Origin of the sequence: Neolewinella xylanilytica, assembly GCF_002934605.1 — a bacterium.
Lineage (GTDB): Bacteria > Bacteroidota > Bacteroidia > Chitinophagales > Saprospiraceae > Neolewinella > Neolewinella xylanilytica.
This window is the reverse complement of sequence record NZ_PTJC01000006.1, coordinates 1439385-1554727: the sequence shown is the minus strand read 5'-3', so window position 1 is coordinate 1554727 and position 115343 is coordinate 1439385. Positions and strand designations below refer to the sequence as shown.

General features: G+C 58.6%; 81 protein-coding genes and 2 tRNA genes (1 of these 83 only partly in view). 36 read left to right on the top strand and 47 right to left on the bottom strand.

The features are described 5' to 3' along the window. Positions 1-1414, bottom strand: the 5' portion of a protein-coding gene (locus CLV84_RS15690; protein WP_104420712.1) for an OmpA family protein. Its footprint begins 566 nt before the window's first position; only the first 1414 of its 1980 coding nucleotides appear in the window; the start codon lies at positions 1412-1414; the stop codon falls past the left edge of the window. 174 nt (positions 1415-1588) lie between these two features. After that, positions 1589-2464, bottom strand: coding sequence for a hypothetical protein (locus CLV84_RS15685; protein ID WP_104420711.1), 876 nt, complete (start codon positions 2462-2464; stop codon positions 1589-1591). Positions 2465-2622: 158 nt separating this feature from the next. On the opposite strand from CLV84_RS15685, the gene miaB reads away from it, so the two are divergent. The 4 genes from miaB to CLV84_RS15665 all read left to right on the top strand — a co-directional run bounded on the left by miaB (position 2623) and on the right by CLV84_RS15665 (position 8051). Then, entirely contained in the window at positions 2623-4059 is a 1437-nt protein-coding gene (gene miaB / locus CLV84_RS15680; protein WP_104420710.1) for a tRNA (N6-isopentenyl adenosine(37)-C2)-methylthiotransferase MiaB, read from the top strand. Positions 4060-4125: 66 nt separating this feature from the next. After that, positions 4126-5388, top strand: coding sequence for a sigma-54 interaction domain-containing protein (locus CLV84_RS15675; RefSeq protein ID WP_104420709.1), 1263 nt, complete (start codon positions 4126-4128; stop codon positions 5386-5388). A 98-nt stretch (positions 5389-5486) separates the two neighbouring features. Then, the gene (locus tag CLV84_RS15670; protein ID WP_104420708.1) at positions 5487-6527 is read left to right on the top strand and encodes an MlaD family protein; all 1041 of its coding nucleotides are present in this window, start codon (positions 5487-5489) and stop codon (positions 6525-6527) included. Positions 6528-6539: 12 nt separating this feature from the next. Beyond that, a complete protein-coding gene (locus CLV84_RS15665; protein ID WP_104420707.1) occupies positions 6540-8051 on the top strand; it encodes an NAD(P)H-hydrate dehydratase in 1512 nt (503 codons plus the stop codon). On the opposite strand, the gene CLV84_RS15660 is transcribed toward CLV84_RS15665, so the two are convergent. Further along, positions 8045-8815, bottom strand: a complete 771-nt coding sequence (locus tag CLV84_RS15660; RefSeq protein ID WP_170067729.1) for an SDR family oxidoreductase — start codon at positions 8813-8815, stop codon at positions 8045-8047. The two genes, CLV84_RS15665 and CLV84_RS15660, sit on opposite strands and share 7 nt — an antisense overlap. Before the next feature lie 78 nt (positions 8816-8893). Here CLV84_RS15660 and lon point away from each other — a divergent pair, with 78 nt between their 5' ends. Continuing rightward, positions 8894-11311, top strand: a complete 2418-nt coding sequence (gene lon, locus CLV84_RS15655) for an endopeptidase La (protein WP_211295270.1) — start codon at positions 8894-8896, stop codon at positions 11309-11311. On the opposite strand, the gene CLV84_RS15650 is transcribed toward lon, so the two are convergent. Further along, positions 11277-12677, bottom strand: coding sequence for a hypothetical protein (locus CLV84_RS15650; RefSeq protein WP_104420705.1), 1401 nt, complete (start codon positions 12675-12677; stop codon positions 11277-11279). The genes lon and CLV84_RS15650 overlap by 35 nt on opposite strands. A 342-nt stretch (positions 12678-13019) precedes the next feature. Here CLV84_RS15650 and CLV84_RS15645 point away from each other — a divergent pair, with 342 nt between their 5' ends. Genes CLV84_RS15645 through CLV84_RS15635 form a run of 3 tightly spaced genes read left to right on the top strand, consistent with a single transcriptional unit; the run spans position 13020 to position 15974 of the window. Next, positions 13020-13976 (top strand): SPFH domain-containing protein, encoded by a 957-nt coding sequence (locus tag CLV84_RS15645; RefSeq protein ID WP_104420704.1) that lies wholly within the window; start codon positions 13020-13022, stop codon positions 13974-13976. Next, complete coding sequence (locus CLV84_RS15640; RefSeq protein ID WP_104420703.1) at positions 13977-14471, top strand: AAA family ATPase; 495 nt, start codon at positions 13977-13979, stop codon at positions 14469-14471. Positions 14472-14483: 12 nt separating this feature from the next. After that, positions 14484-15974 carry a glycosyltransferase family 39 protein gene (locus tag CLV84_RS15635; protein WP_104420702.1) on the top strand — a complete coding sequence of 497 codons (1491 nt, stop codon included), beginning with the start codon at positions 14484-14486 and terminating at the stop codon, positions 15972-15974. Here the strand turns inward: CLV84_RS15635 and CLV84_RS15630 are convergent. Continuing rightward, positions 15971-17500 carry a GH3 family domain-containing protein gene (locus tag CLV84_RS15630; protein ID WP_104420701.1) on the bottom strand — a complete coding sequence of 510 codons (1530 nt, stop codon included), beginning with the start codon at positions 17498-17500 and terminating at the stop codon, positions 15971-15973. The genes CLV84_RS15635 and CLV84_RS15630 overlap by 4 nt on opposite strands. Before the next feature lie 3 nt (positions 17501-17503). Beyond that, positions 17504-18304, bottom strand: coding sequence for a patatin-like phospholipase family protein (locus tag CLV84_RS15625; protein WP_104420700.1), 801 nt, complete (start codon positions 18302-18304; stop codon positions 17504-17506). Positions 18305-18379: 75 nt separating this feature from the next. On the opposite strand from CLV84_RS15625, the gene CLV84_RS15620 reads away from it, so the two are divergent. Continuing rightward, positions 18380-19099 (top strand): SDR family oxidoreductase, encoded by a 720-nt coding sequence (locus tag CLV84_RS15620; RefSeq protein ID WP_104420699.1) that lies wholly within the window; start codon positions 18380-18382, stop codon positions 19097-19099. Positions 19100-19592: 493 nt separating this feature from the next. On the opposite strand, the gene CLV84_RS15615 is transcribed toward CLV84_RS15620, so the two are convergent. Then, positions 19593-20912 carry a serine hydrolase gene (locus CLV84_RS15615; protein ID WP_104420698.1) on the bottom strand — a complete coding sequence of 440 codons (1320 nt, stop codon included), beginning with the start codon at positions 20910-20912 and terminating at the stop codon, positions 19593-19595. Positions 20913-21108: 196 nt separating this feature from the next. Between CLV84_RS15615 and ahcY the strand changes: the two genes are divergently transcribed. Together ahcY and CLV84_RS15605 are read left to right on the top strand one after the other, a co-directional pair. Further along, positions 21109-22425 carry an adenosylhomocysteinase gene (gene ahcY / locus CLV84_RS15610; RefSeq protein ID WP_104420697.1) on the top strand — a complete coding sequence of 439 codons (1317 nt, stop codon included), beginning with the start codon at positions 21109-21111 and terminating at the stop codon, positions 22423-22425. Positions 22426-22676: 251 nt separating this feature from the next. After that, positions 22677-22949 (top strand): hypothetical protein, encoded by a 273-nt coding sequence (locus CLV84_RS15605; protein ID WP_104420696.1) that lies wholly within the window; start codon positions 22677-22679, stop codon positions 22947-22949. An 8-nt stretch (positions 22950-22957) separates the two neighbouring features. On the opposite strand, the gene CLV84_RS15600 is transcribed toward CLV84_RS15605, so the two are convergent. From CLV84_RS15600 to CLV84_RS15590, 3 genes are all read right to left on the bottom strand, one after another. Next, a complete protein-coding gene (locus CLV84_RS15600; RefSeq protein WP_104420695.1) occupies positions 22958-24871 on the bottom strand; it encodes a transglutaminase-like domain-containing protein in 1914 nt (637 codons plus the stop codon). Continuing rightward, positions 24868-26862, bottom strand: coding sequence for a DUF3857 domain-containing protein (locus tag CLV84_RS15595; RefSeq protein ID WP_104420694.1), 1995 nt, complete (start codon positions 26860-26862; stop codon positions 24868-24870). The genes CLV84_RS15600 and CLV84_RS15595 overlap by 4 nt, the downstream gene beginning before the upstream one ends. Before the next feature lie 126 nt (positions 26863-26988). Next, complete coding sequence (locus CLV84_RS15590; protein WP_170067728.1) at positions 26989-28983, bottom strand: DUF3857 domain-containing protein; 1995 nt, start codon at positions 28981-28983, stop codon at positions 26989-26991. Between the two features lie 130 nt (positions 28984-29113). On the opposite strand from CLV84_RS15590, the gene CLV84_RS15585 reads away from it, so the two are divergent. Together CLV84_RS15585 and ppk1 are read left to right on the top strand one after the other, a co-directional pair. Next, positions 29114-30022: a DUF72 domain-containing protein gene (locus CLV84_RS15585; RefSeq protein WP_104420692.1), complete on the top strand. Its 909-nt coding sequence runs from the start codon at positions 29114-29116 to the stop codon at positions 30020-30022. 19 nt (positions 30023-30041) lie between these two features. Beyond that, positions 30042-32117 carry a polyphosphate kinase 1 gene (ppk1, locus tag CLV84_RS15580; protein ID WP_104420691.1) on the top strand — a complete coding sequence of 692 codons (2076 nt, stop codon included), beginning with the start codon at positions 30042-30044 and terminating at the stop codon, positions 32115-32117. A 3-nt stretch (positions 32118-32120) separates the two neighbouring features. Here the strand turns inward: ppk1 and CLV84_RS15575 are convergent, their stop codons facing one another. The 3 genes from CLV84_RS15575 to CLV84_RS15565 are packed head-to-tail and all read right to left on the bottom strand — an operon-like array spanning position 32121 to position 34294. Beyond that, positions 32121-33173 carry an XdhC family protein gene (locus CLV84_RS15575; protein ID WP_104420690.1) on the bottom strand — a complete coding sequence of 351 codons (1053 nt, stop codon included), beginning with the start codon at positions 33171-33173 and terminating at the stop codon, positions 32121-32123. After that, positions 33148-33747, bottom strand: a complete 600-nt coding sequence (locus tag CLV84_RS15570) for a nucleotidyltransferase family protein (protein ID WP_104420689.1) — start codon at positions 33745-33747, stop codon at positions 33148-33150. The genes CLV84_RS15575 and CLV84_RS15570 overlap by 26 nt, the downstream gene beginning before the upstream one ends. 1 nt (position 33748) lies before the next feature. Next, the gene (locus tag CLV84_RS15565) at positions 33749-34294 is read right to left on the bottom strand and encodes a hypothetical protein (RefSeq protein WP_104420688.1); all 546 of its coding nucleotides are present in this window, start codon (positions 34292-34294) and stop codon (positions 33749-33751) included. Positions 34295-34366: 72 nt separating this feature from the next. Between CLV84_RS15565 and CLV84_RS15560 the strand changes: the two genes are divergently transcribed. After that, positions 34367-35224, top strand: a complete 858-nt coding sequence (locus tag CLV84_RS15560; RefSeq protein WP_104420687.1) for a YitT family protein — start codon at positions 34367-34369, stop codon at positions 35222-35224. A 1-nt stretch (position 35225) separates the two neighbouring features. Here the strand turns inward: CLV84_RS15560 and CLV84_RS15555 are convergent, their stop codons facing one another. Genes CLV84_RS15555 through CLV84_RS15545 form a run of 3 tightly spaced genes read right to left on the bottom strand, consistent with a single transcriptional unit; the run spans position 35226 to position 40823 of the window. Continuing rightward, entirely contained in the window at positions 35226-38369 is a 3144-nt protein-coding gene (locus tag CLV84_RS15555; protein ID WP_104420686.1) for an efflux RND transporter permease subunit, read from the bottom strand. Between the two features lie 8 nt (positions 38370-38377). Continuing rightward, on the bottom strand, positions 38378-39490 hold the full coding sequence (locus tag CLV84_RS15550) for an efflux RND transporter periplasmic adaptor subunit (RefSeq protein ID WP_104420685.1): 1113 nt from the start codon (positions 39488-39490) through the stop codon (positions 38378-38380). 10 nt (positions 39491-39500) lie between these two features. Then, the gene (locus CLV84_RS15545) at positions 39501-40823 is read right to left on the bottom strand and encodes a TolC family protein (protein WP_104420684.1); all 1323 of its coding nucleotides are present in this window, start codon (positions 40821-40823) and stop codon (positions 39501-39503) included. 220 nt (positions 40824-41043) lie between these two features. Here CLV84_RS15545 and CLV84_RS15540 point away from each other — a divergent pair, with 220 nt between their 5' ends. Next, positions 41044-43638, top strand: a complete 2595-nt coding sequence (locus CLV84_RS15540) for a glycoside hydrolase 5 family protein (protein WP_104420683.1) — start codon at positions 41044-41046, stop codon at positions 43636-43638. Here the strand turns inward: CLV84_RS15540 and CLV84_RS15535 are convergent, their stop codons facing one another. From CLV84_RS15535 to pgi, 3 genes are all read right to left on the bottom strand, one after another. Beyond that, positions 43639-45741, bottom strand: a complete 2103-nt coding sequence (locus CLV84_RS15535) for an alpha-glucuronidase family glycosyl hydrolase (protein ID WP_104420682.1) — start codon at positions 45739-45741, stop codon at positions 43639-43641. Between the two features lie 118 nt (positions 45742-45859). Continuing rightward, complete coding sequence (locus CLV84_RS15530; protein ID WP_146088828.1) at positions 45860-46726, bottom strand: mechanosensitive ion channel family protein; 867 nt, start codon at positions 46724-46726, stop codon at positions 45860-45862. Between the two features lie 43 nt (positions 46727-46769). Continuing rightward, positions 46770-48422: a glucose-6-phosphate isomerase gene (gene pgi / locus CLV84_RS15525; RefSeq protein WP_104420680.1), complete on the bottom strand. Its 1653-nt coding sequence runs from the start codon at positions 48420-48422 to the stop codon at positions 46770-46772. Positions 48423-48622: 200 nt separating this feature from the next. Here pgi and CLV84_RS15520 point away from each other — a divergent pair, with 200 nt between their 5' ends. Then, positions 48623-49924 carry a fasciclin domain-containing protein gene (locus tag CLV84_RS15520; RefSeq protein ID WP_104420679.1) on the top strand — a complete coding sequence of 434 codons (1302 nt, stop codon included), beginning with the start codon at positions 48623-48625 and terminating at the stop codon, positions 49922-49924. 175 nt (positions 49925-50099) lie between these two features. Next, complete coding sequence (locus tag CLV84_RS15515; RefSeq protein ID WP_104420678.1) at positions 50100-52985, top strand: WD40/YVTN/BNR-like repeat-containing protein; 2886 nt, start codon at positions 50100-50102, stop codon at positions 52983-52985. Positions 52986-53112: 127 nt separating this feature from the next. Here the strand turns inward: CLV84_RS15515 and CLV84_RS15510 are convergent, their stop codons facing one another. From CLV84_RS15510 to CLV84_RS15495, 4 genes are all read right to left on the bottom strand, one after another. Then, on the bottom strand, positions 53113-54285 hold the full coding sequence (locus CLV84_RS15510) for a zinc-dependent alcohol dehydrogenase (protein ID WP_104420677.1): 1173 nt from the start codon (positions 54283-54285) through the stop codon (positions 53113-53115). 117 nt (positions 54286-54402) lie between these two features. Further along, entirely contained in the window at positions 54403-56787 is a 2385-nt protein-coding gene (locus tag CLV84_RS15505) for a BamA/TamA family outer membrane protein (RefSeq protein ID WP_104420676.1), read from the bottom strand. Further along, positions 56784-62066: a translocation/assembly module TamB domain-containing protein gene (locus CLV84_RS15500; RefSeq protein WP_146088827.1), complete on the bottom strand. Its 5283-nt coding sequence runs from the start codon at positions 62064-62066 to the stop codon at positions 56784-56786. Before CLV84_RS15500 ends, CLV84_RS15505 begins: the two co-directional genes overlap by 4 nt. 312 nt (positions 62067-62378) lie before the next feature. Further along, positions 62379-63569, bottom strand: coding sequence for a class I SAM-dependent rRNA methyltransferase (locus CLV84_RS15495; RefSeq protein ID WP_104420674.1), 1191 nt, complete (start codon positions 63567-63569; stop codon positions 62379-62381). Positions 63570-63784: 215 nt separating this feature from the next. Here CLV84_RS15495 and CLV84_RS15490 point away from each other — a divergent pair, with 215 nt between their 5' ends. Then, a complete protein-coding gene (locus tag CLV84_RS15490; RefSeq protein ID WP_104420673.1) occupies positions 63785-64738 on the top strand; it encodes a DUF4382 domain-containing protein in 954 nt (317 codons plus the stop codon). 93 nt (positions 64739-64831) lie between these two features. Continuing rightward, positions 64832-65929, top strand: coding sequence for an NAD(P)/FAD-dependent oxidoreductase (locus CLV84_RS15485; protein WP_245911530.1), 1098 nt, complete (start codon positions 64832-64834; stop codon positions 65927-65929). Positions 65930-65973: 44 nt separating this feature from the next. Here the strand turns inward: CLV84_RS15485 and CLV84_RS15480 are convergent, their stop codons facing one another. The 11 genes from CLV84_RS15480 to CLV84_RS15425 form a co-directional block, all read right to left on the bottom strand. Beyond that, positions 65974-67383 (bottom strand): sodium:solute symporter family protein, encoded by a 1410-nt coding sequence (locus tag CLV84_RS15480; protein ID WP_104420672.1) that lies wholly within the window; start codon positions 67381-67383, stop codon positions 65974-65976. A 3-nt stretch (positions 67384-67386) separates the two neighbouring features. Further along, positions 67387-67632, bottom strand: coding sequence for a hypothetical protein (locus CLV84_RS15475; RefSeq protein WP_104420671.1), 246 nt, complete (start codon positions 67630-67632; stop codon positions 67387-67389). A gap of 25 nt (positions 67633-67657) precedes the next feature. Further along, positions 67658-68437 (bottom strand): 3-ketoacyl-ACP reductase, encoded by a 780-nt coding sequence (locus CLV84_RS15470; protein WP_104420670.1) that lies wholly within the window; start codon positions 68435-68437, stop codon positions 67658-67660. 5 nt (positions 68438-68442) lie between these two features. Next, positions 68443-69615, bottom strand: a complete 1173-nt coding sequence (locus tag CLV84_RS15465) for a Gfo/Idh/MocA family protein (RefSeq protein WP_104420669.1) — start codon at positions 69613-69615, stop codon at positions 68443-68445. A 48-nt stretch (positions 69616-69663) separates the two neighbouring features. Continuing rightward, entirely contained in the window at positions 69664-70485 is an 822-nt protein-coding gene (locus CLV84_RS15460; protein WP_104420668.1) for a sugar phosphate isomerase/epimerase family protein, read from the bottom strand. 10 nt (positions 70486-70495) lie between these two features. Further along, positions 70496-71872, bottom strand: coding sequence for a glycosyl hydrolase (locus tag CLV84_RS15455; protein ID WP_104420667.1), 1377 nt, complete (start codon positions 71870-71872; stop codon positions 70496-70498). Between the two features lie 472 nt (positions 71873-72344). After that, positions 72345-74282, bottom strand: a complete 1938-nt coding sequence (dnaK, locus tag CLV84_RS15450) for a molecular chaperone DnaK (RefSeq protein ID WP_104420666.1) — start codon at positions 74280-74282, stop codon at positions 72345-72347. A 1087-nt stretch (positions 74283-75369) separates the two neighbouring features. Next, the gene (locus tag CLV84_RS15440) at positions 75370-78444 is read right to left on the bottom strand and encodes a CHRD domain-containing protein (RefSeq protein WP_170067727.1); all 3075 of its coding nucleotides are present in this window, start codon (positions 78442-78444) and stop codon (positions 75370-75372) included. Between the two features lie 140 nt (positions 78445-78584). After that, a complete protein-coding gene (locus tag CLV84_RS15435) occupies positions 78585-78869 on the bottom strand; it encodes a TIGR03643 family protein (RefSeq protein ID WP_104420663.1) in 285 nt (94 codons plus the stop codon). A gap of 62 nt (positions 78870-78931) precedes the next feature. Further along, the gene (gene def / locus CLV84_RS15430; RefSeq protein ID WP_104420662.1) at positions 78932-79558 is read right to left on the bottom strand and encodes a peptide deformylase; all 627 of its coding nucleotides are present in this window, start codon (positions 79556-79558) and stop codon (positions 78932-78934) included. 108 nt (positions 79559-79666) lie between these two features. Then, positions 79667-81484, bottom strand: a complete 1818-nt coding sequence (locus tag CLV84_RS15425) for an alpha-amylase family glycosyl hydrolase (protein ID WP_104420661.1) — start codon at positions 81482-81484, stop codon at positions 79667-79669. A gap of 173 nt (positions 81485-81657) precedes the next feature. Between CLV84_RS15425 and CLV84_RS15420 the strand changes: the two genes are divergently transcribed. Then, the gene (locus CLV84_RS15420; protein ID WP_104420660.1) at positions 81658-83142 is read left to right on the top strand and encodes an SLC13 family permease; all 1485 of its coding nucleotides are present in this window, start codon (positions 81658-81660) and stop codon (positions 83140-83142) included. 237 nt (positions 83143-83379) lie between these two features. On the opposite strand, the gene uvrC is transcribed toward CLV84_RS15420, so the two are convergent. Beyond that, positions 83380-85218, bottom strand: coding sequence for an excinuclease ABC subunit UvrC (gene uvrC, locus CLV84_RS15415; protein ID WP_104420659.1), 1839 nt, complete (start codon positions 85216-85218; stop codon positions 83380-83382). Between the two features lie 285 nt (positions 85219-85503). Here uvrC and CLV84_RS15410 point away from each other — a divergent pair, with 285 nt between their 5' ends. Then, positions 85504-86322, top strand: a complete 819-nt coding sequence (locus CLV84_RS15410; RefSeq protein ID WP_104420658.1) for an SH3 domain-containing protein — start codon at positions 85504-85506, stop codon at positions 86320-86322. Between the two features lie 16 nt (positions 86323-86338). Here CLV84_RS15410 and CLV84_RS22180 read toward each other — a convergent pair whose 3' ends face one another. Continuing rightward, positions 86339-86467: a hypothetical protein gene (locus tag CLV84_RS22180; protein WP_262497212.1), complete on the bottom strand. Its 129-nt coding sequence runs from the start codon at positions 86465-86467 to the stop codon at positions 86339-86341. A gap of 154 nt (positions 86468-86621) precedes the next feature. On the opposite strand from CLV84_RS22180, the gene CLV84_RS15405 reads away from it, so the two are divergent. From CLV84_RS15405 to CLV84_RS15385, 5 genes are all read left to right on the top strand, one after another. Continuing rightward, on the top strand, positions 86622-87056 hold the full coding sequence (locus tag CLV84_RS15405; protein ID WP_104420657.1) for a thioredoxin family protein: 435 nt from the start codon (positions 86622-86624) through the stop codon (positions 87054-87056). Then, a complete protein-coding gene (locus CLV84_RS15400) occupies positions 87053-88054 on the top strand; it encodes an FAD:protein FMN transferase (RefSeq protein ID WP_245911529.1) in 1002 nt (333 codons plus the stop codon). The genes CLV84_RS15405 and CLV84_RS15400 overlap by 4 nt, the downstream gene beginning before the upstream one ends. Next, positions 88047-88256: a DUF4266 domain-containing protein gene (locus CLV84_RS15395; RefSeq protein WP_104420656.1), complete on the top strand. Its 210-nt coding sequence runs from the start codon at positions 88047-88049 to the stop codon at positions 88254-88256. Before CLV84_RS15400 ends, CLV84_RS15395 begins: the two co-directional genes overlap by 8 nt. Before the next feature lie 49 nt (positions 88257-88305). Next, entirely contained in the window at positions 88306-89529 is a 1224-nt protein-coding gene (locus CLV84_RS15390) for a DUF3570 domain-containing protein (RefSeq protein ID WP_104420655.1), read from the top strand. A 225-nt stretch (positions 89530-89754) separates the two neighbouring features. Then, positions 89755-90156: a VOC family protein gene (locus CLV84_RS15385; protein ID WP_211295269.1), complete on the top strand. Its 402-nt coding sequence runs from the start codon at positions 89755-89757 to the stop codon at positions 90154-90156. Here the strand turns inward: CLV84_RS15385 and CLV84_RS15380 are convergent. Continuing rightward, the gene (locus CLV84_RS15380) at positions 90140-90619 is read right to left on the bottom strand and encodes an ankyrin repeat domain-containing protein (RefSeq protein WP_104420654.1); all 480 of its coding nucleotides are present in this window, start codon (positions 90617-90619) and stop codon (positions 90140-90142) included. The two genes, CLV84_RS15385 and CLV84_RS15380, sit on opposite strands and share 17 nt — an antisense overlap. Before the next feature lie 173 nt (positions 90620-90792). Here CLV84_RS15380 and CLV84_RS15375 point away from each other — a divergent pair, with 173 nt between their 5' ends. The 3 genes from CLV84_RS15375 to CLV84_RS15365 all read left to right on the top strand — a co-directional run bounded on the left by CLV84_RS15375 (position 90793) and on the right by CLV84_RS15365 (position 92902). Then, entirely contained in the window at positions 90793-91725 is a 933-nt protein-coding gene (locus CLV84_RS15375; protein WP_104420653.1) for a LysR substrate-binding domain-containing protein, read from the top strand. Between the two features lie 73 nt (positions 91726-91798). Then, entirely contained in the window at positions 91799-92308 is a 510-nt protein-coding gene (locus CLV84_RS15370) for a hypothetical protein (RefSeq protein ID WP_104420652.1), read from the top strand. A gap of 135 nt (positions 92309-92443) precedes the next feature. Then, on the top strand, positions 92444-92902 hold the full coding sequence (locus CLV84_RS15365; protein WP_104420651.1) for a hypothetical protein: 459 nt from the start codon (positions 92444-92446) through the stop codon (positions 92900-92902). Here the strand turns inward: CLV84_RS15365 and CLV84_RS15360 are convergent. The 4 genes from CLV84_RS15360 to CLV84_RS15345 form a co-directional block, all read right to left on the bottom strand. Continuing rightward, a complete protein-coding gene (locus tag CLV84_RS15360) occupies positions 92899-93975 on the bottom strand; it encodes a class I SAM-dependent methyltransferase (RefSeq protein ID WP_170067726.1) in 1077 nt (358 codons plus the stop codon). The two genes, CLV84_RS15365 and CLV84_RS15360, sit on opposite strands and share 4 nt — an antisense overlap. 16 nt (positions 93976-93991) lie before the next feature. Then, entirely contained in the window at positions 93992-95053 is a 1062-nt protein-coding gene (locus CLV84_RS15355) for a transporter substrate-binding domain-containing protein (protein ID WP_104420649.1), read from the bottom strand. 57 nt (positions 95054-95110) lie between these two features. Further along, positions 95111-95821 (bottom strand): LytR/AlgR family response regulator transcription factor, encoded by a 711-nt coding sequence (locus tag CLV84_RS15350; protein WP_104420648.1) that lies wholly within the window; start codon positions 95819-95821, stop codon positions 95111-95113. 64 nt (positions 95822-95885) lie between these two features. Beyond that, positions 95886-97757: a sensor histidine kinase gene (locus tag CLV84_RS15345; RefSeq protein ID WP_146088826.1), complete on the bottom strand. Its 1872-nt coding sequence runs from the start codon at positions 97755-97757 to the stop codon at positions 95886-95888. Positions 97758-98208: 451 nt separating this feature from the next. Here CLV84_RS15345 and CLV84_RS15340 point away from each other — a divergent pair, with 451 nt between their 5' ends. Further along, positions 98209-101133, top strand: a complete 2925-nt coding sequence (locus tag CLV84_RS15340; protein WP_170067725.1) for an aminotransferase class III-fold pyridoxal phosphate-dependent enzyme — start codon at positions 98209-98211, stop codon at positions 101131-101133. Here CLV84_RS15340 and CLV84_RS15335 read toward each other — a convergent pair. Both CLV84_RS15335 and CLV84_RS15330 read right to left on the bottom strand, forming a co-directional pair. Beyond that, entirely contained in the window at positions 101104-102291 is a 1188-nt protein-coding gene (locus CLV84_RS15335) for a DUF2254 family protein (RefSeq protein ID WP_104420645.1), read from the bottom strand. The genes CLV84_RS15340 and CLV84_RS15335 overlap by 30 nt on opposite strands. Before the next feature lie 6 nt (positions 102292-102297). Beyond that, entirely contained in the window at positions 102298-103125 is an 828-nt protein-coding gene (locus tag CLV84_RS15330; protein WP_104420644.1) for a bacteriorhodopsin, read from the bottom strand. A 268-nt stretch (positions 103126-103393) separates the two neighbouring features. Here CLV84_RS15330 and CLV84_RS15325 point away from each other — a divergent pair, with 268 nt between their 5' ends. Next, a complete protein-coding gene (locus CLV84_RS15325; RefSeq protein ID WP_170067724.1) occupies positions 103394-104707 on the top strand; it encodes a hypothetical protein in 1314 nt (437 codons plus the stop codon). Next, positions 104697-108467, top strand: a complete 3771-nt coding sequence (locus CLV84_RS15320; protein ID WP_104420642.1) for a glycosyltransferase — start codon at positions 104697-104699, stop codon at positions 108465-108467. Before CLV84_RS15325 ends, CLV84_RS15320 begins: the two co-directional genes overlap by 11 nt. Before the next feature lie 41 nt (positions 108468-108508). Here CLV84_RS15320 and CLV84_RS15315 read toward each other — a convergent pair. Both CLV84_RS15315 and CLV84_RS15310 read right to left on the bottom strand, forming a co-directional pair. Continuing rightward, a tRNA-Pro gene (locus CLV84_RS15315) sits at positions 108509-108586 on the bottom strand. Continuing rightward, positions 108587-108676 (bottom strand) — tRNA-Ser (locus CLV84_RS15310). 190 nt (positions 108677-108866) lie between these two features. On the opposite strand from CLV84_RS15310, the gene amaB reads away from it, so the two are divergent. The 4 genes from amaB (at position 108867) to CLV84_RS15290 (ending at position 113834) form a co-directional block, all read left to right on the top strand. After that, the gene (amaB, locus tag CLV84_RS15305; protein WP_104420641.1) at positions 108867-110390 is read left to right on the top strand and encodes an L-piperidine-6-carboxylate dehydrogenase; all 1524 of its coding nucleotides are present in this window, start codon (positions 108867-108869) and stop codon (positions 110388-110390) included. A gap of 294 nt (positions 110391-110684) precedes the next feature. Then, positions 110685-111719: an NAD-dependent epimerase/dehydratase family protein gene (locus tag CLV84_RS15300; RefSeq protein ID WP_104420640.1), complete on the top strand. Its 1035-nt coding sequence runs from the start codon at positions 110685-110687 to the stop codon at positions 111717-111719. Between the two features lie 240 nt (positions 111720-111959). Beyond that, complete coding sequence (locus CLV84_RS15295) at positions 111960-112424, top strand: four helix bundle protein (RefSeq protein ID WP_245911528.1); 465 nt, start codon at positions 111960-111962, stop codon at positions 112422-112424. A 96-nt stretch (positions 112425-112520) separates the two neighbouring features. After that, positions 112521-113834 carry a glycosyltransferase gene (locus CLV84_RS15290; RefSeq protein WP_170067723.1) on the top strand — a complete coding sequence of 438 codons (1314 nt, stop codon included), beginning with the start codon at positions 112521-112523 and terminating at the stop codon, positions 113832-113834. Between the two features lie 175 nt (positions 113835-114009). Here the strand turns inward: CLV84_RS15290 and CLV84_RS15285 are convergent, their stop codons facing one another. Together CLV84_RS15285 and CLV84_RS15280 are read right to left on the bottom strand one after the other, a co-directional pair. Continuing rightward, positions 114010-114399 carry a RidA family protein gene (locus tag CLV84_RS15285; protein WP_104420638.1) on the bottom strand — a complete coding sequence of 130 codons (390 nt, stop codon included), beginning with the start codon at positions 114397-114399 and terminating at the stop codon, positions 114010-114012. 143 nt (positions 114400-114542) lie between these two features. Then, a complete protein-coding gene (locus CLV84_RS15280; RefSeq protein WP_104420637.1) occupies positions 114543-115109 on the bottom strand; it encodes a Crp/Fnr family transcriptional regulator in 567 nt (188 codons plus the stop codon). Positions 115110-115343: the final 234 nt, after the last annotated feature.

The window sequence follows — 115343 nt, the reverse complement described above, 5'->3', positions numbered from 1 at the left end:
CCACGACCGTGGCATTGGGTACCGGGCGCAGACCGAGCACGCGGCTCGACGGATCAGTGGGATCCTCATAGATTTTTTCCACCACGGTGACGTCCAGCACGTTGCGGTACTCGATGGGCGTCGGATCCGGTGGCGGCGGGGGCAGCACGGTTTTGGTGTAGGCGTAAATATCGTCGCTGCCCGCCCCCCCGGGCCGGGAGCTGCTAAAGTAGCCGGTGGTCGTCGACCCGATGCCGGTGCCGTCGCGGCGAACGATGGAGTAAGCGAAATCGTCGGCCCCGCTGTTGATCGGCAATTTCAGGTTTTTCGGAGCGCTATAGCGACCGTCTCCCATGGGCCAGGTCCGGAAAATGTCGAGACCGCCCAGTCCTTCCAGTCCGTCGCTGGCGAAGTAAAGGGTGTCGGCGTCCAGGTAAGGGAACTGTTCGTTGCCGTCGGTATTGATGGCGCGGTTCATCAGGTCGGGGGTACCCCACTGTCCCTCGGGCCCCATTTCGACTTCGTAGAGATCGTAGCCCCCCCACCCTTCGGAAAGGTTGGCGGAGAAGACCATGCGCCGCCCATCCTCGCTAAGGGCGGGATGCATGTAGTTCGCGTCCGGGGTAACGAAGGGCAGCTTTTCGGCGGGTCCCCAACCTTCCCCCTGGCGCTCGCTGCGGTAGATGCCGCAGTAGGCATCCGCGCGCTTTTCGGGAGCGGTACAGCGGGTGAAGTACATGACGTTCCCGTCCGGACTAAAAGTTGGCGTCCCCTCGTTCGACTCGCTGTTTACGGTCGGGTTAAAGGCCTGGACGTCGCTTACTTCCGGATCCACGAGGAACAGATCACTGAAGCTGCGGCCGGTCCAGTTGTAGGTATCCTCACCGGTGGCGGCCGCCCGATCGCTGGTAAAGACCAGCCGGTCGTCGTAGCTCACCGCGGCGTAATCCGCTCCGGGGCTGTTAAAGCCGGCCGGGGTCACTTCGTATTCCTTTACTTCCTGGGCCTCCCGCTCGGCCATCAACCGCATCGCCATTTCCGCTCCGGCGATGTCCTTGCGGAATTCATAGCGGGAGCCGATCTCGAAGCCGAGATCGGTGAAGGTTTGGATCGCGTCTTCGTAGCGTTCGAGCCGCTTCAGGGCTTCAGCTCTTTCGCGCAGGGCATCGGGCCCCACCCCGTTGTCGTAGGCCGTCTGAAACCACTCGGCCGCCTGGTCGTCGTTGCCGGTCTCCCGGTAGCTGACGGCAAGATCCATAGCGATGGCACCCTGTTCCCCCCGGGTTTTCGCGCGCTTATACTCGCGTTGCAGCATCGGCACGGCCACGTCGTACTGCTTGCGGTCCACGGCCGTGGCGCCGTCGGTGATCTTGGCGGTATAGGTACAGCCGGCCAGGAAACTGACCACGAAAACAAAAAGAAGGTATCGGTGCATCGACTCGCGCTTTGCTACAAAACGACTGTAAGGTACCATAGTTGACGGGGCGCCGGGGCGCGGGTGCCGTGTACTTGACGAATATATACGATGATTCCGAACGACGATCAATTCCCGGGCGAAGCTTGATGGTTTAGGACCTACTTCACCCGGGTCCGGCAACACCCGGCGCGATCAGTCCAGTCGCATGCGGGCGTACGTGTGCAAACCGGTGCCGAGGTCGTGTAACTGAAGCAGATACTCCCCGGCGGTCCACTCACTTAGGTCGATGCCGTCGAGTATACGGCCGACCGGCAACTCCTTCAGTAGCGCCCCGCTCCGGCTTACGGATAACAGCTTCCGGTTGCCGGTAAGCCTGAGCCATAGGAACCGTCGGTCGGCCAGTCGAAGGTTTAGGGTAGCGGTCGGTGGAGGACTTCCAAAAAAGTCTTCTTCGGTCAGATCGTAACCCGCCACGGTGATGTATGTACGGTAAGACGCACTCGTCCGCGCATCTTCCACCGAAATGGGAATACGCCGGCTACCCGGGCCGGGAACGATAAGCAGGCGGGCGCCCCGGTATAGGACGTCCCGGTAAGCGAGGAGGGTATCGATCCGGAGCCATTCGTCGTCCACGTGTACGCGCACGCTATCTCCACCGAAACCATCGGGGCCGGGAGGGAGTCGAACGGTATCGAGCAGGGGCCTATCGACGTAACCCTGAATGCGGGTGTCGCCCCGCAGTGGATCCGGAAGGGTTGGCCTTAACCTGACCGAGCCATCCGACCGACTCGACAGGAGGGAACGATTAATTAGTTCGACATCATTGCTTCGCTCCCCTTCCGGACCGAATACCCAGATGCTATCCCGGATATAGACGGTATCCCTGCCGGCACCGTAGAGTATCGCCCGCACGAAAGCCTCCGCTCTTTTCAGTTCACGGCTTAACTTTATCGTATACCAGCTCACGGTAGCCAACCGACCGTTCTCATGATAGGTCGTATCCACCAGCTTAGGTTGCCCCAGGAGGCTTCCGCTAGCGGCGAGAAGGATGAGGACGAATAACTTCACGGCGGGTCTTTATCGATTGAAGTAGATGGTGGGCTTAGCGGTGTACGGATTATGCCGTTCCCGCGCTCCGGCGCCCAAATCCCTTTCCGAAAATAGGTGGTCGCACTGACAATCTGTCAGCTAATTTTACGTACCTTTGCGCGCCAAAGCGGTGTGTGATGTATAACGACAACCCTACCCTTACCGACCTGAATGCGAAATCCATCGACCTGACCAAACAGGGAGAGGTATTCGGTGAATTCGACCAAGCTACCGGAGACGGATCCAAACGCTTCTACATCGAGAGCTACGGCTGTCAGATGAACTTCAGCGACTCGGAGATCGTAGCCAGCATCCTCGGTGAGGCCGGCTACGGCCCGACCCGCGACCTGGAGGCCGCCGACCTGATCCTGATCAACACCTGCTCGATCCGGGAAAAGGCCGAGGAAACCGTTCGCAAGCGGCTGCGGGTATTCGACAAAGTAAAGAAGCGCAAGCCCGGCACCATGGTCGGCGTACTGGGCTGCATGGCCGAGCGGCTGAAGGCAAAGTTCCTGGAAGAAGAAAAGCTCGTCGACCTGGTCGTGGGCCCGGATGCCTACCGCGATCTGCCTACCCTGGTAGCCGGTGCCGAGGAGGGTGACAAGGGCGTCAACGTCTTCCTGAGCCGGGAGGAGACCTACGCCGACATCAACCCGCTACGGCTCCAGAGTAACGGCGTGACCGCCTTCATCTCCATCATGCGCGGCTGCGATAATATGTGCTCCTTCTGCGTGGTGCCCTACACCCGCGGCCGCGAACGCAGCCGCAACGCCTTCAGCATCGTGGCTGAAGCAACCGACCTCTACGAACGCGGCTTCCGGGAAGTGACCCTCCTCGGACAGAACGTAGACAGCTACAAGTGGACCCATCCGGAAACGGAGGAACGAGTCAACTTCGCCCAACTGCTGGCGATGACGGCGGCGGTGCACCCCGATCTGCGGATCCGCTTCAGTACCAGCCACCCGAAGGACATTACCGACGAGGTGCTGTACACCATGCGCGACCACGAAAATATCTGCAAGTACATCCACCTGCCGGTGCAGTCCGGCAACAGCCGCATCCTGGACCTGATGAACCGGACCTACGACCGCGAATGGTACCAGGCCAAAATCGACCGGATCTACGAGATTATGCCCAACTGCGCCGTCAGCTCGGACGTCATTACCGGATTCTGTACCGAAACGGAGGAGGAGCACCAGGATACGTTGCGCATGATTGCGTACGCTCGCTACAGCATGTCCTATATGTTCTACTACTCCGAGCGGCCCGGAACCCCGGCTGCCCGGAAATTCACGGACGACGTTCCCTTGCCGGTAAAAAAGCGACGGCTCCAGGAGGTCATCGACCTGCAAACCACCATCAGTAACGAACTGAACCAAAAGGACATCGGCAAAACGTTCAAGGTTTTGATCGAAGGAGAAAGCAAGCGGTCCGACAGCGACTGGAAGGGGCGTAACAGCCAGAACAAGATGGTGATCTTTCCCAAGGTCGCCGGTACCCGGACGGGCGACTACGTGCACGTAGTGATACACGAAGCCACCAGCGCTACCCTGTTAGGCACCCAACTCCGGTAACCGCAATCCTTCCCGAACATCCGTCCGCCTGTCCGGTACTTTCTACGGACGACATCCCGAATTATCATGGCCAACATTTCCAGCACCAAACGCCGTTACGGCATCGTCGGACGCTCCCCCGCTCTGGAGAATGCCCTGAATACCGCCTTGCGGGTTGCCCCCACCGAATTGTCTATCCTGATCACGGGTGAATCCGGGGTGGGAAAGGAAGTGTTCAGTCGCATTATTCACGACAACAGTCCGCGAAAGCACGAAAAATTCATCGCCATTAACTGCGGGGCCATTCCGGAGGGCACCATCAACAGTGAGTTATTCGGCCACGTAAAGGGTGCCTTCACCAACGCCTCCAACGACCGCAAGGGCTACTTCGAGTCGTACGACGGGGGCACCATCTTTTTGGACGAGATCGGCGAGATGCCACTGGATACCCAGACCTACCTGCTGCGGGTGTTGGAAAGCGGGGAATTCATCCGGGTGGGATCGAGTACGGTACAGCGCACGGACGTACGGATCGTGGCGGCAACCAACCGGAAACTGGACGAGCGCATCGCGAAGGGAAAATTCCGGGAAGACCTTTTCTACCGCTTGGCTACCGTCAACATCGAGCTGCCCAGTCTGCGGGAGCGTCCGGACGATATCTACCTCCTCTTCCGCCACTTCGCCAACAACTTCGCCGAAGCGCAGGGATTCGACCCCATCCAAGTTGACGACGAGGCCCGCTGGCTGCTGAACAATTACCAGTGGCCGGGAAATATCAGGGAACTGAAGAACGTGGCCGAACAACTCAGCATCCTGGCCGAGAAACGGGAGCTCACCGGGGTAGACCTGATGACGATGATGCCTAAACTTCGCGAACGCCACCTCCCGGCCAAGACCCTGAACGGCGACGGAAACGGGATGCAGGAACGCGAGATCTTGTATAAGGTCCTCTTCGACATGAAAAGCGACCTGAACGACCTGAAGGGGCTCATCTTCGAGTTGATCCGCAACAACGATCTGCGGGTGCCGGACATGGGCAAGATCCGTTCGCTTCAGTTGCCCGGCGCCTACCCCGACGCGGCCGATGAGATCGACCGCCGGGCCGGGGCCGACGTGGAGCACTTCCGCCCCGCGCCGGAGGATCCCATCATCGTAGACGGTAGCATGCAACGGGAGTACGAGCGCAGTGAGATCGTGGAGGAAGACCTTAGCCTGGCGAATGCCGAGCGCGAACTTATCCGCAAGGCGTTAAAGAAACACAACGGCCGGAGAAAGGAGGCTTCTAACGAGTTAGGCATTAGCGAGCGAACGCTGTACCGCAAGATCAAAGAGTACGAGATCAACGACTGAGCCCCGTGGCGGCCCGCAAACCTAAGTTGATACGGTGGCGTTACAGTCGCGTGCTATCGGCCGGCTTATGAAGCAAACTCCTTACACCCCCCTTCCCTATGCGTAACGAAGTAAAAATTGGAATTTTGGCCTTAGTGGCCATTTTACTGGCCTTTTGGGGTTTCAAATTTATCCAGGGAAGTAACCTGTTTTCTTCGTCTCAGGTCTACTTCGTCGAATACAGCGACGTGGCCGGCCTGACCGTCGGAACGCCGGTGCAGATCAGCGGGGTCAACATCGGCTCGGTCAAATCCATCAAACTCGATCAGCAAAAGAAGCTGGTGATCGTAACCCTGGAGGTGCGGGACAACGTCAACATTCCCGTCGGAACCCGCGCCTACATCACCACCGTTAGCCTCCTGGGGGAAAAGGCCGTGGTACTCGAGTACGACCGGCCCTGCTTCGGTGACGGCGACTGCGCCGAAAGTGAAACCTTCCTGGAAGGCTCCTCCAAGGGTATTCTCGCCTCCTTTCTCGGGACGGATCCCGACGCGGACCCCGCCGAAGGCATCAAAGCGCAGATCGGAGACGCCGTCGATAGCCTCCAGTGGACGCTGTTCAGCGAGAATAGTGACAACCCCATTGCCCGGGCATCCCGCGACCTGGCGGTCACCATGGAAAACCTGAAGGGCACCAGTAACCGGCTCGACCGCATCCTCGCCGCCAACAGCAACGACATCAACACCACTTTCGATAACCTCGCGAGCCTTAGTCGTACCCTCAGCGAAAACGAAGCCGCGATCGCCAGCATCCTGCAGAACACGGATTCGCTGACGCAGAACCTTAGCGGACTGCAACTGGAACAATCGATCGAGGAGTTCAATACGACCATCGCCAGCCTGCGGAGTACGCTCGATCAAGCGGACCGGGCCATTGGCGGCGTGAGCGCGGTCATCGAGGACGTCCAGAACGGTCAGGGCACCCTGGGCAAGTTGCTGACTAGCGACGAAGTATACAATCAGATCAACGACGCCACCCGCAGCGCCGATACGCTCTTCAACGATCTCCAGGAGCGGCCCTACCGCTACGTTCCTTTCAAGAGCCGGCGCCGGGTACTTAAGTTCGACCGCCGCGACGAAGAACTCGAAGAAGGTCGCTAAACCCGCTCCGCCATGCGTATTCTACGTGCCGAGGAACACCGCGCGCTGGACGCCGCGACGATGGAGCAGGAAGGCATCACCAGCCTGGAGCTCATGGAACGGGCCGCCACGGCCTGGTGTGGCCGTTTCCTGAAGGCGTATCCGGACAAAGACCGCGAGATCGTCGTGCTCTGCGGACCGGGAAACAACGGGGGCGACGGCCTGGTGATCGCCCGGTTGCTGCGCTTTGAAGCGTATACCGTAAGTGTTCTCTGGGCGGAAATTGCCAGCGGATCGGAGGATAACCTGACCAACCGCCGTCGAGCAAAGGATTCCGGAGTGCACATTCGTACCCTCAGCCAAGGGGATGCATTTCCTACGTTCCGACGGAATACCCTCGTACTCGACGCCCTTTTCGGCACTGGCCTCAGCCGGCCCATCGAAGGCTACTGGGCCGGGCTCGTACACCACGTCAACGAGCAAGCGGTCGAGCGGGTGGCCGTCGACCTGCCTAGCGGCCTCTATGCCGACCGACCTTCCGGGAGTGCGATTATCCGGGCCCACCGCACCTTCAGCCTGGGGTATCCGAAACTCGCGCTCTTTTCCCCTGCCAACACGCCTTACCTGGGCCACTGGGAACTGGTCCCCTTCCGGCTCGCCCGCCCGCGGGAGGCCGTGACCGAGCAGGCGAACAACATCATGCTTACCCGCCCGTTGGTTCGGCCCCTCCTGAAGGAGCGGTACGCCAACGACCATAAGGGGACCTTTGGCCACGCCCTGCTGATCGCCGGCAGTTACGGCAAAATGGGTGCCGCCGTCATCAGTGCCCGTGCCCTGCTGCGGGCCGGGGCCGGTCTCGTCACCACGCACATTCCGCGGGTCGGGTACGAGATCATGCAGATTTCCCTGCCGGAGGCGATGTGCGAGATGGACGACCACCGCTACCACTTCACTTCCGCCGGCCAGGTGGACGCTTACGATACGGTGGCGGTCGGTCCCGGACTGGGGAAGGACGAAGCCACCCAAGCCGGGCTTTTCCAATTGATCGAAGCCTGCGGAAGCCCGATGGTCATCGATGCCGATGCGCTGAACATCCTTGGCGAGCATACCGATATGCTTGCCCTGCTTCCGAAGGGAAGCGTACTAACGCCCCACCCCAAGGAATTCGAACGGCTATTCGGCAAGACCGATGACGATTTCGATCGGTGGGAGCTCCAGCGTCAAAAAGCCCGGGAGCTCGGACTGGTCATCTTGCTCAAAACCGGATATACTACTATTGCCACGCCGGACGGCACGCTCTACTTCAACACGACCGGTAATCCGGGAATGGGTACGGGCGGAACGGGCGATGCCCTCACCGGCGTAATCGCCGGACTGCTGGCCCAATCCTATTCACCCGTAGATGCCGCCCGCCTGGGCGTATACCTTCATGGCCTGGCCGGCGACCTCGCCGCGCGGGAGTTGCAACAGGAGAGCTTGTTAGCGGAGGACGTCGTGAGCCACCTGGGCAAAGCGTTCGGCAAACTGAGGCAGGGCGCTCAGTAACCGATCACCCGGCGAAGCACCCAGCGCCGCAACCAGAACGGCAGCAATTTGCCCGCCGTGGCGTACACCTTGGTATCCAGCCCCACGTAATGGTGGACCCGTTTATCCTGCAGGGTAGCGTAGATCGCTTCCGCGACGTCTTCGGCCGTCAGGCGGATATCGCGCTCGGGCAATTTTCGCAGGAATTCCCGGTTGGTCGCCATCATGTTGGTGCGTGCGTACATCGGGTTGACGTCGCAGACGTGGATGTCATCCTTCGCCCAACCGATATCCAGGCTTTCCGTAAAGGAATTAACGGCGCGCTTCGAGAGGCTATAGGCTACCAGCTCCGGGTTCCCGTGGAGGGCGGACGCACTGCCCAGATTGATCAGCCGCGCCCCGGGGGTATCGCGCAGCAACGGATAGGCGTGATAGGCCACGTTCATCGGCCCCTTGAGATTCACGTCTACGATGCGTAACTCGTCGGCCAGTTCACGTTGCTCGAATTCGCCCACTCCCATGATCCCGGCATTGTTGAGCAGTACGTGCATTCTGCCGCCGGTGTGCCGACCGAAGTAGGCAATGGCCTGGCGGCAATCCTCGGCGTCTGTCACGTCTAACCGCTGGGTGCAACACCTTTGCGCTCCGTATTCTTCCGCCATCTCGCTGAGCCCGTCTTCCGAAACGTCGAACAGCCCCAGGTAATATCCCTTGCTGGCAAACAGCCGCGCGCAAGCTCGTCCAAAGCCGCCCGCGGCACCGGTGATGAATATCGATTTTTGCATGGCCTGCAAGGTAGAAAGCGGGCCGAACAAATACGCTGGGGGTTGATTAAAGTACCGAAAGTCAAATACCCTACCCCATTGGAAGACGGAATAAACCAAAACCATCTCAACAACCTGATGCCCGACGCGGCCCTACAACTGATTGATCCCAGCCTCCCCCAGTTGTTAACGATCATGCCCCTTTCCCAGCGCCCCATCTTTCCGGGCACCGCACTCCCCATGACCTTTTCCGGACAGGACAAGCTGGCCGCCATAAAAATTGCCGTCGAGCAGCACGATGGATACATCGGCGCCGTACTCGAACGGGAGGGCAACGATGATGACTACCGCGAATCGATCTACCACGAGGTCGGGACGGCCTACCAGATCCTCAAGGTTATGCCGATGGGCAACAACGGCGTACAGGTACTTGGCCGAACGATCAAGCGTTTTCGCCGCCAACGCACCGTGCAAACCGAACCCAGCCTGCGCTGGCGGGTAGAATACGATAACCAGCCTAGGGTAAAGCCCGACGCGGAGCTAAAAGCCTACATGCTGGCCATCAGCTCCGACATCAAAAGCCTCCTGGCGCTTAACCCGCTTTTTCAGGAGCAGGTCAATATGGTGGTCACCCAGCTAAATTACGAGAAGCCGGGCCAGACGATCGACGTGATCAGCAATCTGGTCAGCTCCGAAAAAGACAAGCTGCAGGATCTGCTGGAAACATGGGACATCTCCGAGCGCGCCAAAATGCTGCTTAACATCATCAAGGACGAGCTCCAGGTCGCTAAGATCCAGTCCCGCATCAATAAACAAATAGAAGAAGGCGTCAACGCCAAGCAAAAAGAGTACTTCCTCCGCGAGCAACTCTCCGCTATCCGCCGTGAACTGGGCGAGGAACAGGACGACGGCGAGTCCATTTCCGAACGGATCATGAATATGCTCGACGGCAAGCAAATGCCCGAGCGCGTCCGGGAGGTCTTCGACCGGGAGATGAATAAACTCCGTACCCTCAACACCCAGAGCCCCGAATTCAACGTCACTCGTACCTACCTGGAAACGTTGGCCAGCCTGCCCTGGGGCGTATTCAGCCCCGACACCAACGACATCGCCGAGGCCCGACGCATCCTGGACGCCGACCACTACGGCCTGGAAGACGTAAAGGACAACATCCTGGAATTTCTCGCTACCATCATCAAACGGGATTCCGTGGCGGGCAGCATCATTTGCCTCGTGGGCCCTCCCGGCGTGGGCAAGACCAGTATCGGACAAAGCATCGCCAAAGCCCTTGGCCGCGAATTCTACCGCTTCAGTGTCGGTGGGATGCGCGACGAGGCCGAGATCAAGGGCCACCGCCGCACCTACATCGGTGCCATGCCCGGCAAACTGGTGCAGGCCATCGACCGGGCCAAGAGCAGCAACCCGGTGATCCTCATCGACGAGATCGACAAACTGGGCAGCGGCCAGGGCGACCCGGCATCCGCCCTGCTCGAAGTACTCGACCCGGAGCAGAACGATGGTTTCGTCGATCACTACCTCGACGTTCCCTACGACCTGTCGAACGTGCTTTTTCTCACCACCGCCAATCAACTCGATACCATTCCCGGCCCCCTGCGCGACCGGATGGAAATCATCCGACTCAGCGGCTACATCAAGGAAGAAAAGATCAAGATCGCCCAGCAGTACCTGATTCCGCGCCAGCTAAAGGAGCACGGCTTTGCTGCCGACGAGGTAACGTTCACGGATGACGCGCTGGACTTCCTCGTCGACCGCTACGCCCGCGAAGCCGGCGTCAGGAACCTCGAGAAGCAACTCCGCAAGATCATCCGCAAGCTGGTCCTGAAGCAGGCGGAATCGGCTCAGCATTCCTTCGAAGTGAACCGCGACACCATAAACGACATGCTCGGTCGCCCACGCTACAACACCGAGAAGCTGTACGACCAGTCCATTCCGGGGGTCGTCCTCGGACTCGCCTACACCGCCCTGGGCGGCGCTACGCTTTACATCGAAGCCAGTGGCATACCAGCCGAAAATCAAGGGTTTCGGCTTACCGGTCAGCTCGGGGACGTCATGAAGGAAAGTGCCCAGATCGCCCTCAGTTACGTCAGGTCAATTTTAAGTCGTGCGGGATCCGACTACTTCGATAAGCACCAGATTCACCTGCACGTACCGGCCGGCGCCACCCCCAAGGACGGTCCGAGCGCCGGGATCACCATGGCGTTGGCGCTCTACACGCTGGCCACCGGACAGCCGGCCCGCGACGGCCTGGCCATGACCGGTGAGCTAACGCTGACCGGCCGCGTGCTCCCCATCGGCGGGGTGAAGGAAAAGACGATCGGGGCCCGCCGGGTAGGGATCGATACCCTGATCTTCCCCGAAGAGAACCGCCGCGATTACGAAGACCTGGACGAATACCTCCGGGAGGGGCTCACCGCCCACTTCGTCAGTAAATTCGATCAGGTCCTCGAGGTCGCGCTGGAGACTACGCCGACTTCTTCCGTTTCCGTGGTGTCTTAAAGAACTCCTTAAGCTGCTTGTCGGTCATGAAGTCGTAGTCCGTCCAGGTAGCCACGGTGGTCTTTTTGATGTCGCGGTAGTCCTTACCCCGCTTGTTCGTGTGCACCTTGATCAACCGCTTGGTGTAGCGGATGGCGAGGCGGCGCAGTTCCTGGTTGAATTGCTCGTTGGCAAAGATCTTCATGTAGATCGGGAACTGCTTGCCGGTATGGGCGAACCAGTCGTTGTAATCGTCCGTGCCCAGGCTGGCGGCGTAGGTATCGAAGTAGGCCAGGATCGTCTGGCGGATGTTCTCATTAAACTCGCTCAAACCCTGTTGCTTCAGGACCTCCTCTTGTATCGCTTCCTGCACTTCGGGCTCGGTATAGCCTTCGTTATGAATCTTGTCGGTCAGGTTGAAATAAGCGGTCAGATCGTCGTCGATGGTGCGGTCGATGAGTTCGCCCAGGTTCAGTTCCTCGAGTTGGCCGAAGGTGATGGTGGGGTCGTTCTTTAACCGCAGGAGGAACGTCATCACCTGCTGCTCGACCCGGTCCGAATGCGCCTTCCGTTCGCGGCTCAGTACGTTCTTGATGGCTTCCAGGGCCTCTCCCTCGGGGCTGAGGTAAGCACCGTAAATGAGGATAGGTTCAACGATCTCCTTGCGGCCCGTATAGTCCTCGTTCGTGGCCATGTCGTACAGCGGCCCGGGAAGCGCGTCGTTATTCAGCCCTTCCTGGGAGATCCGGTAAAGGAGAAAATTCACCAGGTGATCGGTGTGGGAGATCAGCTCGTTCTCGGCCAGGGGAAAGGGCGCGTACTGGTAGTTGCGGCTGCGGAACTGCCGCTGGTAGCGCAGGAAGATCTGCTTACGCCCTTCGGTGGTGCGGGCATTGTCTGCCTTCTGGGACAGCAGGAACTGGCGGACGCGCTTGGTCGGGATTTCATCGATAAGGCCGGTGACGTAGATATCGCTGCTCAGCGCGAACCCGACCTGCACGGCCTGCCCGATGCGGCTCCGCAGCTGGTCAAAGTTGACGTTCCCCGCGATGTAGGATAAAATCTCACCGAAATGGTCGTTTTGCCGGGAATAAAAGAATTGGGCGTTGATCTGTGGGCGAAGCACGCTATAGCCGAGTACCCGGGGGAGGAACAAACCCTCGAAACGATCGTCTAAAAGGTAACGCTCGAACGATTCGATCTCGAAGGGAGAATAGTGGTTGATCTGCTCGTGGGCGGCCTCGAGTTGGGGCTCGAATTCCGCCTTCAGGGCCTCGTAGTGCTCGTCTTCCTCCTCTTCCAGGTATTGGGCGAGGGTAGGACTTGCCTGGATGGCCTCGGCAATCGAGTCCAGGTGGGCCTTATAGGTATCGTTCAGTTCGTACATGACGGGTCGTTTAGCTTAGTAAAAGAAAACCCGGTAGTGCCATTTAAGGCATTACCAGGGTCTGGCGGCTCCCGTGAGCGCGCTTGTCCGGCGAAGATACGGAAAAATGGTCGGCCGGCGGGATTGTTTGGCCGTAAGTAGCCAGACTTTCGGACGGGGGTACGGTACCATGGCGCCGGAGCGCGGGTTTTAGGCGGCCCGTCGGGATGGGATGCGATCTACCCAACGAAATCCAGTAAGTGACCGACACTTTCGACGGGGGCAGGCGGAACACCGATGTATACCGTAACAATTCGCAACTGCAATGCATCCATAACGTTATCTTACCAACAAAACTCGGTTATGTCCATCGCACTCATTGTTATATTAGTCCTCGCCCTCCTAATTATAACCGGTAGCTTCTTCACCGTACGCCAGCAGAGTGCCGCCATCCTGGAGCGCCTCGGTCGCTTTCAGTCCATCCGCGGATCCGGCCTGCATTTTAAGCTGCCTTTCGTAGACCGAGTGGCGGGCAAGGTCAGTTTGAAAGTTCAACAGCTGGACGTTAACGTAGAAACGAAAACCAAGGACAACGTCTTCGTGAAGCTGAAGGTCGGCGTGCAATTCGCCGTGGGCCCCGAGAGCGTATACGACGCCTTCTACAAACTCGATAATCCCTACGAGCAGATCAATTCCTACATCTTCGACGTCGTACGGGCCGAAGTGCCGAAAATGAAGCTCGATGATGTCTTCGAACGGAAGGACGACATTGCCAACGCCATCAAGCTGGAGCTCCAGGATGCCATGAACAGCTACGGCTACAACATCGTCCGCGCGCTCGTCACCGACATCGATCCCGACGCTACGGTCAAAGTGGCGATGAACCGGATCAATGCCGCCGAGCGTGAAAAACTGGCGGCCGAGTACGAGGGCGAGGCCGACCGCATCCGGATCGTTGCCAAGGCCCGCGCCGAAGCCGAATCCAAGCGCCTCCAGGGTCAGGGTATCGCCGATCAGCGCCGCGAGATCGCCAAGGGCCTCGAAGAATCCGTCGACATCCTTAATAGCGTAGGCATCAACAGCCAGGAAGCTTCGGCCCTCATCGTCGTCACCCAGCACTACGATACGCTGCAGAGCATGGGCGAGAACGTGAACTCTAACCTGATCATGCTCCCCAACGCCCCCACCGCCGGGTCGGATATGCTCGCCAACATGACCGCCAGCTTTATGGCCAGCCAGAAGATGGGCGAAGACATGAAAGAGCAGAGCGACAAGCTAAAAGCCGAGAAGAAGCGCAAGAAGATCGAGTTGGAACGATAGTTGAAGGTTTTAATCACCGGTCCGGAATCATCCGGTAAATCTTCGCTCTCCCGGTCACTCGCCTGGTGCCTCGACGGTATTTTCGTAGCCGAGCAGGCGCGCGAATACCTGCACGGCCTTGACCGGGAATACACTTTCCCCGATCTCGCCGCTATATGGTCGGCCCAGCTGAATACCGAAACCCAGGCTGAGCGGTCCGGTGCTTCCACCTTGATCTGCGATACCGGCCCGGAGGTGATTTACATCTGGTCGCTGGTCAAATTCGGCCGGGTAGCGCCGGCGGTGGAAGACGCCATGCGTTCACGTTGCTACGATCTCACGCTTCTCTGTACCCCCGATCTCCCCTGGGAAGCCGATGCACTTCGGGAAGCGCCCGATGCCAATGACCGCTGGGCGCTATTCGAACGGTACCGGACGCTACTCCCGCATGCCATCATCATCCGGGGCGATGACCGGATACGTCAAGCATTGCAGGCAGTAAGCGGGATTAGGTAATACCTTAGCGGCATGGGTAGATACCTTTTACTGGCCCTGGTTGCGCTGGTCCTGTTGTGCCACCACCTATACTTTTTTTACGGGCATTTTGGCGCCGATGATATGACGTACGCCAAGATGGCGTATCACCTTTACCGGGGGGAAATGGACTTTACCCATCCGTTTACTTTTCGCATCGTCCCCATTTTTTTTATCGGACTCAGTTATCAGCTGTTCGGCGTAAACGATCTGGCCTCCGCCCTGCCCGCGATGCTCTGCTCTCTCGGTGTGGTCGTCCTGCTCGTATTCAAACTCCGCAGGGAATCGCTATGGATGGCTCTCTTTGCCGTATCCGGCTATTTTGGGATGCGTTGGAATTTCTTTTATTCCGACAAGCTCATGGCCGATGTCTACGTGAGTCTGGCCGCATTCGGGGCCTGGGTAGTTTACCTTGAACACCGAAAATCAGCGGCAAGGGGCTACCGAGCAGCCATCCTGGCCGCCGCCCTGCTGTTCATCGCTTTTAACGCGAAGGGATCGATTATCTTGCTGGCACCGCTGTTCGTCGGGTATATGGTGGTTGACTTTGCCCGAAAAAAACTTCCTTCGTTCTGGGTCTCCTTCCTCGCCACTTCCGCTGCGCTATTAGGCCTTTATTTACTCGGAAGCCAACTCCTGTTTGGCTCCGCCCTGACGCGGTTTGAAGTGATCGAGCAGCACCGCTACCTGAACCCGTGCTCCTACGATCAACTGCCACTGTCGTACTTAATCGATCGGCTCACCTTGGAATATTGGGCCTTGCTAGTGGACAGTGGTTTTGTCATTCACGGCGTGATCTCCCTTACGACCTTACTGGTCGTGACGCTGCGGGGAAAGGTCCACGGCGACACGCTGCTGTATCCTCTGACTTCAGTGCTGTGCCTACTATCGATCAACTTCATGACCATCAGTTTCGATTCCTACAATCCGGTTTGCCGGGATCCCCGGCATATCATCATGTTCGCACCCATTCTGAGCGTATGCAGCGCGTACTGTATCGCAACGATCTGTGCGAGCTTCAGCATCGCAACCGACGCGCTTTGGTTTCGCCTCCTCGTTGGGGCAGCGTGTATTTTGTTGCTGTATCCGAGTTACAAATTGGCCGAATACAGCCAGACGCTGCGGTACCCCGAGGTCCGCGATCGGCTAACATCCACCCTGACCCGGCTGGAGGGCCCCGCGGTAGTCTACGGATCCCGGGTTACGAAGACCCTCAGCGAATACGTACTCGGGTTTGAGGAAGAAGCTCGGGGTTTGCGCTTTGTGGATTATTTGGAGTTGCCCCGGTGTGAAGATGTCGGCTCCGACACTGCCCGCATGGTGGTCCACACCTGGTATACCGATTGGCACGCCGAGGTTGAAAGAAGCGAAATTGACTCGGCAATACTCCAGCGCGGATGGAGCCGCTCTCCCCATCCGCTGACGACCGACCAAATGAGCATCGACTACATCCGATGTGCCGCGGAAGCATACGACGCGGACTAAAGCGCCGGCTTGTCCAGCCGAGCCAGTATATCCTCCAAAAACCGCCGGTGATTCGCCAATCGCGGCACCTTGTGCTGACCGCCCAACTTCCCCTTATCCCGTAGCCAGCCGCGGAAGAACCCCGTTGGCAGCACGGTTAGTTCGTGGCGGGTAATGGCGAAATCGTTCGACCGTTTAGCGGCGTAGTTGTTGTTGCGGTTGCGGAGGGCCTCGTCCAGCACACGATTAAAGCGGTCGAGATCCGTCGGTGGCCGTTCAAATTCCACCAGCCAATGGTGGCGCCCTTTTCTTCCGACCTCGATGTACTCCGGTGCCACGGTAAAGTCCCTTACGATGGCGCGCACCGTTTCGCAGGCCTCCATGAGGGCGCCCTCGGCCTCCGACCGGAGCAAGTCCTCCCCGAAGGCGTTGATGAATTCCTGGGTGCGACCGAGGATCCGGATGCGGTAGGGATCCGTCTCCGTAAATTCAATCAGGTCCCCCATCGGATAGCGGTACAGTCCGGCCACCGTGGAAATCAGCATTACGTAAGTGGTATCCGTCCGTACGCCCGCCAGATTCACCGCCTCAAGGTCGCCACGCTGGTAAGCTTCCCAAGGGATAAATTCGTAGTAGACCCCGGCGGTCAGGAGCAGGAGCATCGTGCGGAGATCGTCCCGGTCCTGCACGGCGAAGAATCCTTCCGTGGCATTATAAATCTCCTGGAATATGAATCCTGGCCGGGGAAAAAGCCGCTCGAACTGGGCGCGGTACGGCTCGAAATTTACGCCACCGTGCTTGAAGGCCGCTGCCCCCGGCCATACGTCCAGCATGTTGTCTCCGCCGTGGATCTCCAGTATGCGTCGGTAAAGCGGCAGGTTCCACGTCGGCACTCCGCCGAGGATGGTAATCCCGGGCTCGCGGGCGGCCAACTGGGCGATCTTTTCAATCTTGTCCTCGTAACTCGGGGCCGTAGCCAGCTCGATATCGGGGATGTAGAACGGCCGCATGATGCGCGGGATGCTCTTGATGATGATGGCGCTGATGTCCGCCTTCGGTAACCCGGAAGCATGGTGAATCCCCTGGAACGCCCCACCGATCAGTAAATTCTTGTGGCTGAATACCTGGACGGATTCGTCTTTATCGTACAGTATCGCCAGGCTTAGCCAGCTTCCCTTCAGGTGAATGTCCCGTACGGCCGACTGGGGCACCGGCAGGTACTTCACAGATCCGGTAGTGCCGCTGGTCGTGGCAATCCAGGCAGCCGGGTCGGCGGTGAGGGTGTCGAGTTCGCCGCCCAATACCCGTTCGATGTAGGGAGCATGATCGTCGTAGTTCCGCACGGGAACCCGCTGGGAGTAGGAGCCGAGATCCTGTAGGATGCGGTCGAAGTGATGATCCTTCCCAAAGGGGGTAGCTTGGTTCGCTTGCAGCAATCCCTGCAGGGTTCGTTGCTGCAGCACTAAGGGTTCGTCGAAGTGCGCACGAATCTCTTTCCGGTACCTGCCGAGGTAGGTTTTAAAAATGGAATTGACGACACGGAGCATGACCTAAAGAATTTCCAATAACTCCCGCTTGCTTTCCAGGGACCGTTGGATGTGGGGCAGGCGTTTCCGGGTGTGTTCGTAGCCGACGTCGTGCAAATCCGACAGCCGGTTGAGGTTAAAGATATGATAATCGTTGAGCGTGCTGGGCTCGAGGACTACATCACATAATTCAGCGGAAGGCAGGGTGTTCGCCATAATGCTCAGATCGAAACACCGCCACACGATGCCGATCACCGTCTTGACATCCGCCGCTTTCAGATTTTCGTAGGGCATAAGGTTACTGCCGATGATAAAATCCGCCTGGTTCAGCAGGGGCCGGACCGGCATATTCTCGATCACCCCGCCGTCCACGTACTGGGCCCCGTCGATCACCACCGGGCGAAACAAAAAGGGGATCCCACAGCTCGCCGCCACCAGTTCGTGGAGGGGTCCCCGGTCGTGGCATTCCAGCTGTCCGGTGTTGAGGTTCGTTACGCCGACGTAGAAGGGGTACTTCAGTCCGTCGAAACTATTATCGGGGATGACCGTAGCCAGCCGTTCCTGCAGGTAGTAGCTACTGGTCAGCCCCGTCAACGGCACCCCCAGTTTGTAAAATCGAAACAGCGACGACCGCAGCGCGAAATCCATCATATCGTCCGGCGATACCCCCGCGCAGTACAGGGCGCCGACCAGGGCCCCCGCGCTTACGCCCACCACTTTCGTAGGTACGATGCCGGCTTCGAGTAGGGCCCGCAGTGCTCCGATGTGCGCCGCTCCCCGCGCTCCGCCGCCCGAAAGCGTTATGCCGATTGTTAGCTTGCTCATGCATTCATACAGACACCCCGGGAGCACCCCCGGTTCAGCCACCAACCTTTGCCGAAAGGTCGCGTTGCAGTGGATATGGAAAATCTCAGTAACAAGACCGCCTACGTCACTGGCGGCAGCAAAGGAATCGGCTACGGTATTGCCGAAAAATTAATGGCTAACGGCGTAAACGTGGTGATCACCAGCCGCAGTGAGGATTCGGCCAACCGAGCAGCAACCAAGCTCAACGGCCTCGGACATCCCGGAAAGTGTACCGGCGTGAAAGCTGACGTCCGCAACCTCACCAGTCAGCAACAGGCCGTAGAAAAAGCCAAACAGGCATACGGAAGCCTCGATATCGTGGTGGCCAACGCCGGAGTAGGCCACTTCGCCCCCATCCAGGAAATGAGCCCGGAGCAGTGGAACGAAACCATCGACATCAATCTCACCGGCACGTTCAATACCATAAAGGCCTCCGTCGACGAGCTCATTGCCACGAAGGGCTATTTCTTCACCATCGCGAGCCTCGCGGGAACCAACTTCTTCGCCGGCGGAGCCGCCTACAACGCCAGTAAATTCGGTGTCGTAGGCTTCACCCAGGCCGTTATGCTCGATGTCCGGAAACAGGAAGTGAAGTGCACGACCATTATGCCCGGCTCGGTGGCCACCCACTTCAACGGCAACGAACCCGACGACAGTGACGCCTGGAAAATCCAGATCGAAGACCTCGGCCAGCTCGTCGTGGACCTGCTGAAAATGCCCGCACGTACCTTGCCCAGTAAGGTGGAGGTTCGCCCCGCAGTGCCTAAATCGTAGCGCTTCGCGCTCCGGTTAGTTCGTTATGCTTTTACTCGGCTTCGCCGGTTAGTGCAGGTGTACTCGCGTACCCCACGCTCACCGACGAAGCCATTTTTTTTCATCCACAAGCGATGCAGAAAAGTCTCTGAATTTACGCGGCCTTGGACTTGCGAAAACGAACAGCGACCAAAGGGAGCCACTACCCGACTAACAGCGACCAAAGGGAGCCACTACCCGACTAACAGCGACCAAAGGGAGCCACTACCCGACTAACAGCGACCAAAGGGAGCCACTACCTTACTACAGCGACCAAAGAAAGCCACTACCTTACTACAGCGACCAAAGGAAGCTACTACCCGACTACAGCGACCAAAGGGAGCTACTACCCGACTAACAGCGACCAAAGGGAGCTACTACCCGACTAACAGCGACCAAAGGAAGCCACTACCCGACTACAGCGACCAAAGGGAGCCACTACCCGACTACAGCGACCAAAGGGAGCTACTATCCCCTAATCGTTCCCGCTTTCGGAAGAATCCTCCCCGGTCCCGATATGCTCACTCGGATCCACGGCCTGGGTTTGCCGAACGACCTTATCGATACGCGTAGCAAGTACCTGGTGATCATAGGCGGAATTCCGGCTAAGCACGTTGGACATCAGCGCCACCAAATAACGGGCCCCGTCAGGTTGCTCTACGATGGCGATGGAGTTCATGTAGTTCATGCGGTTACCCTTGTATTTGCCGCAGCTCGTACCCGGCTTACATCCGTAGAGGCTTCCGGACTTAAAGTAAACGGCGGCGGAGTCCAGCACCGGGGCGTGGGCGTAGCGGATCCGGCGGTCGGTCATGTAGAGCAGCCGCTTCAGTTCCAGACTGGAGGGGGCATCCACTACCCTACCCGACTCCAGGGCGGTCAGCCACTGCATGAGGCCGCGGACGGTACCTAGGCTCCCCCCCTTAGGAGGAACGATGCCGCTAGCCCCGCGGGTGAACATCGTACCCAGGCGCCAGGCGTCGCCGTCGATGCCCATGTCGCGCAGCGGGCCGTTGACAATATCCTCGCCGATGTCGCGCAGGGTGGTTCGGTCGGTGGTCCGGAAGTAGTCCATCATCTCATCGTAAGTGAGTTCCGGGTAATCCGCTCCGAATACCCGCATGAGCAGGGCTTCCCGCCAGACGATGCTGGCCGCGCCGTTATTGCTGACGGAAAGCATATGGTCCACCCACTGGTAGAGGTTGAAGCGGTCGTTCTCATCGACACGTTTGCGGGCGTAGTTTTCGGTTTCCGGATTGAAAAGCGGGATGGTGTGGTGGTCGTAGACGCCGAAAGGACCCGCCTGCACGACTTTTTCCTCCATCAGATCCCATCGCTTCTGGATGCTGTCGGGATAGAGGTTCTGGAGCTCGCAGAAAAAAGCGGTGGCCACGGCGAGCTTTCCCACGCTGCCGGGCTGGTAGCCGGCGGTGGGGTTGCGTTCGGCGTAGCGGTAGGGTTTTCCGGGAGTCATATCGAAGACCGCCACGGAATAGGACGGGTGCATATTCGGAAAGATCTGCTCGATCTCTTCCTGCAGAGAGGCGTCCACCTCGGGTAGTTCGAAGACCGGATCGGCCATCAGGTTCAGGCGGATGTACTCCAGGCTGTGTCGGCTACCGTAGGGCAGCGTGCGCACCAGGCGGGTGCTATCCATCCGTTGCAGGCGCAGCAGCCGTTCGATACCGGTATCGGCGTAGCCCTCGATGGGATAGGAACCAGCCGGTTGCCAGGGAAAGACAACGGCGACGAGTACGGCCAGAAAAAAAGAAAGTCGGAAAGGGCTACATTTCATAAGAAGCAGAGGTATGCAAAACTTCTAAACTAAATCGCCTGCCCGTTTCATTTGTTTCATTCGGGCGCCGGGGCGCGGGTGCCGTGGCTCTCCGGACGGGTCAAACCGGCCACTAAATTACTTCCGGTTCAACCATTTAGCCGCTACCGCGATTTGTAAGCAGAAGCCTTACCTTCACACGCTAAAATCAAGCAATATGCCCGCTACGGAAACCCGTACCAACAACTATAAAGTTAAAGACATCAGCCTCGCCGACTGGGGCCGCAAGGAAATTCGCCTGGCGGAAGCCGAAATGCCCGGACTTATCGCCCTGCGCGAAGAGTACGGACCAAGCAAGCCGCTGGCCGGTGCCCGTATCGCGGGATGCCTTCACATGACCATCCAGACCGCCGTCCTCATCGAGACCCTCGTAGAACTTGGCGCCGAAGTCACCTGGTCGAGCTGCAACATCTTCTCCACCCAGGATCATGCCGCCGCCGCCATCGCGGAAGCCGGCATCCCCGTTTTCGCCTGGAAAGGAATGAACGAGGAGGAGTTCGACTGGGCCATCGAGCAGACGCTGCGGGCCTTTTCCGACGGACAGCCCCTCAACATGATCCTCGACGACGGTGGTGACCTCACTAACATGGTGCTGGATCGCTTCCCGGAGCTGGTCGGTGAAATTCGCGGGTTGTCCGAAGAAACCACCACGGGCGTACACCGCCTCTACGAGCGGATGAAGAAGGGCACCCTCCCGATGCCCGCCATCAACGTCAACGACTCGGTTACCAAGTCGAAATTCGACAACAAGTACGGCTGCAAGGAATCGGCCGTGGACGCCATCCGCCGCGCTACCGACGTCATGATGGCCGGTAAGGTCGCCATCGTTGCCGGCTACGGCGACGTAGGTAAGGGTACCGCCGCCAGCCTCCGGGGTGCCGGCGCCCGCGTGATCGTCACCGAAATCGATCCGATCTGCGCCCTGCAGGCCGCCATGGACGGCTACGAGGTGAAGAAAATGGACAACATTGTTCCCCGCGCCGACATCATCGTCACCGCAACGGGCAACTTCAACATCCTGAGCGAGCGCCACTTCCGCGCCATGAAGGACAAGACCATCGTCTGCAACATCGGCCACTTCGACAACGAGATCGACATGGCGTGGCTGAACAAGAACTACGGCCACACGAAGGATAACATCAAGCCCCAGGTCGACCTCTACAACATCGACGGCAACGACGTGATCATCCTCGCCGAAGGCCGTCTGGTCAACCTCGGCTGTGGTACCGGTCACCCCAGCTTCGTGATGTCCAACAGCTTCACCAACCAGGTCCTCGCCCAGATCGAACTCTGGAAGAACAGTGGTGACTACGAAAACAAGGTGTACATGCTACCCAAGCATCTGGACGAGCAAGTAGCCCGCCTGCACCTCGAGAAAATCGGCGTCGAACTGGAAGACCTCACCGCCGAACAGGCCGAGTACATCGGCGTGGAGCAGGAGGGGCCGTTTAAGCCTGAGCATTACCGGTATTAGTCTTTTAGTCTTTTAGTCGGCTTCGCCGGGTAGTAGTCTTTTAGTCTTTTAGTCGGCTTCGCCGGGTAGTAGTCTTTTAGTTCTTTAGTCTTTTAGTCGGCTTCGCCGGATAGTTCTTTAGTAAGCCCCGGGTACCGTGACGGTATTCGGGGCTTGCCATTTGGGTGAGGAGGGAAAACGGCGGAGACTCTGATATGCCGGGAATTCCGCAACCCTTACCGTACGACCGGGTTGAATGAGAAACTCCCCCCATGAGCAAACCTAACGAAGGCGCCACGCCGCCTACCTGGAAATTGATGCTGGTTAAGTGGCTTGGGCTCTTCCCCCCCTTGCTTGCCGTGGCGTATGCACTCCAGTGGCTCGGAGTGGAGCCGCTTTGGTGGAAGTTGATTCTGGAAACGGCCGTACTGGTTCCCTTGCTGAACTACGTGATCGCGCCTTTGGTCGACGGTCTCTTTTCGGAGTGGTTGTACGCGGGGATCGACGAGGAGCAGCAGAAAAAGGGCATCCATATCGGTAGCTGATCCGCCCCTTATTTCGTTTGTCTTTCCTTAAAAACCAATTGGAGGTTTTCGGCCTTCGCCTTATCCACGAAAAACTGCCGGAATGCATTGTACTCGTCCGCCGGTAACTCAACGGGCTCTAGCCGGAGCGTCCGTGTCCAGACGATTTCGTTTCCTACCAGTTTGATTTTAGCCTGATACTCCCCTACGGGGTGGGTGTACACCAGCGGATCGGTAAAGAGTCCGGTTTCGATTTCCAGATTTTCCGGGAAGGTTATCCGGATGGTATCGACGAAGTAGCGGGCATCCGAGTATACCAACGGTAGCTGACGGTCGGTCATTTGATCGGGCACCCAGTCAATCGGGAAGGGATTGACAGCGACGAACTTGCGGCTGCCCATCTTGCGGACGCGGTTGCGCAGCGAGGTAGTATACGCCATCTCTACCTCGGGCCTCGCTTCCGATACCTCATAGGTGTAGGCACTTCCGGTGACATCCGGCAAATAGTTATGCTGATGCAGCCAGTCCAACTGATCCTGTCGATTGCCGATGTAGGCGCCGAGCTGACGGAACGTTTCCTGGGCCGCGCCGAAGTAGGTAGCCCGGTAATCGAAGGACATTTCGTTCGCTTCCGTAATCGCTAGCCGGGTGGAACGTACGTGCCCGTGATCGCCCGGCCGTAGGGATGGCGTGCGGGCCAACTGGCCACCGTCGGGGGTGATCCAGAGGACGTTGCGGTCTTCCTTATCGTCGGAAAGATAGCCGGTGGGCTCATCGGTGCTGGTACACTCCAGGTACATATCCTCGGAGGGAACGTACAGAACCATGTGGTTGAAAAGGGAAATCGCGAAGTCCTCCGGAACGTCCAGGTAGGGGCGGTCGGACCGGTGGATCAGTACGGGAAAAGAGGGGATGCCCACCTCCCGTAGCATGGCGCCCATATAATTGCTCAGGGCCTTGCAGTCACCGTAGCGATTTTCATCAACGTAGCTGGCACTGAACGGTTGCCACCCTCCGATGCCGAGTTGGATGCTGACGTAGCGGCATCGTTTTTGCATAAACCGGTAGAGCCGGTCAATCGTATCCCGGCGGGTGGTAGCGGGCTCGACGGTTTCGTGTACCTCGGCGACGAGTCGGGGGGGAAGCTCGTCCAGCCCATCCATGATCCGGTAGATGAACCCACCGAAGGTATTCCAGTTACGGAAACTGCCCCGGTAGTCGTCGATCTGGAAATCATTCAGTCCAATTAAAACATGCGGGAGCGTTTCCCATTCGGACGGACAAAGGGGCTCCGACACTTCGGCGGTGCGATTTCGGATCTCCCAACGGTAGGTCTTCACCTTACCATCGGAAGTCATTTCCGGCTCCCCTACCCCGTCCCCGCGGTATAGCATCTCGTTTTCCAGGGGGATTTTGGCCACAAAAGTGGATGCGATCAGGGATTGATTTCGCGCCACGGGAACCCAGTTGGGGAAGTTCATCATCGCGAAATCGGACAGCTTTTTTTCCACCGTTACCGTAATCGTAGCGGGGTAGCTCACTACGGGCACGGTAACGTGTTTGACCCAGGAATCATCGTGGAAGTTGTCACTATTCATCCGTTCGTCGGTGATATCCCGTTTAGCCGCGGTAAAGAACGCTCGTCCGAACGCGTCCGTAGCGGCAACCTCGAAAGTGGTAATTTTCGTGTCGCCATCGTAGCGCTCACCGATTAGGTGTTCGCGATCGTGCTTACCGTTCAGGAGGGTAATGACCTTGCGGTAGCGGACCGTTGCCGTACGGGGGGAAGTGACCTCGTATTCCAGGTCGTAAGACTGGATGACGGAGTGGGCACTTTCCCGCAGGCTGTCGGGAATAGCCAATAGTGCAATCGCATCCGATTGGGCGTTCACCTGCGCTCCGGCGCAAAAAAGGAACAACGGGATAAAGAAAAGCAATCTCATTTAGCCGTTTTTTTCAGTACCAGCGGGGTTTCCTGCAATTCGATTACCCGCCGGAACATGTCCCGCAAGGCACCATACTCTTTGGCGAGGTAAAGCGTTCGGGCCATCTGCACGGTGAAGGAAATGGTCACCGTGCCGGGTACGCCCTGCTGCACGGAATAAACGGCGCCCATGCTGCCATCTTCGGTTTTAAGACGAAGGGAAGAAGGAACCTCTTCCAGGTCGTAGCCTTCGGGCAGGTGGATGGTGGCGATGTAGCGCTGCTCCCACGGATAGGGAAAATCGATGGGCAGGAACCGCTCCTCGGCATCGGCCAATTCGCCGTCGAGCATGGGTAGCAGTACCGGCTGTAGATACAGGTAGTCGTTCATGGCCTGGCCGGCGGGAACGATCAGTTCGGCCTGGAAGTCGAGTTGTTCCGGACGGCCAATTTGTTGGTCGGTTACTTCGAAAGAGGTCACCTGGGTTTCCGGTAGGTGGGCGACGAGTTCCCGCACCACCGGCGCGGCTTCCGGCGCCGTTTCCTCCGCCAGGCGGCTACGCCCCGAGAAGGCGTAATAATTATCCAGCCGCCCCTTGAGCTTAGTCTGTGAACGGCCGTCCGGTGCCACGTGCATTTCCACCATCGTCACTTGCCGGGAAGAAGGCACCTCGATGTCGATCCAGCGGGGGTTGTCCTTGTCTCCCACCCAGGCCCGGTGGTTTAGCGCATCCTCCCGGGGAAGACCGGGCGGGCGGTTCGGATCGTTGGCATCCAAAAGTAGGGGCAACCCGTCTACCTCGGTGTACACCATGAGGTGGTTGAATTGATCGAGCAGCGGGTACTGTTCGATGGGAGCACCGGTATTGCGGAGCGAAACCAACAGCGGATGGGCCTCGATACCGGCTTCGTTCAGCAGGCTCAGCAGCATGATGTTGAGGTCGGCGCTGTTGCCGATTCGGGTGTCGAATATCTGGTTGGGCGAGCCGGTGGCCAGGAAAAAGTAGTCTCCGTTCCAGTTAATATTTTTGGTCACGAAGCGGTAGGCGGCGGTGATCTTTTCCCGGTCGGTCGGCAGCGCGGTCATTTCTTGCTCGACTGCCTTCCAGACCTTGCCGTAGTTGATCTTGTTGCGATAGTACCGGCCGAAGTCCTGGCGCTCCTGCAACTCCTTCACGGTCTCCTCCCAATCACCGAAGACCGTCTGCTTTCCACCGGTCGGGTAAGTAATGTTCTGGAGCTGCAACTGAATTTTGGGGATATAATCGGAGGCATTGTTGCTGTACGGCTGGGAGCGGAAAGCCGGAAGATCCCGCATGGCCCAGACTACATCGGCGTGCTCGATTTTCTGCTGGCTGGAACTGTAAGCCCCCGAACTCATCCGCGGCCCCCAGGCGCGTTTGGTGAACTTGCTTTGCTTCACGTCGAGATCGGCGGTACCGAGGGTGACGTAACCGTAGTAAGGGGGGATCATGGCATCGTACTGTGCCCACCGCACGGGGATATCCTGCTGGAATTCGAAGGGCGTGGGGATGAGGATACTCCGTCTTTTGTGGGTGTAGCGGTATTCGATGATTACGCCCTCGGTGACCTGCGGAAAGGTGAATTTGATCTTCTCGCGCGTCCCCCCGTCGTTTTCATGGATGATGGCTTCCGGGCGCACCGGCAGCGTTCCCCCCGTAGGAAAGTGGATAAAGGCCTCCACTTCATCGATTTCCTCGTATTCCCGGTCGAAAGCCAGCACCACGTCGGCCCGGGAAAAGGAAGCGGGGCGTAACAACTTGATGCGTTTATGGTGTTTCTCGATCAACCCCGCCCCGTCGATGTCGCTATAGCTGAAGTCCAGCGTGAGCCGGTTGTACAATACGTAGGCTTCCGCGGCGGTGTCGTTGGCTGCGATAGTGAGTTGGCGGTCCGCATCCGAGACCATGCCAAATCGTATATCGGGGATATCCTGAGCGGACAGGGTAATGGAAACCAGGAATACGAACACTAGGGTCAGGTGAGGCATAAAAAGTGTATTGGATCGTCGGTTTGACGTAGCCGGCCAATAAAGATACTGGGTGGTTGAGCGCGCTTTAGTTAAAGTTTAGACCACCGAAGGCGCTGGGTTTCCGTCGGTGAAGGGGGGTCCGAATCACTTTGCTTTTTTCAGGATAATGGGGGCTTCCTGCAGCTCGATAATCTGCCGGTACATGGTGCGCAGTGTGGGGTAGGCAGCTGCGGGATAGACGGTTTGATCGAGATTGATTGCAAACCGGACCGCAATGGAATTATCGGGATGAAGCGTGGCGGTGTAGGTCGCTTCCATACCGCGATCTTCGGAAACCAACTTGATATTTTGGGGCATCTCCTCGACCACGTAGCCTTCGGGTAGCTGAATCGTGGAGATGAATTGCTTCTTCCAGGGATGGGCGAAGTCGACCGGGTAGACCCGGGTTTCGACGTCATCGAGCTCCTGATCCAGCAACCGTAGCAGAATCGGCTGCACGTACAGATATTCATCGGTAGAAACGGCAATGGGTACCGTCATCTTGAAGGAGCAGTCGAGCTTGTCGTTCACCGGTTCGGCGGGATCGATGAGGTGATCCAGCACCTTGGCCTCTGGAAATACGGAAATGATGTCCGCCGCAATCGGCTGGCCGGATAGCTCGGTGGCGGTGCGGGATTGTTCCCTCCCTTCGAAGGCGAAGTAGCTACTCAATCGGGTCTTGACCTCGGCTTCGGCCTGTCCGTCGGCCGTGACTTGGACCTTGGCCACTACGATTTGCTGGGCGGGTGGCATCTCCAGGGCGATCCACTGGGGCGCACCCGGGCGCGCGATCCAGGCTCGGTGATTGAGGGCCTGTACCCGCGGGACTCCCGGCGGACGGCTGCCGCCGTTGGCGTCGAGAATGTAGGGGTGGCCGTCGACCTCGGTGTAGACCATCATGTGATCGAACTGATCGATGATGGGATATACTTCAATGTGATTGCCCCCATCCCGTAGCGATACCAGCATCGGGTAGGCATCGACGCCCGCCCGCCGCAGCAGGGCGAGTAAGCTGAGGTTCAGATCGGCGCTGTTACCGGTGCCGCTTTTAAGTATGTTATCCGGCACGTCGGTTCCGGTAAATCCATAATTCCGGTTCCAGCGGAGGCGCTGACAAATGAAATAGTAGGCGCGATCGATCTTCTCTTTATCCGTTTTGCCCGCCAGAACGATGGCTTCCGCTTCCTCCCAAAGCGTATTCGAAGCGCCCGAAGCCGAATAACACTTACCGAAGGTGGGATGCTCGTCCAATTCCTTGGCGGTAGCGAACCAGTCACCCAGCACGTACTCAATGGGCTGGTTAGGGTATTCCACGGATCGCAGCTGCAGCTTGACGCAGGGTAGGTAGTCCGACGCATTATTGGTGTACGGTTGGATATCATACGGGGGGATGTCCTCCATGACGTAACGCATACGGAGGTGGGGCGTGCGGGTGTCTGCAGTCGCTGACGCCTGGTGTGACCTCGGTCCGAATTGGTTCAAGGTCGTTTCGCTCTCGCTGACCGTAAACGCGCCGTGGGTTCCCAGGCTGATGTAGTTAAAGTATTCCGGGATCATGGCGGTAAACTCGGCGTAGGCTACCGGTACGTCTTCCTGAAAGACGAAGGGGGTTGGAACCAAGATGTTGTCGTACTCCAGGGTATACTCATACTCAATGATCGCGCCGGGTGTCACCTTCGGAAACGTGAACTTGACGACCCGCCACTGGTCGTTGAGATCTTCCCGGATAATCTGGGAACCACCAATCTTCTCCCGCTCGCCGTTCGGCAGGTGAATAATGGCTCGCAGACCGACAATATCCGAGCTACGCTGATGAAAACGGATCGCCACATCCGCCCGACCGAAGCTGGACGGTTTGAACAACTTGGTGCGTTTATGATGCTTCTCCTGGATAACCGTTCCCTTTTCTTGCGAATAATTAAAGGAAAGATCCTGTTGGTGGTACAGCACGTAGGCCTCGGCGGTGGAATCCGTCGGAGCGGTTTGAATCGCTAGTTCCTCGTCGGAGACCTTACCGAATTTGATCTTGCCCCACTTTTGCGCGGACAAGGAGCCGGAGGCGGCAAGAGCTACTAGTAGCCCGACGATAATCGTTCTCATGGGTAGGTGGGTGAGTGAAACCGAATACACGCAGCTCGCAAAAACGAACTGCCGAAATAACATCAGTACCAACCGAACTTACGCCTCATTTATTGGGTTTTCACTCTCTTCACCCAAGATTATCCGTTAAATGAAGTTTGGCCAGGTTCCCGATCCGGAACGGATAGATTACCAATTACCCGTGGAACCGCTCGCCAATGCCGCCCGGCTGGACCGCTACGAATTGGGAAGTGGCGCCGGTAAACCCCAGGTCTACATCGGTGCCACCGGCTGGGGCATGAAGGAATGGGTGGGAAAATGGTATCCCGAGAACGCCAAGGCCGGCGATTTCCTCCGGCACTACGGAGAACAGTTCAACACCATCGAGTTGAACACCACGCATTACCGCATTCCAGATGCGGCGACTATCGACCGATGGTACGAGAGCGTACCCGCGGATTTCCGCTTTTGCCCGAAGGTGCCCCAGTTCATCAGTCACAGCCGTGACCTCGGGGCGGGCGGTGACGGACTACAGCGATTCGTGGCCGCGCTGGACGGGTTGCGGGAAAAAATGGGTTGTGCTTTCGTGCAACTGCCCCCCCACTTCGGAGCGGACCGCCTCCCCCTGCTCGGCCGCTATCTGGAACGATGGCCGAGGGTGCTTCCCCTGGCGGTGGAAGTCCGTCACGAGAGTTGGTTTGCCGACCCCTTCGCCACCGAATCGCTTATGGACACCCTGGCTGCCAATCGGGTGGCCGCCGTGATCACCGACGTAGCCGGGCGGCGGGACGTGCTGCACGGTTACGTGACCGCTCCGCACACCATGATTCGCTTCGTCGGAAACGGGCTGATCGACAGCGACTATACCCGGCTGACGGAATGGGCGGATAAGCTGCAAAAGTGGAATCTGCCGGAAAACTATATCTTTCCCCATCAGCCCGACAACGTACTGGCTCCGGATATTGCCGCCTGGTTTGCGGAACGTTTGCAAACGATGAATTTTGCAGACACCCGCGGACCCCAGGCGCTACAGGGCCCCGAGCAGCTACGTTTCTTTTAGATCAACCGCTTTCACAGTTATGAAAAACGATTACCCGGTAATTCCCCGCGATATAAGCTGGCTTTCCTTCAACCACCGGGTACTGCAGGAAGCCAAGGACGAGAGCCTCCCGCTCTTCGAGCGCCTCAAGTTCCTGGCTATCTATAGCTCTAACCTCGACGAATTCTTCCGGGTACGTATGGCGAACCACCGCAACCTGCTGCGGGTCAATAAGAAAACCAAACGGGAGCTCGACATCAGCCCGAAGCAGACCGTCCGGACCATCCAGCGGATCGTCAACCGGCAGCAGGAGGAATTCAGCCGGATTTTCGAAAAGAAGCTGATCCCCCAATTAGCCAAGCACGGGATTCACCTGAAACGCCGCCTCGATATGACGGAGGAAGACCAGGAATTCGTCCAGAGCTACTTCCGGGAATACATGCTCCCCTACGTACAGCCGGTACTGCTGATCAAGGACATGGTGCGGCCGTTCCTCAACAATGCGCAGTTGTACCTCTCTATCCTGATGAAGGACAAAATCAAGGGAAAGACGGCCTACGCGATCGTAAAGATTCCCAGCGATCACCTGCCCCGCTTTATTGAGCTGCCGGGAACCGACGAGGAGCGGAACATCATTATGCTGGACGACATCGTCCGCCACTCCGTCAGTTGGATGTTCCCGGGTTACGAGATCGAAGATACCTACAGCATCAAGCTCACCCGGGACGCGGAACTGTACATCGACGACGAATTCTCCGGCGACTTGCTGGCCAAGATCAAGACGAGCCTCAACCGCCGCCACGTCGGCCCGGCCAGCCGCTTCGTTTACGATCGTACCATGCCGGATCAGCTCCGGGAATATTTGGAGGATACCTTCGAACTGGAGCGCTACGATATTCTGGCCGAGGGCCGGTACCACAACAACTTCGACTTCTTCTCCTTCCCCACCTTCGGGATGAATAAGCTGCAGTACACCCCGCAGCCGCCGCTTCCCTACCCCGCCCTGGAGGAAGCCGAAGACTTCTGGCAGGCGGTGCAGGATTCCGATCACCTGCTGCACTACCCGTACCACAGCTACGAATCGGTAGTCCGGTTCTTCGAGCGGGCCGCGGAAGACCCCGCCGTCAGTCACATAAAGATCGTCCAGTACCGGGTGGCCCGAAAGTCCCGCATTATGCAGGCGCTCATGCGCGCCGTCGCCCTGGGGAAACAGGTCAGCGTATTTATCGAGGTAAAGGCCCGTTTCGACGAGGAGGCCAACCTGCGCTGGGGCGAAAAGCTCGAGGAAGCGGGCGTCCACGTACACTATAGTTTTCCGGGAGTGAAGGTCCATTCCAAGCTTGCACTGGTACGTCGGGTCGAAAACGGTAAAGAACGGATTTACAATTATTTATCTACCGGCAACTTCCACGAGGATACCGCTAAGATCTATAGCGACTTCGGTATCTTCACGGCTGACGATCGGCTGACCAGCGAGGTGTCCCGCATCTTCAGTTTCCTGGAAAACGTCATGATCCCCGACGAGCCCTTTAAGCACCTGATGGTCGGTCAATTCAACCTGCGCAGCGGACTGGAGGGGCTGATCGAATACGAGATCGCCGAAGCGGAAGCCGGGCGCCCCGCCGCGATGACGCTCAAGATGAACAGCCTTCAGGACAAAGCCATGATCGAGCTCCTTTACCAGGCCAGCCAGGCCGGCGTGATGGTCAACCTGATCGTTCGCGGGATCTGCTGCCTGGTACCGGGCCGAAAGGGGTACAGCGAGAACATCCACGGGGTTAGCATCGTGGACCGCTATCTGGAGCACGCGCGGGTATTCCACTTCCACCATTCCGGTGAGGAACTGCTGTATTTGTCCTCGGCCGATTTCATGACCCGCAACCTCAGTCACCGGGTCGAAACCACCTTCCCCATTTACGACGAGGAGATCAAGGATAAAATCCTGGAGATCATCGACATCCAGCTCGCCGACAATGTCAAGTCCAGGCTACTGAGCGATCAACAGGGCAATACCTACTACCGGGGCGGGAGCGATCTGTCGATCCGCAGCCAGGAAGAAACGTATCACCTGATCAAGCGCACGCTCGTGGCCGAAAAGATGGAGCTGGAGGAATGATCCTCAGTTTCGCAGGTGGATGGTGCCGGATTTTTCCTTCAGGCTCTTTCCCGGTCGCTCCCGAAATACGGAAATGATCTCCGCTACTACGCAGGCCCCGATTTCCTCGGGGGTTTCGGCGCCGATATCGAGGCCGATGGGCGTGTAAAGGTTCGGGAAATCCAGTAGCTGGATTCCGCACTCCGCCCGCAGTTCGTCGTCCATCCGCTTCGCTCGTTTATTGGGGCCGAGTAGTCCGAGATAGGGCGGGTTTTGGGGCAGGAACAACCGCACCATTTCCTTGTCCCGTTCCAGATCATGCGACATACACGCCACGGCCGTATACCGATCCACGCGCAGTTCGCTGGCCTCGGCGTAGTCGTACAGTCGATCGGCCGCTTGCGCCATGGCTTTGGAAAATTTTCGGCGGAGACCGACCACGCTGCACCGCCAGCCTAATTGTCGCGCGGCGGTGGCCATTGGCGGTATGTCGTAGTTGTCGCCGACGATGATGAGGTGCAGTTCGGGGCGAATCAGCTCGTAGAGGCGGTGCCAAGTTCGGCCTCGGGCATCGCGTTCCACCATCACCGTGCTGCGGTCGAGCGGGAGGTCGACACGGTAGCGGGGTACCTCCATCAGCTCACCGGTCAGGGCTTCTCCGTCCGGCACCGCTACCAGCTGGGATAACAAGCGCGGCTCGCGGGTATGCACCACGGAGCGTAGCACCTCCACCTGATTGTGGGGGTCCGTAAAATCCAAGGGTACGAAATGGACCTCAATGCGCCCGTTGCACCCCAGCCCGATGCCGATTTCCCGATCCTCACCGTCGAGGGTATCGTAGACTTGTCGCGACGGGCTTCCCCGGTGGATGGCTTTCTGCGCCCGCCGCAGCGCATCTCCCTCCAGGCAGCCCCCGCTGATGCCACCGGTGTAGCGACCGTCCGCCCCGACGATCAGGCGGGCACCGATGCGCCGGTAGCTGGAGCCCTCGATCGAGACGACGGTGGCCAGGGCACAGGGCGTACCCGAATCCCGCAGGCTATCGTATAACTCAATGACGTTCCTGATTTCCTTCATAGCGTTGGTAATCTTCGGGGGTGTCGATATCGAACAGGTCAACGTCGGGTTGGATCAATGTTACGGGTGCTTCGCCACCGTTCAGGAGTTGCCCCGCTCCTGCGTCCCCGCCCAAATTCTGCAGCACGTCGAAATAATGCGCCGGAAAGACGGCCGGTACCCCGGCGCGACCGGAATAAGCAGCGGCCACGATGGATGCTTCGCGTTCCGAACGGCGGAGTAATCCGGCCAGAAACGTTGCCGTAACCGATGGCTGGTCGGCCAACATAATCAATAAACGGGACGGGCGCCGGCGCGCGGGTGCCAAGATCTCCCGAACACCCGCGGCAATGGAACTACCTAAACCTTCTTCGTAGCCCGAATTATGTACAACATTGACGCTGAGCGCTTTAAGCTCCCCTATTACCTTCCCTTTATGCGCACCGACAACCACGAAAACCTCGGCATCCGGTACCCGAAGGGCGGTGTCGGCGGCGTGGCGTACGAGCGTTGTCCCCCGCCACGGAAGCAATTGCTTGGCCGTACCCATGCGGGTAGCGGAACCGGCAGCTAGCAGCAGGATGGCCGTTTTCATATTAGCGGCGAATGACAATCTCCAGCACCGGGGCAGCCCCTGCTACGGTATCCGAAAAGGGTGCGTTCAGCAAATAGTAGTAAGGGGCCTGGTAGGCGTACGTATGGTCGGGGCGGTCACCGGCCGTAAGCGTCAGGCTTCCGAGCCGCTCGATCAGGTCACCGTAGGTGACGCCCACGCGAATACCACTGTTGGTGACGACGTCGGGGGAAGTGACGTGAATGGACTGGATTGTGTCCTGGTTGGCCTGGATTTGAATCGTTCCGAGGGTATCTTTTCGCTTTCCGATCAACGGCAAGGTCCGGTTCCGATCGTCCGATTGAACGGGGAGGGTGGATACATTGTCTTTTACCGCAGGTGGCAGCAGCATGCCCGGGGCGAGATCCAGAAAGGTACCGTTGTCGATCTCGTAGGGGTCGTCGGCATCCACATCGTAGATTGCGGTGTTCCCCGCATTGGGGTGATCGACCGGCCGGGTTTCCGGCGTAGTGGGCGGCCCGTCCGAACAGGTCAGGAAAAAAACCGGAATAAATAACAATCTGTACATAGCTCAATCTTACCCCGCCGGTACTACCGGTGAAATGAAAAATTTGTTGACATTCTGAAACCCGGAGATTCCATGACCCGAAAATACCGCTCCTTAATTGGTGATTCCTTTCTCATTGTGCTCGGCGTCGGTTGTGCCGCGTTCGGACTGGAGGGATTGTTGTTACCCAACAATTTCATCGATGGTGGCGTAACGGGCATTTGTTTGTTGGTGCGGCAGATTACGGGCATCCCGCTGTCCGTGCTTTTGCTCGTCATCAACTTCCCGTTCCTCTACCTGGCCGACCAGGTAATCGGGCGCAAGTTCGCCATCAAAACGGCTGCCTCCATCCTGCTGCTCGCCCTTTGCATCGCATTCATCCACTTTCCGGAGCTGACGGAGGATAAGCTGCTGGTCGCGGTGTTCGGCGGTTTCTTTATCGGCACCGGCATCGGACTCTCCATGCGGGGGGGCAGCGTACTGGACGGCACGGAGGTACTGGCCATTTTCCTGAGCCGTAAGCTGGGCGTCAAGGTCAGCGACTGGGTAATCATGATCAACGTGGTCATCTTCTGTACGGCCGCCTTACTGCTCTCCGTTGAGCAGGCCCTCTATAGCGTACTGACGTACTTCGTCGCCTCCAAGGCCCTCGACTTCATCGTGGACGGCGTGGAGGAATACACGGGGGTGTTCGTCATAAGTGCGGATAACGAACGGATACGGGATGCGCTGATCACCCGGGTGGGTTGTGGCGTGACCCAACTGCACGGCCAGGGTGGCTTCGGTCCATCGCCGGCCGTTCCCAACCAGCGGGTGCTGTACGTGGTCATCACCCGCCTGGAGATTCATAAGCTGCTCAAGGTGGTGCACGGCATCGACGAAAACGCCTTCGTGACGATGAACAGCATCAACGACGTGCATGGGGGAATGGTGAAGCGCCGGAAAATCTAGTCTACTCTTCCTCCTCCTCGCGATAGTTGGCGAGTTCCTCGTCGCTGTACGCTAGCCGGGTGATCCGGTCGTACAGCACCGGCACGAAGAAAATTGCCAGACCGGTCACCGCCACCAGTCCTCCGATAACCACGAAGCCAATAGTCTGCCGGGAATTCGCCCCCGCCCCACTCGCCGCCGCCAGGGGGATCATACCGAATACGAAGGTGGCGCTGGTCATCAGGATGGGGCGCAGGCGGGCACGGGAGGCGTTCACCGTCGCCTCCCGGATATCCTGTCCGGACTCCACGTTCTGCTTGGCGAATTCCACGATGAGGATGGCGTTCTTGGCCGCGAGTCCAACGATGGTGATCAAGCCGATTTGGGCATAGATATTATTGTCGATGTCCGGCAAGAACCACAGGGTCAGCAGCGCGCCGAAGATACCTGTGGGGGCGGCCATCAGTACGGAAAACGGTACGGTCCAGCTTTCGTAGAGCGCTACCAGGATCAAGAAGGCCAGCGCGATGGAGAAAATGAAGATGTACACCGTCGTGGAGCCAGACTCCGCCTGCTCCTTACTCAGCCCCGAAAACTCGTAGCCGTAGCCGGTAGGCAGCGATTCCGCCTCCTCCCGCAGTACGTCCAGCACCTGACCGCTGCTGAAGCCCTCCGCCGCGTTGCCGGTAATGCTGGCGGAACGGAATAGATTGTAGTGGGAGATCAGGGGGGCGGTGCTACCTAGTTCGTAGCTGATCAGGTTAGCCATGGGCACCATCGTACCTTCGTCGTTCTCCACGTAGTAATCGGCGAGGTCCTCGATCTCGGCCCGGTATGCCGTATCGGCCTGCGCCACGACGCGGAAGGTGCGTCCGTAAAGGGTGAAGTCGTTGATGTAGGCGCTGCCAAGGTAGGTAGATAGCGTACTGTAGATCGAGGTAAGGGGCACGCCGAGCTGCTTGGCACGCACCCGGTCGACGGTGAGCTGGTAGCTCGGCGCCTGGGCGGTGAAGAAGCTGAAGGCACCGGTGATCTCCTCCCGCTGGTTGATGCGGCCGATGAAGTCGTTCATGGTGGTCTCGAACTCCTGGATGCTGGCGTTGCCGGAGCGGTCCTGGAGGATGAAACTGAAGCCGGAGGTGCTACCGAGACCCGGGATCGGCGGCGGCGGGATCACCACCACCCGCGCGTCCACGATGTCGGCAAAGTAGCGTTCCAGCTTGGAGACCATGGCGAAGATCCCCTGGCCGTCCTCCGTTCGCTCGCCCCAGGGCGTAAGCTGGACGAAGATGGTCCCGGTATTGGAACGTTCGGTAAAGGTGATCGCGTTGAGACTGGCTACTGCCGTGTAAGATTCGATTTCCGGCACCGTATCCAGCGTACTCATAATTTCCTCCATCACCCCCAGTGTCCGGGAATTGGCTGCCGCCTCCGGCAGTTCGAAGGTGACGAAGATGCGGCCTTCGTCTTCCGTAGGCACGAAGCCCGTCGGCTCCACCTGGAAGAGTACATAGGTAGCCACGATCAGGCCCGCCAGCAGGGCCAGGGCAATATAGTAGTGGGTAAGCACCCAATCCAGCCCGTTGGCGTAGCCATGCCGTAGCTTTTCCAGTCCTCGGTTGAAGGGTTTAAAGACTTTCTCCAACCATTTCGCCTGTTTCCGCTCGCGATTAAAGAGGAGGACGGCGAGCGCGGGTGCCAGGGTCAACGCCACGAGCGAGGAAAGGAGTACCGCTACGGAAATCGTGATCGCGAACTGCTGGTACAACTGCCCCGTAAGCCCGGTGATGAAGGCCACCGGCACGAAAATCGCCACTAGGATCAGGGAGGTGGTAACCACCGGCGTAGCCACATCGTCCAGTGCGGATTCGGTAGCTTCCACCACGCTTATATCGCCCCCTTCCAGCTTACTCTGAATCGCTTCCACGACCACGATGGAATCGTCCACCACGATACCGATCGCCAGCACGAAACCGAAGAGGGTCAATGTATTGATATTGAAACCCAGGGGACTGAAAAAAATCATCGCCCCGATGATCGATACCGGGATCGCGAGTAGCGGAATGATCGATGCCCGCCACCGCTGCAAAAACAAGAACACGATAAAGGCGACGATCGCCAGGGCGATCAGCAGCGTATTGACTACCTCCCGGATGGACACCTCCACCACGGAAGCGGCTTCATAGGGCACTTGGTAGGTGACGTCGGGCGGAAAGTCTTCGCTGAGTTCCTCGAGCGCATCGTATACCCCCTGTGCCGTAGCCAGCGCGTTACTTCCGGGCGCCTGGTAAAGGATCAGGATCGACCCTTCCTCGTGGTTGACCAGCGACTGGTTGCCGTAAGTAAAGGTGCCCAGCTCTACCCGGCCGACGTCCTTGACCCGGATAAGGGCCCCGCTTTCGGTATCGTTGCGGATAATTATGTTCTCGAACTCGGAAACGTCCTCGAGGCGGCCGTCGAGAAAGACGGTGTATTCAAAGGCCTGATTATCCGGTTGGGGCGGGGCACCGACCGATCCGGCCGCCACCTGCCGGTTCTGCGTCTGTACCGCCTGAATGACGTCGTCCGGCGTCAACCCGAGCTGGGCCATCTGGTCGGGATAGAGCCAGAGGCGCATGCTGAAGTCCTTGGTAACGGCAAAAGCGTCCCCGATGCCTTCCACCCGCAACAACCGGTCGCGGACGTAGATATTGGCGTAATTATCCAGGAACTGGGAGTCGTGCGTCCCGTCCGGCGAACGCAGGGCTACGAGCATGAACAGGCCGGGATTGCGCTTACGGACCGTCAATCCCAGTCGCCGCACGGCTTCGGGTAGCTGGGGCTCGGCGATCCCCAGTCGGTTTTGCACGTCCAGCGCCGCGATGTCGATATCCGTTCCCAGCTCGAAGGTTACGTCGATGCCTACGACCCCGTTATTGGTACTGTTGCTGGTGATGTAGTCCATTCCCGGGGTGCCGTTCACCTGGACCTCGATCGGGGTGGTGACCGTTTGCTCCACCGTCAGGGCGTCGGCTCCGATGTAGCTCCCGCTGATCGACACGCTGGGGGGCGTGATCTGGGGAAACTGGGTGACCGGCAGGCTAATCAACGAAATGCTGCCGACGAGGACCAGCACCAGGGAAAGAACGATGGCCGCCTTGGGCCGGTAGACGAAAAATTTGAGCATCGGCGGGGCTAGTTATTGGACGGTTGCAAACGAACGCGGCTGCTGTCCCGGACCGCCTTCAGCCCCTGCGCTACGACGCTATCACCGGCCTCCAATCCGTCAAGGATGATCTGCAGGTCACGGACCTGTTCACCGGTAGTTACGTTTTGCCGGTAGGCCATGCTATCGCGCACCCGATAGACGTAAAATTCTCCCATTTGCTCGGCCAGGGCCTGGGTAGGGATGACCAACTGAGGTCCGGCCTGACGGTTGATCATTTCGACGGATACGGTCATCCCGTTCCGCAGCAGGTTGGCATCGTTGTTGAAGACCAGCCGTACCGTGAGGCTACCGGTTCGGGGATCGACGGTCTGTTCGGTAGCGTAGATGCGCCCCGGAGGACCGAAAAGGCTTCCATCAGGCAGCCGGAGGCGGAACGTCGAATCGAGTTCTTCGGGGTCCATGTTCTCGAAGCGGGTCAGCCGGGGAATATCCTGTTGGGGCAAAGCAAAGTCTACCCCCACGGGCTCGTCCTGGGTAATGACCGTCAGTACCGGACTACCCGGCGACACCTGGGTTCCCACTTTCGCGCTGCCCAGGCCGGTACGTCCGGTGAGGGGAGCGCGGATGTAGGCATAGTCCAGCTGAGTCTGGGCCGAATTGAGGGCGGCTTCGGATTGGTTGAGTTCCTGTTGCCGGCTTTCGAGCTCCGCTTCGGCCTGATCGAGCGTTTGGGTGGCGATGGCCTCGGCTTCGGCCAGCCGCCGGTAGCGGGCGACGTTTTTTTCGGCCAGGGCGACGTTAGCACGGGCCGATTCGATACCAGCCTCGGCCTGCGCCACGTCGGCCTCGTAGCGTCGCACGTCGATGGTGTAAAGCCGTTGCCCCTTGCGAACAAGCTCGCCGTCCTCGAAATGGCGTTCCGTAATGTACCCACTAACCTGGGGACGTACCTCGACCCGCTCCAGCGGGGTTACCGTTCCCGGGTAGGTTTCGTAGAATACGAGGTTTTGTTCCGCTACTTCCGCAATCCGGACTGGAATCGCCTGATTCTGGGTGCCGCCGCCGTCCGCGGCGGATTCCGACTGGCTATCACCGCAGGCCAGCATGAGGGGCAACAAGGCCAGAAAATACGTTTTCATGCAAATGAGGTTAAAGCGTTCCAGCGGCAAAGCGCAGCCCTACCCTAGCGACTGCACCGTCCAATAAGCTATTCACCACCGCCAGCCGGGCTTCCTGCAGGTCGTTCTCCGCGATGATCACGCTTAAAAAGTTGGTTATTCCCTCCCGGTATTGCAGATCCACGACTTCGTAGATCTCCCGGGCCAATTCTACGTTTTCGCGGGCAATGGCGTAGGCGTTGGCGGCCTGGTCAAAGTTGTTGCGGGCTAGTCGGTACTGCAGTTCCACCTCGTCTTCCAGTGCCCGTAGGTCGAACTGCAGTTGATCCCGCAGCACCGCCTGCCGCTCGATCTGCCGAAAACGACGTCCGCCGGTGAAGAGCGGAATACTGACGTTGAGGCTCGCCAGGGAGTTCGGGAACACCCGATCGTAGAGATTGACCAGTTCGTTACTCTGCCAGGTGAGGTTATAGGTACCCCCGAGGTAGAAGTCGGGTAGCCACGCCTGTCGGTAAAAGGTAGCTTCCAGAGCCACCAGCCGGTCGCGGGCCAGTAGCTGGCGGAATTCCACCCGGCGGTTGGGCTGGAGCACGGTGACCGTATCGGCAAAGACCTCCAGCCGGATCCGGTCTATGTCGTAACCAAGGTCAAGATTCCGCTCGGCGGGATAGCCCATGGCTTCCTTGAGCTCCGCCAGTCGGCTGCCTACCTCAATGAGGGTATTCTGCAGCTCCAGCCGGGTACGGTTGAGGGTGATCGTGGCCCGCTTGTAGTCCACCTTGTCGTTCAGTCCTTCTTCGAACAGCAATAGCGCATCGGCCAGCGCTCGCTCCTGGCGTTCTACGTCGGCCTGCAGCAGCGCCAGTCGCTCGCGGGCACGGACCACGTTGTAAAAGGCCCGGCTGACGGTTTCCCGGACCTGGATTTCTACGGCTTCGATGCCCAGACGGGTAGCTTCCAGCAGCGGGCCCTGCCGTCGTAGCGCCGCGGCTACGGTAGGGTTGTAGATGGTCTGGCGTGCGCCTACGCTCAGGTTGGAGCTGTTGACGGTCCCGACTTCCACTTCCGTCGTCTGTCCGCTCTCCGGGTTCTCGAAATCCGGGAAGATGCTTACCGGACGCTGGAAGTAGTGCTGCAGGTCACCGGAGACGAACAGCTCCGGAAACCAGGAACTCACCGCGATCTGATTGTCCAGGCCCGTAAGGCGCAGCTCTTCCCGCTGGGCCTTCAGTTCGGGTTGCTCCTCCAGCGCGTAAGCGATGCATTCCTCCAGGGTATAGTCCGCTTGTCCAGCTACCCAGCCTGAATAACCAAGCAGTAAAAATGTAAGGAGCAGTTGAGGGAATGCCGTCATACCTGGGGGTTACCGGACCGAAACCGGGAGGAGTACAGATTGGCTAAAGGGGATGAACCAAATGTTGTTCAACAAAAAAACGGAAAGCCCTCATTGATCCGCAAGCTTGGTCAATGAAAACAGTGGACCCTAATCAAGCCCGGACTTCGGCAAATGCCCGCGCAGTAACCAACTCTACGTTTCCTCCCGCGTTGGAGCCAGCAGATAAAAAGCCCCCTTCATGCCTACCCTACCGCTGCTTTGGTTTCGCTACCGCCTCCCCCTCCTCCTCGCTTGTACCCTCGGAGCTGTCTTGCCGTGCGTAGCCCAGGACACCGCCGGGCCGTCCACCTACGTTGACGACGAAGGCGTCATCCGCTGGAGTGAAGACCGGGAAGAGGTCACCGGCTTCGGGGTAAACTACACGGCTCCCTTCGCCCACGCCTACCGGTCGGCCGAACGCCTGGGATTGGATATCAAAGCATTGATCGACCGCGACGTTTACCATTTCGCCCGCCTGAACCTTGATTTGTACCGCGTCCACGTATGGGATACCGAGATCAGCGATACCCTGGGCAACCTACTCGACAACGAGCACCTCAACGCCTTCGATTACCTGCTCGCGGAACTCGGCAAACGGGATATCAACTACATTCTTACCCCGATCGCCTACTGGGGGAACGGCTGGCCGGAAACCGACCTCCCAACACCGGGCTTTTCCAGTAAATACGGCAAGGCAGGCAGCCTGCTCGACACCGCCGCGATCCGGGCGCAAGAACGCTACCTGCAGCAGTTCATGGAACACGTCAATCCGTACACCGGCATCGCGTACCGCGACGACCCGCGGCTACTAGCGGTAGAAATCAGCAACGAGCCGCACCACGACGGGACCCCCGCTTCAGTCACCGACTTCGTACGCCGAATGCGGGAAGCGGTAAAGGCCAGCGAAACGCAAAAACCGGTCTTTTACAATATCAGCCACAGCACCCACCTCATGGACGCCTACTTCGCGGCCGGAATCCGCGGCGGCACCTTTCAGTGGTACCCGACCGGTTTAAGCTACGGCAAGACGATCCCGGCCAACATCCTGCCGCAGATAGACCGCTATGCCATACCCTTCGATAGCATTATTCGCGCTGCAGGGGGAGCGAAGATCGTCTACGAGTTCGACCCGGCCTACATCAATTCCGGCTATCCCTACCCCGCGATGGCCCGGTCCTTCCGCTCCGCGGGCATCCAGTTGGGTACCCACTTTTCCTACGATCCCACCTACCTCGCCAGCGTGAATACGGAGTACAATACACACTACATGAACCTGGTGTACGCCCCGCGGCAGGCCATCGGACTGATGATCGCCGCGGAGGTCTTTCGCCAGGTGCCCCGCTACGCCGATTACGGCGCCTACCCAATCGATACCACCTTCGGTGCCTTCACGGTCAGCTACGACCGCGATCTGGCGCTGCTCAACGATGGCTCCCGGTACTATTACAGCAATGACGTAGCGGATGCTCCCCGCGCGCCGGATTCCCTCCTTACCATCGCGGGCCACGGCAATTCTCCCCTCGTGCAGTACGACGGTACGGGGGCCTATTTTCTGGATCGGCTGGAAGAAGGCATCTGGCGGCTGGAGGTATATCCCGATGCGCTGCAGGTTCGCAACGTTTACGGGCGTAACAGCCCAAACAAAACGGTTACGGTCCTGCAGGAAAATACCCGTCCGATGTCACTCTCCCTACCCTCCCTGGGTGACTTTTCCGTTCGTCCGATCAATGCGGGTAATGACTGGTCGCCCGCGGTACGCGACGCGGTATTCGACGTTCGCCCCGGAGTGTACCTGATCGGAAGCGCCGGCCTTATTGCCGAGCGGGCGGTGGATTCCCCGTGGGTCGGCGGTTCGCTAAAGGATTACGGTGGCACGGCGTCGACCATTGACCGTACCTACGTGGTACACGACCCGCAGCCAATCGCCCACGTCGGTCCGCTTACCATCAAGGCAGAGGTGGCGGCTCCCGATTCCATCACCCGGGTACAACTACTGGCCCCGCAGGGCCCACCCATCGAAATGGAGCGAACCGAGGGTTTCACCTATTCGGCCACCATCCCTATGGAACGGGTGAAACTAGGTAGCTTCCGCTACTACATTAAAGTGATGGTGAACGATTCGGTACGCACCTATCCGCCGGACGCCCCCGGTGATCCCAACGACTGGGACTTTTACCATCGTAATCCCTACCAAACTCGGGTCGTTCCCGTGGTTCAGGACCTTCGCCTTTTTGATGCGCATCGGGACCGGGACGCTTTGGTGCTATCGCGGTGGGTGGATGGCCTAAATCTATCCCCTTCGGGACCGGGTCTGGAGGATGAATTCCAGATACGCCTGTCCGATTTAGCCCCTTCCACCTCCGACGATGATGCCTCACCGGAATTTTCGGATTACGCCATTCGGCATTACCTGAAACCAATGCTGGAAGGCTTGGACAGTCAATGGTTGCCCGATGACACCCTGGTTATTCGTGGCCATTCCCTGCTCAGCGAGCCCCAACCCATCGAGGTGGGCCTAACGCTCTCCGATGGGTCGACCTACGCATCGGTGGTGGATATTCCGGAAGCTTTGGGGGAGGTAGCTATAGCACTTACCGATTTGCAGCTCGTTCCGACGGTGCTATTGCCACGGCCCTATCCGGGCTTCCTGCCCTATCTTTTTGAAAGTCAGCGCGATAGCGGCTTTGACCTCTCGCAGGTGGAAAGCTTGCAGATCCGGATTGGCGCCGGCCAGTCGAAAGACCGCCTGGCGCAGCCACAGGGGCTGGGATTGATCAGCATAGACCTTCGCTAGTTACCACTGCGGCTGGATACCGGGCGCGTAGGGGTAGGACAAGCCTTTGTAGTACGCCAGATCGTGCTCCGGCTCGGGTACGCCTTCCGGTAACGGCAGGCCCGACAGGCTACGGAAGTAAGCGATCGAGGCGTCGCGCCACCATTTCGCTTCCCGCTGCTGGACTTCCAAATATTGAGTTACCTGCTGGTGCCGCTCCGGGTCTACCTTCCCTTCCAGCGATTGCCACCGGGCCGCCAGCCATTCGGTGCCTTCCACCCCTTCCTGGTAGCGCCGGCAGAGCTCGTCCCAGAGGATCTCCCCGTTCTGCATCTCCCAGTCCCAGGGCAGGTGGTGGAACCAGAGGAGGTATTTCGGAGGACACGTTTTGGGATCGGCAAACATCGCCTGTACTTGCGGGGCATATTGCGCCAGCGCATTGCTGCCCGATTCGGTGCGGTCGAAGCCGATACCGTTGCTGTCGGCCCGGTTGTAGTAGGCCGGGTTCCACTCCGGCCGACCAAGATTCGAAACCCAGGGCCCGGGACCGTAGTGGTGGCCGGTAGCCATCTGGTGGGCCAGCCCCAGGGGGGTCATGTAATTCACGCAGATCTCCCTCGACTCTATGAGCATGTCGACGATGGTTTGCGCTACTTCTGGCTCACCGTCGTAAGTGAGCGCGGCCCATTCGGCGTAGATGGCTTCGGCGCTCATCGCAGGATCCCAGGCCAGGCGCCCGAAGGCGTACCAGTCGGCCTGGTTGAAGGGGTGGCCCGTCCAGTTGCGGTCGGTGCCGATATTGGCCACACCCGCCAGTCCCCGGACCGTGGAAGCCACCGTCGTGCCCTTTCCTTGCTGGTACGTATCGGCCTCGAGCGTTTCGGTAAACATGGGGGCTAAACCGACGAGGTGGGTGCCCTGCCCGAGGTATTCCTTGGTGATTTGCAGCTCCAGCAGCAGCGGGGTTTTTGGCGTGGCACCGAAGAGCGGACTGAACGGCTCGCGGGGCTGAAAATCAATGGGGCCGTTCTTCACCTGTACCATGACGTTATCGCGGAAGGTTCCGTCAAGTGGAACGAATTCCTCGTACGCCTGCATGGCGCGATCGGCGTCCGGGTCACTGTTGTAGACGAAGGCGCGCCACATCACGATTCCGTCGTGGGGCGCCAGGGCATCGGCCAGCATATTGGCACCCTCGGCGTGGCTGCGCCCGTATTCCCGGGGGCCGGGTTGCCCTTCGCTATTGGCCTTTACCACGAAACCGCCGAAGTCGGGAATGCGCGTATAGATCTCATCCACCTTCTCTTTCCACCATGCCATTACCGCCGGGTCCAGCGGATCGGCCGTGTCTAGCCCGCCGAGTTCCATCGGGGAGCTGAAGCGCGCCGTCAGGTAGAGTTTAATTCCGTAAGGCCGGAAGACATCGGCGAGCGCAGCGGCTTTGTCCAGGTAGTCTTCCCGAAAGATCAGGGCGTTGGCGTTCACGTTCGTCACCACGCTGCCGTTGATCCCCACCGAGGCGCAAGCCCGGGCGTAATCGGTGTAGCGCTGGTCGATGATCTCGGGCAGCGTGTGCCAGTTGAAGATCGAAAAACCGGCATACCCGCGTTCTACTGTTCCGTCCAGGTTGTCCCAGTGGTTGAGAATGCGGACCGCCTTTTCGGGCTGTTCTTCAATCGAAATGCCCTCCAGGCTTTCTCCCATCTGGACCATCCGGAGCAAGTGAAAAACGCCATACAGGAAACCCGCGTCGTCGCTTGCCGACAGCCTTAGTCCACCGTCTGTATCCGTGATGCGGTACCCTTCCGCCCCGATCTGGTCCGCCGGTACCCGGGCAAAGGTTAATTCGCCCGAACCGGATTTTTGGGCGCCGCGCGCGGGTGCCAGGTTCGTTCCGAGCATTCCGGCCAATCCGGTACGCAATTCATCGATCGCCGCCCGTAGTGTTGCCGAGCTGGAATCTACGCCGGTTCCCATCCGGAAGGTGGCGAAGCGATCTACATAACCACTCCGGACGCTTTCATCCGTAATCCGGTCGTACCGCAGCCACAGCCGGTAGCCGTCTTCAGCGGATACACGCAGCGTAAACAGCAGCAGAAAGAAGAGGATCAAAGACTTTTGCATGATGGGGATTTATTGACTCCGGTAAAGTAACACAATCCATTGCGTAACCCCCACCCCGCCCGGTCATTTTGCGGCTTCGTTAACGTTCCGACACCGGGAAGCGCCGTACGGGCCGCACCTAACGGGGTTTATGGGAACTCACGTAGCTGAACACTTCCCGCACGACTTTGCGCTTGACTTCCCGCTGCCGCTCCCGGTCCATATACCTCAGGCGGAACTGAAACTTGATTTCCATGTAGTCCTTCTTGACCTCCACGATCTTGAGCAGGTAACTGTTCGGTTCGATCAGGTCGCTGAAACCACGAATGGACTCGATCAGCTCGCGTTCCAGTTCGTTGACGTCGGTGATGGCCTTGATGTCCATTTCAAAGTCGATGCTCAGCAGTCGGACGTCCCGCCGGGTATAATTGATGATCTCGCTCGTATAGATCTTCCCGTTGGGTAGGATGACGACGTCGTCGTTGTCGTTCAGGATCTTCACCTTCAGCAGCCCGATATCCGTAACGCGGCCCCGGTAAGTGTAGAAGCGCACGTAGTCGCCCACCTCGAAGACGTCCGTGAAGCTGTAGTAGATGCCCACGATGAGGTCATTGACGAAGTCCTTGGAGACGATGGCGATGGCCGCGGCCACGAGGCTAAGTCCGGTAAAGAGGGCCGTGAAGTCGATACCGATCAGGGAAAAGACGGTGAAGACCACTACCCCGCCGATGAGCAGCTTGCGGATGTTCTCAACGCCGTAGATGAAGTTCTTGGCGCCCCGGCGTTTGGCGTAGTTCTGCCGCTGGTAGAGCCATTTGATCAAGCGGGTGACGACGTTCAGCAGGGCGACCGTCATGACGAAGTAGAGCAGCACCCGCCAGAACTTCGGCGTACCGGGCGCATAGAGCAACCGGTCATCGAAGTGGATCAGATAGATGCCGGCCAGCAGGATGGCAATTTCCAAGCTAGCCAGAATCAGGGTGCCGGTAAGACTTCGGTCTTTCATCAAATGCTATTTGCCGTTCCCCATTCGGGGCGGCGAAGCTACGCTACCGCCATTTCTTGTAGGCATTAATCAGTCCGTTTGTTGAACTGTCGTGCGCCTTTACCTTATCGTCGTTGCCAAGCTCGGGCAGGATGGCCTTGGCCAACTGCTTACCGAGTTCCACGCCCCACTGGTCGAAGCTATAAATGTTCCAGATCACGCCCTGCACGAAGATTTTGTGTTCGTATAGGGCGATGAGCATCCCCAGCGTGTAGGGGGTGATTTTCTTCACCAGCAAGCTGTTCGTGGGTTGGTTGCCGTCAAAAACCTTGAAGGGGACCAGCTCGGCGATCCGCTCGTCAGACAGGCCGTCCGCCCGCAGTTCCGCTTCTACCTGGGCCGCGGTTTTGCCGTTCATCAGCGCTTCCGTTTGGGCGAAGAAGTTGCTTAGGAGGATAGCGTGGTGTTCCCCCAGCGGATTGTGGGAAACGGCCGGAGCGATGAAGTCGCAGGGAATTAGCCGCGTGCCCTGGTGAATGAGTTGGTAAAATGCGTGCTGGCCGTTGGTACCGGGTTCGCCCCAGATGATGGGGCCGGTTTCGTAATCCTCGATGGGCTCCCCGTCCCGGTCGACGCTCTTGCCGTTACTTTCCATGTTCCCCTGCTGGAAGTAAGCCGGGAAGCGATGCATATATTGGTCGTACGGCAGAATAGCCTCGGTTTCCGCCCCCCAGAAATTGGTGTACCAAATGCCGATGAGGGCAAGTTTCACCGGAAGGTTTTCTTCCAGCCGCGCCTGGCGGAAGTGGCGGTCCATGGCGTGCATCCCGTCCAGCAAGCCCTCGAAGTTGTCGAATCCGACGGTCAGGGCAATGCTCAGGCCGATGCTGCTCGATAGACTGTACCGACCACCGACCCAGTCCCAGAAGCCAAACATGTTCTCCTCCGCGATACCGAAGTCCTTGACGCCCTCCGCGTTGGTCGACAGGGCGACGAAGTGTTTGGCCACGTCTTCCTGGCTTCCTCCCTGGTCGAGAAACCACTGCCGCGCACTCCGGGCGTTGGTCATGGTTTCCTGGGTGGTAAAGGTCTTGGAGGCTACCAAGAACAGGGTGGTTTCGGGGTCTACTTTCTTCAGTACTTCCGCCAGGTGGGTACCATCTATATTGGATACGAAGTGGACCTCACGGCCGTCGATCCAGTAGGGCTTGAGGGCCTCGGTCACCATGACCGGGCCCAGGTCGGATCCACCGATTCCAATATTGACTACCTGGGTAAGGGGCTTACCGGAGTAGCCGGTGTGCTCGCTCGTGTGTACGCGGGAGACGAATGCCTTCATCCGCTCTAATACCTCCTTCACTTCGGGCATGACATCCTGGCCGTCTACCAGGATCGGTTTTCCGTCCCGGTTGCGAAGGGCGACGTGCAGTACGGCCCGCTGTTCGGTGCCGTTGATGATCTCGCCGGTAAACATCTTCTCGGTGGCCTCTTTCACCCCGCAGTCTTCCGCCAGTCGAAAGAGCAGCTCGAGGGTCTCCTGGGTCAGGATATTTTTCGAATAATCGACGAGGACGTCTTCCAGCTGCTGGCTGAAATTGCTAAAGCGATCGGGATCCTGGGCGAAAAGATCCTTCATATGCCGCTGTTGCATTTCGTGGGCGTGCAGGTCAAGCTCTTTCCAGGCCAGGGTCTTCGTGGGGTTGAGGTTGTGGAGCATGTCTGTTGATTTTGCCACTAGATACGGATACCCGGGGCGATTGTGCATTCGAAAGGCAAAAGTCGGTGGCCTGACCTATCTACCCACGCGTCCGGAGGTAAGCAACGTAGGTTTTTATGAACACCTTCTTACGGCCTACGTTTAACCCCTGAACACTGATCGGGCGCTTCCCGGTCTAACGCTTATATAAACCAACCAAGATGAAAAACTTATTTTCTTACTTCGCTGCCGTGCTGGCGATTGTCGCGCTTCTGCCCCTGAGGTCGACGGCTCAAACCACGGAAACTGGCGATCAAACCATTCTCGAACTTGCCCAGGGCAACGAGAACCTGACCATTCTTACCCGCGCCTTACAGGCAGCAGGCTTGACGGATGCCCTGACCGGTGATGGCCCCATTACCGTTTTTGCTCCCACCGATCAGGCTTTCTACGGTCTTCCCGAAGGTGTCCTTTCGGCTCTCACGAAAGCTGAGAACCGGGACGCGCTGGTCGACATCCTCAAGTACCACGTCGTTGACGGTGAACTAACCGCCAGCGCCGTTACTTCCGGAATCGAAGGAGCCGCTGATGGCATGCTTCCCGCCGAAACCATGAACGGCGAACTGACCGCCATGCTGGAAGGCGAAGGCGTAGCGCTTAAGGACGCCGCCGGACGTACCGTTATGGTAACCCAAACGGACATCATGGCCTCCAACGGAGTTATCCACCTGATCGATGGTGTGTTGCTGCCCGAAGGCGTAGACCTCGAAGCACTTACCTCCGGTGCGGAAGGTATGGGTATGGAAGAAACCGATGGTGCCATGGAAGAAGCCGGTGAAGCCGTCGATACGGCCGCAAGCGCTACCGCTGACGCCGCTAGCACCGCCTACAACGAAACCGAAGAGTTCGTTGAGAACGCTGCCGAAACCACCGCTGAAGCCGCTGAAACCGTCTACGACGAAACCACCGAAGCCGTTAGCGACGTAGTCGGTTCCGACGACGAAACCATGCAGGAAGGCCGTGACGACGTTCGTACCGTAGGCAGTGACGTAGGCAACTACGAATCTGCTCCCGATGCCACCATCGTCGAAGTTGCCAGTGGCAACAGCGACTTCTCTACCCTGGTGACCGCCATCGAATCGGCCGAACTGAAGGACGTGCTAAACAGCGAAAGCGGGTTCACCGTATTCGCGCCCACCAACGCCGCCTTCGACAAAGTGCCCGCTGACATGCGTAGCCAGTTGATGAGCTCCGCCGGGAAAACCGATCTGCAGAATCTGCTCAAGTACCACGTAGTAGCTTCGCGCATCGACGCCGCCAGCCTCACGAAAGCCATTGAAAAGAACAACGGTTATTTCCGCATCCAGACGCTGGGCGGAGAAAGCCTGATTGCTTCCATGCAGGACGGTAACGTAGTGCTTACCGACGGCAATGGCGAGTATGCTACCGTTACCAAAACGGACGTACAGGCCAGCAACGGTTTAATCCACGCGATTGACGGTGTACTGACTCCCCGTCAGTAATTACCTCGATAGAATCCATGGAAGGGTTGTCATCTTCGGATGACAGCCCTTTTTTCATGCCCGTATTCGAACGATATGTACCCGCACCCCTAGGTGCATCCGTCCACCTGGTGCTGCGATAGGGTTTTCCGTTAGCGTGTAGGCCACGTACCTTAGGGCATCATAATCCCCAACCATGTCCGTAGCCCGATTATTTTGCTTGTTCCTGTTGTTCCTTTGCTCCCGCGCTCCGGCGCAAACCTACCAACCTACGGACGCCGCGGCGCGCCGGGAAGGATTCGGGCAACGCGGACGCCTCACCGGGAATTCGCCCTTGGCCGGACTGGAATTCACCAACATCGGGCCCAGCATCATGAGCGGTCGGGTAGCGGACGTAGCCGTCGACCCCCGCGATCCCCATCATTTCTACGTCGGCTACGCGAGTGGCGGCCTGTGGGAGACCACCGATAACGGTAGCACCTACACCCCCCTGTTCGACAAGGAAGCGGTTATGACCGTCGGCGACCTGGACGTCCACTGGGAGAGCGGCACCATCTACGTGGGTACCGGAGAAGTGAATAGCAGCCGGAGCTCCTACGCCGGCGACGGCATGTACCGCAGCGATGACGGGGGCCAAAGCTGGCAGCACATCGGCCTTGATGAAACCCACCACATCGGCCGCACCATCGTCGATCAGGACAATCCGGATGTAGTCTGGGTAGCGGCCCTAGGCCACCTTTACGGCCCCAACCCGGAGCGCGGCATCTACCGCACCACCGACGGAGGGGCTAGCTGGACCAAAACCCTCTTTGTCAACGACAGTACCGGTGCGGTCGACCTGATCCGTGATCCGCGGAACCCCGACGAACTGTTCGCCGCCACCTGGCAACGGGAACGCAAGGCCTGGGACTTCGTGGAAAGCGGGCCCGGCAGCGCGATTTACCACAGTGCGGACGCGGGGCAGACCTGGAGCTTGCTGTCCGATACGGATAGTGGGTTCCCCACCGGCCAGGGCGTGGGACGGATCGGGTTGGGCCTGAGCTACGACAGTACGGGGCAGCGGCATGTCTACGCCAGCCTGGACAATTACTTTTTCCGGGAATCCGAACCGGACGACGGAGAGGCACTCACGAAAAACCGGGTGCGGGAAATGCCCGTTCAGGACCTACTCCGGCTGGAGGTGTACCTGCTCGAGGATTTCCTGCGCTCCAACGGCTATCCCCGTGAACTGGACGCCAAGACCGTACGTCAGCGTATGGAGGACGGGGAACTGAGTCCCCTGCAGCTGGTGGAATACCTCGGCGATGCCAACAGCGACCTGTTCGATACGCCGGTGAAGGGATTCGAGCTCTACCTAAGTCAGGACGACGGAAAAAGCTGGAGACGCACCCACGACGATTACCTTGACGGGGTTTACTACAGCTACGGATACTACTTCGGCCAGATCGCCGTCCATCCCGAAGATCCCCAAACGATCTATGCCATGGGGGTGCCGATCATCAAATCCACCGACGGCGGTAAAAATTGGAGCGGCGCGAACGGCGATAACGTCCACGCCGACCACCATTACCTCTGGATCAACCCCGAAAAGCCCGATCACCTCATCAACGGCAACGACGGCGGCATCAACATCAGCTACAATGGCGGCCAGAGTTGGCTGAAGAGCAACGTGCCGCCCCTCGGCCAGTTCTACGCCGTAGCGGTAGACAACCACCCGGACGGCTACCGCGTCTACGGCGGCCTCCAGGACAATGGCAGCTGGCGGGGCCCCCACGACTACGAGGCCAGCAATGGCTGGCAGCAGGACGGCGATTACCCCTACGATGCCCTCATGGGAGGAGACGGCATGCAGGTAGCGGTCGACCCCCGCGACAACGAAACCGTTTACGCCGGCTTTCAATTCGGCAATTACTTCCGGATCAACCAGCAGGAAGGGGAACGAACGTTCATCACCCCGAAACACGCGCTGGGGGAACGCCCCTACCGCTGGAACTGGCAGTCTCCCATTCTCATTAGTCCCCACCAACCGGACATCTTCTACATGGGCTCGAATTTCCTCCACCGCAGCTTCAACCGGGGAGACGACTTCCAAAAGATAAGCCCTGACCTCACCGCCGGGGGAAGAAGCGGAGACGTGGCCTATGGAACCCTCACGACGATCGCGGAAAGCCCCCTACGCTTCGGCCTGCTCTACACCGGTAGCGACGACGGGCGGGTGCACCGCAGCACCGACGGGGGAGGCAACTGGGAGCGATTAGATGAAAGCTTGCCCCAGAACCTGTGGGTGAGCCGGATAGCTCCGAGCCACGCCATGGAGAACGTAGTATACCTATCCCTAAATGGCTACCGCGACGACAACTTCGCCAGCTACGTTTACCGGAGCACCGACCGCGGCGACACCTGGGAACGGATCGGCCGCAACCTCCCCCCCGAGCCCGTCAACGTGATCAAAGAGGACCCTGCTAACCCCGCCCTCCTATACGTCGGTACCGACCACGGGCTGTACTTCAGTCTCGATACCGGCGGCACCTTCGTGGGGGTAACGGATTTGCCCGCCGTTGCCGTCCATGACGTGGCGGTACAGGAGCAGGCAAAGGACCTGATCGTCGGCACCCACGGCCGCAGTCTTTACCGTACCGACGTTGGCCTACTGCAATCCCTGGCTGGCCAGTCCGATCCGTCGCTCACGATCGCCTCCCTCGATCCGCAACGGTATTCTTCCCGCTACGGCTCGGCCAGCTGGAACCGCTCGGATACCCGCCCGGAAGTAACATTTCAGGTCTTCAGTCCGGCGGCGAGCGCGGGTGCAACGCTTACCATCAAAAGCGATGATGACGTGGTGTGGACCCGGAAGGCCGTCAGCCTGGAAGAAGGTATCAACACCCTGAGCTACGACCTCTCCTTCGATGCGGAACAAGCCGAAGCCATGGAGCAACGCCTGAACGAGAGCCGGAAGGCGGATGAGAAGCCCGCCGTCGTGGAGGCCGCCGAGAACGGCGATTTCTATCTCCGCCCCGGTAAGTACCTGGTAGTGATCGAGGCCAACGGCACGGCGACGGAAGCTCCCCTGGAAGTAAAATAGCCCCGATGAAATAACGAAGCCACTGAGGGTCGCGCCGCGTACGACTGGTTTTAGCTCGTACGTCGGCGCACCTCAGTGGCTCGTTTAGAAATATAGTGCCGGTCAGGTACCGTCCGAATCCAGCGGCTTAGGGTTTCAGGACCACCTTGATACAACCGTCCTCCTTCGCCCGGAACTTCTGGTACATCGCCGGAGCGTTTTCCAGTGGCTCGGTATGGGTGATGAGGAAGCTAGGGTCGATCTCGCCCGCTTCGATCTTATCCAACAGCGGCTGCAGGTACCGTTGAACGTGGGTTTGCCCCATCTTGAAGGTCAGGCCTTTATTCATGGCCGGGCCCATCGGGATAGTAGCGGTAGACCCGTAAACCCCGGGGATGGAAAGCGTACCCCCCTTCCGACAAGCGAGGATCGCCTGCTGTAGTACGTAGGGATGGTCGGTTTGCATATGAGCCGTCTGCTTTAGCTTATCGGCCGCGGCGCTGACCATATTGGAGGCGTGGGATTCGGCGCCGACCGCGTCGATGCAGCGATCCGGGCCCCGACCACCCGTCATTTCGATCAGTTCACCGACGACGTCGTCTACCTTGGAAAAGTCGATCGTTTCCACTTTGCAGTGTTCCCGGGCCATTTTCAGGCGTTCCGGTACCTGGTCGATGGCGATCACCCGGGAGGCACCCATCATCCAGGCACTTTTCATGGTGAAGAGGCCGACCGGGCCGCAGCCCCAGATGGCGACCGTATCGCCTTCCTCGATTTGGGCGTTCTCCGCGGCCATATAGCCCGTGGGGAAGATGTCGGAGAGGAACAGCACCTTCTCATCGGGCAGGTCGCTTTCGATCTTGATGGTGCCGAGGTCCGCGTAGGGTACCCGGAGGAATTCGGCCTGACCGCCGGGAATACCGCCCAATAAGTGGGAGTAGCCATACACGGCCGCGGGGGAATGTCCCATCACCCCCGCCGCGTTTTCCGGCTTGGGATTGGAATTGTCGCAGAGGGAGTAGAGGGTATTTTCGCAGAACCAACAGTGCCCGCACGAGATGGTGAAGGACACAACTACCCGGTCGCCCTTTTTGATGTTTTTGACCTGCGAGCCGACTTCTTCGACGATGCCCATCGGTTCGTGGCCGATGATGTCGCCGGCCTTCATCATCGCGATGAAGCCGTCGTACAGGTGAAGGTCCGATCCGCATATGGCGGTGGAGGTAATGCGAATAATCGCGTCCGTGGGTTTCTCAATGCGGGGATCCGGGTGAGTATCGACGCGTACGTCGCCCTGCCCGTGGTAGGTTAATGCTCTCATAGTGCTTGTTTCCTACCTTACCGCCTGCGAAGGCCGGTAGTTCGCGGGTGTGGCTTGTTAGGTTGCCCCGATAGACCTTTACCCCATATTAGGCTGCTGCCGAGTGAAAAACCCGCGTTAGAAGGGGTAACCGAAACCGATCACCAGCCGCCAGCCGTCTTCAACGGGGTCACCCACGAAACGACGCGGAATCCGGAAATCGGCAACCGTCTCCTCGTAGGGTATCTGGAAGGGCTTGGCCAAATCCAGGCGGAATAGCAAAAAGGTGAGATCGAAGCGGAAGCCAAAGCCGTAATTCATCGCCAGTTCATTCACGAAAGAAGTGCTCCGGAAATCGGTGTCCAGTGGCTCCGCTTCGGTTTTGTACGTCCATACGTTGCCGGCATCGACAAAGGCGGCCACCTCGATCAGGGGAGTGAGCTTTTGGCGCCACTCCACGCTGGATTCCAGCAGCAGGTTTCCGTAACCACCGAAGGTCAGCAGGTTGTTGTTTACCGGTGCGGTGCGCCCCGGACCTAGCTGTCGCGGCACGAACCCGCGCAGGCTGTTCGGGCCGCCGATGGTGTAGAGATCGAAATACGGGACAATAGCGCGATCGCTGATCGGGAAAGCGACGCCGCCGTGGAGTCGCAAAGCCAATTGGGAACTGGTCGAGAAATTGTGGTAATACCGCAGGTCGCTCTCCAACTGTGGATAGACACTGGTGATGCGCTCGGCGTCAACGTCATCGACGACGGGAAAGACGTTGTTCCAGTTCATCGATATATATTGTCGCCAGAAGAAGTTGCCCACGTCTTCCCCGTCCAGCCGGCTATCGTACGTCAGCGTATAGTTCGGCGAGTACACCAACATGCGGTCGAAGCGACTGGCGCCGGCCCCCGAGTTGTCCTGTCCGGGTGCCAGACCGAGGTTACGGGCGATGTCCAGCACTTCGGAATTGCTGACCACCGGGTTCTGGAAGCGAACCGCAAAGGGGTTCAGGAGGTGGGATTTTTTGATCCGTCGCTGCCATGTATAGCCGTAGGAGGCACGCAGCTGCAACAAACTGACCGTTTCGGAGGCGTCGGCGTCTTCCTCGACTACGGTTTCCAAATCGGCAAGATCGAGCTCCTCGATTTCCTGGGAAAACTTGCTGAGGGTCAAGTCCAAGCGTTCCACTTTGGCGCCGAGCGATATCCGCGTCCCGCTCGTCATCACTCTGGGAATCAACTTGCGCCGTTTGGGTAGCCACAGGCGGGGTACGTCCAACGTAGCGGTAAGGCCGTAAATACCCGACCTGGGCACGCGAATCTGGTCGCTGTTGCCGAGGAAAACCGCATAACTGAAGTCTCCCTCCAGCCGGAGTAGCTCGGCACCGCGTAATAAATTCCGGTTCGTGTAGGCCAGCCGGATATTCGGTCCGATGTACTGGGCATTGTTGTAGGTCAGTCCGAGTTCACCCTCGATCCGCCGGCGGGGCAGCGGCTCCATGTAGGCATTCAGGATCAGCGTACTATCGGAGTTCGGCTCCGACTGGTAATCCAGGCTGATGTACCGGAAGGTATTGTAGCTGGCCAGTCGGCGGAGCGTTTTGCGGTGCAGTTCCGGATTATACAGAAAGCCGGATTCGGTGGCAAAGCCCTCGTCCAGGATCTCCGGGCGTAACGGACAGTCGTCGCAGAACACGGTGATGCCACCGACCTCGAATGAAGGCAGTCCTCTGCGCTGGACCGTATCGGTCGGATCGACGTTCGGGTACACGTTGACCGCCACGATACGCTGGGGCTTGAGGTGTTCCGGGGGCAGGTCGTCCTTTAATTTAGCGAGCAAGGCTACCGAATGATCGCCGGTGACGGTATCCGCCAGGAAGAGGTAGTCGTTATCACTCGCGTAGAAGTACCCATTATCGAGCAAGGATTGCCGCCACCGTTGCCGTTCGGCTTTCAGGGCGTCCAGGTCGTATCGGTCGCCTTCCATCAGTACCGTCTCCTCATTGCTTTCGGTTAGCACCCGGGCCACCGCCGTGTCCCGCCAGTAATGGCTGACCGTGTCGAGGGTATACGGTCCGCCTACAACGACATCGTACATCACCTGCACCTCCCGGTCTTCGTGTGCGGTATCGAGGCTATAAGTTACCCCGTTATTAAAGTATCCGTTGTTGGCGGCCCGATTTTGCATCAGGTTGGTTAATCCCTCCACCACCGTCTCGTCGAAGAAGATCGGTTCTTCCCCCTTCTCCTCGGTCAGGTCGTCGGCGTACTTCTCCGGGTTCTCCGCTTTCTTCTCCTCGAATTTGTAATACCGCCAGATACCCCGGTAACCAATGAGGGGAATTTTCTGGTTAACCCGCTGGTTCGCCGCGGCTTCCAGTTCCGTGGAGAGCTCGCTGGCATCGACCGAGTCCGGGGCGATCACCTCCACCGTTGCACCCTGGTAAAGGTATTCGTCGGGAGGAAAGAATTGCGTGACGTTGCACCCCATCGCGGTAAGCGCGATCAGGGAAATCAAAATTCTGCCGGTCATTTACCGCTGTTTTTGCCGCTCCAGTTGAGGCGATCGAATTCCTTGCTGAAGGTGAGGCGACCGCCGTAGCGCAATACGTTGCCGCCGATGAGAATGTCGCGGTCACGGTCGTTGAAGAATTTAAGCCGGAAGGTACCATCGTCGGTGATCAGGTATTCCGCCGTAATGTTGTCGAGGTAGGTTTGCGAAGTGCCGGCTACCTCATCCGCATCGTTGCCGGCAACGCCGTCGACGCTGATGACGACCCGGTCGTCGAAGAGGGTCTTGCGCAGGCTTACCCGGAGGTTGGTATTCGTGGTCCCGTCGGTGTCCTGGTAACTGTCAAGCCCGAAGTCCAGGTCCACGAAGCCGACGTATTGGTCAGCCAGGTTATTCAGGTAGCCGCCCAAAGCATTATTCAGGGTAGTGTTGGCGAGGCTGGTGCCGTCTCCCCCACCCTGGTCGATCAACGGTATGTTGAACCCGCCGAAGGCAAGCAACTGGAAGGCGGTGGTTGTGAGTCGGCTATCGTCCTGCCGCAGTACGGACAGGGCATCGTCAACGGCGCTGATACCCAGGTTTCCGTATTCGTCTTCCGGATAGGTCACGTTGGTGGTGAGATCGCTGGACTGCAGGTCACCCTTCAGGCCGATGACCACGAAGAAGGTCTGTTTGCGTCGCAGGGTGCCCGCGTCCTGGGTCGACCCGGCGATTGCCTCCACCAAGGGAAGCGGGGATGTCTGTACCCGGTGCCGGATGGTCAGGTCGAGGGTTGGATTCGCGATATCCCCGGAGAAGGTTACCGTCGAACCCGGCACGATAATGAACTCCTTGGTAATTACCTGGTAGACGAAATCGTAGGTGCCCTCCACCAGTTCTACCCTTCCCGTCGCTTCCTGGCTGCCGTCCGGACTGATATTCAGCGTCAAATCCCCCTCGGCGCGTCCGGTGAAGGTTTGACCGGTTACCGGATCGACAATTACGGTAACCTGAAGATTGGGGTCGATGGCCAGATTGAGGGTCAGATCGAGGCCGGTGCGGGCTGCTACCAGGCTGTCAGCACCACCGAGCGTATCCCGGCGGATAATGTCCGCCCACTGGTATTGCTCCTCGAAGGCTACGATGCCTTCTACGTCCACCAATCCGGCCGAAGGAGCGGTGTATACGTAGGTGATATCCGACCCTTCGTTCGTAGTGGCTTCTACGGCGATCACGGGAAGCGTGGCCGTTCCGCCGATCTCTACTCGGGCATCCACCGACATCGTACCGTAGTAGTCGGGGTTCTGATCTTCCGTCGAATTGATCGCCGTGAAATCTTCTGCAACTACGAGCATATCCAGCCGAATATCGTCCAGGCCGTTCAGGCGGATATTCCCCGTGATCTCCGCGTCGTTGCCATTGGTATCGTAGATGCGCAATCCGTTGCTGAAGGTAATCTGCTCGTCTTCGAAGATGATGGGATTATCACCGAGCCGGAAGCGTTCGCCGAGTAGGCTGATCACCAAACTGGCGTCCGTAAAGGCGAGTCTGCCATCCATACTGGGATCGGCAATCGTTCCGGTAAGGGCAATCTGCCCTTCCAAATACCCCTCCGTTTCCTGGAGGTAGCCTAAACTGAAGGGCTCCGCGCTTTGCAGCTGAAGGGCATTGACGTCGACCATGAGGTCCATCGGGCCGTTGAGACCGTAGGTTCCCGTCACGCTGAGGTCGTTGCCGGATCCTTCCAGCCCGACGTCGAGTACGTAGGTTTGCTCGTCGGACGAGGTAACATCCGCCCGCAGGTCACCGAGCAGGGTGCCGGACCACGCCAGACTGTCAATCGTCAGGTCCGTCCGGATGCCCAGGTTCGTCAACACGTTATCCAGGCCCACCGTACCATTGAGGGTGCCGGCGGCAACTTCTTCCTCCGAAAAAATCAGCCTACTCGGTGTGCGGAGATTAAAGTCACTAAAGGAAACAAGCACGTCGTTCGGATCCACCGTTTCGGCGCGGAGTGACTGGCCTAAGTGTTCCAGCACCAAATCTTCGATGAGCAAGGTGGAATCGAAAAGCGTGATCCGGTTGGAAGCCGGTACGGTCCAGGTTTCGAAGTTCAGGATCTGTTCTTCCTCCAGGCTGACCAGCAGGGTGTCGCCCGCCTGGTCGATGTAGGTGCCCAGGTAGTGCCGCAGGCTATCGTTCTCGGCGTATAATCTGAGTTCGACCAGCAGTTGTTCCTCGACGGTTTCTCCGGAAATCACGGTCCGTCCTAATTCGAATTGGTCGTTAAAACTGATGTCCTGCCAGTCCGCGTTAAAGTTCAGGTTAGCGGTGTCACCGATCGCCTGGAAATTCAGGTTCCGCGCTTCCAGGCCCGAAAAGACGATCTCGGGAACGGTCAGGTTCACCAGCAACTCGGGCTGCGCGTCCCGGTATAGGAAGCTGAACTCCAGGGGCGAAAGCTGGGTGAGCCCCGGCACCAATCCGCTGGTCAACACCTGCGGGCGCTTCAGCTGAAAGGCAATGTCTACTTCGTCCCCGTTCTCGACCGGGTTGGGTTGCGGTTGGCTGTTATCCCAGTAGCCGATGATAAACTGCACAATCTTTTCTGGCGTGACCAGGGGGTCGAAATAGCCGACCACCTCGCCGTCCATCACGTCCGACCGGAGATAGATTTCGTTTTCCCAGTCATGAAGCGATGCGGTAAGGCGCAGGCTATCTACGAATACGCTTCCCTCCGGTCCCAGCAGGATGAAATCGTCCAGATTGACGAAGGCATCCATATCGTACACATCGATCCCCTCCGTCCGGGCCACCAGATCCCCTTCCACGACCATGGCGTCGTTCACCAGATTCCACCGCTCCAGATCGGCACGCTCCACGTCGACGATAGCTTCGGCGAATACCGTGCTGTCCGCAGCGATAATGTAGCGCGCGCTACCAGCTGCCAACAAATCCGGGTGCATCAGGTTAAAACGGGCCTGGTACCGACTATCGGTAACCGAAGCGGTCAGGTCCAACAGAGAATCGCCCGCCGACTGCAGGACGTAAGCGCTGATGTCAAGGTCCATCGCGGGCTCCAGTTGCCCGTTGACCTGAGCCCGGATGTCCAGGGGACCTAGATCCAACAAGAGCAGCGAATCCCGCATCGCCCCGGTAAACAGGTCCGGGATGCTAACATCGGACAGGTTGGCATCGATAGCCAGGTCCTCCGGGTTGTAGGTGCCCTGGAGGTTCCAGGTACCATTGCTGGTTTCCAGGGGAACGTCGAAGGTGAGATCGGTCAAAGACCCGGATATACTTGCGTTGCGCACGCGTAAGTTCGGCAGGTTAATGTTCTCCGGGATGAGGCTGTCCGGCAGGATGGTGCGGACGTCCGCGATGTTAATTCCCAGATCACTGATCTCCATGTTCAGCGCCAGATTATCGGGGTCCAGCGCGTTGCGGATGTTACCGGCTATATTGGCGTAGGTGCTGTCTCCCGGCAGATTCAGTTGGAGGTTCACGTCAAGGTTATCGAGCGGGCCGGTCACCGAACCGCTTCCACGGACGTAGTTGGGCAGGGTATAATCCTCCGGCAACGTTCCGGGAGGCACGTAGGCCAGGATAGTGGCGCGGGTGGCCAATAGCGTATCCAGCGAAACGTCGACCCGCATGTTAGGATACGACTGCACGCCGTTGATCACGCCGCTCGTTCGTACCCGGCTATTGAGCCCGTTTCCGAAGACCCGGTTTTCGATGGCGTACAGGTCGAGCTCCAGCCGCTCGCCGCGGTAGGTGGCGGTGCCTTCGGCGACGATACGCTTCGGCCAGTCGATGTCGGGGGGCAAGGTGCCGCTGGGTAGTAGGGGCAGGAGTGGCCCGGGGGTCAGACTAAATTCCCGCAGGAAGAGCTGCCCCCCCAATTGTGCGGGATCCAGTACGTCGGTTGCATTACCGCTCGCCCGCACTTTGATGCCGGGTCCGTCGAGTTGAATCCGGCCGATGTCCAGGTTACCCGTGGTTCCGCTGGCCCGCAGAGAAAAGGTCACCCGCTGATCTTCATTGTTGCCCACCACGGGTACTTCGGCCAGATCGGGGGCAAGCAGGGCTACGTCCCGCAATCCCAGGTAGCCGTCCAGTTGGGCCCGGGCCACCATTTCGTCGATATTCGCGGCGGCGAAGTCGTATTCAATCGCCGTATCGTCGCTAGTTATCTCGCTGTTATTGGTACGGAGCAAAAAGCTTTCCAGTCCAATGAAGGAGGGATCGTAATCGATGATGCCTTCCGTACGGACAATCGCCAGCCCGCTACGCTCCCTCGCCTCCAGTTGCCGTAGGTTGAGGTGCAGGGAATCCACGATGTAGGCGATATCGGTAGCTTCTGCTTCCACGGCCGAGAGCGCCAAATGGTTGTAGTCGATGCCTGGCCCTTCCAGTTCCGGAAGCGGGGTATCCATACTAAAGCCAAGATCGCGTACCTGGAACAGTTCGCCGGTGAAGGAAATGCTGTCGCCCAAAACCAGGTCGGCACCTTCCAGATTGACGTACGGAAGGCCGGTGGCAATGTCCAGGCTATCCATCCGCAGGGAGAAGTTGCTCTCCGAGATAGTTAGTCGTCCGGCAGCGAGGGACATCGGCACCGATTCCGCGGTGGTATCGACCGGCGTGCTGCTTTCGCCGAGGGCAATAGCGGCATCGGCTCCCTCCAGTTCGAGGAAATCGATGGCGAAGTCCATGGTTTCCAGATCCGCTTCCTCGATCTCCCCTTCCAGGCGCCGGGCGGTTACGTCGGCCAGCAAGCCGGCCGGATCGTCCTGGTAGTAAATGTCGGCGTTGGTCAACCGGAGGGAAGCGCCGTTGAGGTCGATGGTGAAGCCACCCGAACCGGCGGCCGTCGTATCAACTACCACCGGGGCGGCAGCGGTATCGGCCGGGGCGAACGCTTCGGTCAGGAAGCCGATGTTGCTGGTCGAATCGGTGTTGACGACGTAAGCGTAGACATTGTCGATTTCGATCCCGTTAATGTCCACCGTTGATCGCAGGAGGGCGAACATGTCGAGATAAACGCCCAGGTGGTCCAGGCGGGCGATGGTATCCCCCTCCGGGTTGTTGACGTACACGTCATCCACCGTAAGGTTGGAGGGGAATTTCAGGCCGATGGAGCCGATTCCGATGTCGGTACCGAGGGTGGTGCGGGCGATCTGCTCGACCTCCCGCGTGATCCGGTTCTGTACGAAGGGCAACTGGATCAGCAGGAAAACCAGCACCAGTAAACCCATCACCGATACGACCAACCAAAAGATAAACCTTCCTATTTTCTTACCTATGCTTGCAGCCAATTGGGGTATGCTTGTAAAACGAGTATTCTACCCTAACGGCTGGCGAAAAACGGTGTTCGGTAGGCAAGCGGATGGCTTGCAATAGTTGGCGAATAGCGTACGCTTGGGTCATCAACTGGACCATTGCGGGGATAAATCCGTTGGCAGGCGACCGCAACCCGTGGCGCGGCAAGTGGAAACCGGAAAAAATACCCACCCGGGCAAGTTTGCCGACAGCAATCGCCACCCGAGCTACCACATTCGCAGTAGGTAGTCACATGCTGGTAGTACCAAATAGGGCGCCGGCGCGCGGGTACCAAGTCAATACCGGGATCAGTCTACGCGTACCACCAGTCCCTTCAGGTACTCCCCCTCCGGATGGTAAAGGTTTACGGGGTGATCCGGCCCCTGCCCCAGTCGGTGGAGCACGCAGGCCGAGCGCCCGGCCTCCAGTCCGGCAGCCACGATAGTATCGTAAAACAGCTGGCGGTCCACCACTCGGCTGCAGCTGAAGGTGAAGAGGAGTCCGCCCGGCTTAAGCGCGCGCATGGCGCGGGCGTTCAACCGCTTGTAGGCCTGTACGGCCTTGTGCCGGCGATGCTTGTTTTTGGCGTAGGCGGGTGGGTCGACGATGATAATGTCGTAGCTACGATCCTCCGCGTTTTCCTTTAACCACTCCATGACGTCGGCGGTGTGGCTCTCGTGGCGGTCTGCGAAATCTCCGTTCAGCGCAACGTTGGTATCGGTCAGTTGGATGGCTTTTTCGCTCAGGTCTACGCTTTGCACCCGCGCCGCGCCGCCCAAAAGCGCGTAGATCGAAAATCCGCCGGTGTAGGAAAAGGTATTCAGGACCACCTTATCCCGGGCGTAGCTACCAAGCAGCCAGCGGTTCTCGCGTTGGTCGAGGAAGAAACCGGTCTTCTGGCCCCCAGCCACGTCCACCCGAAAGCGGCGGCCGTTTTCCCGCACGGTCAGCTCGTCCACGGCCGTTCCGCCGAGCAGGCCATCCGTGAAGGTATTGGCGTAGCGTTCGGGCAGTACGGCAGCGCTTTTGTCGTACACGGTAGTGATCCCCGGGATGGCGGTAAGGAGGGTGTCGGCAATGAGCTGCCGCCGGTGGTGCATGGCGATGCTGTGGCATTGCACCACGGCCACCGCACCGTAGCGGTCGACGATCAGCCCCGGCAGTCCGTCGCCCGCCGCGTGCACCAGGCGGTAGGTATCGGTGAGCGGATCGGTGGTCAGCCCCAAGCCAGCGCGGAGATCCAGCGCCTTGCGGATGCGTTGCTCCACCAGGTCTTCTGGCGGTTCCTCCTTGCCGAAGTGCAACATGCGCACGCGGATGCTCCCCGCCTGGTAATGTCCGGTACCCAACATGTTTCCGGCGGAGTCGACCACTTTTACCGTGTTGCCGTCTTCCAAATCGGGATCCTCGCGGGCCACCGAGCCGGAGAAAAGCCAGGGGGAATAGCGGAGCAGGGCTCCCTCACGCCCTTTCTTCAGGGTGATCGTTTTCGTATTCATGGCGGCAAGGTAAGGCTACCCGGGCAGCAGCCGGCAGGTTGGTGGCCATCGAGGCCTCCCGGAGCAAAATGCTAAGACAAAGCTGCTGCATACTGGTACATCCGGCCGTCCCGTTACTACCTGCGAGCGTCCGGGGTGCCTATTGGTAGCCGGGCGCCTGCTTTATTCCACCAACCATCCTCCTCTTGTTAGGGGGTGATCGTTAAACCCAACATATGCAACTCGGCAACCTAAGCGGCGTGGTAACCCTCGCGCTGACGCTTCCCCTCTTAACCTTCGGCTGCAAGGAAGATCCGGCATCCCCCTCCGACGAAGGAAACGGCGCATTTCGGGTAGAAATAACCGATGCCCCCAGCGACGATGCCAATGTCAAGGGGGTTTTCGTGACCATCGCCGACATCCGGGTAGCCGGCGAATCGCTGGAGGCCTACACCGCTACCACCGTCGAGATCTCCGCCCTTACGAACGGTGCTACCGAGTTGCTGTACGCCGGAGAGCTGGCCGCGAAGAGCTACAATAAAATCGAGCTGGTGCTGGAAGACGGTCTCACCGCGGTAGCCGGTGGACCGGGCTGCTACTACGTCAACGAGGACAACCAGAAAGTCGCCCTGGAGGTGGCCGATGAAGGCGTCATTACCCTTACCGATTCCGGCTTCGAAATGGTGCAAAGCGGATCGGTGAATGCCGTCGTGGATTTCGATCTGCGCAAAGCCCTTGTACGTACCGGCGACGAAACCAAGCCCTACGCCTTTGCCGCAACAAACCGCTTAAACAATTCCCTGCGGGTGGTACAGAAGGACCGCACGGGCACCCTTTCGGGAACCGTAAGCCGGGATAGTCAGGCGGAAGGCGAAGTAGTGGTGTACGCTTACCAAAAGGGCACCTTCACCGCCAGCGAGGCGGAGGGCGACAGCGACGACGAGCTCTTCCTGAACGCCGTATCCAGCACGAAACTCAACACCAATAACGAATACACCCTGGCCTACCTGGAGGCGGGCTCGTACGAGCTGGTCGCCGTTTCCTACGAGGATACCGATGAAGACGGCCGACTGGAAATGCGCGGCCAGTTCAAGATATCGGCCATCGGCGAGCTGGACCTCGGCTTGCTGCAGGTAACCGCCAATTCTACCACTACAGCCGACTTTAAGGTCAGCTTCCTGCCCGGATAGGGGTTCGCGCTTCCGGCGCTAAGAGCCATAACTTGTTTCTTTCCAATAAGCGGGAGTCCCCTGCCGGTTTCGACCGACGGGGGCTCCTAATTTTTGGCCGCATGCTTCGGCCCGGCTTACCTTTCGGCGAAAACCATCGACTACCTCATTGTCGGCCAGGGATTGGCCGGAACCCTCATCGGCTACCGCCTGGAATGCGCCGGCCATTCGGTGCACTACATCGACGCACCGGAGCAAACGGCAGCGAGTGCGGTGGCCGCGGGCATCATTAACCCCATCACCGGTCGGCGCTTCGTCAAGAGTTGGCGGATCGACGACTTGCTTCCCGAAGCCCGGAAGCTCTACGCCGAGCTGGAACGCACCTTGGGCGTTCCCATCTGGCACGACATCCCGCTGGTACGCACCCTCTTCAACCGCGGCGACCAGAACGACTGGCTGGCGCGCTCCGGCGACCCGGGATACGATGATTACCTGGACGACGATCCCGCGCTGGGCGGCATTCCCGCCATCACTGAGCCGGCCTTTTCCTACGCTGGCGTTCGCCACTCCGCGCGGGTGGACGTGGCCTTGCTCGTCGAGCGGTTTCGAGCGCGGCTGCGGGGGGAGCAGCGCATTTCCGAGACTGCTCTGGACTACGGGGATTTGTCCGTCGGGGGCACTCGGATTAGCCTGGTTCTAGGCGACCGCACCCGCATCTACGATCGAGTGATCTTTTGCGAAGGGTGGCGGTCGCGCTCCAATCCCTGGTTCGGTGACCTACCCTACGGTGGAAACAAGGGGGAGGTGCTGATCGTGAAAACGGAGGCGCCGCTGCTCGATCGCTTATTTAAGCACCGCATCTTTCTCGTGCCCCAGAGCGACGACACCTACTGGGTGGGGGCCACGAGCCAAAACCTCTGGACCGACGAGGGGCCCACCCCGGATGCAAGGAAGTACCTAGAAGACCGGTTACGGGAGTTGATTACCGTACCGTACGAGATCGTCGACCACCGGGCGGCGGTACGACCGACCATCCGCGACCGGCGACCGGTAATCGGGGTCCACCCCGAGCATCCTACTCTGTGGATCTTCAACGGCCTGGGGACGAAGGGGGCTTCGCTGGCTCCGCTGGTGAGCCGGTGGCTCCTTGCCGCTTTGGCGGGTGATGCAGCGGTGCCGGGGGAGGTGGATTTGGGACGATTTGGGGGTTAGACATCGGATGTGTCAGGCCTGTCATTTTGACAGACATCGATGTGTCATGCGGTAGATTCTCCCGAAACCGCCCCAATCGGCAGCACAGCCAACGTCCCCAATACCATCAAAATGAACAGATCAAGTCGCAGTCCCAAGCAGGTATCCGGAATCAGGCCAAGCAGGGAGGCTAAAAACACCAAAACCCCACCCAACGTCATCGAGGGCAAAAAATACCCCCTCCCCCGCCGCTCCCCGAAGATGCCGGCAAAGATCATCGGTGCCAGCAGGGAAGTTCCCGCGAAGCTGGTTCGCGCCAACAACGCAAGTTGGTCTCCCGCGACGAGGCTGAACCCGAGCGCCGTTACCGCAAATACGACAATTCCCACCTTCGTCACCCGCAGCAATTGCCGGTCGTCTTCGGACCGCAGCAACGACCGCAGCTCCGTACCCAGCGCGAAGATCTGTGAATCGGCCGTGGAAATTGCGGCGGCCAGCAACCCGATCAGTACGAAGGCCGCCAGGGTGGGTGGCTGATCCACTACCAGCGCCCGGCTCAGGAACTCGAACGCCGTCAGGTCCGGATAGCGGATCGAGCCGTACAGCCCGATGAAGGCCGTAGGCAGAATGACGAAGATGGCAAATACCCCCACGCCGACGGCCATGCGGTACATGGCCCGGTCCGTCTCCATGATGGCCAGTCGGATACTTACCTGTGGCTGGGTGAAGGGGATCATCAGTATGGCCACCGCCGAGCCGATCAGGAATTGAGGAGTGAATAAACCGTTCGGCCCGGGTACGCTAAGCAATGCTGGCTCCCGTGCTTCCAAAGTAGTGTAGCCGGCCTCCAGCCCGCCCACGCTTTCCAGGCAACTCAACCCCACGATCCAGATCACCACGAGCAAGATCAGCCCTTGAATCGCATCGTTATAGATGATGGCCTTCAGTCCGCCCAGTTCGCTGTACAGCAGCATGATCGCTACCAGGAGCACCGACCAGCCCCACACCGGCATCAGCCCCGGAAAGGCAAGGGCTACGAAGTCGGACACCCCCTTGATCTGTATGGCTACGTAGGGTATGAGAAAAATGAATGCTCCGAAAAAGGCCACCGCTCCGGCCAGTCGGTTTCCGTACTGCCGGTTCATAAATCCGGCCATTCCCCAATAGCCCTGCCGCAGGGCTACCCGCCGGAAATGGTAGCCGATCCAGATCACCCCGAAGATCAATGCCATATCGCTCACCGCCAGGAAGTGCCAGGCCCCCACCCCGTGCACCCGGAAAAGATCCGGCATTCCGAGCAGCGTGAACGTACTGAAGAGCGTGGCCGCAAAGGTGAACAATCCCAATACGCTACTGAGGCTCCCTCCTGCCAGCAGGTAATCTTTACTGTCTTCGTTAATTCGGCGTTGCCATAGGGAAACGCCGATGAGCAGGGCTACATATACGCATCCGACGATGATCAGCGACTGCAGCATCGGTCAGGAAGCCTTTTCCTTTGCCTGTGTAAAGGCCCCGCCCCCCGGGTGCACCACCGTGGCAATGCCCGTAAGGATTACCATCACGATACATAAAGCGATTCCCGACCAAAGGGTGTACGGCATCCCGCCGACGGTAGGTTCGATCGTCCCGGCGGGCAGGAACAGCGGCGTGAAGGCTACCGTCATGATGACTACGGCCAGTACGCAACATGTTTTCCACCCCGGATTTTTGATCGACGCTGCCATGCCTGCCTGAATATACTATTTACATTTAAAGTCGCTGCAGGGTCAGCCCACCGTCGATCATGATCACCTGACCCGTTGAATAAGGAAAATCCCCCCGCACGAGTGCGGCCACCGCCCGCCCGACATCCTTGGGGTAGCCCCAGCGCGGTTGCAGCGTAAGCCCTTCCGCGATGAGGCGGTCGTACTTCTCGGTGACGACGCTGGTCATGTCGGTTTTGATGATGCCCGGCCGTAGCTCGTACACGGGAATTCCCTCCGCGGCCAACCGGGCGGCGAACAGCTGGGTCATCATTCCCATCCCCGCCTTCGACGTACAGTACTGGCCGCGGTTGGTACTCGCCACCGTAGCCGAGATCGATCCGACGTTGATGATGTAGGCCTGGAACCTGTCGTTTTCGGCACGGTCCGCCACCATCCTCCGGGCAATCGCCTGGGTCAGGAAAAAAGGCCCCTTCAGATTGATGTCCATTACCCGGTCGTAGCTGTGTTCCGACAGCTCCAACAAGTCGCTCCGTTCGCGCGGAGCCACCCCGGCGTTATTCACCAGCACGTTGAGGTGACCGAGTTTTCCGTAGGCCTCCTCCACGATGCGCGCCCGGTCTTGCGTATCGCCGATGTTGCCCTGCACGTAATGAACGTCCCGCTCGGACAAATCCCGTAGTTCCGCCAACAGGTCGAAGACCTCCGCTTCCGCCCGCACGCCGTTTAGGGCCACCTCGTAGTCCTGCGCGATCAACGCCCGCACGATGCCCAGTCCAATGCCGCGGCTCCCTCCGGTGACCAATGCTGTAGGATGCCTTGCCATCTGCTTTACTCCTTTAGGTCGTCAACCGGCAACATGCACCGCTGCTCCCAACTCTTTAGCCCGAGTTCCGCCAACTGTACGCCCTTTGCCCCTTCCAGTAAATCGTTGGGAAAAGGATCGTCCAGTACTACGTGCTTCAGGTACAGCTCCCACTGCACCTTGAAGGCATTTTCGTAGACTTCCTGCTCGGGTACCGTTGACCAGTCTTCGTAGAAGTCGATGGGCTGGGGAATGTCAGGGTTCCAGATGGGCTTAGGCGTGTTGCCGTAATGTTGAATGCGGCAGTCGCGTAATCCCGCCACGGCCGATCCCCGAGTACCGTCAACGTGTACAGTCAGGAGGTCGTCGCGCCGCACTCGGGTCACCCAGCTTGAATTGAACTGCGCCACTACCCCTCCCGCTAGTTCGAACACGGCGTAGGCCGCGTCGTCGGCCGTAGCCCGGTACGTTTCGCCCCGCTCGTCCACCCGTTCGGGAAGGTGGGTAGCGCCCAGGCAAAAGACGCTCTTCACGCTTCCAAAGAGGTTGTCCAGCACGTACCGCCAGTGACAGAGCATGTCCACCATGATCCCGCCGTCGTCTTCCTTTCGGTAGTTCCAGCTGGGGCGCTGGGCCGGAATGCTGGTGCCCTCGAAGACCCAGTAACCGAAGTCACCCCGCACGCTCAGGATCTCACCGAAAAATTCGGCTTCCATCAATCGCTTTAACTTGCGCAGGCCGGGCAGCCACAGTTTATCCTGCACTACGCCGTGCTTTACCCCCGCCGCTTTGGCGAGCCGGTAGAGGTCCAGCGCCTCTTCCAGACTGGTTCCGGTGGGCTTCTCGCAGTACACGTGCTTACCGGCCTCAATCGCCTTTTTCACGGCCCCGTAGCGTCGACCGGTGATCTGGGCGTCGAAGTAGATTGGGTAAGCGTCGTCCGAGAGAACCGCGTCCAGGTCCGTAGACATCCGCTCGATACCCGTCCGCTTACCGAGTGCCCGCAGTTTTTCCAGGTTCCGCCCCACCAGTATGGGCTCGGGGTAGATCGTCCCTCCCGCGGGCGTCCGCACGCCCCCCTGCTCCCGGATGGCCACGATCGAGCGCAATAGGTGTTGATTCGTCCCCATTCGTCCGGTGACCCCGTTCATGATGATCCCCACGGTGTGGCGTTGGGCCGGAGCCTCCGTTTCAGACATGGTAGCAGTTGTGTTTTTCAATGGATGTAGGAATAGCAGGTTGGAATATCAGGATTTTTCGCGGTAGGCTGCGAGGATCTCCTGCAGAAAGAAATCTTGGTCCTTGGCCCAGTGTGCATGCGAAAATATCTCCACCTCGTAGTAACCGGTGAAGCCGGCTGCCTCCACCCAGGAGCGGATGCGCGGCACGTCGATACACCCTTCCCCCATCAATCCCCGGTCGTTGAGCATATCCATGGTCGGCACCTTCCAGTCGCAGATATGAAACGCGTACAGGTTTCTTTGGGCGCCGGAGCGCAGGATCTGAGATTCCAATCCGTCGTCCCACCACAGATGGTAGACGTCCACCGCTATCCCCACGGCATCGTGATCGATTGCCTCCGCCAGCTCATTGGCCTGTGCCAGGGTATTGATGGCGGATCGGGTATCGGCGTACATCGGATGTAGGGGTTCGATGGCGAGCCGCACTCCGGTCTCCATGGCGTGTGGAATAAGTCGCTCAATGCCCGCCTGGATTTGCTTGCGGCTCTCGGTGAGGGATTGTCCTGGTTCCGCACCGCATACCAGTACCAGCAGCGGGGCCCCGATCTCGGCGGCTTCGTCCAGCATCTTTCGGTTAGCGGTCACTGCTTTCTCACGGGCCTCCCGGCTACGGTGGGGAAAAAAGCCCCCCCGCACGTAGCTCACTACCTCCACCGGTGACGCCGCCAGCAGTTTCCTGGCTTCCGGCAGACCGGTCGCCAGCGCGGCGTCCTGCCAGACACTGATGCCCCCCACCCCGGCGGCGGCGTACTTATCCAGTGCCGTTGCAAGCGACCAGGGCTTGGTGGTGATGGAGTGGATACAGAGACGGGACAAATCCTCGGGCATGACGGTGGAATTAGCGAACGCAGTCGTAGAAATGATAGTCCTGGCCGTTCCGTATTCGCCCGGCATAAAGCACTGCTTCCCGTGCGTGGTAGTCGCCCCACATACTGCTCTCGCCGTAAGGGACCTTAGCACCGGCATGTACGTAATCCCAACCGTTCGGTCGGTGGTAAATGCTGTGCAGGATAAGTCCCTGGTGCGCCGGATCGGTACTCAGGTAGGGTTCGGAGAGCAAGGTATTCAGGACAGTCAGTCCGGCCTGGAAGTAGCGTTGACCGGCCTCCGCATCCCGCTGCTCCAGGTAGCGGCCGAGCCGCAGTAGCCCCTGGCATCCGATGGCGGCGGCGGAACTGTCCACCGGCTCGAAGTCATTATAGGGATCGGCGGGTCGTTCGGTGTAGTCTCCGAGGCGGTGTAGTTGCGGAGCCCCCGTATCCCAGTAGGGAATGCCATCACTGGCGGTGTTGTCGATGTAGAAATCACAGGTGGCCCGGGCCGCCTTCAGGTAGATCGCCTCGATTTCCGCGAAGCCACCGTAGGGTTCGAGGTCGGCCGGATCGAGTTGCCGGAGGTATTCAAGCTGCTCCGGGAATCCGAGCATGGCCCAGGCGAGTCCCCGCGTCCAGGTAGTAAAGCCGGAAAAACCCTGCTGGGCGTTCGGGCAGCGGTAGTTACCATCGTTGACGTTGAAGATGCTCTCGTGGGCGGTGCGGCCCCACACGTCGTAACTGTCCCGACCCTCACCGTAGTAGATAGCGTATTTAGCGGTTGCCTTTCCGTGTTCGATAGCTCGCTGTAGCAGACTCGTGTTTAGGTCATTGTCCCCCATTACTGAATGACCAAGTTCATGACTTACGCACAGTGCCCTGACGGTCCGGATCGTATCCACGAAGAGGGAGTGCGGCCCGTTGAACGAATAGAGGTAGCCACCGCCCCCGTTGATCGGTGACCAGCGGCGCGCCTGCACCGCGCCGCTCACCTTAAGGGCCAATTCATAGAAATGCCGTTCCCAGTCTCGCTGCGGAATTTTTCCTTCCCGCGTCAGTCGTAGCAGATTCCCGTAGGTACTTACGTTGTTGAAGCCGTGATCGTGGACGCCGAAGTGGCTGACGTGACTGGCCATTTTTTCCAGCGTGCCCTGCCGGCCAATCTCCAGAAACTGTTTGTCCCCCGTGGCATCGAACTGCAAGATGGCTGAGCCGTACTCGAAGCCCTGCGTCCATTCGGTCCAACCGCGGGTCGTGTATTTACCGGCTTCCGTAAAGACGGGGGTCCCTTTACCGTGGTCGTAATTATCTTGGATCGCGAGCATCTTCCCGGCGGAATGCTGCCAGAATTGCTGCATCTTCGACTTGAGGTCTTGGAGAGTAAGGGTATCGTCAATTTGCATGAAAGACAAGGATTTCCCCGTCAAATTAGTGAACGAATAACTTTTCCTCGGTCCGTAGCGACGGCTTCAGCCGTCATGCTGCCTGCCTTCCCTTGTTCTGTAGTAAGCAGCCTGTCCACTGAAGTGGACGCTACGCGTAGCGACGGCTTCAGCCGTCTGGCTGCCAGCATCGACCGCCAAAGTAGCCCCGGTAGTTCACGGCCAGCATCACCAGCAGCCTGTCCACTGAAGTGGACGCTACGCGTAGCGACGGCTTTAGCCGTCTGGCTGCCTGCATCAACCGTCGTGGTAGCCCCGGTAGTTCACGGCCAGCATTGCTAGCAGCCTGTCGACTAAAGTGGACGTTACACGTCACGACGGCTTCAGCCGTCATGCTGCCCGCATCGACCGTCACGCGAGGCCGCAACAAAAAAGCCCCCCGATCACAGATCGGGAGGCTTAATTTTTACCGAATACAAGGTAGGGCAGAAATTTACTTCCCTTCCACCTCTTCGAACTCAACGTCCTGGACGTCGTCAGCACCACCGGTTCCGGTCTTACCGGTATTTCCGGCTCCGGCTTTAGCACCCGGATCACCGGCACCCGCGTCGGCGGTAGCTCCGGGCTCCTGCTGGGCCTGGTACATATCCTGACTGGCGGCGTTCCAGGCGGCGGTAAGGGCTTCGGTCGCTTTATCGATCTTGGCAATGTCCTCGGCCTTGTGGGCTTCACGCAGGTCGTTCAGGCTGCTCTCGATCGTCGCCTTTTTCTCGGCGGGAATCTTTTCACCGAACTCCTTGAGTTGCTTCTCGGTCTGGAAGACGAGCTGGTCGGCACCATTCAGCTTTTCGATCCGCTCGCGGGCTTCCTTGTCGGCTTCCTCGTTGGCGGCGGCTTCGGCCTTCATGCGCTCGATATCGTCCTTGCTCAGTCCGGTACCGGCCTCGATCTTGATCGACTGCTCCTTGCCCGTACCCTTATCCTTCGCGGTTACGCTGAGGATGCCGTTGGCGTCCATGTCGAAGGTCACTTCGATCTGGGGTACGCCGCGGGGGGCGGGGGGAATATCGCCGAGCACGAAGCGTCCGATGGGGCGGTTGTCCTTGGCCATCTGGCGGGCACCCTGGAGAACGTGGATTTCCACGCTGGGCTGGTTGTCGCTGGCGGTGGAATACACCTTGGACTTCTTAACCGGGATGGTGCTGTTCGACTCGATCACGGTGTCGAATACGCCTCCCATCGTCTCGATACCGAGGCTCAGCGGGGTGACGTCGAGGAGCAGTACGTCCTGCACGTCGCCACTCAGAACGCCACCCTGGATAGCGGCACCGATGGCAACCACTTCGTCGGGGTTCACGCTCTTGTTGGCCTTCTTGCCGAAGAACTTCTCGACGGCTTCCTGAATGGCGGGGATCCGGGTGGAACCACCGACCAGAATGACTTCGTCGATATCACTGTTGCTGGTACCGGCGTCGGCCATGGCCTTTTTACAGGGCTCGAGCGTACGCTGGACCAACTGGTCGGCCAGTTGCTCGAATTTCGCGCGGCTGATCTTGACGACCAGGTGCTTAGGCACACCGTCTACGGCCGTGATGAAGGGCAGATTGACTTCCGTTTCCATAGAGCTGGACAGCTCAATCTTAGCTTTCTCGGCGGCTTCCTTCAGGCGCTGGAGAGCCATGGGGTCCTTCTTCAGGTCCATATTCTCCTGCTTCTTGAACTCATCGGCCAGGAAGTCGATCAGGACGCGGTCGAAATCGTCACCACCCAGGTGGGTATCCCCGTTGGTCGACTTCACCTCGAATACCCCTTCACCCAGGTCGAGGATCGAGATATCGAACGTACCGCCACCGAGGTCATATACGGCGATGGTCATATCCTTGCTCCGCTTGTCCAGACCGTAAGCCAGGGCGGCCGCGGTGGGCTCGTTGATGATACGGCGCACGGTCAGACCGGCCACTTCACCGGCCTCTTTGGTGGCCTGACGTTGGGAGTCATTGAAGTAAGCCGGTACCGTTACTACGGCTTCGGTCACTTCGGTACCGAGAAAGTCCTCGGCAATTTTCTTCATTTTTTGGAGCACCATGGCGCTGATCTCCTGGGGCGTGTATTTACGTCCGTCGATCTCCACCTGTGCCAGGCCGTTGTCGCCCTTCACCACTTTATAGGCACTGCGGTCCACTTCGTCTTTTACTTCGTCGAAACGCTGTCCCATGTAGCGCTTAATGGATGCGACCGTCCGCGTGGGGTTGGTAATGGCCTGCCGCTTGGCGGGTTCCCCGATCTTGCGTTCGCCGGCATCCAGGAACGCCACGATCGAAGGCGTCGTGTTGCGGCCTTCGTCGTTATAGATCACGGTGGGCTCGTTGCCCTCCATTACTGCCACGCATGAGTTGGTCGTACCTAAGTCAATTCCAATAATCTTGCTCATACGATTGCTTTTGTAAATTTTAGCTGACAAAAAACTGTCGTCCCGAATAGTACAATCACCGTGCCACACCCCCGCGGTCGTCATTCCTGCCGCTTTTGCGGGCGTGGACGCAGGAGGCACGCAAATTGGCGGAACGAGGGATGGTTGAATTGCCATTATGGCAGCCCAACTGAACTCGTATAATCTTAATGGAGCGTATATCTTGAATTACCTTTCCCCCACCTACCTATGACCCGTCTCCATTCCTGAATTTTGACTGCCTGCCTAACCATAGGTACTACCCCCTATCGGCCCAACCCGCGCTCGAGTGGGCAGTGCCCATTACGGACCGTCACAACGGTATCAACTATAGTTTACCCTTTTTTAAAGTACCCCCGCCTGGCCATAGGGGAACCGGAGTCGTGGTTTCCCGCTACGACGCAGTCGGCAATCTTCGCTTTTCCGAACTTATCGGTCCCAGCAATCCTTCGAGCACCCTCGACATCACCCGCACTGACGCGAACACGCTTTATCTCACGACACCCTACGATGGTTCTCGGTGAATCCTTCCCGAGCCCGGGCCTATTGGAAAGTAAGGCCGTAATCGCCCGGATAGATCTTGGAAATCCATCCGTCGTGAAATCCGGACCACCCGTGTTTACCGCAGTTCCCAATCCTACCGGAGCGTACGTAAACGTTGCTTCGCCGGGCAGCACCTTTATCAACGCCCACCCCCTGTACCTGTAAGATAGCGGCGGACGCCTGACCCGAACCTACCCTCCTACTCGGGGCCGCACGGCGCGCAACCTGGACCTGACCGATTTATCATTCGGTTTCTACACCCTCGCCACCCGCGGATCGAAACCGACGGCTACCGGTAGGATCGTGAATAGCCAGTCGCATCCGACCAGGATAGACGGGCAAGATCGACCTGGTGGTCAAGGACAGAAGTTTGGACGGGCTACAACCTGCCTCTGTGGCGTGCTAGGTCCCCCCTCCTTCGATCCTCAATTACTAGTCCGCTTCACCGGAGGATAATCTAAAATGCCCGTTCCACTGCCGAAGACCTTCGGTAGTGGAACGGGCATTTGTACAAAAGACGGGGAGGCTACTGAACTACGACACGCAAAGCCTGCACCAGATGGCCCTCCGCACTGCGGAGGGTAGCGAAGTAGGAACCGGCTTCGAGGTCGCCCGTTTCAATGAAATATTGCTGGCGGTTTCCGTTTAGCTCGACCGCCATCTCCCGGCGCAATTGGCCTAGCTGATTAAAGATGAGGAGCCGGCCACGGAAAAACTCGTCGGCGTTCACTTCGTAAACCAACCGTTCACCGCCTCCGACGGGATTGGGGAAGAGCCGCCCCGCGAAGCCTTCCGGCAAAAAGGTTTGTACCCCGACCAGCTGCCCGCGTACGAGTCGTACGGTGCTGGCTTCCCCGGGTCGGTAGTTGCTTCCATCGCTGGCGAGCACGCGATGGTACACGGTCGCCGAATCGGAAGTCGCCACGCCCGCGCTGTCCAGTAGTACGTCCACCGTTCCGATCGTAGTCGTAAAGAAGGTATCCTGACCGGTGTTTGCCGCGAAGAGCACGTCTTCGAAATCCTCGTCCGTAGCGAGCTGCCAGATATATACAACGGTATCGCCACTCGGATCGGTAGCCGGAGAATAACTTACCCGAAACTCCTGGCTGCTATTGCCCTCCAGGGTCAGCGTGTCACCATTGGCCGGGGAAAGGATCGAACTCATACTGGGAGCCAGGTTCAGTTCCCCCAGCATCTGGCCCCGCGCTTCTCCGCTCCGTACCATCGTGGTGTGGATGTTGGCGTAAAGCAATCCCATCCTGAGGGTGTCCACCTGCTCGGGGGTCAGGGCGAAGGTGTTGGAGTCCACTAAGAAGGTCGCCGACTTCAGATCGGGGGCAGGATCGGCGTTCAGGGAAACTCTGATCGATCCATTCCGCCCGGCACCGCCCACGTGTAGATGGGCACCCCCCATAACGGTGGCATCGAAGTCACCCTCCAGCATGGTGACGCTTCCGGAAACCCGCAGGGTCGTATCGATGAGCTCGGCCTTCAGTCCGCCCTGGGCCGTGGTCATTACGTACGCGGGTTCGTTCATGCCGGAGAAGGTCGTGTGAAAATAGGATCCGGCCAGCGGCAGCATTTGCCCCCGGATCGCTCCGGCCCGGTGTTCCTCCGTATGGACGTTGGCGTAGATCATCCGGGAACGGAGGGTGTCCAGCAAGCCGCTGCTGAGTTGAATGCGGTTGCTGTCCGCCAGCACCGTGCCGCGGCGATTGTCATTGGCGATCTCAGTATTGATGGGTGCGACGATCGAGCCGTTCGATCCGGCAATGGCGGCGTGCAGGTGCATACCTCCGTCCACGTTGGCGGCGAAATCGCTTTCCAATCCAGCGAAGGATCCGACCAGGGTAACCGTAGAGTCGACCACCTCCCCCGCTACCATACCGGTAGCATCGGTCACCACGCCTCCGGGCTGACTGGCTCCCGACAAGGGGGCCAGGAAGTAGCTCTCCGCTTCGGCCAGCAGGCTACCGCGAATCTCACCGTCGGGGTAATCCAGGGAGTGAATATTAGCATAGAAGAAGCGGTCGGTCAGCGTATCGGCCCGTCCGCCACTCAGCATGAAGTGGTTGTCTTCGGGGAGATACACTCCGGCCGTGTCGGTATCGGGCTGATTCGCTGAGAGGGGATAGATCACCCGGCCACTCTGTCCGGGATAGCCGGCGTGCAGGTGCGAACCGCCGTCGATAACGGTATTCAGGTCGCTCATCAGTCCCTGGAAGCTTCCCGTCGCGACGATGTGTTCCCCCCGCCATTCCACCTTTACCATGCCCCTTCCGGTGGAGACCACCGACGGGATTTGCTGGTTCCCATTCAGGAAGGCGGTAAATACGGCCTGGCTTTCCGGCAGCATCTGGCCGCGGATTTCCCCGGGGTTATGCTCCATAGTGTGAATATTGAGGTAAATACCGCGGTTCACCAGCTGTTCGAGTTGGCTCGCATTCGGTTTGTAGACATTATCTGCCAGTTGGAAACTTCCCTCCTGCGCTCCGGCGCCCAAAGTGAGTCCCAACGGAATGATCACCGCTCCGTTCTGCCCCGCCCAGGCGGTGTGCAAATGGGCGCCCCCCGAGATAGCGGTAGCCACGGGGCTTTCCAGTCCGGCGAACGAGCCGATCACCTGCAGGCTATCCCCGACGAAGTGGCCCAGCACCTGTCCGGAAGCGCCACTGGTCACCACCGGCCACTCGTTAGCGCCGGAAAGGTGAGCGCGGAAGAGGATGGTCGCGGGGGGCAGTACTTGGCCGCGGATTTCTCCCCGGGGGTAAGTGCCACTGTGAATATTGGCGTAGTAACGTCCCGCCAGCAGGGCTTCTAACTGGGTCTCGGTGAGCGTAAAGGTGTTGGCCTCCGCGTTAAAGGTGCCGCTTCGGTTACCGCTATCCGCATCAAGGCTGGCGGATAATTCAATGTCGATGCCCCCGTTTTGTCCCGGCAGGCCCAGGTGAAGGTGGGCACCGCCGCGCGTACGGGTCGCCAGCGTATCGCTGAGCCCGGTGAAGGAACCGGAAACCGTCAACTGATTACCGTCGAGGGCTAAGAGCAGGGCGCCGCGCGCGGGAGAAATGATGGAAGGAACTTCGTTACTCCCGAAAAGATTGACGTAGAAATAGCGTTCAAAATCATCTTCGACCACGTCACCACGAATCTCCCCCATGGGATAGTTTCGGGTATGAACGTTAACGTAGGCGTGCCCCGGTTGCAGGGATTGGTAATCCGCGCTACTGACCGTGAACGTGTTGTCTTCGGCTTCAAAGGTTCCGGAAAGGGAATCCGCGCTGAGGGTCGGCACCAGGTCGATGCGGATGCCTCCGTTTCGCCCCGGATAGGCTACGTGAATGTGCGCTCCTCCGCGAATTTCAGTGGCGACGGGCGAACTTAGCCCCTGGAAGGAGCCCGTGACGACCAGTTGACCTTCGTCACCGTCGTCGAACGTCCAGTCGAGTTCGACCGAACCGCTTGCCGTGGTCACTACCGGTATCGCTTCCTGCTGTCCGCTGAGGAAGGCCCGGCCGTCCCGCGCCTCCTGCGCCGATAGGGCCGAAGCAAAGAGGATGAGCAATAGGGGGATTAGTTGGGTAAAGGTCTTTCGTTTCATATATATGGTAGTTGCATGATCTCCCGCCCATGCGCGGGGACAGTGGTGCATGGAATGCCCCGGCAAAATTTATGCTACGCCGGGACAAAGTGTAAATTATTGAATAGCAGGGAGTTTCCGGAAAAAAGATTGGGGGCTTTTCAATAGCGCTTTTTGGCAATCTTGTTGTAGGTGATTTGCCGTTGCGCATCGGATTTGAATCGGCCCACTTCCTCCTGGCGTAGTGCCTGGTGCTTGGTTTTTCTTCCCTGGACCCGGGCCCGCCACCTCCGCCAGCTGCCCGGTTTCAACTCGCGTTGCATCAGGCGGATGACGTCGGCTTCCGTCAGGCCGAATTGGTATTCGATGGCGGCAAAGGGAGTACGGTCCTCCCAGGCCATTTCGATGATGCGGTCGATGTCGCGTAAGCTCAGCTCCTTATCCATACCGGTGGAATGACGGAGCAGGCGGAAGGTTGCGGATTTATCCCCACAATTCAAGCCAGGCCTTAAGGTCTTGCCCGCCGGTGCTCCGCCAGGTGATCGAGGTAAAGGATGCCATTGAGGTGGTCCACTTCGTGCTGGAAAATCACGGCGGTAAAATCGGAAATGGTTTCCCGGGCGTGGCTGCCGTCCATTTTGTCGTACTCCAGGACGATCGTCTGAGCTCGTTCGCACTCCGCGCTGCGGTTGGGTATGGACAAACATCCCTCCCGGTTGATCTGCTTTTCAGCGGAATATTCGACGATTTCGGGGTTCAGGTAAACCTCGAAGGGCATATCCTCCTCCGTTTTGTCCAGCCGCTGCACCCAAATGATATTCTTCAGGATGCCTACCTGCGGTGCCGCGATGCCAAGTCCGAGCGACTGGCTGTCGCGCACGGTAGCGTAGAGCCGGTCCACAAAGAGCTCGAGCAGCGGATCGTCCTTATCGACCCGCACCGGCTTACTAGCCGTGCGCAATAGCACGGAGTCCGATTCGCTGGTAATCTTGAACACCCGCATCGGCGTTTGGGCGTCCCCGTTGCGGATCATCACCTGTTGGTCCTCGGTGAAACCGGCGGGGCTGACGGTGGCGCAACCGGTGAGGAGGAGGAGCCAGAAGCCGGCCAGGATCGTGCAGCATAGCTTACCCATACGGAGGTTCGGATTTATATGATCGTAAGGTAGGCCGCGGACGGAAAAGTCACCAAAAAAGAAGGGCCGCCAATGGATGGCAGCCCTTCCTGAAGCATGCAATTTGTTCTAGTTTTCTTGTTTCACCGCCAGCACGTAGGCCGCATAGGGTCCGAGATTCAGGATGATGCGGTGTGCCCGGCCGTCCTGTGCCACCGCTTCGGTCGCAATATCCTCGTAGGTGGGTGCGTCGACGTTGTGGTCACTGTAGCCGGACCAGTCGCTGTTAAACAACAGCTTGAAGCGGGCGGGTGCTTCCACGCCGACGGCGTATCCATCGAAGGTGGTGTTACTGAAGTTCAGCACGACCAGCACCCCATCCCGGGATGGATCGTCGTACCAGCGCAGGTAGGCCAGTACTTTATCCTGGTCGTCGGCGGCAAGTATGTGGGTATGCTGCCCCTGCAGGCCCCGGGTATTTCCTTCCAGATTGCGGCGAATATGGATGAGGTCACGGTACATATCACGCATACCCCCGAATTTTTTCAGCCGCGTCCAGTCCAGCGGATCCTGGTCGCTGAACCACTTGTCTTCCAGCAGCGCCTGCCCCTGGAACAGCATCGGGATGCCCGGTGCGGTTAGGGTCATGGCGGCACCGAGGGCGGCACGCTTTACGCTGTAGTAATTATCGACCTTACCATCCTCGCCGGCGATTTCCTCTACTACCCGGGCGCGGCCGTTGGATACCTCGTCGTGGCTTTCCGTGTAGACCGTCCGGTTGAAGGCATCCCCCGAGTAGCGACGTAGTAGCGCGTGCTGCAGGGATTCCATGCTGCGGTGGCTGTCCTCTCCCGTGATGATAGCTTCCCGTACGGGATGGACGAAGTCGCCGTCCCACTGGGTACCGAAGCCGCAACCACCGTCTTCCGGGGCGTCGGTCACGAAGGCGTTGCCGTGCAGGTCTTCGGCTACGGTAATTTTGTGGGGATACTTTTCGCGGATGGAGGAATTGATCCAGCGCAGCAGGCTGTACCCTTCGTCCAGCCGGTCGTCGTCGCTCTCTCCGCCGCTGACGTGACGCATGTAGGGGATCATATCCATGCGGAGTCCGTCACAGCGAAACTCCTCCAACCACATCATGGCGTTGTCGTGTAGGTAGGTGCGTACTTCCGCGCGGCCGTAGTCGGGACGGGTATCGCCCCAGGGGGTGCTGCTGCGCCAGTCGTTGTAGAAGTAGATGCCGCCTTTGTCGTTTTCGCTCCAGCCGTCGATCTGCCAGAGGGCGAGGTCGCTGGGGCCGAAGTGGTTGTATACGACGTCGAGTACAATGGCGATACCCTGCTCGTGGGCGGCCTTGACCAGCCGTTTCAGGCCGTCGGGACCGCCGTAAGCTTCCTCGACGGCGAAGGGGTGTGCCGGATTATAGCCCCAGCTGAAGTCGCCGGCAAACTCACATACGGGCATGACGTGAATGCAGTTAATGCCCAGGTCCACCAGGAAGTCGAGCCGCTGGATGACGGAGTCGAAGGTACCGGGACGACCCTTTTCCTTCACATTAAAGGTGCCGACGTGCAGTTCGTAGATGACCAGCTCGTTCCAGCCCGGCATGGTGAAATCATCGTCTTCCCAGTCGAAGTCATCGGCGTAGACGATGGAGTTCCCCACCGAGTTGGTCACGCGGCGGGCGCGGGGATCGGTACGCTGCCGGGTTTCGCCGTCGGCACCGACGATCACGAATTGGTATTCGCTTCCGGGCTTGACGCCGGATACCAGCCCGGACCATTCCCCCGAGCCGTCATCGGCAGGTTCCAGGGGGGTACCTTTCTTTTTCCATTTGTTGAAATCACCGGTGACGGCGACGGATTTGGCGTGGGGTGCCCAGATGCTGAAGTGGACGGCACCGTCCACGATAGTGGCACCGAGTGGCGCCTTGGAAGTTTCAATCATAAAGTAGATAACCCGCGCGGAAATACGCGTGTTCCGGCCGGGAGAAAATTGATTGTTGGCGATAGGATCGGCCCGATTGTTTCCGGTCAGGCCGGGCCCCCGCGCTCCGGCGCCCGAACGGGTATTCCGGGAAAGCCGCGGGCGTTTTGTTTCTTGTGTGCTTTGCCTTACGTATGAAAGATCTCCAGAAAAACCTCGCCCTGCTCGCCGGTCCGCTGGCGTTCGTCCTGGTGCGTACCGTATACCACCCGGCCGATCTGAGCGCGGAGGCGAACGCGGTGCTGGCCTGTACCATGTGGGTAGCGATCTGGTGGATTTTCGAGGTCATCCCGATCAGCGCGACGGCCCTGCTGCCACTGGTCCTGTTTCCACTGACGGGCGCCGGGGCGCTGGAAGCAACGGCCTCGGCCTACGGACATAAATTCGTTTTCCTCTATCTGGGCGGCTTCATCCTGGCCATCGGCATCGAACGCTGGAACCTGCACCGGCGCATCGCGCTGAACATCATCACCCTTTCGGGCACGAGCATTTCGCGGATCATCCTTGGCTTCATGCTGGCTACGGCCCTGCTATCCATGTGGATCTCCAACACCGCCACTTCCGTCATGATGCTGCCCATCGGCCTGGCGATCGTAACCCAGCTACGCGACAATCCGGAAACCGAGGAAGATGAGAACCAGCGCTTCGGCAAAAGCCTGATGCTGGCCATTGCGTACTCCGCCTCCATCGGGGGGATCGCCTCCCTCATCGGCACCCCGCCGAACCTGGTCTTGGCCGGGGTGGTGGAAGAAACCTTCGGGATCGAGATCACCTTCGCCCAGTGGCTGAAGTTCGGCGTACCCGTGTCCGCTACCCTGCTGTTGGTTTGCTGGTTCTACCTTACCCGGATTGCCTTTCCCTTCGAGCGGGGCGACTTCCCGGGGGGGCGCCAGGAGATCCGCCGGCTACTGCGGGAGCTCGGACCGATGCGCTACGAGGAGCGGGTGGTGCTGATCGTCTTCGTCACCACCGCGCTCCTTTGGATCCTGCGGTCGTTGATCCTGACCCGTTTCCTGCCCGCCCTGGACGATACCATTATCGCCATCGCGGCCGGTCTGGTGCTCTTCCTGATCCCCACCAAAAATCGGGAACGCATGCTGCTTACCTGGGAAGAGGCCGTACAGCTACCCTGGGGCATCATTCTGTTGTTCGGCGGCGGACTCGCCCTGGCCGGTGGCTTCGAAACCAGCGGACTTGCCGCCTGGATCGCCGGACGCCTTGCCCTGCTCGACGGCATGAGTCTGTTCGTGCTGTTACTAATCATCGTCGCCAGCGTCAATTTCCTCACCGAGATCACGTCTAACCTGGCTACCACGGCCATGCTGCTTCCCGTCCTGGCTCCTATGGCGCTCACCCTGAACGTCAATCCGTTCATCCTGCTAGTCGGCGCGACGGTTGCCGCTTCCTGCGCTTTCATGCTCCCCGTGGCCACGCCCCCGAACGCCGTCGTCTTCGGCTCCGGCTATCTCCGCATTCCGGATATGGTTCGCCGTGGCATCTGGATGAACGTAGCGTCCATTCTCATCATCCTGCTGTTCGTCTACTTCCTCCTCCCCTGGCTATGGGACTTCGATCCGTTCACTTTCCCCGCCAGGCTGGAAGAAGACATCAGCGGATAGGGTAAGCCGCTCCTAAAACACTACCCGACTAAAAGACTAAAAGACTAACGAACTAACAGACTACCCGACTAAAAGACTAAAGAACTAAAAGACTAACAGACTACTCCCTACAAGACCACCCCCAACCCGGGAGCGAAGCGACCGACAAAGGAGCGCACTAAATGACTAAAAGACTAACGAACTAAAAGACTACCCGACTAAAAGACTAACGAACTAACAGACTACCCGACTAAAAGACTACCCCCTATCCTTAGGAACCTCCCCCGCCGCCACCTCCTGCCGCCGGAAGTACTCCAGCACCCGCTTCGCCGTACTCAGGTTGGTGACCTCCGCGATCTCGCTCGCCAGGGCGTTCTTGACTTTTTTCGTGCTACCGAAGTGGCTGATCAGTTTCTGCACCGTCTTCTCCCCCACCCCGGGGATGTTCGTCAACTCGGTTTGGATCATGCCCTTGCTGCGCTTGTTACGGTGGTGGCGTAAGCTGAAGCGGTGCGCCTCGTCGCGGGCCTGCTGGATGATGCGGAGGGATTCCGACTTTTTGTTGATGTGCAGGGGCACCGGGTCGTCCGGGAAGTAGATTTCCTCCAGTCGCTTGGCGATGCCGACCACCGTCATTTTTCCGCGCAGTCCGAGCAGGTCGATACTCTCCATGGCGTGGCTGAGCTGTCCTTTACCCCCGTCGATGATGACCAGTTGGGGCAAGGGTTCCCCCTCATCCATGAGACGCCGGTAGCGGCGGTGCACGACTTCCTTCATGCTAGCGAAGTCGTCCGGGCCCACTACCGTTTTGATATTGTAATGGCGATAGTCCTTCTTGCTCGGCTTGGCGTTCTTGAAGACCACACAGGCACTCGCCGGATTACTTCCCTGAATATTCGAGTTGTCGAAACATTCAATGTGCATCGGCAGCTCGTCCATCTGCAGGTCGCCCTGCATTTGTCGCAGGATACGCTCGGCGGGCGTTTGGCGGTTGGCGTGGCTGATTCGCTGCTTTTTACGCTGTAACAGCATGTACTTGGCGTTCTTCTCGCTGAGTTCGAGGAGCTTCTTTTTGTCGCCGATCTTGGGTACGGTAATGGAAGCCTCCACCCCACTCAGGTCTATCTCGTCGGCAAGGATCACCTCCGGGGCGATGCTGTTGAAACGCTCGCGAAGTTCGGGGATGGCATAACTGAGCAGGCTCTCCGCGTCGTCGTCCAGGTTCATCTCGATCTCCTGGGTATGGGTGTGAATGACGGCCCCGTTGACGATCTTGATGTAGTTCAGGTAGGCCTCCTTTTCGTCTATGGCCAGTCCGAAAACGTCGAGGTCGCGGATGCTCGTACTCACGATGGTCGACTTGCTCTGGTACTTCTCGAAGGCTTTCAGCTTTTCGGCGATCAGCTGGGCGCGTTCGAATTCCAGATCCTCGGCCAGTCGTTCCATTTCCCCCTGGAAGTGCCGTTTCACCTCGGCGAAGTTGCCCTTCAGGATGTTCTTGACCTGCTCGATCTTCTCGTTGTACGATGCCTCGCTTTCCTCCCCTACACAGGGGCCTTCGCAGTTCTTGATGTGATACTCCAGACACACCTTGAACTTCCCCTCGGCGATGTTCTCGGGGCTGAGGTTCAGGTTGCAGGTCCGAAGGGGAAACAGGGTTTTGACCAGGTCCAGAATGATCTTTAGCCGCCCCTTGCTGGTGTACGGACCGAAGTAGTAACTCCCGTCGCGACGTACCTCCCGGGTAATGAAAACGCGCGGGAAACGCTCGTTCTTGATGCAGATGTAGCTGTAGTTCTTGTCGTCCTTGAGGTTGACGTTGTAGCGCGGCTGATGCGTCTTGATGAGCGCGTTCTCCAGTAACAATGCATCCGCTTCCGTCTCCACGATCGTGAATTCCAGGCGGGAGGCGTTCTTGACCATCACCCGGGTCCGGTTGAGGCGGTCCTTGCGATCACCGAAATAACTGGCCACCCGATTGCGCAGGGTTTTGGCCTTGCCCACGTAGAGGATACGGTCTTCGGCGTCGATGAAGCGGTACACGCCGGGCTGGCGAGGCACGGTATCGGCTATACGTTTAAAATCTTCCGTCGTCATTTCCGTAATAACGGAAGGGTTAGCAAAACGTTTTTGCGCCGGGGCGCGGGTGCGACATTTCTCCTGTGCGACGGCGTTCGTGCCCTTCCATCGACATTTTCTGCCTCACCGTGGATTAACCGATTTTTTTCCGGTGTCAGAAGTTCCGCTTTCTGACGGAATGGGATAAGGAGGCGCTTTCCCGGAACTGGAACTCCGGGGTCCTGCGGTGGACTCCCCGGAGCTGAAGCTCCAGAACCTTTATCGAACCCGCGTAGTAAGTTTGCCCAAGTAAAGGTTGATTCCATGAATAGTAAGTGCGTTAGCGTTATCCTAATCGGTTCCCTGACTTTCCTGGTGGCTTGCGGCGCGGAGGACAGCCGGGCCACCGATAGCCCCGAACCGGCCGTGGCCACTGCGGTGGATACGTTGCCGGCCGTCGCCGAAGCGCCCCCCCTAAGCAAGGGCGAAGCCCTGACGGCCTGGGTGGATGGGCTCTTCATCCGCATCCGACCCGAACGGGGGGCCACGGTTGTCACCCAGGTAGCCGCGGGAACCCCCCTCACCTTTACCGGAGGGGTATCGGAGGATACGGAGGTGCTAATGATGCGCGGCATCGTCTTCGAGGAACCGTGGTTACAGGTGCGCACGACGGAAGGAGCGGAAGGTTGGGTCTACGGCGGCGCCGTTCAGCGGACGAACGACGATCGCGGCATGGCCTACCTGAGCGCGGAACGATTCGAATTTCCCCACTTCGGCACCTTCGATCTGCGAGACTGGGAAAAGCTACCGGTAAAGGAAACCAGCGGTGGGAGCGCCACCCGTACCCGTAGGGAGTACCGCAAGGACGACCGGACGCTGGCCATACAGCGCACCGAGGTAGGAGACTATGGTCTCGAAACAAATTACATCCTGACCGACGCGGATGGAAACGACCTGAAGATTCGCACCCTGGAATTTGCCGTCGACCCCAGGTACCGGTTGACGGAAACCGTCACCGACTATACCGTAAGTCCGCCGGTACGCTACCGCAGAGTGCAGGATATGCCCCGCCATTACACTCAGCTGGACGCCGTACCGGAACTGGCGACCGGAGCGTGGGAAACTACTACCCTCGCCCAGTAACAGAATCGGGCACCGCCTATTCTTCCCGAAGGATCAGGTAGAAATACCGGATGATCAGCAGTACCACCAGCACGATCGCCGCAAAGACGAGCCAGGCGGTAGGGGTGTAGCCACCTAAAATTTGGGGGAAAGCTAGATAGGGCATAAGGGGTGAGGTAAAATACGAGAACCCCATAGCCCACCGGTGGGTTGCATCTCCCCCCCCAGGAAAGAGGCGTGTTAAACTGCTTAAAATTGGTAGCCGTTTACAATCTTTTGTTTCTGGCCAGTGTCTATATCAGACATCACAATGGTGACTTATGAAGGCCATTCTTTTAATTCTTTTGCTGGGCGCCTATGTTTCCGCTAGCGCACAGCAGTGGGTAAGCGATTATGACGCCGCCCTGCAAACCGCCGCGGAAGAAGACAAAGCGGTTGTCCTCGTCTTTTCCGGTTCCGATTGGTGCGCGCCCTGCATCAAGCTCGACCGGGACATCTGGCAGGACGCATCCTTCCAGGAACGCGCCGCCAAAGCATTCGTCTTTTACCGCGCTGACTTCCCGCGCAAGAAAGAGAATCAGCTCAGTGAGGCGCTCGCCGAGAAGAACGCTCAGCTCGCCGAACGCTACAACCAGCGTGGAGCCTTTCCCCTGGTGGTCGTGCTCAACCCGGAAGGGGAAGTGCTCGGGCAAACCGGCTACAAAAAGCTTAGCCCGACCGAGTATTTGGAAATCCTGGAAAGCTTCGTCCCGTGACATTCCGCTTGCTGCTGATCTTCGCCTGGATCGCGTCGACCGGCCTGGCCGCCCAGCCGGACAGCAGCTACCACCGTGCCCTTAAATTGATGGGCTGCCGGTTCGACCTGACCGTGATCGCCGCAGACGCCAAAGCCGGGGCGCGCTACCTGGATCTGGCCGTCGGAGAAATCTCGCGGATCGAGCGCCTTATATCCAGCTGGGATTCGGCGTCACAGACGTCGGAGGTGAATCGCATGGCCGGCATCCGCGCCGTAGTCGTAGATCCGGAGTTGTACGGCCTCATCAGCCGGGCCATCGGCATCAGCCAGCTCACTGACGGGGCGTTCGACATCAGTTACGCCTCCATGGATAAGGTCTGGCACTTCGACGGCACGATGACCGCGATGCCGGACCCCGCCGTGATTGCCGCCTCGGTCGACCGGGTCGGCTACCGGCGGATCGTCCTGAACGAGGAGGAACACAGTGTTTATCTGCCCGTCGCCGGCATGAAGATCGGCTTTGGTGCGATCGGGAAGGGATACGCTGCGGACCGCGCCCGGGCGCTACTCGAGCAATCGGGCGTGAAAGCGGGTATTGTAAATGCCTCCGGCGATCTTACGGCCTGGGGAAAGCAGCCCGGCGGGAAAGACTGGCTCGTGGCGATCACCAACCCCCTCAACAGAGCCAAGGCCTTTGCCTGGCTTCCCGTAGATAATCGGGCGGTGGTAACCTCCGGCGACTACGAAAAATACGTAACTTTCGATGGAACGCGTTACGCCCACATCATCGATCCCCGAACGGGCTACCCGGCCACCGGTATCGTGAGCGCCACCGTTTTCGCACCCAAAGCCGAATTAGCCGATGCCCTGGCAACCAGTATCTTCGTGATGGGTACCGAGATCGGCCTGGACTTTATCAACCAATTACCCGGGGTGGACGTCATCATCATCGATGGGGCGGGCCAACTACATACTTCGGCGGGCATCGACCTGCAAAATGTAAGCCAGCATGATTAAACTAGCAGTCAGCCTTATCTGTGCGGCCTTCCTGTCCTCTTGCGTAGCGGTAAAGGGCTATGAGATGGTCCAGTTGAACGATCCCGACATGGCCCTTTCTCCCACTGGCATCGAAGTCCAGCAGGGTAACTTTCAATCCTACCGCGAAGCCGCTTCGGGCGCCAACGGCGGAAAAACCGGAGGTGGCTGTGGGTGCAATTGATTTAGCTGGTATCGGAATTTCAACCCGGAGTATTCTTCTCCTTACCGGAATGCTTTGCTCCTGCGCCGCGTTCGCCCAGGAGGTCACCCCGCCCACTGCAGAGACCTATAAAAAGCGGGTCCTGGAAGCAGCTGAATTGCAGGTGCTAACGAGTTATTACCAGCAGGACGGCGACAACGCCGCCGTGACCGGTGGCCGCGGAACCGAGAAACTCACCGACGTTCATCCCACGGTCATCCTCGCGCTTCCCCTGAATGCGGACGATGTGCTCACCGCGAGTTTCGGGGTTTCGGCCTACACCTCCGCCTCCTCCAGTAACGTGGACCCCTTCGACGGCGGCGGTGGAGAACCTTCCCCCTTTCAGGCCTCTTCGGGTGCTTCCGGCAGCGACGTATGGATCAACGGGACGGTCACCTACGCCCACAGCTCGGACGACCGGAACAACATCGTTTCCGGCACGCTGTCCTTTTCCAATGAATACGACTATCGATCCTTCGGTTTCGGCGGCAGCTTTACCCGACTGATGAACGAGCAAAATACCGAACTGACGGTACACGGGAGCGCCTACCTCGACAACTGGAAAATTATCTACCCGATCGAGTTGCGCGGCCGGGACGACCTGCTCGACGAAAGCGGTCGCAACAGCTACAACCTCGGCCTCAACCTGAGTCAATTGTTGAGTCGGAAAGCGCAGGGCATGTTGTCCGTCGACCTGGTGCGCCAGGAAGGGCTGCTATCCACCCCCTTTCAACGGGTCTACTTCGCCGATATCGCCGAGACGGTCGTGGGCGGTAACGATTTTTACCTCGCCCAGGACATCGAACGCCTCCCCGATATCCGGAACAAGCTCGCCCTTGGCGGCAGGCTCCATTACTACCTGAGCCAGCGCCTGGTGCTGCGCAGTTTCTACCGGTTTTACACGGATGACTGGGCGGTCAACTCCCATACGGTGAACCTGGAGCTACCCGTCAACATCGGCAGCTACTTCAGCATCACCCCGGGCTATCGGTACTACACCCAGCGCGCCGCGGAGTACTTTGCCGGATTTGACGAGCACCTCTCGAGTGAAACGTTTTACACTTCCGACTATGACCTGTCGACCTTCCAGGCCAATCAATTCAGCCTGGGAATCGGGTACCTCGATATTTTGGCCGACCGCGGTTTGCTGGGCTGGGGATTGAAAAGCGTCGACCTCAATTACAGTAGGTACCGGCGGGATAACGGATTTCACGCGAACCAGGTAGCCCTCGGACTACGGATGGTACGTCAATAGGGCCGGTCGGATGGCCGCCTCGCGATTTCAGGCTATCTTGGAGTCTCCTACCAGGAGACGGCTTGTACCGCAACGTTACGGATCGGAAAGCCGATGCCGGCCGATGTGTCAGTCGTAGCATGTAGGGAGGTGGTGCAACCGCTGAAATTTTCTGCGTGGCACTGGCCTTTACGCGGGGGCGTACTTTCTCCAATTGACCCAACCTGACGTAATATCGCCGCTCCCATGACCATACACTTCGAGCATTTCGCACTCAACGTCACCGATCCGGTGGAACTGGCAACCTGGTACGTGGATTATGTAGGGTGCGCGGTACTGACCCAGGCCGGTCCGCCTAAGCACACGACCTTCCTGGCCGATGCCTCGGGCCGGACGTTCCTCGAAGTGTACCACAACGCCGCGGCACCGATCAATGATTTTCGGGCCCGCGAACCCCTCACCTTTCACTTTGCCTTCCAAACCGACGACGCGGCCGGATTACGCGATCGCCTGTTGGCCGCTGGCGCTACTCCCGTAGAAGAGCAGGAGCCCGAATCCGGTACCCACCTGGTCATGCTGCGCGACCCCTGGGGGATTCCGCTGCAGCTTTGCCAGCGCCGGGATCCCTACCCTACCGCCGGGCGCTAAGGCTGTCGGCCAGATCGGTGTGCCCCTGGTTGCGGGCGTGGTCCGCGGCGGTCAGCCCGTCCGCGTCCCGGTGCGCTACGTCGGCGCCAGCCTCGATGAGGAGCTCCGCCATTGCGGGCTTGTTGAAGGTGGCGGCAAAGATCAGGGCGGTGCCACCGTTGCCATTCGTGCTATTCGGATCGGCGCCTTGCGCCAGGAGGTATTCCGCCATCGTGCGATAGTCCTTGAAGGTGACCCCCATCAGCGGCGTATTTCCGGCCGCGTCCCGGGCGTTCACGTCGGCACCGGCCGCTACCAGGGCCTTCACCACTTCTTCCTGCTCCAGGTAGGTAGCCAACACTAAGGGCGTCGAGCCCCGGCTATCGCGGGCAGAAAGGAGGGAAGCATCCTGGGCTACTAAGGTGCGCACCGCCGCGGCGTTGCCGGCGCGTAAGGCCTGGAATAATTGATCGGTAGGAGTCATAAGCGTGAAAGTTATTGCTAAGTAGGCGGACAGGGAACACGGGCGAACGGAGCGCAGGAGCCATCCGATCGGGAAACAGGCAAAATGTGCGGAGGTTCTGATTTACTAAATTGATTAGATTTACAACCGATTTACTTAGGCTATTAATAGTCCGGGATTTTCAAGCGCTACCGATGACCCTCCAGCAGCTCCGTTACCTCCTCGCCCTCGACGAACACCGCCACTTCGGAAAGGCCGCACGCTCCTGCTTCGTAGCCCAGCCCACCCTGACCCTGCAGGTGAAAAAGCTGGAGGACGAACTCGGCGTGATCATTTTCGACCGGAGCGCCAATCCGGTCCAGCCCACCCGCATCGGTTACCGGATCGTTGCTCAGGCCCGCCTGGTGCTGGAAGAGGTGGCCAATCTGGAAACGGTGGTGGCCAGCCATAGCGACGGCATGGAGGGTGTTTTTTCGGTGGGCGTGATCCCTACCCTATCTCCTTATCTCCTGCCGCGCTTCATCAAGGGGTTTTCGGCCCGGTTCCCGGATACCCGGCTGCGGTTCCGTGAAATGCGATCGGAGGAGATTATCGAGGAACTGCGCAAAGGCAGTCTGGACATCGGCTTACTCGTCACTCCCCTCCAGGAACGTCAGCTGCGGGAGATCCCCCTTTTTTACGAGCCCTTCCTGATCTACGCTTCCGCCGGGGAAAAAATCCTCGAGCGTTCTCCCCTCCTACCCGACCACGTCAATCGCAAGGACCTCTGGATTCTGCAGGACGGGCACTGCTTCCGCAATCAGGTCCTCAACCTCTGCGAAAAAAGCGCGATCCCCCCGGCCGGCAATTTTCACTTCGAAGCCGGCACGGTGGAAACGCTTAAGAACCTGGTACGGAGCAACATGGGCTATACCATTATCCCGGAGCTTTCCGTGAATCCCGCGACTGACGCCGACTTCACCCGCCGGTTCGCCGACCCCCAACCCAGTCGGGAAGTCAGCCTGGTCGTCAATCGCAATATGAGTCGGGAGACCCTCCTCACCGAATTGCGAAAAGCCATACTTTCAGTGGTACCCGCCGAATTCACGAAGAACGAACGGTACCGAACCATCGAATGGCGAAATTAAAGTTGGTGGTAATTTTTATTTAACGCGCAATTTTTGACCCATGCTCGCGATAAGTAGGTATAGACTTACGCTCATGATCAATCAAACCTTACTCGCGCCCACCACCCGGGCCACCGTTTCGCCCGGAAGCCGCTTTGTCCTGCGCGGCGTCCATTTGCTGCGGGCCTACGCCCACGCCGACCGGGGAAACGTACGTCGCCTGGCCCAGGAATATCTCCAGGCGGCCGAATTGAACCGCAATAACCGGGATTACGGCAACGCCATTCACCAGGCCAACACCGTGCTGGGACTTCTGGAACTCGAGGCCGGTAATGTGGAGCGGGCTGAATCCTACCTGGTTGCCTCGGCACAGACGCCCGGATCGCCGCAATTGGCCGGCATGGGCCCCAACATGATGTTGGCGAAGCGCCTGCTTGAACACGGTCGCGTGACCGCCGTACTGAATTACCTTACGTTCTGCGGCAAGTTGTGGAAGCTGAGCTTCGGACGCCTGTGGAAATGGAAGCTGGAGATTCGCCGGGGTCGCATGCCGGATTTTGGAGCCAATCTAACCTACTTACTGGACCCGCACTCCTTCGGTTGAGTTCGATCGTCCCTCCCTCAAACGGGCCAATAGTCGGCTTTCCGTAATATGGCGGAATTTTGATTTACCGTTACAATCCCCGAGGATATTTTTCGGTTATACCTAGGTACGATCCTGCAACGTAAGCCTGTACCCATGGAAACCGAATTCATCCAGCTTGGACGCCGTCTGTTACGGGCCTACGCCCAACGCGACTACTACGCCGTCAATGCGATGGCTCAGGTGTATCTCGCCGAGGCCGAAAACAACCGCCATAGCTCGAATTATGGAAATGCGATTCACCAAGCCAACACCCTGCTTGGGCTGGTAGAACTCCAAAACGGAGACATTGACCGCGCAACCGGTTATTTATTGTCTTCCGCCCGTACGCCCGGTTCGCCGCAAATCCATGCTTTCGGCCCGAATATGCTCCTTGCCGACCGCCTCCTCGCCCTCGGGCAACGGCGGGCGGTGATCCGCTACCTCAAGGCATGCCGTCGGTTGTGGCGGCTAAGTTTCGGTACGCTACTCCGCTGGCGGTGGCAAATTTTACGTGGGTACACGCCTAACTTCGGTGCTAACTTATCCTACCTGACGGATTACAAAAGTTTCTAAGTCGTATCCGGCCTACCGCCATCGCTCTTCCGACAGCAATACACCACGTATTTATCGTTTTCCTCCGCCGATTCTACCTGCGCGTACCATTTCCGGAGGTGCGTGGCGTAATGAAGGTGCCGATTGGCTACGACGACCAGGATGCCGTCGGACCGTAATTTTTCCCGCGCCTCGCGGAAAAGCGCCAGGCTAACGTCAATGTTGTTCTCGTGTCCGAAATGGAACGGCGGATTGGTTACCACCAGATCCTGGCTACCGTCGGGCAGGTCCTTTAGCGTGTGCGCATAGAATACGGTCGATCGGTCGGACGGCAGGTTCGTCCGGGCGCTGGCCACCGACAAGATCGAATCGTCCGTAGCCACTAACCGACTATCCGGGTACCGTTGTAGAAGCTGGTCGCCGATGATTCCGTTGCCACAGGCAAGATCGGTGATAGTGGCCGGTTCCGGGATATCGGGCCAGTGTTGCAGTAAAAAGTCCGTAGCGTAATCGATGTGTCCGGCGGAAAATACACCGGGGAGTTGTCGGTACCGTTTACCGGCATACTCGACGGCGTTCATGGGCACCTGCGCTCCGGCGCCCACCTTGAAATCTTCCAATAGGAGCAGCCGGGCTTTCTTCTCCGCCCGGCTCTGTTTGACCACTCCGGCGTAGCGGCCGGCAACTTCCAGCATCCGGGGCGTGAAATGGCGCGTCATGAAGCCCCCAGCAACGCGGGTGGTCGGCGTGGCGGCGGCGGCGATCCGCGTCAGGTACAATTCGAACAGATCCAGGCTTTTCGGAACCCGAAGTACCGCTGCTTCGATCGGCTCGGTGAACTCCTCTAACAGGTTGGCAAGGGGTAGGGATCGGTTTCCGGCATTCAGCCGCAGCGCCGTTTCCTGGCTGTGATAGGTGCTTACGAAGTGAACGCTCCCCGGGAGGCTGAGGGCAACCGCGCCGAAGCGATCGTGAAAGACGGCCATCGTTTCCGGGCGGTCGGGTAACGCAGCGGCCCAGTCGATCAGGAGCCGGTCGGCGGCATTGAATACGGTCAGGCTCCGGTCGGTGGTGGGCGGATAGCGCTGTATCATAAATTGCGGTTCGGAATTACTGCGAGCTCTTGGCGGAGCGAGAGCCATCATCGTAGGAATCCACGACGGTCCGCCAGGCACTGGTGGTGGTAATTGCGATCACCGCCTGGTTGATGGGCTCGTAGAGCGGACTATTTTCCCGGACGGCAAACGCGTAGGCTTCCGGCCGGGCGTCGGTCTCCTGCACATACGCCCGTAGATTGGGGTTGACCCGTGACTGGTGGTGCAGGGCGGTGGCATCGTGGACGAGCACCTCGATCTCGTCGCGGTCCAGAGCCAGCAATCCTTCCTGAACATCCTGAAAAGGAGTGAACGTTTGCTTTCGGGATTGGAGGAATTCCGCCGCGGGGGAGTCCTTGACCACTCCGACGGACTTCTGCTTCAACTCCCGCGGAAATTCGATCACGTTGGAGGCGTTCGTGGCACTGATGATGGCGGCCGTGAGGCTCGAGGTAACTGCCAGAGCTACCAACATCCACAGCATGGCCACCGCCCGGCCGGGGAGGCTGGTGGGTGCCTTATCGCCGTACCCAATGGTGGTCATGGTGACGCCAGCCCACCAGAAGCCGGACCCGATACCCTGCCACAACGAGCGTTCCCCACCGAACTGGTCGTCGTTACTCCGACGCTCCAGGAAATACACCAGGGAGCCGACGATAAGGAGTAGAGCCGACAGGCCGATGACGATGTAGAGAAATTGTAGGGTGAACAGGCCGGTGACGACCGACCACAGGCTGTTCGTGGGCGGCAGCGCCAGGGCAAGGGCCGACCGGTGGAACGCTTGGGTGAAATCGACTTGCGCCTCGGCCCGCGCGCTGATGGGCATCGCCAGAACGAGGTCTACCTCCTCCCGTTCCAGGGCGGCTAGTAGACTGTCGTCCTTTGAATACGGCATCATTTGGTAAATCATCCTTGCTTCGCCGGCAACATGACGCCACAGCTCCACCGCCATTCCGTTCCAGTGGCCGCCGTCGTCCTGGAAGGTGTAAGGTGGAAAATGGGCTACTCCGATCCGCAGGGTATCCTGCGCGGAAAGCGTGGAGGTAAAAAGCATGAAAAGGAACAGCAATCGTATCATCAATGGGAGTTGCGCTACATCACCTAATACCGAACCACCGGGGATGTTGACTTCCGCCTATAGCCGATTTTCTACCGATGCCCGTCTGCCCCGGCTTACGGGCACCTGCTTTTCCCGAAGGTAAACGAAGTCGCGGTCGTAACGGGTGATCTTTTGGGGATTAACCGCGTAGCTCCGGTGGGTTTGGAGCAAATTTTCCTGGCCGAGCTGGCTGACGAGGTCACTTAGGGTATTCCGCAGTACCAAGTTACTGTTGTCGGACAAGTGCACCTTCACGTATACGTGGTCCGCTTCGACGTACTCGATGGTGTTCAGGGGCACCCGGTGGGTGGCCCGCCCATCCCGTAGGGTAACTACCTCACATACCGCCCTTTGGGAGAGGTGATTGAATATGGCCACTTCGATGGTTGCCAGCAGGCTCTTTAGTTGGATCGGCTTGCTCAGACATCCGCTCGGCATGGTTTGTTTGACCCGATCGAGATATCCGGCGTCGACCTGTGAGGTCAGGAATATGAAGGGAATACCGGGCTCCTGGGCACGGAGATAATGGGCAAAATCGATGCCGGTTTTGTTCCCGCTTACGCGAATATCCAGCAGCGCCAGATCCGGTTGCTGGTCGTGGAACAGGCTAACGGCCTCCGCGTAGGATATGGCCTGACCGACGACCACATGATGATTACGCTCGAGCTGCCGGGTGAGGGTTTCGGCGATGATAAATTCATCTTCCAGAATAAGAATTCGGTAACCGGTGGTCGAGAAATTGTCCATTTGCTGGTTTCAACACGGTGCTTAGCTAGGTCGAAGATGAATTGACCATTGACAATCCAACCGATTATGTTCTGAGCGGCACGGCTTTTGTTCTGGACTGTACTGCCGGGCTTACGCCGGGTTCCGCATTCTTTTGTCTGAAATAGATGACGGTGACGGCGCCGTCATCATTGTACGTTTGTATCCTACCGCTTAGCTGGCGGCTGAGCCCCTTAAGCAGGTACAAGCCAAGGCTTTCTTGGCTATTCAAATAGTCCCGCGCATAACCCGGGCCATTGTCGCGGTAGGTCAGCACGTATTCCTCGCCGACTAATTCCAGGGAAACGCGGACACGGAGTTGGATACCCGGCCTGCGGGCGTGCTTGTAGCTATTCATCTTCAACTCATTGAGCATGGTGCCGAGCGGGATGAGTGTGTCGGGATTAAAGTAACAATCCGGAAAATCCAGCTCTAACTGGCAATCTTCGTCATGACCGGCAATGCGGTGAAAATGATCGCAAATGCGGCGTACGTACCGGAGCAGGGAAATACGGTGAAGGTTACTCTCCTGGTAAAGAATATCGTGGATGGCCGCCATGCTGTGCACCCGCTCGATGAGGCCGTCCACCGCCACCCGGCGGGCGGGGTCCGCAAGGTTCTCCGCTTGCATATCGAGCAGACCGATGATAACCTGCAGGTTGTTTTTGATTCGGTGGTGCAGTTCCCCGCGCAGCAGCTGCTGTTCCTTCAGCGAGGCATTCAGTTGCTCGTTGCTGTGCCCGATTAGCAGGCTTTGCTCCGCCAGGAGTCGATTCGCTTTTCTGAGCCGGACGTAATAAAAGATGAGAATGAGCAGCGCAACCCCTCCGATGGACAGGAAGCGGTTGAGCCAGGATTCCCAGCGCTGCCGGTCCGCCAGCTGGGCCTGCTGCTTCTCGATGAGCTGAAGCTTTTCCTCGTCATGGTAGCGGGCTTCAATCTCGGCTATGCTTTCCGCATGGGCCTGCTGGATATTTTCTAATTCGGAAGCACGGCCGAGGGCTAAGTAATGAAAGGCCGAATCGTACTGACCGAGTCGCCGGAGGATACCGGATCGATCGTCGTAGACGCTCCCTAAATAGGAGGCCACCTCGCTGTATCGATCCCCTACCGAGTTAGCAAAGTGAAGCGCTGAATCGTTGCTCACCAACGCTTGATCGTAGGCCCCGGCCTTGACCCTTAAATCACTGAAGTGGAGTGCGATGATCAGGGAGAAAACCGGGTTATTGAACCCCTGATAAAGCGTACTAGCCTGCCGCAGGTGCTGCTCACTGACCATCGGGTTTGTGGTCCGGAAAAGCATGCTAAGCAAAAGGTTCGCGATCGCCCGTTCGTAAGTTTGATCCAGAGCTATGGCCTGCTCGAGGGCGCGTTGGCTGAACGCCAGGGCGGAATCTTTTTCCCCGAAAAGGCGATGGTAGGAGGCGTACCGTATGGATAGCCGGGCTTCGACCACGGCTAGCTGGCGCGCCTCGGTCACTTCGCGGGCCAACTCCAGGTAACGCAGGGTACGTTTGGCGTGACCCTGTTGCTCATGTATGAGGGCCATCAGCAAATAAGCACGGGCACGAATCTCCGGTTGGTCCGCGCGATGGCTTTCGCCGATAATGCGGAGCAATTCCGACGTTGCCGGGGAGTACCGCCGGCTACGTTCCCAGGCCCGGGCCCGTCGCAGCCTGACCCACAGACCGAAAGGCGTGTCCAATGCGTTGGCGCTAGCCAGCCTTTGGTACAAATCCGTGAGCAAATTGGACGCCCGGTCGGTTTGCCCGCTTTGGATGAAGTACTCCGCGCGATCCAGTTTGGACTGCAGGTCCTTGTCCAGGGTAAGCGCCGCGATGGGTTCGGTTCCCGCAAACGCAACGGACGCACCGACGATAAAACTCGTGAAGAGAAGCAATAATCTTACGAGATACACAAAATCGACTTGAGTGGAGTTCCAAAGATTATCGAACGGACAACCTTAAAATAACAGGGAATATTTTACCCATTCAGCAAGCTACAACAGCTAGACAGTAATTTATGATATTAAACCAAATCAGCCGTTTAGGCGTGCGCCAAAAAAAAAGTCACCCGAAATCTAAATTTCGGGTGAGCGAGTGTAGTCCGGCTGAACCGGCAGCTTATGTTTGTCTCAAAGTCTCAATTCAGTCAATCATCAAAAAAAGTGTTCTCATAGATAAAGCGACATTTCGTACCCCATATTTATTGGGTTACGCACATATGAATTTACGCTTCTGTCCCGGTTTTATGCTATGGTCGGTCTCCGGTGTGCTGAATAGACTCACCAATGTTCTGAACGGCAACGCTTTTTCGCGGGTACTCCCCGTCTCCGCTTTCCCGGAGAAAATCGGTACCCGGTGATGGATATGGCGCGTCTATACGCCGCGCTATCGGAGTTGAGCATCCCGGAATCGGAGATCGACAGCCTGGCCTCCCTCCCGGGCGAGGTCGACCGGAATTATTTTCTACGGACTGCCGCGGGAGCGGAATACCTCGTCAAAATCCGTCACCCGGACCACTTCGATCAGGCACCGGTACTGAGCCACCTGTCCGGTAAATCCCTACCCTTTTCCGTTCCGATCGTAGTGGGGTCGATCGAGGTTCCATGGTTGGGGGTCGACTACTGGCTGCACCTCTATCGCTGGGTACCCGGCCGCCTGCTGTCCGAGCGCAATCCCATCACCGATACCATCCTTCGCGCCTGGGGCGAGCAAGTCGGGCGATTGCACCGGGCCTTGAGCGATCTGGATTACCCGGCGGTGCGACGGGTGTATAAATGGGACCCCCTTCGGGTGGAATCCTGTCATGACCGCCTCGTCCACCTGGATCCCGACCAACGGCGCCTGGCGGAATATTTTCTCTCCCGACTAAATCGACTCGACTGGGAGGCCCTACCCCGTTCGGTGTGCTACAACGACGCCCACGAGCACAACCTGATCGTCAACGACGGTGGTCGCGTAACGGGGATCATCGATTTCGGCGACACCGTCCATACGGTATCCGTCAGTGAGGTAGCCGTGGCTTGCGCCTACGCCGGCATGCAGCAACCCGACCCGCTGGGCGCCATGCGAAGGTTGGTGGAAGGGTACCACAGCGCCAGCCCCCTTTCCGAAGCCGAGGTGGAGGTGCTGTACGACCTGATCGCTGCCCGGCTATTGCTGACCGTGACCATCGCCGCGGAGAACCGGCCGCTACAGCCGGATAATCCTTACCTGTCCGTTTCCGAAGCCCCCGCCTGGGATCTGCTCAACCGCTGGCGAACCTTACCGCCGAGGCTGGCCCGGGCCACCTTCCGGCTAGCCGCGGGGTTTTCGGCTCATGCCACCCGGGATGCATACGACCGTTGGGTGACTACCGCAGCCTGTCATCCCGTCCTGGGTCGGCTCGGCAAGATCCTCCCTCTCGACCTCAGTGTAGGCAGCACTCAGCTCGGCGGGAACGCCAACTTTTGGGAACTGCCCCGCTTCGTCACCTTACTCCGCCGCCTGCTGGAAGACAGCGGGGCGGAAGTTGCCGTAGGCGGTTACGGGGAAGTGCGTCCGGTGTACACGACGGACGCCTTTCAGGGATTGGGCAACGCGGGCCCCCGCTGGCGGAGCGTGCACCTGGGCCTGGATTTCTGGACGGCGACGGCCAACGAAACGGTGTTCGCCCCACTCGACGGGGAGATATACGCCACCGGTATTGATCCCACCCCGGGCGGGTACGGTGGCACGGTACTGATCGCGCACACCCCGTTGCCCGGGCTGACTTTTTACACCCTTTACGGGCATTTGGCGTACGAATCGCTTCAACACTGGGGCGCCGGAGCGCGGGTGCAAGCCGGACAACCAATTGCCAAACTCGGCGGTACCGACGGCAATGGCGGATGGCCTCCTCACCTCCACTTTCAGGTACTCCTGGACCTACTGGATATGGGAGTGGATTATCCCGGCGTCGCATACCCCGAAGAGCGGGACGTGTGGTTAGGTCTGTGTCCCGATCCCCGCACCTTACAGCCGGGTAGCCTCCCCGCGGAAGCCTCCGTGATGTATCCGGTTCCGACGCTTCTGGACGCCAGGAAACGACGACTCGGATACGGTCTTAGTGTCAGCTATCGCCAGCCGTTGCAGATGCTGCGGGGGTACCGCCAGTACCTTTACGACGACACCGGCCGACGGTTCCTCGACACGGTTAACAATGTCGCCCACGTAGGGCACGAGCATCCAGCGGTAGTCGAGGCGGCCCGGCGGCAACTGGCGGTACTCAATACCAATACCCGCTACCTTCACCCGGCGGTGTTGGAATTTGCCGAAGCCTTGGTTGCTACCCTGCCCGAAGGCTTATCGGTGGTCCACGTCGTGAATTCCGGCAGCGAAGCTAACGACCTGGCCCTGCGCATGGCCGAAGCGGTCACGGGCAACCGCCAGGTAGCCGCCATGGAGATGGGCTATCACGGAAATACCAGCCGGAGCGTCGAGGTAAGCAGCTATAAGTTCGGCCGTCCTGGGGGAAAAGGGCGACCGAAGCATACCTTTATCTACGACCTTCCCGGGCCCGATTTTCGGGAGCTAACGGCATTACCCCCAGGAACCTGGTCGTTCATCGGCGAAACCATCCTAAGCTGTGCCGGACAGATCGTGCTGCCGCCGGGATTCCTGCCGCGGCTCTACCGCGCTATCCGGGCCACGGGGGGAATATGCATCGCCGATGAGGTACAAACGGGCGTTGGTCGCACCGGTGCTCATTGGTGGGCCTTCGAGAGCCAGGGCGTCCTACCCGATATCGTGACCATCGGCAAACCGATCGGCAACGGGCATCCGATCGGGGCGGTCGTCTGCACCCCCCGGGTAGCGGAAGCCTTCGCCAACGGCATGGAATACTTCAACACCTTTGGTGGGAACCCGGTAAGTGCAGCCGTGGGAATGAGCGTCCTTGATACGGTCAAACGGGAGGGACTCCGGGAGAACGCGGCCCAAACGGGAAACTACCTGGTGGGCATGCTCGATGAACTGCGGCATCGACACCCGGTTATCACCGACGTACGCGGCCAAGGCCTCTTCCTCGGGGTGGAGTTGCGCGACAGCCGAGGCCACCCGGATGGCCCAAGAGCTGCCTACCTGAAGCAGCGGATGCGGGAGCTCGGTTTTTTGATGAGTACCGACGGGCCGGACGACAATGTGCTGAAGATCAAACCCCCGATGTGCTTTACCCGGGACAACGCCGAACTGCTTTGTGCCTATCTCGACCGGGTATGCCGCGAAGACGCCATGCGACCGACTTCAGGTCCCCTGGCCGGTCAGTCGGGCTAGCTCCAGTCTTGCCGTTGCCGCGGCTGCTTGGTTTCCGGCCGCCTGGAAGGCGCGCTCGATGCGCTTCAAACCGTCCCCGATCGACGCCCTCCCCCACGGATCGTCGCTCAGGTAGCGTCGAAGCTCAGCGAAGGTGGTTTCGATCAGCTCCTGGGGCGACCACGCATTGATCCGAAGGGTGCGGCCATCGATCTCAATGGTATTAAAGCACCCCACCCCGGCCCACAATTCAAAGAGTTGTACCAGGTAATGAATGGCGGTGAGGGAGGTAGCCGGGTCGTTCAAAGCCGGACTAGCTGCCTTAATGGCCACCTCCACCAGGTGTTTGAAGCCTACCGCAGCTACGTCGATAGGTTCGTTTTCCGATACCGCATAGTAGGCTTCCAGGCTTCCGCCGGCCGAATGTCCGGATCGGAACCGAAAGAGGGGATCCCCGAAGTAGACAAATGCCCCTGGCCGGACCACGACTTCCGTAACTCCGCCCCGGCGAAGAAGACCGTCGAAGTCTACTGCATTCAGGTAGCCACAACGGTTGGCCAGCAAGACGTCGCCCTCCGTGGGGGGGGACGATTCCGACCAGGATAGCCGACCGGAGCGTTTCCCCTGTTCCCCGAGGCAGGATGCAGTGTGCCGATAGGATTTGTAGAGCAAGGCATTTACGTGAATGCTCCTGGATACCCGGTGAATGAAATAGATGAATAGGATCAGGCTCGACACGGCAAAGAAGCTGGCACTCGCCACCGCCAACGGGGGTGGTTGAACCGCTTCGGGGGGTGCGGCAACGCCGAGAAGCAGAATCGTACTGTGGGCAATCGTGCCCGCTCCCACGCCGAGTATCTCCTGGTGGTAGCGCTCCGCGAGTATCAGGGGCAGCAGCCGGGGCGAGTACGAACTGATCGACCGGTCCAACACGTTCATGATCATCGTATAGGCGAAGATCGTGAGGGTGAACACGCCCGTGATGACCGCCGCCAGACTGGTGCGAATCGTGTCCAGATCGCGTAAATCAAGTCGACGCAACGCATCCGGCAGCGTGTACCCGTCGGAGGCTACCGCTAACTGTACGCAGGAAATACCGACGAAGATCAAAAAGATCAGTGCCGGAAGGCTGGCAATAGACCGTAACAAGGAACGACCGTGAACGAAAAATGTACGCATGGAGAACTAGCTGGCCACCGTCCCCTTCTGTGGCGATAGACTATTCACCTGCATGGCTGGTTCAAAGCCTTCCGCCGCACTGCGCTGCAGGGCAATGTAGGTAATCATGATGCCGTAAACCGCCTTGCTGCTGACGTCGGCCACGGTGAACAGGGCTTGCCGGATAACCACTCCCCCTGCGCTCGGCGCAAAATATGGCACGGCGTAAGCAAGGGGATAGAGCGTCCAGGCGAACATCATCAACCAGAACACCTTGCGCATCGCACCCGAAGCGGTCGGGGGCATCAGGGGTAGGGTGCGAAAAATGCGGGTGCCGACAATCCAGTTCATCGCTACGAAGAACACGGTAGAAATGGCGCCCCATATCGTGAGTTGCATGAGGTCGGTGGTTTCGTAGAGTTGGCCGACGTAGCCGGTGACGATCATGCCCCAAGCGAGCAAAATGAGCACGCCGGCATCCCGGAAAAGTTGATTGCCCCGAATATCGAGCACGATCAGCAACTGGGTGAGCAAACAGGGAATCGTGACCATCCAGTTCACGTAACGGTAGCCGTTGGAGAAAGTAGCATCCGCTGGCGTATACAGCCCCGTCGTTTGGTCAAAGGTAAACGCGTTCTCCCAGAGGCCGGATTGACCGTAGAGTATCGTACCGGCCGAAACCATGACGATACAACTCAGCGCCGTAGCCGTGCGGTAGCGGGGGGCTATAAAACGACTGAGGAGAATGAAGAAAATGAGTGCGGCAAAGTGCGCACCCACCCCCATGCTCAGGAGGTGGTCGACGGCCTCGTATTGGCTGGTCGAATAGGTGTAGAGGCTTTCGATGTTCGTCATACGGGTTGAAATTCACAGCCTAACTACGGTTTTAGGAAATTGTTCCTGTGGGCTGGGCAGGCTTTGTAAATCAATTTTTCCCGCACAGCTGCGAACAAAAGGGTCGTAATCCAACTGACCTTGGAGAACTCTCCCCCCCCTCACCTTCCCACTTTATTCGCCGCCGCTTTGGCAGCATGGTCCGCAGATTACTCCTGGTCAAACTTATTTGATCCATTCGTGCGTATATGTATGCGATTGTCTTAGCTCCCCTCTTCAATTCAACCGAATGGGTAACCTCGTCAGCGTTTGTTCCTGCTTAATTTTGGCGTTCTCCGGGTGGTGCTGTTCACCCAGTACGGATGGGGAAATTGCTGCTTCGGGTGTCCGGGTTGGGTACACCGACTCCCTGGGATACACCCTGTACCGCAATGGCGAAGCTTTTCGTATCCGAGGAGTCAGCGGTCATCAGCGCATGGAACTGCTGCGGGCTTACGGTGGCAATACGGTACGGGTGTACGATCCTGACAGCCTGGGTGCGGTACTGGACCGGGCGCATCAGCTGGGAATTGCCGTCGTCGCGGACCTGCCTATACCAGCGTACCGGAAAGCGGACGAGCTGGCGACCCAACAGATTCACCGGGTTACGCCCGAGCTTTTGTCCGTCGTTGAGCGCCACCACGACCACCCGGCCCTGCTGTACTGGATACTGGGCAATGAGGTCTTCAACCGTGGCTACAGCGAGGAATACGTTACCGCCTATAATGAACTGGTGACCGCTATCCAGCAAAGGGATTCCCTGCACCCGATATCCTCGACCTTTAACGTGTACCAGCTAGGCTACCAGAAGATCCGGTGGGCGCAGCCCGACATCGACTTCGTTAGCTTCAACTTATTCGGTAACCTACCGGATCTTTCGAGCGATCTCCTGCTCATGCTGCCGCTCTGGCGGGGACCTTTCGTACTCACCGAATGGGCCTACAACGGCCCCTGGGAAGCGACCGAAACGAGCTGGAGCGCCCCCATCGAATCACCTAACGCTACCAAAGCCCGTCAGCTGCGGGCCCGGTACACCGAATGGGTAAGCCCCTTGTACGATAATGAGCGGATGATGGGGGACATGGCCTTTTACTGGGGTCACAAAACGGAAGCTACCCCTACCTGGTACAGCTACTTTACACCGGAAGGCGAGATCAGCGAAATGGCTTTCACCCTGGGTCAAGTCTGGAAGGGAACGGATGCTTCCTTCCCCGGCCCATCCGTGGAATACCTCCTTTTGAACGGACGGGGCCAGGACGTAGATCATATTCTGACGGCCGGCACGGAGGCCACGGTCGAGGTACGTTTTCTTCAGCCACCGGATGCTGTCGACACCGTGGTCTGGGAGATCCGAAAGGAGGACTGGCAGGAGCTGGGGAATGCGCCCGCCCTCCCAGCCGGTAGTGGACAGCCGTTTCATCGCCAACGTGTCGATGGGGCCGTTTTTCGGGTTCCCAACACGGAGGGACCTTACCGCGTGTACTACCAAATCCGTACCTCCGAAGGTTACTTTTCCGCTAGTAACCTTCCATTTTATGTTTTAAGCATGGAAGATGCTAAATGAACCGGTCTTACGGTCCCCTAGCAAGTACGAACAGCTGGTCATCCGCCTACTAGTTACGGTCGGATTACTCAGCATCGTCAATTTTTGCTACCATTTTTTCCGCTCGGAATTTATCGGCCACCCTCTCCTGTACGGCCTACTCTGCGCCGTGTTGGTTTACGGCTTAGTCCGGGATCTGTCGCTATGGTATTACTACCTGAGCATACGGGTACCGCCTACGCCGCTGGCTACGAAGACGTTTACCGTTGACGTGCTGACCACTTACTATCCGGGGGAACCCTACGCCATGGTGGTCAATACACTCGAAGCGATCCAACGGATTCGGTACCCCCATACCACATACCTGTGCGACGAGGCCGACGACGACTACCTAAAGAGGGTTTGCCAACGGCTCGGCGTTATTCATGTCACCCGACAAGTTCGCGTAAACGCCAAGGCCGGCAACATCAACAACGCACTCCGACAGGCCACCGGGGAGATTTGTCTGATCCTCGACCCGGACCATATCCCTGCCCCTGATTTTCTGGACTACATCGTGCCCCACTTCGAAAATCCGGAGATCGGCTTTGTGCAAACCGTGCAGGCGTATTACAACAAATTCGACTCCATCGTCGCTAAGGGATCGGCCCAGCAGACCTTCCACTTTTACGGACCGATGATGATGTGCATGAATGCCTACGGAACGGTCAACGCGATCGGGGCCAACTGCACCTTCCGCCGGGCGGCCCTCGACAGCATCGGCGGGCACGCGCCGGGGCTGGCGGAGGATATGCATACCGCCATGCTACTGTACCGGGAGGGGTGGAAGTCGGTCTACGTGCCCCGCATCCTGGCGAAGGGATTGGTACCGTCCACGCTCACCGCTTACTTCAAACAGCAGATCAAGTGGTCGCGCGGCACCTTCGACCTCTTATTCAAGGTGTATCCGAAGATATTCTCCCGGATCACCTGGCGGCAGCGGCTGCATTACTTCCTGATTCCCATCCACTACCTCGCCGGGCTGGCCTACCTGGTGGGATTTCTCATTCCGATCCTGTCCCTGTTACTATCCGATGTTCCCTGGACCGGGCATTTCGGCTTCTTTCTGCTGATCATTCTCCCGGTGGTTTTCAGCTCCTTCGTTCTGCGCTTTTACATCCAGAAATGGCTCATATCCGACGACGAGCGCGGCTTCCACATCGTAGGGGGCGTGCTGGAGATTATCGGTTGGTGGGTGTTTACACTGGGCTTCGTCTATACCCTCTTTGACAAGAAAGTGCCCTACCTGCCTACGCCGAAGGACGACGAAAGCACGACCCATATCTCGCTCCTCATTCCCAACCTGATCGTCGCCTTCCTATCCTTAGCGGCCGTCGTTTACGGATTGCAACGCGATTGGACCCCCTTTTCCATCATCATGGCCGGGTTCGCGGTGCTGAATGCGGGATTCATGTTCTTCAGCGTCTACCTGGCCTTCGGTACGACCAACCGATTCCGGACCTTCCGTAAACGCTTCCCCAAAATCATACGCACGATAGGCCGTCACGGTAAAGCACAACTCCTCGGAGCCCTCGACGCGATGACGGTAACGGTGCGTGCCCTGGCACCGGTGCTCCTCGTGCTCGTTTGCCTAACCGCTTTTTACTCAACGGATCGGTACGAACGGCAGACGCTGGAAACCATCGAGCCGATCGACCCCGACAGCATGACGCCAACTACCCAACTCGGACTGTTTCTGCCGACCCAAGCCCAGGGGATGACCGACCTCGCCTCCGTCGCCGAGAGAAAGCGGCGCTATGGCTACCACCCGGAAATCATCTCCAGCTTCGTAGCCTGGAGCGGGCAATTGGACGTCGACCGACTAGGCGAACACCTGGCTGGAATCGACTCCCTCGGGGCGGACGCCATGATCACCTGGGAGCCCTGGGTCAGTCACTTTCCCGCCTCGGATACGGTGGACGAGGCCAAGAACGAACGGCGAGGTCTGTACTACATCGCCAGCGGATTGTACGACGATTACGTTGTTGAGGTGGCGCGGCAGATCCGCGCCATGGATCGCACCGTCTACCTCCGTTTCGCCCACGAATTCGATAACCCCGATTACCCGTGGTCCGAGGCGGGCGGCAATACGCCCGGCAATTACCAGGCCGCATGGCGTCACGTATGGGAGGTGTTCCGCCGCGAAGGCGTCACGAACGTCCGCTGGGTATACAACCCCTGGCGGGCAGAAAACATGCGTGCGTCCTATCCGGGTGACCGCTACGTGGATTTCCTGGGCATCACCGCATTGAATTACGGTCCGGCGTATGCGGACATACCGGAGCAAACCTTCGCCGAATTGTACCAGCCCTTTCGGGATTCGCTCAGGGCTCTCACGAACAAGGAGGTCCTGTTAGCGGAATTCGGGTCGTTGGGCGACCGCCGGACCAAGGCTAGCTGGGTGACCCAGGCCGCGGAATACATCGCCGCCGACTGCCCCGAGGTACGCGCCGTGGTCGCTTTCGAAAGCGCGTTCGACGCCAATCAACCCGCCTCCGCCGGGCCTGGATCCACGGGTTACCTGGATTGGACCGGCAATGCCACCTACCTGTTTCACCCGGGTTATCCGCTGGGCGACACACCGGCGGTACAAGCATCGGGAACCGACCGACGCGAACTTCCGGAGGGAAAGATCGTGGGTGTCGGCTATTCGAAGGGCAGCGGATGGATCTCCTCGGAATACATTCCGGCCCGTAAGAACATTGTGGAAGACTACCGGGGGATGCGGGAGGTCGGCATCAATACCGTCCGCATCACCGAACCCGGCATTTACGCCCGCAACCTGCTCGGGCTGGCGGAAGCATTCGGCCTGGGGGTCATCTACGGTTTTTGGATTGACGACGACATCGATTTCCTGTCGGACAGCCTCCGGCTCCGGGAAGTGGAAGCTTCGATACTCGAGCAGGTAGCCGACCATAAAGACCGAAAGGTGATCCTGCACTGGAACCTGGGCAACGATGTACTGGCGCAACTAAGCAACCACTTTTCCCAACCCGAATTGGCAGCACAGCGCCAGGCCTATTACCGATGGGTGAACCGGCTGACCGAATCGATTAAACGGGAAGACCCCGTTCATCCCGTTTACCATGCGCTGGACTATCGGCCGGAACTACGGGAGCTTATGGAAGCCTACCCGCTGCTCGCCGGACAGGCCGATGGGATCGGGTTGCGAATCGGACGCTTCTTCGATGCTAGAGGAGTGGAGGAGCTGCTAACGGCCTACGGCAACCGCCTGGTACTAGCCGACATCGAGGTACACGAACTCAATGCCCTGCCCCGATCGGTTTGGGGCAACTACCTCGTCCTGGCCAATTGGCAACACGCCTGGCGCACCCATACCGTCACCTTCGACGGGCTTACCGACTTCCACGGACGCAGAACACAAGCCTTCCGTGACTGGAGGGAAATGGGCGGCGGGGCGCAGGAAACCAACACCCTGCCAACCTTCCGCATCCTGCCCCAGGCCTGGGTACCTGATCCGGGGCAGGCCGTTACCTTCCGGGCCGTTGGAAGGAAGGAGGATCAGTGGGTTCATCCCTCGGCTGCGCCCTCCGGCCTGGAACTGGAATGGAGCATATTCCGCAAAGACGCCTACGGCAATCCGGTGCTCCTGCAAATACTGGGGCAAGGAACGGAAATCACGCTGGATTTTCCGCACGACCATCTTCGGTACGAGCTACGGCTGACCGTAAGTGACGGCGTGCACTCCAGGGAGGTAAGGACGAGCCTCTTACCGCAATAAAAAAGGGACGATCGCCGTGGCGATCGTCCCTTTCGGTTTCCTGGTCGGGGCACCAGGATTCGAACCTGGGGCCTCCTGCTCCCAAAGCAGGCACGCTAACCGGACTGCGCTATGCCCCGTGGCGGAGACGGCGGGATTCGAACCCGCGGTACGCTTGCACGTACGCCAATTTAGCAAACTGGTGGTTTCAGCCACTCACCCACGTCTCCGGGTATCTTGGTCAACGACGCAACAACTCAGTAAGTTGCCGTGCCGTAGTTGCTAAAGCGACGCAAATGTAAGCAGCTCACCGCGCATGAAAAAGCAATCGGCAAAATATTTGTCGCCAGCATCGGTTTTTGCACCCTGGATAAGTCCCCCCTGGCCTTACTACCTTTGCATTCCCTAATCACCACGATCATGAATAAAGACTTCCTGAACGAGCTCGGCCTGGCCGACGACAACGACGGCACGAGTACCGGCCAACGCGGCATGCACAACCCGGACGACCACGTGAAGAGCACCTCGCCGGTTGACGGCGCCCTCATCGGTCGGGTGAGTAGCACCACCCCCGGTCAGTACGAGGACGTAATCGCGCAAGCCAGTGACGCCTTCCTTTACTGGCGTACCGTTCCTGCGCCCCGGCGCGGAGAAATCGTACGACAGTACGGCGAAGCCCTGCGGAAGCACAAAGACGCCCTCGGGCGATTGGTCAGCTACGAAATGGGTAAAAGCCTGCAGGAAGGCTGGGGCGAAGTCCAGGAAATGATCGATATCTGTGACTTCGCCGTCGGCCTCAGCCGGCAACTCCACGGACTGACAATGCATTCCGAGCGCCCCATGCATCGGATGTACGAACAATATCACCCCCTAGGTATCGTAGGGGTGATTTCCGCTTTCAACTTCCCGGTGGCCGTCTGGAGCTGGAACGCCATGATTGCCCTGGTTTGCGGCGACGTGGTGGTCTGGAAGCCAAGTGAAAAATCCCCGCTTTGCGGTGTCGCCTGCCAGAACATCTGGGCGAAGGTGGCCGCCGCTAACGAACTGCCCGAAGGGATCAGCAGCCTGGTTAACGGAGACTATACGGTGGGCCAACTGCTTACCAGGGATACCCGCGTACCGCTGATCTCGGCCACGGGATCGACGCGTATGGGTAAAGCGGTCGCCCAAACGGTGGCGGCCCGCCTCGGCAAATCCCTCCTCGAGCTCGGCGGCAACAACGCCATCATCATTACCCCCTCCGCCGATATGGACCTGGTCCTCACCGGTGCCCTCTTCGGCGCGGTCGGCACCTGCGGACAGCGGTGTACCAGCACCCGCCGGCTTATCGTCCACGAAGATCGCTACGAGGAGGTACGGGATAAACTCGCTGCCGCCTACGGCCAGCTTCGGATCGGCGATCCACTGGACGAAACCAACCACGTCGGCCCCCTGATCGACGAAGCCGCCGTGGAAACCTACCTCCAAGCCATCGAAGGGATCAAAGCGGAAGGCGGAACCATGGTCGTGGAAGGCGGCAAACTGGACGGGCTCGGCAGCAATTGCTACGTCCGCCCCTGTATCGCCGAGGTCACCCCCGACAGCCCGATGGCCCGCCAGGAAACCTTCGCCCCAATCCTCTACCTGATGAAGTACAGCTACCTCGACGAGGCCATCGAAATCCAGAACAGCGTACCCCAGGGACTCTCCTCCGCCATCATGACCGCCGACCTGCGGGAAAGCGAGCGCTTCCTAAGCGCCACCGGTAGCGACTGCGGCATCGCCAACGTTAACATCGGCACCAGCGGCGCGGAGATTGGCGGTGCCTTCGGCGGCGAAAAAGAAACCGGCGGCGGCCGCGAATCCGGCTCGGATGCCTGGAAGGTCTACATGCGCCGGCAGACGAGTACGATCAATTACGGTAGGGATTTACCCCTGGCGCAGGGAATCTCTTTCAATTTGTGAGTTAGTGAATTAGCGAATGACTGAATAGGGGTTCGGTGGGTGAAAGGACTATTATTTGCATATTCCCAATAACCTCGCGCACTGATAACCTACCGGCAACAGCCCACTAACCGCGGTGAATTGCGACCAACAGCCGCAGGCTACTAAAAGACTAACCGCGCGAAGCGCGACTAAAGGCCGCAGGCCACTAAAAGACTAACCGCGCGAAGCACGACTAAAGGCCGCAGGCCACTAAAAGACTAACCGCGCGAAGCGCGACTAAAGGCCGTAGGCCACTAAAAGACTAAAGAACTAATGCACTTCCACCTAGTATCCGGCGGCTGCGGTTTCGTAGGACGCAACATGGTCAAGCGACTCTACCAGACCACCCAGGACAAGATCATCTTCGTCGACAACCTCAGCGTAGGCACCCACCCTTCGACCTGGCTGGACACGGAGGTGGTCCGGAAGGACGGCGACCTGGAAGTCTTTGGTCCCGACGAGCGGCTCCTGTTTCTGCACCAGGATTTCCGCAAGTTCCTCCGCGACATCATCGACGACGAGAATTATATCCGCAAGACTTACGCCCCCGACTTCGAGCGCTTCAGCGACGTGTTCCACTTCGCGGCCATCGTAGGCGGGCGCTCCACCATCGAGGGAGACCCGATGAAGGTGGCCCTGGATTTGAGCATCGACGCGGAGTTCTTCTACTGGATTACCCGGCACAAGCCCGACCGGACGCTGTACCCTTCCAGCAGCGCGGCCTACCCGATCGATTTGCAAACGGAAGGCGACGCCATCGCCCTGGCCGAGTCGGACATCAACTTCAAGAAAATGGGCGAGCCGGACATGACCTACGGCTGGTCCAAGCTCACCGGTGAGTTTCTGGCCAAGACGGCCGCCGAGCACTACCACCTCAGCGTGACCTGCATCCGTCCGTTTTCCGGCTACGGGGAAGACCAGGACCTCACCTACCCCATCCCCGCCATCGCGAATCGCATCGCCAATCGCGAGGACCCCGTGGAGGTATGGGGCACCGGCAAACAGGGCCGCGACTTCGTCCACATCGATGACGTCCTCGACTGCATCTTCTGGGCCATGGATCGCGTCACCGACGGCTCCGCCATCAACATCGGCCGCGGAGAACTCCTCTCCTTCATCGACATCATCAAAACCATGTGCGCCATCGAGGGTTACGACCCGGAGATCGAGCAGCTGCTCGACAAGCCCGTCGGCGTCTTCAGTCGCTACTCCAATATGGATAAGGTGCATGAAATGGGGTGGCGGGCGAAGATCTCGGTGCGGGAGGGGATGCGGCGAGTGCTGGAGGCGCAGAAGGGCAAGGTGTGAATTATTGAGGGACTGAAGGACTGAATTTTGAGGGACTGAAGGACTGAATTATTGAGGGACTGAAGGACTTAATCAGTGAGGGAGTGATTCGTTAAGGAATGAATTGGGGGAAGGACCGGGGATGTAAATTCGTGGTGCAGAGGTGAAAAGTCTGGGTATTCACATGGGTTACCTCTACGCTGGATTGGAAGGATGGTAACGGTAAAGAGTGAAAATTGAAGATGGTCTTACCTTCGGTGTATGAATTGGGAATTGGACGAGCTGTACACGTTGGACTTCTTTGCCGAGGAAGATGGATTGAAGGAGATGGAAATGCAGGACACGTCTTCCAAATATGGCGAGGAGGAGCGCAGCCGCTTTGCGAAACAGATGCGGGACCGTACGAAAAAAGTCGCCGTAGAGCTTATCAACTTTGTGGAGCGAACGCCCTCATCGCCTGCTTTTAATGTTATTCGTTTTCAGTTGCTGAAAAGTGGCACATCTACGGCCGCGAATTATCGGGCTGCCTGCCGAGCTCGGTCGCGCGCTGAATTCTTTGCCAAAATGTCGATTGTGGTGGAGGAAACGGACGAAACCGTCTTCTGGCTGGAAAGCCTTAATGAAAGTGAACTCAAAGCCGACCGGGTCGACCTTAAGCGGATCGGAACCGAGTACTATGAGCTTGTGAAGATATTCGCAAGAGCTCGAAAAACGGCTAAACCCTAGCTTGTTCTCCCCTACCCCTGCGGGAAGTGAGCCGGGCCAATTTAGTAATTCACTCCTTCCCTAATTCACGAATTCAGTCCTTCAACCATTCAGTCCTTGAAAATAGTCTGCTACGGCCCCGGCCCCAAATTCAAAGGCGGCATCTCCAACTACAACACTTCCCTGGCCAAGGCTTTGGACCGGCGGGGCGACTGCGAGGTGCACATCGTGAGCTGGACGCAGCAGTACCCGGCGATCATTCCGCGGGAGTTCGTGGATAAGACGAGTAAGGTGGACTTACTCGAGGGCACGGATATCAAAGTGCACTACCTGACCAACTACAACAACCCCCTCACCTGGCAGGAAACCTACCGTAAGATCGTGGCGCTGAAGCCGGACAAGGTCATCTTCCAGTGGGCCATCGCCATTCAGGGACTGCCGCTGGGGTACATCGCCCGCAAACTGAAGAAGCACCCGGAAATCGAGGTGATCTTCGACCTGCACTTCGTGATCCAGAAGGAGAGCAGCAGCCTGGACAAGCGCTTCACGGCCTACGGCATCACCCCGGCGGACACCTTCATCGCCCACGCCTATAAGACGGTTGACGAGCTCAAGGAACTCTTCCCCACCCGGAAGTTTGCCGTGAACGAAACCGGCGAGCGTACGCTGGCCAAGCAGTCGGGCGCCGGAGCGCAGGAGAACGGACCGACCCCGGTCATCAAGCTCTACCACCCGATATACGACCTCTTTGCCCCCCGCGCCGACTTCGACGTGGCGGCCTTCAAGCGGGAGCACGGCCTGCGGCAGCACGTCTTTCTCTTCTTCGGCTTTATCCGCAAGTACAAGGGACTGCACAACGTCATCCGCGCCTTCGCAGAAGTGGCCGGGCGCCGCGATGATGTAAGTCTGATCATCTGCGGCGAGTCCTTCTGGGATACGCTGAAGTCCGATAAGCTCAGTACCAAACTGAAGAACGCCACCTTCGGGCTGGCCAAAAAGGTGTTCCTGAAAAAGGCCGACGACGAACGCGAATACCGTCCCCTCGAATTATTAGACGAGCTCGGTATCCGCGACCGGGTAATGGTGAAAAACGAGTTCGTCGCCAACGAGGAAGTGCATAAATACTTCCAGGCCAGCGACGCCGTGGTACTGTTCTACGAATACGCCACCCCCTCCGGCGTCGAAAGCATCAGCTACAATTTTCAGCTGCCCGCCGTAGCCACGAATGTCGGCCACTTCCCCGAAACCATCCGGGACGGCTTCAACGGCTACCTCGCCGAACCCGAGAACGTGGCGGACATGGCCCGCCAGATGGAGCGAATGATCGAACAGCCCATCCCCCGCCAGAACGTCCACGAGACCACCAAAGAAATGAGCTGGGACAATTACGCCGCCGCCATAGTACAAAGCGGTCTCCGACCCCGACAGTAAAATGCGGTCTCCGACCGCGATAGTAAAATGCGGTCTCCGACCGCGCAGTAAAAAGCGGTTCCCAACCGCGAAGTAAAACGCGGTTTCCAACCGCGAAGTAAAACGCGGTCTCCGACCGCGGCAGTAAAAAGCGGTCTCCGACCGCGAGGCCCAAAGCGCGAACCAACCGCCGCCCTCACCGAACCAAAGTAGCCTCCACCTCCACCTTAAGCGTTTCGAAAAGCGCCGGCACCTCCAGCACCGTAGTAGCCTGTTGGACCCCATTCCCCGAAATCCATTCCTGAAAGATCCCAAAGGCGTCCATCAATTCCGTCGTCGAGGTAGTGTAGATATTGAGTCGTACGATCTGATTACACGTATACCCCGCCGCTTCGATGACCGCTTTCAGGTTAGCCAGGGCAAGGGTGAATTGGGTGGGCATGTCCGCCGTACTCGATTGCCCGTGCTGGTCGATGGCGGTTTGTCCGGAGATGTACAGCGTGGCCGTCGGATTACGGACTTCCACGGCCTGCACGTAACTGCGTTCGTCCTGCCAGGTCCAGGGATTGATAATATGCTTGGTCATGCTGGTGGATTTTGCAACGACTGACAGGCCCGGCCCGAAAATGAACCATCAGGGTGCCACCGTCGGGTGACTTTGTTTACAGTTGCAAAAGTCCTTCGTGAGGAGCGGAACGACCTGTGCGGTTTGTCACAGTTTGTGGCATCTCACAGTTGCAGCCGACTGAGCGTCTCCCGGGATACGCCCAGGTAGGCGGCCAATTGCGTTTTTGACACCCGCTGCAGCAATTGGGGATCGTTTTGGATCAGGCGCTGGTAGCGCTCCTTTGCGCTGGTAGTCAGGAGGGAAAGTATGCGTTGCTGTGCGCCGATGAAGCCACGGTGTGCCTTTTCCAGTGCAAATTGGCCGAAGCCCGGCACTTCGTGGCATAGTGTCCGGTAGCTGGTGTTGGATAGGGTAAGTGCCTTCGTAGGCTCCAGCGTGATCAGGGACATACTCGCCCCCGTGTGGCCGAAGAAAGCGGCAAAATCGCTTTCCCACCACCCCTCCCGGGCGAAGGAAACGATGTGATCCTTCCCGCTATCATCCGTATACACCAGTTTCACCAATCCGCTGACTATGAAATAACAGGTAGTGACCCGCTCGCCCTGTCGGATCATGATCTCACGGCGACGGTATTGCCGTTCGGTGAAGTGAGCCTGCACCACCTCGGATGCTTCGTCTGAGAAGCTGCCGTACTCGGATAAGTGTTGTCTAAGAAAGGAATAACTCATTTTTACCCGGGCTGTATGACAAGGTTGTACGCTGTTAAAGCTCTTGGCAAAGACCGGGCCAACAAGCGGGTCACGATTGGCACTATAACCAAAGGTACCCTGCCTAAAACGTACCTAAATCCGACGGTGCCAGGCTACCGAGCGCAATTCCTCGGATGCCGGTAAAAAAACTGTTTGGTTTAAATTTTTTCCCACAGTCGACGCTGGATGGAGTCCTGGAGCGATAAAGAGCAG

Bases quoted from the DNA above. Each gene is read 5' to 3' on its own strand.
- CLV84_RS22180 (WP_262497212.1), bottom strand. From the start codon at position 86,467: ATGCCCTATCTAGCTTTCCCCCAAATTTTAGGTGGCTACACCCCTACC.
- CLV84_RS15555 (WP_104420686.1), bottom strand. From the start codon at position 38,369: ATGCTCAAATTTTTCGTCTACCGGCCCAAGGCGGCCATCGTTCTTTCC.
- CLV84_RS15520 (WP_104420679.1), top strand. From the start codon at position 48,623: ATGAAAAACTTATTTTCTTACTTCGCTGCCGTGCTGGCGATTGTCGCG.
- CLV84_RS15470 (WP_104420670.1), bottom strand. From the start codon at position 68,437: ATGGCAAGGCATCCTACAGCATTGGTCACCGGAGGGAGCCGCGGCATT.
- CLV84_RS15615 (WP_104420698.1), bottom strand. From the start codon at position 20,912: ATGAAATGTAGCCCTTTCCGACTTTCTTTTTTTCTGGCCGTACTCGTC.
- CLV84_RS15625 (WP_104420700.1), bottom strand. From the start codon at position 18,304: ATGAGCAAGCTAACAATCGGCATAACGCTTTCGGGCGGCGGAGCGCGG.
- amaB (WP_104420641.1), top strand. From the start codon at position 108,867: ATGAATAAAGACTTCCTGAACGAGCTCGGCCTGGCCGACGACAACGAC.
- CLV84_RS15320 (WP_104420642.1), top strand. From the start codon at position 104,697: ATGCTAAATGAACCGGTCTTACGGTCCCCTAGCAAGTACGAACAGCTG.
- def (WP_104420662.1), bottom strand. From the start codon at position 79,558: ATGGGTAAGCTATGCTGCACGATCCTGGCCGGCTTCTGGCTCCTCCTC.
- CLV84_RS15380 (WP_104420654.1), bottom strand. From the start codon at position 90,619: ATGACTCCTACCGATCAATTATTCCAGGCCTTACGCGCCGGCAACGCC.
- CLV84_RS15645 (WP_104420704.1), top strand. From the start codon at position 13,020: ATGTCCATCGCACTCATTGTTATATTAGTCCTCGCCCTCCTAATTATA.
- CLV84_RS15355 (WP_104420649.1), bottom strand. From the start codon at position 95,053: ATGATACGATTGCTGTTCCTTTTCATGCTTTTTACCTCCACGCTTTCC.
- CLV84_RS15365 (WP_104420651.1), top strand. From the start codon at position 92,444: ATGGAAACCGAATTCATCCAGCTTGGACGCCGTCTGTTACGGGCCTAC.
- CLV84_RS15435 (WP_104420663.1), bottom strand. From the start codon at position 78,869: ATGGATAAGGAGCTGAGCTTACGCGACATCGACCGCATCATCGAAATG.
- CLV84_RS15390 (WP_104420655.1), top strand. From the start codon at position 88,306: ATGCTTTGCTCCTGCGCCGCGTTCGCCCAGGAGGTCACCCCGCCCACT.
- CLV84_RS15490 (WP_104420673.1), top strand. From the start codon at position 63,785: ATGCAACTCGGCAACCTAAGCGGCGTGGTAACCCTCGCGCTGACGCTT.
- CLV84_RS15360 (WP_170067726.1), bottom strand. From the start codon at position 93,975: ATGATACAGCGCTATCCGCCCACCACCGACCGGAGCCTGACCGTATTC.
- CLV84_RS15630 (WP_104420701.1), bottom strand. From the start codon at position 17,500: ATGCTCCGTGTCGTCAATTCCATTTTTAAAACCTACCTCGGCAGGTAC.
- CLV84_RS15600 (WP_104420695.1), bottom strand. From the start codon at position 24,871: ATGAGATTGCTTTTCTTTATCCCGTTGTTCCTTTTTTGCGCCGGAGCG.
- CLV84_RS15660 (WP_170067729.1), bottom strand. From the start codon at position 8,815: ATGCAAAAATCGATATTCATCACCGGTGCCGCGGGCGGCTTTGGACGA.
- CLV84_RS15420 (WP_104420660.1), top strand. From the start codon at position 81,658: ATGAAAGATCTCCAGAAAAACCTCGCCCTGCTCGCCGGTCCGCTGGCG.
- CLV84_RS15395 (WP_104420656.1), top strand. From the start codon at position 88,047: ATGATTAAACTAGCAGTCAGCCTTATCTGTGCGGCCTTCCTGTCCTCT.
- CLV84_RS15585 (WP_104420692.1), top strand. From the start codon at position 29,114: ATGAAGTTTGGCCAGGTTCCCGATCCGGAACGGATAGATTACCAATTA.
- CLV84_RS15575 (WP_104420690.1), bottom strand. From the start codon at position 33,173: ATGAAGGAAATCAGGAACGTCATTGAGTTATACGATAGCCTGCGGGAT.
- CLV84_RS15340 (WP_170067725.1), top strand. From the start codon at position 98,209: ATGGCGCGTCTATACGCCGCGCTATCGGAGTTGAGCATCCCGGAATCG.
- CLV84_RS15505 (WP_104420676.1), bottom strand. From the start codon at position 56,787: ATGACCGGCAGAATTTTGATTTCCCTGATCGCGCTTACCGCGATGGGG.
- CLV84_RS15410 (WP_104420658.1), top strand. From the start codon at position 85,504: ATGAATAGTAAGTGCGTTAGCGTTATCCTAATCGGTTCCCTGACTTTC.
- CLV84_RS15540 (WP_104420683.1), top strand. From the start codon at position 41,044: ATGCCTACCCTACCGCTGCTTTGGTTTCGCTACCGCCTCCCCCTCCTC.
- CLV84_RS15560 (WP_104420687.1), top strand. From the start codon at position 34,367: ATGACCCGAAAATACCGCTCCTTAATTGGTGATTCCTTTCTCATTGTG.
- CLV84_RS15665 (WP_104420707.1), top strand. From the start codon at position 6,540: ATGCGTATTCTACGTGCCGAGGAACACCGCGCGCTGGACGCCGCGACG.
- CLV84_RS15405 (WP_104420657.1), top strand. From the start codon at position 86,622: ATGAAGGCCATTCTTTTAATTCTTTTGCTGGGCGCCTATGTTTCCGCT.
- dnaK (WP_104420666.1), bottom strand. From the start codon at position 74,282: ATGAGCAAGATTATTGGAATTGACTTAGGTACGACCAACTCATGCGTG.
- CLV84_RS15635 (WP_104420702.1), top strand. From the start codon at position 14,484: ATGGGTAGATACCTTTTACTGGCCCTGGTTGCGCTGGTCCTGTTGTGC.
- CLV84_RS15375 (WP_104420653.1), top strand. From the start codon at position 90,793: ATGACCCTCCAGCAGCTCCGTTACCTCCTCGCCCTCGACGAACACCGC.
- CLV84_RS15455 (WP_104420667.1), bottom strand. From the start codon at position 71,872: ATGCAAATTGACGATACCCTTACTCTCCAAGACCTCAAGTCGAAGATG.
- CLV84_RS15300 (WP_104420640.1), top strand. From the start codon at position 110,685: ATGCACTTCCACCTAGTATCCGGCGGCTGCGGTTTCGTAGGACGCAAC.
- ppk1 (WP_104420691.1), top strand. From the start codon at position 30,042: ATGAAAAACGATTACCCGGTAATTCCCCGCGATATAAGCTGGCTTTCC.
- CLV84_RS15330 (WP_104420644.1), bottom strand. From the start codon at position 103,125: ATGACGAACATCGAAAGCCTCTACACCTATTCGACCAGCCAATACGAG.
- uvrC (WP_104420659.1), bottom strand. From the start codon at position 85,218: ATGACGACGGAAGATTTTAAACGTATAGCCGATACCGTGCCTCGCCAG.
- CLV84_RS15325 (WP_170067724.1), top strand. From the start codon at position 103,394: ATGGGTAACCTCGTCAGCGTTTGTTCCTGCTTAATTTTGGCGTTCTCC.
- CLV84_RS15670 (WP_104420708.1), top strand. From the start codon at position 5,487: ATGCGTAACGAAGTAAAAATTGGAATTTTGGCCTTAGTGGCCATTTTA.
- CLV84_RS15385 (WP_211295269.1), top strand. From the start codon at position 89,755: ATGACCATACACTTCGAGCATTTCGCACTCAACGTCACCGATCCGGTG.
- CLV84_RS15650 (WP_104420705.1), bottom strand. From the start codon at position 12,677: ATGTACGAACTGAACGATACCTATAAGGCCCACCTGGACTCGATTGCC.
- CLV84_RS15565 (WP_104420688.1), bottom strand. From the start codon at position 34,294: ATGTACAGATTGTTATTTATTCCGGTTTTTTTCCTGACCTGTTCGGAC.
- CLV84_RS15550 (WP_104420685.1), bottom strand. From the start codon at position 39,490: ATGAAAACGTATTTTCTGGCCTTGTTGCCCCTCATGCTGGCCTGCGGT.
- CLV84_RS15590 (WP_170067728.1), bottom strand. From the start codon at position 28,983: ATGAGAACGATTATCGTCGGGCTACTAGTAGCTCTTGCCGCCTCCGGC.
- CLV84_RS15515 (WP_104420678.1), top strand. From the start codon at position 50,100: ATGTCCGTAGCCCGATTATTTTGCTTGTTCCTGTTGTTCCTTTGCTCC.
- CLV84_RS15620 (WP_104420699.1), top strand. From the start codon at position 18,380: ATGGAAAATCTCAGTAACAAGACCGCCTACGTCACTGGCGGCAGCAAA.
- CLV84_RS15480 (WP_104420672.1), bottom strand. From the start codon at position 67,383: ATGCTGCAGTCGCTGATCATCGTCGGATGCGTATATGTAGCCCTGCTC.
- CLV84_RS15460 (WP_104420668.1), bottom strand. From the start codon at position 70,485: ATGCCCGAGGATTTGTCCCGTCTCTGTATCCACTCCATCACCACCAAG.
- CLV84_RS15370 (WP_104420652.1), top strand. From the start codon at position 91,799: ATGATCAATCAAACCTTACTCGCGCCCACCACCCGGGCCACCGTTTCG.
- CLV84_RS15530 (WP_146088828.1), bottom strand. From the start codon at position 46,726: ATGAAAGACCGAAGTCTTACCGGCACCCTGATTCTGGCTAGCTTGGAA.
- CLV84_RS15280 (WP_104420637.1), bottom strand. From the start codon at position 115,109: ATGAGTTATTCCTTTCTTAGACAACACTTATCCGAGTACGGCAGCTTC.
- CLV84_RS15495 (WP_104420674.1), bottom strand. From the start codon at position 63,569: ATGAATACGAAAACGATCACCCTGAAGAAAGGGCGTGAGGGAGCCCTG.
- CLV84_RS15595 (WP_104420694.1), bottom strand. From the start codon at position 26,862: ATGCCTCACCTGACCCTAGTGTTCGTATTCCTGGTTTCCATTACCCTG.
- CLV84_RS15475 (WP_104420671.1), bottom strand. From the start codon at position 67,632: ATGGCAGCGTCGATCAAAAATCCGGGGTGGAAAACATGTTGCGTACTG.
- miaB (WP_104420710.1), top strand. From the start codon at position 2,623: ATGTATAACGACAACCCTACCCTTACCGACCTGAATGCGAAATCCATC.
- CLV84_RS15350 (WP_104420648.1), bottom strand. From the start codon at position 95,821: ATGGACAATTTCTCGACCACCGGTTACCGAATTCTTATTCTGGAAGAT.
- CLV84_RS15440 (WP_170067727.1), bottom strand. From the start codon at position 78,444: ATGAAACGAAAGACCTTTACCCAACTAATCCCCCTATTGCTCATCCTC.
- CLV84_RS15605 (WP_104420696.1), top strand. From the start codon at position 22,677: ATGAGCAAACCTAACGAAGGCGCCACGCCGCCTACCTGGAAATTGATG.
- CLV84_RS15425 (WP_104420661.1), bottom strand. From the start codon at position 81,484: ATGATTGAAACTTCCAAGGCGCCACTCGGTGCCACTATCGTGGACGGT.
- CLV84_RS15675 (WP_104420709.1), top strand. From the start codon at position 4,126: ATGGCCAACATTTCCAGCACCAAACGCCGTTACGGCATCGTCGGACGC.
- CLV84_RS15335 (WP_104420645.1), bottom strand. From the start codon at position 102,291: ATGCGTACATTTTTCGTTCACGGTCGTTCCTTGTTACGGTCTATTGCC.
- CLV84_RS15535 (WP_104420682.1), bottom strand. From the start codon at position 45,741: ATGCAAAAGTCTTTGATCCTCTTCTTTCTGCTGCTGTTTACGCTGCGT.
- CLV84_RS15510 (WP_104420677.1), bottom strand. From the start codon at position 54,285: ATGAGAGCATTAACCTACCACGGGCAGGGCGACGTACGCGTCGATACT.
- CLV84_RS15570 (WP_104420689.1), bottom strand. From the start codon at position 33,747: ATGAAAACGGCCATCCTGCTGCTAGCTGCCGGTTCCGCTACCCGCATG.
- ahcY (WP_104420697.1), top strand. From the start codon at position 21,109: ATGCCCGCTACGGAAACCCGTACCAACAACTATAAAGTTAAAGACATC.
- CLV84_RS15285 (WP_104420638.1), bottom strand. From the start codon at position 114,399: ATGACCAAGCATATTATCAATCCCTGGACCTGGCAGGACGAACGCAGT.
- CLV84_RS15295 (WP_245911528.1), top strand. From the start codon at position 111,960: ATGAATTGGGAATTGGACGAGCTGTACACGTTGGACTTCTTTGCCGAG.
- CLV84_RS15545 (WP_104420684.1), bottom strand. From the start codon at position 40,823: ATGACGGCATTCCCTCAACTGCTCCTTACATTTTTACTGCTTGGTTAT.
- CLV84_RS15465 (WP_104420669.1), bottom strand. From the start codon at position 69,615: ATGTCTGAAACGGAGGCTCCGGCCCAACGCCACACCGTGGGGATCATC.
- pgi (WP_104420680.1), bottom strand. From the start codon at position 48,422: ATGCTCCACAACCTCAACCCCACGAAGACCCTGGCCTGGAAAGAGCTT.